The sequence below is a fragment of the Pseudomonas sp. UMAB-40 genome, assembly GCF_900095275.1.
Classification (GTDB): domain Bacteria; phylum Pseudomonadota; class Gammaproteobacteria; order Pseudomonadales; family Pseudomonadaceae; genus Aquipseudomonas; species Aquipseudomonas mandelii_B.
On the sequence record NZ_LT607576.1, the window covers coordinates 1 to 108,379 of the forward strand.

82 protein-coding genes and 2 pseudogenes are annotated in these 108,379 nt (G+C 60.1%); 32 read left to right on the plus strand and 52 right to left on the minus strand.

What is annotated here, in order from left to right; translation table 11 throughout:
* Positions 1-370 precede the first annotated feature (370 nt).
* On the plus strand, positions 371-1,438 hold the full coding sequence (locus K0F88_RS28250; RefSeq protein ID WP_219097415.1) for a YCF48-related protein: 1,068 nt from the start codon (positions 371-373) through the stop codon (positions 1,436-1,438).
* 28 nt (positions 1,439-1,466) lie between these two features.
* Positions 1,467-3,851 (plus strand): RND family transporter, encoded by a 2,385-nt coding sequence (locus K0F88_RS28255; protein ID WP_219097416.1) that lies wholly within the window; start codon positions 1,467-1,469, stop codon positions 3,849-3,851.
* Positions 3,852-4,019: 168 nt separating this feature from the next.
* Here the strand turns inward: K0F88_RS28255 and K0F88_RS28260 are convergent, their stop codons facing one another.
* Together K0F88_RS28260 and K0F88_RS28265 are read right to left on the minus strand one after the other, a co-directional pair.
* A complete protein-coding gene (locus K0F88_RS28260; protein ID WP_094467649.1) occupies positions 4,020-4,739 on the minus strand; it encodes a FadR/GntR family transcriptional regulator in 720 nt (239 codons plus the stop codon).
* A 183-nt stretch (positions 4,740-4,922) separates the two neighbouring features.
* Complete coding sequence (locus K0F88_RS28265) at positions 4,923-6,659, minus strand: IlvD/Edd family dehydratase (RefSeq protein ID WP_219097417.1); 1,737 nt, start codon at positions 6,657-6,659, stop codon at positions 4,923-4,925.
* A gap of 193 nt (positions 6,660-6,852) precedes the next feature.
* Between K0F88_RS28265 and K0F88_RS28270 the strand changes: the two genes are divergently transcribed.
* From K0F88_RS28270 to K0F88_RS28305, 9 genes are all read left to right on the plus strand, one after another.
* Entirely contained in the window at positions 6,853-8,175 is a 1,323-nt protein-coding gene (locus K0F88_RS28270; RefSeq protein ID WP_219097418.1) for an MFS transporter, read from the plus strand.
* A 58-nt stretch (positions 8,176-8,233) separates the two neighbouring features.
* Entirely contained in the window at positions 8,234-9,226 is a 993-nt protein-coding gene (araD1, locus tag K0F88_RS28275; protein WP_219097419.1) for an AraD1 family protein, read from the plus strand.
* Positions 9,227-9,237: 11 nt separating this feature from the next.
* The gene (locus K0F88_RS28280) at positions 9,238-10,818 is read left to right on the plus strand and encodes an aldehyde dehydrogenase (NADP(+)) (RefSeq protein ID WP_219097420.1); all 1,581 of its coding nucleotides are present in this window, start codon (positions 9,238-9,240) and stop codon (positions 10,816-10,818) included.
* A gap of 200 nt (positions 10,819-11,018) precedes the next feature.
* A complete protein-coding gene (locus K0F88_RS28285) occupies positions 11,019-11,315 on the plus strand; it encodes a DUF5629 family protein (RefSeq protein ID WP_094467643.1) in 297 nt (98 codons plus the stop codon).
* Positions 11,302-12,477 (plus strand): lactonase family protein, encoded by a 1,176-nt coding sequence (locus tag K0F88_RS28290; protein ID WP_306823157.1) that lies wholly within the window; start codon positions 11,302-11,304, stop codon positions 12,475-12,477. The genes K0F88_RS28285 and K0F88_RS28290 overlap by 14 nt, the downstream gene beginning before the upstream one ends.
* 155 nt (positions 12,478-12,632) lie before the next feature.
* Positions 12,633-12,812 carry a hypothetical protein gene (locus K0F88_RS28295; protein ID WP_094467641.1) on the plus strand — a complete coding sequence of 60 codons (180 nt, stop codon included), beginning with the start codon at positions 12,633-12,635 and terminating at the stop codon, positions 12,810-12,812.
* A gap of 210 nt (positions 12,813-13,022) precedes the next feature.
* A complete protein-coding gene (locus tag K0F88_RS32635; RefSeq protein WP_255141673.1) occupies positions 13,023-13,148 on the plus strand; it encodes a hypothetical protein in 126 nt (41 codons plus the stop codon).
* Positions 13,149-13,263: 115 nt separating this feature from the next.
* Positions 13,264-13,476 (plus strand): hypothetical protein, encoded by a 213-nt coding sequence (locus K0F88_RS28300; protein WP_094467640.1) that lies wholly within the window; start codon positions 13,264-13,266, stop codon positions 13,474-13,476.
* Positions 13,473-13,730, plus strand: coding sequence for a hypothetical protein (locus tag K0F88_RS28305; protein WP_094467639.1), 258 nt, complete (start codon positions 13,473-13,475; stop codon positions 13,728-13,730). The genes K0F88_RS28300 and K0F88_RS28305 overlap by 4 nt, the downstream gene beginning before the upstream one ends.
* A 160-nt stretch (positions 13,731-13,890) precedes the next feature.
* On the opposite strand, the gene K0F88_RS28310 is transcribed toward K0F88_RS28305, so the two are convergent.
* The 10 genes from K0F88_RS28310 to K0F88_RS28355 form a co-directional block, all read right to left on the minus strand.
* Positions 13,891-14,487: a glutathione S-transferase gene (locus K0F88_RS28310; RefSeq protein ID WP_219097422.1), complete on the minus strand. Its 597-nt coding sequence runs from the start codon at positions 14,485-14,487 to the stop codon at positions 13,891-13,893.
* Positions 14,484-18,125, minus strand: coding sequence for an AAA family ATPase (locus tag K0F88_RS28315; RefSeq protein WP_219097423.1), 3,642 nt, complete (start codon positions 18,123-18,125; stop codon positions 14,484-14,486). Before K0F88_RS28315 ends, K0F88_RS28310 begins: the two co-directional genes overlap by 4 nt.
* Entirely contained in the window at positions 18,122-19,366 is a 1,245-nt protein-coding gene (locus K0F88_RS28320; RefSeq protein WP_219097424.1) for an exonuclease SbcCD subunit D C-terminal domain-containing protein, read from the minus strand. Before K0F88_RS28320 ends, K0F88_RS28315 begins: the two co-directional genes overlap by 4 nt.
* Before the next feature lie 274 nt (positions 19,367-19,640).
* Positions 19,641-21,278 carry a BatD family protein gene (locus K0F88_RS28325; RefSeq protein WP_219097425.1) on the minus strand — a complete coding sequence of 546 codons (1,638 nt, stop codon included), beginning with the start codon at positions 21,276-21,278 and terminating at the stop codon, positions 19,641-19,643.
* A complete protein-coding gene (locus tag K0F88_RS28330) occupies positions 21,275-23,014 on the minus strand; it encodes a tetratricopeptide repeat protein (RefSeq protein ID WP_219097426.1) in 1,740 nt (579 codons plus the stop codon). Before K0F88_RS28330 ends, K0F88_RS28325 begins: the two co-directional genes overlap by 4 nt.
* On the minus strand, positions 23,011-24,090 hold the full coding sequence (locus tag K0F88_RS28335; RefSeq protein WP_219097427.1) for a VWA domain-containing protein: 1,080 nt from the start codon (positions 24,088-24,090) through the stop codon (positions 23,011-23,013). Before K0F88_RS28335 ends, K0F88_RS28330 begins: the two co-directional genes overlap by 4 nt.
* Positions 24,083-24,577, minus strand: coding sequence for a DUF4381 domain-containing protein (locus K0F88_RS28340; RefSeq protein WP_219097428.1), 495 nt, complete (start codon positions 24,575-24,577; stop codon positions 24,083-24,085). The genes K0F88_RS28335 and K0F88_RS28340 overlap by 8 nt, the downstream gene beginning before the upstream one ends.
* A complete protein-coding gene (locus K0F88_RS28345; RefSeq protein ID WP_219097429.1) occupies positions 24,574-25,518 on the minus strand; it encodes a DUF58 domain-containing protein in 945 nt (314 codons plus the stop codon). The genes K0F88_RS28340 and K0F88_RS28345 overlap by 4 nt, the downstream gene beginning before the upstream one ends.
* Positions 25,519-25,523: 5 nt before the next feature.
* The gene (locus K0F88_RS28350) at positions 25,524-26,483 is read right to left on the minus strand and encodes a MoxR family ATPase (RefSeq protein WP_003218556.1); all 960 of its coding nucleotides are present in this window, start codon (positions 26,481-26,483) and stop codon (positions 25,524-25,526) included.
* A gap of 281 nt (positions 26,484-26,764) precedes the next feature.
* Positions 26,765-27,118, minus strand: a complete 354-nt coding sequence (locus K0F88_RS28355) for a hypothetical protein (protein ID WP_219097430.1) — start codon at positions 27,116-27,118, stop codon at positions 26,765-26,767.
* 502 nt (positions 27,119-27,620) lie between these two features.
* Between K0F88_RS28355 and K0F88_RS28360 the strand changes: the two genes are divergently transcribed.
* Positions 27,621-32,522: an NAD-glutamate dehydrogenase gene (locus K0F88_RS28360; RefSeq protein WP_219097431.1), complete on the plus strand. Its 4,902-nt coding sequence runs from the start codon at positions 27,621-27,623 to the stop codon at positions 32,520-32,522.
* A 98-nt stretch (positions 32,523-32,620) separates the two neighbouring features.
* Here K0F88_RS28360 and K0F88_RS28365 read toward each other — a convergent pair whose 3' ends face one another.
* The 6 genes from K0F88_RS28365 to K0F88_RS28390 all read right to left on the minus strand — a co-directional run bounded on the left by K0F88_RS28365 (position 32,621) and on the right by K0F88_RS28390 (position 38,973).
* On the minus strand, positions 32,621-33,895 hold the full coding sequence (locus tag K0F88_RS28365) for a hypothetical protein (RefSeq protein ID WP_219097432.1): 1,275 nt from the start codon (positions 33,893-33,895) through the stop codon (positions 32,621-32,623).
* Positions 33,896-34,119: 224 nt separating this feature from the next.
* The gene (locus tag K0F88_RS28370) at positions 34,120-35,412 is read right to left on the minus strand and encodes a hypothetical protein (RefSeq protein WP_219097433.1); all 1,293 of its coding nucleotides are present in this window, start codon (positions 35,410-35,412) and stop codon (positions 34,120-34,122) included.
* A gap of 183 nt (positions 35,413-35,595) precedes the next feature.
* Positions 35,596-36,306: an ATPase gene (locus K0F88_RS28375; protein WP_094467625.1), complete on the minus strand. Its 711-nt coding sequence runs from the start codon at positions 36,304-36,306 to the stop codon at positions 35,596-35,598.
* Between the two features lie 227 nt (positions 36,307-36,533).
* On the minus strand, positions 36,534-36,947 hold the full coding sequence (locus tag K0F88_RS28380) for a cupin domain-containing protein (RefSeq protein ID WP_094467624.1): 414 nt from the start codon (positions 36,945-36,947) through the stop codon (positions 36,534-36,536).
* Positions 36,948-37,122: 175 nt separating this feature from the next.
* Positions 37,123-37,416: a putative quinol monooxygenase gene (locus tag K0F88_RS28385; protein WP_094467623.1), complete on the minus strand. Its 294-nt coding sequence runs from the start codon at positions 37,414-37,416 to the stop codon at positions 37,123-37,125.
* A 123-nt stretch (positions 37,417-37,539) separates the two neighbouring features.
* A complete protein-coding gene (locus tag K0F88_RS28390) occupies positions 37,540-38,973 on the minus strand; it encodes a PLP-dependent aminotransferase family protein (RefSeq protein ID WP_094467622.1) in 1,434 nt (477 codons plus the stop codon).
* 206 nt (positions 38,974-39,179) lie between these two features.
* Here K0F88_RS28390 and K0F88_RS28395 point away from each other — a divergent pair, with 206 nt between their 5' ends.
* From K0F88_RS28395 to K0F88_RS28405, 3 genes are all read left to right on the plus strand, one after another.
* The gene (locus K0F88_RS28395) at positions 39,180-39,620 is read left to right on the plus strand and encodes a carboxymuconolactone decarboxylase family protein (RefSeq protein ID WP_094467621.1); all 441 of its coding nucleotides are present in this window, start codon (positions 39,180-39,182) and stop codon (positions 39,618-39,620) included.
* Positions 39,621-39,707: 87 nt separating this feature from the next.
* Positions 39,708-40,628 (plus strand): LysR family transcriptional regulator, encoded by a 921-nt coding sequence (locus K0F88_RS28400; RefSeq protein ID WP_219097434.1) that lies wholly within the window; start codon positions 39,708-39,710, stop codon positions 40,626-40,628.
* A 187-nt stretch (positions 40,629-40,815) separates the two neighbouring features.
* A complete protein-coding gene (locus K0F88_RS28405; protein ID WP_094467620.1) occupies positions 40,816-41,337 on the plus strand; it encodes a GNAT family N-acetyltransferase in 522 nt (173 codons plus the stop codon).
* 1 nt (position 41,338) lies between these two features.
* Here K0F88_RS28405 and K0F88_RS28410 read toward each other — a convergent pair.
* A pseudogene (locus K0F88_RS28410) lies at positions 41,339-41,446 on the minus strand (aspartate/glutamate racemase); the annotation flags it as partial.
* A 348-nt stretch (positions 41,447-41,794) separates the two neighbouring features.
* Between K0F88_RS28410 and K0F88_RS28415 the strand changes: the two are divergent.
* Positions 41,795-42,214, plus strand: coding sequence for a hypothetical protein (locus K0F88_RS28415; protein WP_219097435.1), 420 nt, complete (start codon positions 41,795-41,797; stop codon positions 42,212-42,214).
* A 196-nt stretch (positions 42,215-42,410) separates the two neighbouring features.
* Here K0F88_RS28415 and K0F88_RS28420 read toward each other — a convergent pair whose 3' ends face one another.
* The 5 genes from K0F88_RS28420 to K0F88_RS28440 all read right to left on the minus strand — a co-directional run bounded on the left by K0F88_RS28420 (position 42,411) and on the right by K0F88_RS28440 (position 47,292).
* Positions 42,411-43,103 (minus strand): aspartate/glutamate racemase family protein, encoded by a 693-nt coding sequence (locus tag K0F88_RS28420; protein ID WP_219097436.1) that lies wholly within the window; start codon positions 43,101-43,103, stop codon positions 42,411-42,413.
* A gap of 121 nt (positions 43,104-43,224) precedes the next feature.
* A complete protein-coding gene (locus K0F88_RS28425) occupies positions 43,225-44,151 on the minus strand; it encodes a halovibrin HvnC (RefSeq protein ID WP_219097437.1) in 927 nt (308 codons plus the stop codon).
* A gap of 54 nt (positions 44,152-44,205) precedes the next feature.
* Positions 44,206-45,138 carry a halovibrin HvnC gene (locus K0F88_RS28430; protein ID WP_219097438.1) on the minus strand — a complete coding sequence of 311 codons (933 nt, stop codon included), beginning with the start codon at positions 45,136-45,138 and terminating at the stop codon, positions 44,206-44,208.
* 94 nt (positions 45,139-45,232) lie between these two features.
* Positions 45,233-45,673, minus strand: a complete 441-nt coding sequence (locus K0F88_RS28435; RefSeq protein ID WP_219097439.1) for a DUF2599 domain-containing protein — start codon at positions 45,671-45,673, stop codon at positions 45,233-45,235.
* A gap of 53 nt (positions 45,674-45,726) precedes the next feature.
* Positions 45,727-47,292, minus strand: coding sequence for a hypothetical protein (locus tag K0F88_RS28440; RefSeq protein WP_257605380.1), 1,566 nt, complete (start codon positions 47,290-47,292; stop codon positions 45,727-45,729).
* A gap of 42 nt (positions 47,293-47,334) precedes the next feature.
* Between K0F88_RS28440 and K0F88_RS28445 the strand changes: the two genes are divergently transcribed.
* The gene (locus tag K0F88_RS28445; RefSeq protein ID WP_094467618.1) at positions 47,335-47,829 is read left to right on the plus strand and encodes a hypothetical protein; all 495 of its coding nucleotides are present in this window, start codon (positions 47,335-47,337) and stop codon (positions 47,827-47,829) included.
* A 68-nt stretch (positions 47,830-47,897) separates the two neighbouring features.
* On the opposite strand, the gene K0F88_RS28450 is transcribed toward K0F88_RS28445, so the two are convergent.
* A complete protein-coding gene (locus K0F88_RS28450) occupies positions 47,898-48,119 on the minus strand; it encodes a CcoQ/FixQ family Cbb3-type cytochrome c oxidase assembly chaperone (RefSeq protein WP_094467617.1) in 222 nt (73 codons plus the stop codon).
* 8 nt (positions 48,120-48,127) lie between these two features.
* Complete coding sequence (gene ccoN / locus K0F88_RS28455) at positions 48,128-49,555, minus strand: cytochrome-c oxidase, cbb3-type subunit I (RefSeq protein WP_219097440.1); 1,428 nt, start codon at positions 49,553-49,555, stop codon at positions 48,128-48,130.
* Positions 49,556-49,829: 274 nt separating this feature from the next.
* On the opposite strand from ccoN, the gene K0F88_RS28460 reads away from it, so the two are divergent.
* The 4 genes from K0F88_RS28460 to K0F88_RS28475 all read left to right on the plus strand — a co-directional run bounded on the left by K0F88_RS28460 (position 49,830) and on the right by K0F88_RS28475 (position 53,896).
* On the plus strand, positions 49,830-51,503 hold the full coding sequence (locus K0F88_RS28460; RefSeq protein WP_094467616.1) for a nitrite/sulfite reductase: 1,674 nt from the start codon (positions 49,830-49,832) through the stop codon (positions 51,501-51,503).
* Positions 51,500-51,979, plus strand: coding sequence for a DUF934 domain-containing protein (locus K0F88_RS28465; protein ID WP_094467615.1), 480 nt, complete (start codon positions 51,500-51,502; stop codon positions 51,977-51,979). Before K0F88_RS28460 ends, K0F88_RS28465 begins: the two co-directional genes overlap by 4 nt.
* A 65-nt stretch (positions 51,980-52,044) precedes the next feature.
* Positions 52,045-52,854 carry a DUF6694 family lipoprotein gene (locus K0F88_RS28470; protein ID WP_219097441.1) on the plus strand — a complete coding sequence of 270 codons (810 nt, stop codon included), beginning with the start codon at positions 52,045-52,047 and terminating at the stop codon, positions 52,852-52,854.
* A 73-nt stretch (positions 52,855-52,927) separates the two neighbouring features.
* Positions 52,928-53,896 (plus strand): hypothetical protein, encoded by a 969-nt coding sequence (locus K0F88_RS28475; protein WP_094467614.1) that lies wholly within the window; start codon positions 52,928-52,930, stop codon positions 53,894-53,896.
* 114 nt (positions 53,897-54,010) lie between these two features.
* On the opposite strand, the gene K0F88_RS28480 is transcribed toward K0F88_RS28475, so the two are convergent.
* The 7 genes from K0F88_RS28480 to K0F88_RS28510 all read right to left on the minus strand — a co-directional run bounded on the left by K0F88_RS28480 (position 54,011) and on the right by K0F88_RS28510 (position 62,559).
* Entirely contained in the window at positions 54,011-56,365 is a 2,355-nt protein-coding gene (locus tag K0F88_RS28480) for a tetratricopeptide repeat protein (protein WP_094467613.1), read from the minus strand.
* 148 nt (positions 56,366-56,513) lie between these two features.
* A complete protein-coding gene (locus K0F88_RS28485; protein WP_219097442.1) occupies positions 56,514-57,506 on the minus strand; it encodes a DUF3829 domain-containing protein in 993 nt (330 codons plus the stop codon).
* Complete coding sequence (locus K0F88_RS28490; protein WP_219097443.1) at positions 57,503-58,876, minus strand: J domain-containing protein; 1,374 nt, start codon at positions 58,874-58,876, stop codon at positions 57,503-57,505. Before K0F88_RS28490 ends, K0F88_RS28485 begins: the two co-directional genes overlap by 4 nt.
* 146 nt (positions 58,877-59,022) lie before the next feature.
* On the minus strand, positions 59,023-60,051 hold the full coding sequence (locus K0F88_RS28495) for an HAD family phosphatase (protein WP_094467610.1): 1,029 nt from the start codon (positions 60,049-60,051) through the stop codon (positions 59,023-59,025).
* Between the two features lie 130 nt (positions 60,052-60,181).
* Entirely contained in the window at positions 60,182-61,582 is a 1,401-nt protein-coding gene (locus tag K0F88_RS28500; protein WP_219097444.1) for a DUF1254 domain-containing protein, read from the minus strand.
* A gap of 16 nt (positions 61,583-61,598) precedes the next feature.
* Positions 61,599-61,811 (minus strand): hypothetical protein, encoded by a 213-nt coding sequence (locus tag K0F88_RS28505; protein ID WP_094467608.1) that lies wholly within the window; start codon positions 61,809-61,811, stop codon positions 61,599-61,601.
* A 322-nt stretch (positions 61,812-62,133) separates the two neighbouring features.
* Entirely contained in the window at positions 62,134-62,559 is a 426-nt protein-coding gene (locus K0F88_RS28510; RefSeq protein ID WP_094467607.1) for a YciI family protein, read from the minus strand.
* Positions 62,560-63,054: 495 nt separating this feature from the next.
* On the opposite strand from K0F88_RS28510, the gene tpx reads away from it, so the two are divergent.
* The 7 genes from tpx (at position 63,055) to K0F88_RS28545 (ending at position 76,217) form a co-directional block, all read left to right on the plus strand.
* Positions 63,055-63,555, plus strand: a complete 501-nt coding sequence (gene tpx, locus K0F88_RS28515) for a thiol peroxidase (protein ID WP_219097445.1) — start codon at positions 63,055-63,057, stop codon at positions 63,553-63,555.
* A 444-nt stretch (positions 63,556-63,999) separates the two neighbouring features.
* Positions 64,000-65,316, plus strand: a complete 1,317-nt coding sequence (locus K0F88_RS28520; protein ID WP_219097446.1) for an MdtA/MuxA family multidrug efflux RND transporter periplasmic adaptor subunit — start codon at positions 64,000-64,002, stop codon at positions 65,314-65,316.
* Positions 65,313-68,417, plus strand: coding sequence for an MdtB/MuxB family multidrug efflux RND transporter permease subunit (locus tag K0F88_RS28525; RefSeq protein ID WP_219097447.1), 3,105 nt, complete (start codon positions 65,313-65,315; stop codon positions 68,415-68,417). The genes K0F88_RS28520 and K0F88_RS28525 overlap by 4 nt, the downstream gene beginning before the upstream one ends.
* Positions 68,414-71,521: an efflux RND transporter permease subunit gene (locus K0F88_RS28530; RefSeq protein ID WP_219097448.1), complete on the plus strand. Its 3,108-nt coding sequence runs from the start codon at positions 68,414-68,416 to the stop codon at positions 71,519-71,521. Before K0F88_RS28525 ends, K0F88_RS28530 begins: the two co-directional genes overlap by 4 nt.
* Entirely contained in the window at positions 71,518-72,999 is a 1,482-nt protein-coding gene (locus K0F88_RS28535; protein WP_219097449.1) for an efflux transporter outer membrane subunit, read from the plus strand. Before K0F88_RS28530 ends, K0F88_RS28535 begins: the two co-directional genes overlap by 4 nt.
* A 203-nt stretch (positions 73,000-73,202) precedes the next feature.
* Complete coding sequence (locus K0F88_RS28540) at positions 73,203-75,320, plus strand: bifunctional diguanylate cyclase/phosphodiesterase (protein WP_219097450.1); 2,118 nt, start codon at positions 73,203-73,205, stop codon at positions 75,318-75,320.
* A gap of 150 nt (positions 75,321-75,470) precedes the next feature.
* Complete coding sequence (locus K0F88_RS28545) at positions 75,471-76,217, plus strand: SDR family oxidoreductase (RefSeq protein WP_219097451.1); 747 nt, start codon at positions 75,471-75,473, stop codon at positions 76,215-76,217.
* A gap of 149 nt (positions 76,218-76,366) precedes the next feature.
* On the opposite strand, the gene mapR is transcribed toward K0F88_RS28545, so the two are convergent.
* The 3 genes from mapR to K0F88_RS28560 form a co-directional block, all read right to left on the minus strand.
* The gene (gene mapR, locus K0F88_RS28550) at positions 76,367-77,776 is read right to left on the minus strand and encodes a GntR family transcriptional regulator MpaR (RefSeq protein WP_219097452.1); all 1,410 of its coding nucleotides are present in this window, start codon (positions 77,774-77,776) and stop codon (positions 76,367-76,369) included.
* A 129-nt stretch (positions 77,777-77,905) separates the two neighbouring features.
* On the minus strand, positions 77,906-79,333 hold the full coding sequence (ccoG, locus tag K0F88_RS28555) for a cytochrome c oxidase accessory protein CcoG (RefSeq protein WP_219097453.1): 1,428 nt from the start codon (positions 79,331-79,333) through the stop codon (positions 77,906-77,908).
* A gap of 196 nt (positions 79,334-79,529) precedes the next feature.
* Positions 79,530-79,763, minus strand: a complete 234-nt coding sequence (locus tag K0F88_RS28560) for a DUF3203 family protein (protein WP_094467598.1) — start codon at positions 79,761-79,763, stop codon at positions 79,530-79,532.
* 125 nt (positions 79,764-79,888) lie between these two features.
* Between K0F88_RS28560 and K0F88_RS28565 the strand changes: the two genes are divergently transcribed.
* The gene (locus tag K0F88_RS28565) at positions 79,889-80,401 is read left to right on the plus strand and encodes an MgtC/SapB family protein (RefSeq protein ID WP_219097454.1); all 513 of its coding nucleotides are present in this window, start codon (positions 79,889-79,891) and stop codon (positions 80,399-80,401) included.
* Positions 80,402-80,458: 57 nt separating this feature from the next.
* On the opposite strand, the gene K0F88_RS28570 is transcribed toward K0F88_RS28565, so the two are convergent.
* Positions 80,459-80,623, minus strand: a complete 165-nt coding sequence (locus K0F88_RS28570; protein ID WP_219097455.1) for a hypothetical protein — start codon at positions 80,621-80,623, stop codon at positions 80,459-80,461.
* 208 nt (positions 80,624-80,831) lie between these two features.
* On the opposite strand from K0F88_RS28570, the gene K0F88_RS28575 reads away from it, so the two are divergent.
* The 3 genes from K0F88_RS28575 (at position 80,832) to glgB (ending at position 88,586) form a co-directional block, all read left to right on the plus strand.
* Complete coding sequence (locus tag K0F88_RS28575) at positions 80,832-82,829, plus strand: alpha-1,4-glucan--maltose-1-phosphate maltosyltransferase (protein WP_219097456.1); 1,998 nt, start codon at positions 80,832-80,834, stop codon at positions 82,827-82,829.
* A gap of 181 nt (positions 82,830-83,010) precedes the next feature.
* Complete coding sequence (gene treS / locus K0F88_RS28580) at positions 83,011-86,352, plus strand: maltose alpha-D-glucosyltransferase (RefSeq protein WP_219097457.1); 3,342 nt, start codon at positions 83,011-83,013, stop codon at positions 86,350-86,352.
* Between the two features lie 2 nt (positions 86,353-86,354).
* Entirely contained in the window at positions 86,355-88,586 is a 2,232-nt protein-coding gene (glgB, locus tag K0F88_RS28585) for a 1,4-alpha-glucan branching protein GlgB (RefSeq protein WP_219097458.1), read from the plus strand.
* Between the two features lie 133 nt (positions 88,587-88,719).
* On the opposite strand, the gene K0F88_RS28590 is transcribed toward glgB, so the two are convergent.
* The 15 genes and pseudogenes from K0F88_RS28590 to K0F88_RS28660 form a co-directional block, all read right to left on the minus strand.
* Positions 88,720-89,793: an autotransporter outer membrane beta-barrel domain-containing protein gene (locus tag K0F88_RS28590; RefSeq protein WP_219097459.1), complete on the minus strand. Its 1,074-nt coding sequence runs from the start codon at positions 89,791-89,793 to the stop codon at positions 88,720-88,722.
* Between the two features lie 316 nt (positions 89,794-90,109).
* The gene (locus tag K0F88_RS28595) at positions 90,110-90,874 is read right to left on the minus strand and encodes an endonuclease/exonuclease/phosphatase family protein (RefSeq protein WP_374039756.1); all 765 of its coding nucleotides are present in this window, start codon (positions 90,872-90,874) and stop codon (positions 90,110-90,112) included.
* Positions 90,875-91,171: 297 nt separating this feature from the next.
* A complete protein-coding gene (locus K0F88_RS28600; RefSeq protein WP_094467591.1) occupies positions 91,172-91,930 on the minus strand; it encodes a PIG-L deacetylase family protein in 759 nt (252 codons plus the stop codon).
* 124 nt (positions 91,931-92,054) lie between these two features.
* Positions 92,055-92,714: a glycosyltransferase family 2 protein gene (locus tag K0F88_RS28605; protein WP_094467590.1), complete on the minus strand. Its 660-nt coding sequence runs from the start codon at positions 92,712-92,714 to the stop codon at positions 92,055-92,057.
* Positions 92,711-93,310, minus strand: a complete 600-nt coding sequence (locus K0F88_RS28610) for an SAM-dependent methyltransferase (protein ID WP_094467589.1) — start codon at positions 93,308-93,310, stop codon at positions 92,711-92,713. Before K0F88_RS28610 ends, K0F88_RS28605 begins: the two co-directional genes overlap by 4 nt.
* Positions 93,307-94,065: a PIG-L deacetylase family protein gene (locus tag K0F88_RS28615; RefSeq protein WP_094467588.1), complete on the minus strand. Its 759-nt coding sequence runs from the start codon at positions 94,063-94,065 to the stop codon at positions 93,307-93,309. The genes K0F88_RS28610 and K0F88_RS28615 overlap by 4 nt, the downstream gene beginning before the upstream one ends.
* A complete protein-coding gene (locus K0F88_RS28620) occupies positions 94,062-95,051 on the minus strand; it encodes an acyl-CoA dehydrogenase (RefSeq protein ID WP_094467587.1) in 990 nt (329 codons plus the stop codon). The genes K0F88_RS28615 and K0F88_RS28620 overlap by 4 nt, the downstream gene beginning before the upstream one ends.
* 1 nt (position 95,052) lies before the next feature.
* Positions 95,053-97,212, minus strand: coding sequence for a glycogen debranching protein GlgX (glgX, locus tag K0F88_RS28625; protein ID WP_219097460.1), 2,160 nt, complete (start codon positions 97,210-97,212; stop codon positions 95,053-95,055).
* 193 nt (positions 97,213-97,405) lie between these two features.
* On the minus strand, positions 97,406-97,723 hold the full coding sequence (locus K0F88_RS28630; RefSeq protein ID WP_094467585.1) for a DUF2934 domain-containing protein: 318 nt from the start codon (positions 97,721-97,723) through the stop codon (positions 97,406-97,408).
* Between the two features lie 21 nt (positions 97,724-97,744).
* Positions 97,745-100,522 (minus strand): malto-oligosyltrehalose synthase, encoded by a 2,778-nt coding sequence (locus K0F88_RS28635; RefSeq protein WP_219097461.1) that lies wholly within the window; start codon positions 100,520-100,522, stop codon positions 97,745-97,747.
* Positions 100,519-102,597, minus strand: coding sequence for a 4-alpha-glucanotransferase (malQ, locus tag K0F88_RS28640; RefSeq protein ID WP_219097462.1), 2,079 nt, complete (start codon positions 102,595-102,597; stop codon positions 100,519-100,521). The genes K0F88_RS28635 and malQ overlap by 4 nt, the downstream gene beginning before the upstream one ends.
* Positions 102,594-104,390, minus strand: coding sequence for a malto-oligosyltrehalose trehalohydrolase (treZ, locus tag K0F88_RS28645; protein ID WP_219097463.1), 1,797 nt, complete (start codon positions 104,388-104,390; stop codon positions 102,594-102,596). Before treZ ends, malQ begins: the two co-directional genes overlap by 4 nt.
* Positions 104,391-104,406: 16 nt before the next feature.
* The gene (gene glgA, locus K0F88_RS28650; RefSeq protein ID WP_219097464.1) at positions 104,407-105,993 is read right to left on the minus strand and encodes a glycogen synthase GlgA; all 1,587 of its coding nucleotides are present in this window, start codon (positions 105,991-105,993) and stop codon (positions 104,407-104,409) included.
* Positions 105,994-106,542: 549 nt separating this feature from the next.
* Positions 106,543-107,555 (minus strand): annotated as a pseudogene (locus K0F88_RS28655) (aldo/keto reductase).
* Between the two features lie 69 nt (positions 107,556-107,624).
* Positions 107,625-108,379 (minus strand): LysR family transcriptional regulator (locus tag K0F88_RS28660; RefSeq protein ID WP_257605382.1); only part of this gene is annotated, 755 nt, incomplete at its 5' end.

Consider the following 108,379-nt stretch of genomic DNA (forward strand, 5'->3'; position numbering starts at 1 on the left):
GGTTACTTTTGAGGCGTTTGTCAAAAGTGACTCGCTGTAAGAGCGAAACCATAAGTCGCCGTTACCGAAAAAATGGATATGTACACCGAACACCGAACACCGAACACCGAACACAGAAAAAAACCGGAAACCCTAATCACCCCACCTGATACCCAATCATTCACCCCACGACCATCCCCCTCAGGTTAACAAAACATAACGTGGCGTCGATTGTCAGACCTTTCCAAACCCCGATAGGATAAGCCAGCTTCCGAAGGGGCTCTAGATTGCGCATTTCAGGACTATGCTCCAGAACAGGCAATCCCGATGAGCACCCCTTACGGCGCCCTGAAAGGTTGAATGACCTAACAATAATAATGGGGGAAGGTCTATGAGTGAGCCTGTCATGGGTGTGGGTATTTGCCGCCCGCCGGCATTACGCAAGTTCGCGTTGCTGGCCACAGCGCTCTCGCTGTTGGGTTGTGCCGTGCTGTCGGCTCCTGCGTTGGCCGCTGCGGCGCCAGCGTCCGACATTGTTTATGCCGTTGAATCCGCCAAAGCCAGCAAGAGCTTGATGCTCGACGTCGCGCACGCCGGCAAGCGCCTGGTGGCGGTTGGTGATCGCGGGCACATCCTGTATTCCGACGACCAGGGTGCAACCTGGGCCCAGGCCAAGGTGCCAACCCGCCAGTTGTTGACGTCGGTGTTTTTCGCCGACGACAAACACGGCTGGGCCGTCGGCCATGACGCACAGATCCTCGCCAGCGAGGATGGTGGCGCCACCTGGACCAAGCAATTCGAAGATTTGAAACGCGAATCGCCGCTGCTCGACGTCTGGTTCCAGGACGTCAACAGCGGCTTTGCCGTGGGCGCTTACGGTGCGTTGTTGGCCACCACCGACGGTGGCAAGCACTGGGAAGATGCCAGCGATCGCCTCGACAACGAAGACCAGTACCACCTCAACGGCATTGCGGCGGTCAAGGATGCCGGGCTGTTCATCGTCGGCGAGCAGGGCAGCATGTTCCGCTCCGCCGACTGGGGCCAGACCTGGGAAAAACTTGAAGGCCCATACCAAGGTTCGCTGTTCGGCGTAATCGGCACTGCTCAGGCCAACACGCTGCTGGCGTACGGATTGCGGGGCAATCTGTTCCGCTCCACCGATTTCGGCACCACTTGGGAACCGGTCGAACTCAAGGCTGCCCGCGGTGCGCTGGAGTTCGGGTTGTCCGGTGCAACGTTGCTCGACGACGGTTCCATTGTCATCGTCGGCAACGGCGGCTCGGTGATCCGCAGCAACGACAACGGCGAAACCTTCAGCGTGTTCAACCGCCCGGATCGCATTTCCGTTTCGGCAGTGACGGCAGCAGGCAACGGCAATCTGATTCTGGCGGGACAGGGCGGCGTTCGCGTCACCTCGCCAACCGGTGCAGAGAATGGCAAAAACGGGTCGTCCAAATGAGCCGGGCAAATAATAAGAAGGCGGGTCTATGACATCCTTGAGCAGTCATCACCAAGACAAGGCGACGTTTCTTGAACGCCTGATTTTCAACAACCGCCCGGCAGTGATCGTCATCTGCCTGCTGGTCAGCATCTTCCTGTTCTGGCAAGCGACGCTGATTCGGCCGTCCACCAGCTTCGAAAAAATGATCCCGCTCGAGCATCCATTCATTCAAAAGATGATGGAGCACCGCAACGATCTGGCGAACCTGGGCAACACGGTGCGCATTTCCGTTGAAGCCACCGATGGCGACATTTTCTCCAAGGAATACATGGAGACCCTGCGTCAGATCAACGACGAAGTGTTCTACATTTCCGGCGTCGACCGTTCCGGTCTCAAGTCGCTGTGGAGCCCGAGCGTGCGCTGGACCGAGGTGACGGAGGAGGGCTTTGCCGGCGGCGAAGTGATCCCTCAGAGCTATAACGGCTCCCAGCAAAGCCTCGACCTGTTGCGTAACAACGTGCTCAAGTCCGGCCAGGTCGGGCGCCTGGTGGCCAACGATTTCAAGTCGAGCATCGTCGACATCCCGCTGCTGGAGTCCTACCCGGACCCGCAGGACCAAGGCAAGTTGCTGGCGCTGGACTACCGCAAGTTCTCCCACGAGCTCGAAGAAAAGATCCGCGACAAGTTTGAAGCGCAGAACCCTAACGTGCAGATCCACATCGTCGGTTTCGCCAAGAAAGTCGGCGACCTGATCGATGGCCTGGTCATGGTGGTGATGTTCTTCGGCGTCGCCTTCATCATCACCCTGATCCTGCTGTATTGGTTCACCAACTGCATGCGCAGCACCGTGGCGGTGTTGAGTACGACGCTGGTGGCGGTGGTCTGGCAGTTGGGGTTGATGCACTTCTTCGGTTTCGGGCTTGATCCGTATTCGATGCTGGTGCCGTTCCTGATCTTCGCCATCGGTATTTCCCACGGCGTGCAGAAGATCAACGGGATCGCCTTGCAGTCCAGCGAGGCGGATAACGCCTTGACCGCCGCACGACGCACGTTCCGTCAGTTGTTCCTGCCGGGGATGATCGCGATCCTCGCGGACGCCGTAGGCTTCATCACGCTGCTGATCATCGACATCGGTGTGATTCGTGAACTGGCCATCGGCGCCTCCATTGGCGTGGCGGTGATCGTGTTTACCAACCTGATCCTGCTGCCGGTGGCCATCTCCTACGTCGGCATCAGCAAACGCGCCGTGGAACGCAGCAAGAAAGACGCACACCGCGAACACCCGTTCTGGCGCCTGCTGTCGAACTTTGCCAGCCCGAAAGTCGCACCGGTGTCGATCGTCCTGGCCTTGCTGGCCTTCGGTGGCGGCCTCTGGTACAGCCAGAACCTGAAAATCGGCGACCTTGACCAAGGTGCTCCGGAACTGCGTCCGGACTCGCGTTACAACAAGGACAACAACTTCATCATCAGCAACTACTCCACCAGTTCCGACGTGTTGGTTGTGATGGTCAAGACCAAGTCTGAAGGTTGCTCGCGCTACGAAGCCATGGCGCCGATCGACGAACTGATGTGGAAGATGCAGAACACCGAGGGCGTGCAATCGGCGATCTCCCTGGTGACCGTGTCCAAGCAGATGATCAAGGGCATGAACGAGGGCAACCTGAAATGGGAAACCCTGTCGCGTAACCCGGACGTACTGAACAACTCCATTGCCCGTGCCGATGGCTTGTACAACAACAGTTGCTCCCTGGCGCCGGTGCTGGTGTTCCTCAACGACCACAAGGCCGCCACTCTGGATCGCGCGGTGCATGCGGTGCAGGACTTCGCCAAGGAAAACAACAAGGACGGCCTGGAATTCATCCTCGCGGCGGGTAACGCCGGCATCGAGGCGGCCACCAACGAGGTGATCAAGGAATCCGAGCTGACCATCCTGATCCTCGTCTACATCTGCGTCGCGACCATGTGCATGATCACCTTCCGTTCCTGGGCGGCGACCTTGTGCATCGTGCTGCCGCTGGTGCTGACCTCGGTGCTCGGTAACGCCCTGATGGCCTTCATGGGCATCGGCGTGAAAGTCGCGACCCTGCCGGTCGTGGCGCTAGGGGTGGGGATTGGCGTGGACTACGGCATCTACATCTATAGCCGTCTGGAAAGCTTCCTGCGTGCCGGCCTGCCATTGCAAGAGGCCTACTACCAGACGCTTAAATCCACCGGTAAAGCCGTGCTGTTCACCGGCCTGTGCCTGGCGATCGGCGTGTGCACCTGGATCTTCTCGGCCATCAAGTTCCAGGCCGACATGGGCCTGATGCTGACCTTCATGCTGCTCTGGAACATGTTCGGCGCGCTTTGGCTGCTGCCGGCGCTGGCTCGCTTCCTGATCAAGCCGGAGAAACTGGCGGGGCAGAAGGGCAACTCGTTGTTCGCGCACTGATCCCTGGCTGAAATAGAAAAGCCGCAACCTGGGTTGCGGCTTTTTTACATCTGAGGATTCACACAACCCTTTGTAGGAGCCGGCTTGCTGGCGATGGTGTGTCAGGCACATTGATGTCGACTGACACACCATCGCCAGCAAGCCGGCTCCTACAGGGGATTGCGTTGGTTAAGAGGGATCCGTGCCGAGCACGACGTTCAGCGCACTGCGCGCATCGTCGAGCTGAACGAGGGTCGCATGCCGCGCACCCAGCGCATCGCGGTTCTCGATCGCTGTAAGGATCGCTTTGTGCCTAGGCAGCGCCAGTTCATGCAGGTTCGGCCGCTGGTTGGAATGCTTCAATGCTTCGGCGATTGCCACCGACAGCATGTTGCACAGGTTGGCCAGTAGATCGTTGTGGGTCGCATCGGCGATGCGGCTATGGAAATCCAGGTCCGGCTGCAACAGCGCTTCAGGCGTCGGCGCGGCTTCCATGCGTTGGTAGGCTTCACCGATGGAGGCGATGTCCGCATCGGTTGCGAACTGCGCGGCGAGGGCGGCAGCAGCGGGTTCGATGATGCTGCGCACGCTGGTCAGTAAATCGAAGAACTCATTCTGCGGACTGCTTTGCATCAGCCAGTGCAGCACATCCGGGTCGAGCATGTGCCATTCCTTGCGCTGCTTGACCACGGTGCCGACCCGCGGACGGGAATACACCAGGCCTTTGGCAACCAGCACCCGGGTGGCTTCGCGCAGCACCGGGCGGCTGACCGCGTACTCCTCGCACAACAGGGCTTCGGCGGGCAGTTTGTCACACGGTTTGAAGCGCCCGGAAACGATCTGCATGCCCAATTCCTGGACGATGCGCGAGTGCATGCTTTTGCGGTCGGAGGGTTTGCGGTAATCCATGGGGAACGGCGCGATCCTGTGCGATGGAGATGCCGCGCATGATAACAGGCGCGGCGCAATCTTGAGGCAAGTGCAAATCAAATGTGGGAGCGAGCTTGCTCGCGATGGCGGTATGTCAGACACCATAGATGTTGAATGTCAGGCCGCTTTCGCGAGCAAGCCCGCTCCCACAGGGGGATTTGATTAGTGAGAGTGGCGGGGCACTTCGGAGCCGCGGCAGCCGACCAGGAAGTCGAAATCGCAGCCCTGATCCGCTTGCAGCACATGGTCGATGTACAGCTGACGATATCCACCCACGATCAGATTTTGCGGCGGTTGCAGATCCGCCATGCGCGCCGCCAGTTCAGCGTCCGGGATGTCCAGGTGCAAACGCCCGTTGGCGCAATCGAGCTCGATCCAGTCGCCTTCCTTCACCGTCGCCAGAGGCCCGCCGGCTGCTGCTTCCGGGGCCACGTGCAAAACCACGGTGCCATATGCCGTGCCGCTCATGCGCGCGTCGGAAATGCGCACCATGTCCGTCACGCCCTGTGCCAGCAGCTTGGCCGGCAAGCCCATGTTGCCGACTTCGGCCATGCCCGGATAACCCTTCGGCCCACAGTTCTTCATCACCAGAATCGAGTTGGCATCGACGTCCAGTTCCGGATCGTTGATCCGCGCCTTGTACATGTCGAAGTTCTCGAACACCACCGCCCGCCCGCGATGCTGCATCAATTCGGCACTGGCTGCGGATGGCTTGAGCACTGCACCGAGGGGCGCGAGGTTGCCGCGCAACACGCAGATGCCGCCGTCGGCGCGGATCGGGTTGTCGAGGGTGCGGATCACTTCGTCCTGGCCGTAGATCGGCGCGTCCTTGGTGTTCTCGCCGAGAGTCTTGCCGTTGACGGTCAAGGCGTTCGGGTTGGGGATCAGATTGGCTTCACCGAGGCGGCGCAATACCGCTGGAAGGCCGCCGGCGTAGTAGAACTCTTCCATCAGGAAGCGCCCGGACGGTTGCAGGTCGACAATGGTTGGCATGCCGCGACCGATGCGGGTCCAGTCATCCAGGTCCAGCTCGACGCCGATGCGACCGGCGATGGCTTTCAAGTGGATCACGGCGTTGGTCGAGCCACCGATGGCGGCGTTCACGCGGATGGCGTTTTCGAAGGCTTCCTTGGTCAGGATCTTCGACAGCCGCAGATCTTCACGGACCATCTCTACCGCACGCATGCCGGACATGTGCGCCAACACATAACGCCGCGCATCCACCGCCGGAATTGCCGCGTTGTGGGGCAGGGATGTGCCCAGTGCTTCGGCCATGCAGGCCATGGTCGACGCCGTGCCCATGGTGTTGCAGGTGCCGGCCGAACGGGACATGCCGCCCTCGGCCGCGAGGAAATCGTCGATGGTGATGGTGCCGGCTTTCACCTGTTCGCTGAGCTGCCAGACCACGGTGCCGGAACCAATGTCCTGACCTTTGTGCTTGCCATTGAGCATCGGCCCGCCGGTCACGACGATGGCCGGTACGTCGCAACTGGCCGCGCCCATCAGCAGCGCCGGGGTGGTTTTGTCGCAGCCGGTGAGCAGAACCACGCCATCAATCGGGTTGCCACGAATCGCTTCTTCAACGTCCATGCTCGCCAGGTTGCGGGTGAGCATGGCGGTGGGGCGCAGGTTCGATTCGCCGTTGGAGAACACCGGGAATTCCACCGGAAAACCACCGGCCTCGATCACGCCGCGTTTGACGTGCTCCGCAATTTGGCGGAAATGCGCGTTGCACGGGGTCAGTTCCGACCAGGTGTTGCAGATGCCGATGATCGGCTTGCCGTGGAACTGGTGGTCGGCGATGCCCTGATTCTTCATCCAGCTGCGGTACATGAAGCCGTTCTTGTCGGCGGTGCCAAACCATTGGGCGGAGCGCAGGTTGGGTTTCTTATCAGACATGATCGATTCTCTTATTGTATGACTATATTGTTCGAGCTAAGGCGTAACATAAGCGCAATTTCGCCGCTTTGGAAGTGTTGTTGGTTAATTAGTATTACTATATAGTCGCTTTCAACGGAGGGATGGCCCTGGCTGTTTTCAGCGAGAGGCGTCCCCCGAGGTTCTATAACAACAACAATCGGAGACCGATCTCATGAGCCAGGAACTGCGGCTTATTCGTCGCATCACGCTGAAACTGATTCCCTTCCTGATCCTGCTGTACCTGATCGCCTATGTGGATCGCTCCGCCGTGGGGTTCGCCAAACTGCACATGGGCGCCGACATCGGCCTGGGTGACGCGGCCTATGGCCTCGGCGCAGGGTTGTTCTTCATTGGCTACTTCCTGCTGGAAATCCCCAGTAACCTGATGCTCGACCGCTTCGGTGCCCGGCGCTGGTTCGCGCGGATCATGGTCACCTGGGGCGCCATCACCATCGGCATGGCCTTCGTCCAGGGGCCGCACAGCTTCTATGTCATGCGCTTTCTGCTCGGCGCGGCCGAAGCCGGGTTCTTCCCAGGCGTTCTCTACTACATCACCCAATGGTTCCCGGTTCGCCATCGCGGCAAGATCCTTGGCTTGTTCATCCTTTCTCAGCCCATCGCGATGATGATCACCGGCCCGGTGTCCGGCGGCTTGCTCGGCATGGACGGCATTCTTGGTCTGCACGGCTGGCAGTGGCTGTTCATCGTCATCGGCACCCCGGCGATCCTGCTGACCTGGCCGGTCCTGCGTTACCTGCCGGACGGCCCCCAGCAAGTCAAATGGATGGACCAGGCCGAGAAAGACTGGCTGACCGGCGAGCTGAAAAAGGACCTTGAGGCCTACGGCCAGACCCGTCACGGCAATCCGCTGCACGCCCTGAAAGACAAACGCGTGTTGCTGCTGGCGCTGTTTTACCTGCCGGTGACCTTGAGCATTTATGGCCTGGGCCTGTGGCTGCCGACGTTGATCAAACAGTTTGGCGGCACGGACCTGGTGACCGGTTTCGTGTCATCGGTGCCCTACATCTTCGGGATCATCGGGCTGCTGATCATTCCGCGCAGTTCCGACCGCCTGAATGATCGTTACGGCCACCTCGCCGTGCTTTACGTGCTGGGCGCCATCGGCCTGTTCCTCAGCGCCTGGCTGACGGTGCCAGTACTGCAACTTGCGGCGTTGTGCCTGGTGGCGTTTGCGCTGTTTTCCTGCACCGCGGTGTTCTGGACCTTGCCGGGGCGTTTCTTCGCCGGCGCCAGTGCCGCTGCCGGGATCGCATTGATCAACTCGGTGGGCAACCTGGGCGGCTACATCGGTCCGTTCGTGATCGGTGCACTGAAGGAATACACCGGCAACCTGGCCTCGGGGCTGTACTTCCTGTCGGGGGTGATGGTGTTTGGGTTGGTGTTGACCGGCGTGGTGTATAGGTTGCTTGAACGTAAGCATGTTCTGTCGGCCGACCAGTTCGCCGCCAGTGCCCGAGGCGCGACCCGTACCTGACACACATTTTGTGATCCCCACAGGGGCCAGTGGTGTTTTGAATAACAGGAGAAAATCCATGCGTTTAGTGCAGTTCGAACTGAGTAACGGCGAGCGTCGCGTAGGCGTCGTCGAGGAGGGGCTGATCCGCGAAGTGCAGGATGCGCGCACCGTCCGGGACCTGGCCCTGGCGGCGATCGAGGCAGGCGTCAATCTGCAGCAGCAGGTGAAAGCCCTGGGCCTGGGCATTAGCCATGACTACGCAGAGCTGCTGGCCCAACTGCGGATCCTCCCTCCGCTGGATCACCCGGACCCGGCGCACATGCTGGTCAGCGGCACGGGCCTGACCCATCTCGGCAGCGCTTCGGCCCGGGACAAGATGCATCAGCAGGCCGGCGACGAAGCCGCGATGACCGACACCCTGCGCATTTTCAAATGGGGCGTGGACGGCGGTAAACCGGCGGCCGGGCAGGCCGGTGTGCAACCGGAGTGGTTCTACAAGGGCGACGGCAGCATCGTCGTGCGTCCGGGCCAGCCATTCCCGCTGCCACCCTTTGCCGAAGACGCGGGGGAAGAGCCTGAACTCAGTGGTCTCTACGTCATCGGTCACGACGCCAAACCGTATCGCCTCGGCTTCGCGGTGGGCAACGAGTTCTCCGACCATGTGATGGAGCGCAAGAATTACCTCTACCTGGCGCATTCCAAATTGCGCAGTTGCAGCTATGGCCCGGAACTTCGCGTCGGCGAACTGCCGCAGCATCTGGCCGGCACCAGTCGTATCCTGCGTGACGGTGAAGTGCTGTGGCAGAACGATTTCCTCAGCGGCGAGGCCAACATGTGCCACAGCCTGGAGAACCTCGAGTATCACCATTTCAAATACAGCCAGTTCCTGCGTCCGGGGGACGTGCACATCCATTTCTTCGGCACTGCGACCCTGTCCTTTGCCGACGGCATTCGCACCCGACCGGGTGATGTGTTCGAGATCAGTCAGGCCGAGTTCGGCGCACCGTTGATCAACGGGATCGCACCGGTTGAAGCAGCGTTCGAGCCCGGCACCGTCGGCACCCTTTAAAGGAGACACCCATGACCCGGATTCTTGGTCACAACTACATTGGCGGCCTGCGCAGCGCGACCGGCACCGTCAAACTGCAGAGCGTCGATGCCAGCACCGGCGAAGCCTTGCCTCATGATTTCTTCCAGGCCACGCCTGAGGAAGTCGATGCGGCGGCCAAGGCCGCTGCGGCGGCTTACCCGGCTTACCGCAGCCTGAGCGCTGAACGTCGCGCGCAATTTCTCGATGCGATTGCCGATGAACTCGACGCCTTGGGCGATGACTTCGTCGCGGTGGTCTGCCGCGAAACGGCATTGCCGGCCGGACGTATTCAAGGCGAACGCGGGCGCACCAGCGGGCAGATGCGTCTGTTCGCCAAAGTGCTGCGTCGCGGTGATTTCTACGGCGCGCGAATCGATCAGGCCTTGCCGGATCGCCAGCCGCTGCCCCGTCCGGACCTGCGTCAATACCGCATCGGCCTTGGGCCCGTCGCGGTGTTTGGTGCGAGCAACTTTCCGTTGGCGTTCTCCACCGCAGGGGGCGACACCGCGTCGGCGCTGGCCGCCGGTTGCCCGGTGGTATTCAAGGCTCACGGCGGCCACATGGCCACTGCCGAACTGGTCGCTGATGCGTTGATTCGCGCGGCGGAAAAAACCGGCATGCCGGCCGGTGTGTTCAACATGATCTACGGCGGCGGAGTCGGCGAAGCGCTGGTCAAACACCCTGCGATTCTGGCGGTCGGTTTTACCGGTTCACTGAAGGGTGGCCGCGCGTTGTGCGACATGGCTGCCGCACGTCCACAACCGATCCCGGTGTTCGCCGAGATGTCGAGCATCAACCCGGTGATCGTGTTGCCGCAGGCATTGGACGCTCGGGCCGACACCGTCGCCCGTGACCTGACCGCTTCGGTGGTGCAGGGTTGCGGTCAGTTCTGCACAAATCCCGGTCTGGTCATCGGGATTCGCTCGCCGCAATTCAGCGCGTTTGTGCAGCAGGTGGCAGGCCTCATCGGCGATCAGCCGGCGCAAACCATGCTCAATGCCGGGACGTTGGGAAGCTATGGCAACGGCCTGCAAAAACTCCTTGCTCACCCGGGCATCGAGCATCTGGCCGGCAGCCCACAGCAAGGCAATCAGGCGCATCCGCAGTTGTTCAAGGCTGACGTCAGCCTGTTGATCAATGGCGATGCAGTGCTGCAGGAAGAAGTGTTCGGCCCGACCACGGTGTTTGTCGAAGTGGCGGATCAGGCGCAACTCAGTGCCGCGTTGAACGGCCTGCACGGGCAGCTGACGGCGACGATCATTGGTGAGCCGGCGGACTTCGAACAGTTCGGCGAGCTGACGGCGTTGCTGGAGCAAAAGGTCGGACGGATCCTGCTCAATGGCTATCCGACGGGCGTTGAAGTCTGCGATTCGATGGTCCACGGCGGGCCGTACCCGGCAACTTCCGATGCGCGCGGCACATCGGTGGGCACGTTGGCGATTGATCGCTTCCTGCGGCCGGTGTGTTTCCAGAACTATCCCGACAGCCTGCTGCCAGAACCGTTGAAGAACGCCAACCCGCTGCGAATCCAGCGTCTGGTGGACGGCAAGTCTTCCCGCGACGCCCTCTAACAGCCAAGCACAATCCCTGTGGGAGCGGGCTTGCCCGCGATGACGGACTAACCATCAACAACAATGTTGACTGTTCAATCGCTATCGCGGGCAAGCCCGCTCCCACAGTATTTAGTGTCATCAGCAAGTTTTGTGACCGGCACAAACCCGCCCCCACATTGAGCTATCATTGCGTCTTTCCCATTCAAAGATTGACTGCCATGACTGCCGCAACCGACACCTTGCTCGCCACCCTCGAACACTGCGATATGGTGGAAATCGACGGGCTGCACGCCTTCGAATTCTCCCTCGATGAAGACGACAATCTGCACATCGAATGCCTCGACGGTCGCGTGTCAAAACACTGGGAGTTCACCCCGGCCGAGGTCGAGGCCGCAACCTTCGATCCAACCCTGCAAAGCTGGCTGATCACCGGTGCTTCCGGCGAGCACCGGTTGGTGTGCATGACCGCATTTCGCGGTGATGACGACGAGGAAGAAGAGCGTGAGGATGCATAAGCTCTGGCCATTTTTGATGGCCGGCAGCATCGGCGCGATGGGCATTGAGGCTGCATCGGCCGACGACTATCAGTTGCTGGTCGGTTCCTACACGGCGGGGCAGAGCGAGGGTATTTATCGCCTGAATTTCGACAGCGCCACCGGGCAGATCAACCCCAAGCCGCTGCAAGTGGTCACCAGTGAAAATCCGTCGTGGCTGACCGTTTCCAAGGATCAGCAGCGCCTGTTCGTGGTCAACGAAAACGGCCCCGGCCAGAAAGATCCGGTCGGGCGTGTCAGCAGTTATTCGATCGACCCCAAGACCCATGCGCTGAGCCTGATTAATCAGGTGCAGAGCCTGGGCAACGAGCCGACCCATTCGAGCCTCAGCGGTGACGCCAGTCATTTGTTCGTCAGCAACTATTCGGTGGTTGAAGATCCGGGTGGCACGCTGGCGGTGTTGCCGGTGGGCGCCGATGGCACGCTCAAGCCGGTGGTGCAGCTGAGCAGTCACCCGTCGAGCCGGGTCAATCCCGAGCGGCAGATGTCGGCGCATGTGCATTCGACGGTTTCCTCGCCGGACGGCAAGTACGTGTTCTCCAATGACCTGGGCGCCGACAGGATTTTTGTCTACCGCTTCGATCCGAAGGCCAACCCGCAGCTGCCGCTGGTTGCCGCCACCCCGGCGTCCGTCCAGTTGCCCGCCGGCAGCGGGCCGCGTCATTTGCTGTTCAGCGCCGATGGCAAACACGCCTGGCTGACCATGGAAATGAGCGCGCAGGTTGCGGTGTTCGATTACCAGAACGGCAAGCTTGAGCAAACCCAGATGGTTGATCTGGCCGCGGGCCAGCCTGTCTCCGACAAGGCCGCCGCTGCGCTGCACGCCTCGGCCGATGGCAAGTTCCTCTACGTCAGCAACCGTGGCACCGCCAATCAGCTGCTGGTGTTTGCCATCGATCCTGCGACCGGCCACCTCAAGGAGCTGCAGCGTCGTTCGGTGGAAGGTGATCACCCGCGCGAGTTCAGCCTCGACCCGAGTGGCCAGTTTTTGCTGATTGCCAATCAAAAGAGCAACCAGATTGTCGTGGTCGAACGCGATGCCAAGACCGGTCTGTTGGGTAAAACCGTACAGAAACTGCCGATGGATGCCCCGAGCGACCTCAAGTTCCTGGTGCGTCATTAGGCCGCAGGCCCCGGTTGATGGGGCCTGCATCCTTGTATTAATGAGGCTGATATCTGCTAATGCTACAAAAGATTTCAAGGCGCCAACCACGAGGGTTAAGTTTGCTCCACGGCCCCACCGGGCAAGCAAGCCAACTGAATCCGAGGAATACCGCCATGAACTTCAATCTCTTCTCCGTCATCGCCGCTTCTGCCATCTCCGCCACCGTTGCTCTGCCAGCCAGCGCCAGCGTTGAAATCAGCGACAAAAAATCCCACACCCAGAGCTACACCCAGAAATACCTGCAACAGAGCGCCAACTTCTACGCGGCACTGGATCACAAGACCCAAGCCTGAAATTCAAGCCCTGCACCTTTTATGCAGGAGCGAAGTCACTTGCGCCGATCGGGCTGAAAAGCGTCGAGAAACCTGAGTGATGTCGCTCCTGCATAACGCGTTTACGACAGCATCACATTGCCATCAATCAAGCGCTTGATCTCACATAGCCACGCGTTTAGATTTGACGCTGAGTTTTTGACTCCTTTTCTAATAACAAGGATCGACAGCATGGCGATGCGTCTGGCAGTGGTTCTTCTGTTTCTCTATTCCACCCCCATTCTTTCGGCTGCCCAGCCCGTTCCAGACGAGCCGGATGCGGCCCGCGAGCGCTTGATGAGTTTTATTGAAGACTGAAATAGACTGGCTTAATGATTAACGAAGCTGATGGTGACTATGGAAAACCCTGAGTGGTTGTCACCGCTTTTTTGATCGATTCTGTGGGCTCTGAAACATGCCCACGGAGAACACCATGGCCAGCTCAATCATCACTTCTGCCAAATACGGCGCCTACCTGGCCATAGGTCTTTACGTGGCCCTGGTCTTGGTCGTCAGCGTTTCGTCTCAATTGCAGCACACCGTTGAAGCACCCATTCAGGTCGCTTATCCCGCCATCCAGTTCGAACACCGCGCTCAAAACGTGCAGGTCGATCACGAGGACTTGGCGGGAGTGGCGGGGGCATGAAAGGGGGCAAACTCTGGGTCATCGCCTTCTTGGCGTTCATGACCAATGGCGCATCCCTGTTGGGGATAGGGCAGGGTTCAGCAGGTTCCGTTGCGCGGTCCATCGAAGCCAATCACAACCTGGCGCGAAACATTGAAACCGCAAAATCGCTTGGGCTGCTGGCAGGCAATCCGCCTATCAAGCGCCAAGACGATTTTTTCGGGCCGTTCCAGGTGGATTGCTCGGTGCTGGAAATGTGTGAAGTGTTCGCCTAAGAGCCAGCGGCCACTGAGATCCATTGTGGCGAGGGAGCTTGCTCCCGCTGGGCTGCGAAGCAGCCCTAAAACCTGCAACTTCAGCAAGATCGCGTCAGCCGATTTACGACTGCTGCGCAGCCGAGCGGGAGCAAGCTCCCTCGCCACAGGGGGTGTTCGATTACTTCTGCATCACGCCTACAAACAACGTCGACTCCAAAAACCGCTGCAACCACGCCTGCAACCGCACATAAGGCGTCTGCCCGAACCACTCGCGATCGACATGGGCGAATTGCCGTATGAACGGCATCAATGCCACATCCGCCAGACTCGGATGCCCGCCCAGCAAGTAGTCGCGTCCCTCCAGCAACTCATCCAGCTTGCGCAAGAACACCTCACCCGCAGCACGATAGGTTTCCATCGGCTGCTCGGGGTAACGCTCGGCGTACTTGTAGCGATTCAGATGCACCTTGAACGCCTGATCGTTCTCTTCGATCAACGCGACCATCAGCTGTTGCCCGGCAGAATCATCCTTGAGCAACCAGTCCTGCGGGTCGTTCTGCGCCAAGGCCCAGTGCATGATCGCCAGGCTTTCATCGATCACCTGACCGTCGACACTCAGCACCGGGACCGTGCCCTTGGCCGAGAGCTCGAGCATCTCGGCAGGCTTTGCTTTCAGGCTGACCTCGACAATCTGTACCGCAACGCCTGAATAGCGCAGGGCCATGCGCGCTCGCATGGCGTAAGGGCAGCGGCGGAACGAGTACAGCGTGTTCATTTCACCTCCAGGGTACTCAGGCCATTGCCTTGGCGATGAACCTGAATCTGCACCGGGATCCGCTCATGCATTTCCTGCACGTGGGAAATCACCGCGACCTTGCGGCCCTGGGCTTGCAAGCCATCCAGTGCGTCCATGGCCAGTTGCAGGGATTCCGGATCGAGACTGCCAAAGCCTTCGTCGATGAACAGCGATTCGATTTTCAGTGTGCTCGAAGCCATAGACGCCAAGCCGAGCGCCAGGGCCAGCGACACCAGGAACGTCTCGCCGCCCGACAACGAGTGCACCGAGCGCAGCTCATCGCCCATCTCGGTGTCCATCACCAGCAAACCGAGCATGCTGCCGCCGCGTTTCAGGCGATAGCGCCGCACCAGTTGGCGCAATTGCACGTTGGCGTGATGCACCAGCAAGTCGAGGTTGTAGGCCTGAGCGATCTTGCGGAAGGTGTCGCCGGTCGCCGAGCCGATCAACGCATTCAGGCGAGCCCAGCGTTGATACTCGCTGTAGGCGTCGGCGATCTGCTGCGCCAGGGCTTGGTTGGCATTCTGCCGACGCTGATCCTCGGCCTGTTCGGCACGCAGTTCGGCGCACCGGTGTTCGCTGGCGGCGAACAGGTTTTGCAGGTCTGTCAGAGCCGTGGCGAGTTGTTCGGCGTCGAGATTGCCATTGTGTTGCGCCTGATGATTGAGCAGGCGCTGATCCCGTTCCTGCAAGCGCACGTTGGCCTGTTCGATGGCTTTTTCGCTTTGCTGCAAGTGCTGTCGCAGTTCGCTGATTTGCTGGTCGTCGACGCTCAGCAGCGCTTCCAGTCCGCCATCGTCGAGCTCTGGATGCAAGGCGCGCCAGTCGGCAATCTTTGCGCTCAGGTCGCGGTCTTCGGTTTCCAGGGCCAGCAGGCGCTCTTGTCTGGCTTTGAGTTCAGCGGCCAGTTCGACTAACCGCGTGCGCACGGTTTGCAGTTCCTGATGGGCCGTTGCCTGGGCATTGCGCGCCTGTTCGACGGCTTGATCCAGTCGCTGTTGCCAGTGTTCGGCGCTGCTGTGTTCGCCCAGCAATTGCGTCAGCCGTTCCTGGCAAGCCTGCTGTTGCTCGGCAAGGACGGTGAATTGCTGTTGCGCCGCTTCCAGTGCCTGGGCGCGGGCCAGTTGGCGGTCCTGTTCTTTTTCCAGTGTCTGTTGGCGTTGTTGCTGTTCACTGAGCTCATCGCGTTGCTGATCGAGTTGCTCCAGGCGCTGGGCGATCTGCCGGTCGAGTTGCATGAAGGTCGCGGCGGGTTCGTTGCGCAAGGCCTCCAGTGTCTCGCCCGGGAGCAGGGTGCTGAAGGCGCTCAGCTCTTCGTCCAGGCGCTGGCGATCACTGCCCAGCTCACGCTGTTGGTTACTCAAGTGCTGCGTCGCTTGCTGGCTTGCCGCTTCGGCACTGCGCAGTTGTTGCTGAAGGCGAGCCGCGTCCTGTTGCAAGGTGAGCAGGGCGGTTTGCCGTTGTTCATCCTGGGTGATGCTCTGGTTCAACTGGCTGTTTTGCTGCGCCAGCCAACCGTCTCGTTTGCTCGCGTCCTGAGCCAGCAGTTGCGTCGACAACGAATGCGCTTCGAGGCTCGGCGTCAGGCCTTGTTGCTGGGTGGCGAGTTGCTCTTGTTGCTGCAACAGTTCTTTTTGCTGAGCGATCAAGCCGCCGACTTCGCCACGCAAATCGGTGAGTTTCTCTTTCAGCAGGTCAACGGCCTTCTGCGCGTTGGCCTGCTCGCTTTCATCGTGGCGACCGAGGCTTTGCAGTAACGCTTCGGGTTGATGATAAGGGTGGTCGGGGCTGCCGCAGACCGGGCAGGGCTGATCGTCCTGCAACTGTGCGCGCAGTTCTTCGACGCTGGCGCTGCGGGCCAGACGCTGACGTTCCAGTAGTTCGCGAGTGACGGTGAGGGTCTGTTCGGCGACGACCAGGTCGTTCTTGGTCTTCACACCGTCCTGGGTCAGGCGATCACGTTCCTGCTGAGCGCTGAGCTGGCGTTGCGAAAGCTCGGCGCTGCGCTTGTCGATCTCCTGCTGGCTGGCCCACAGCCGTGTCAGTTCTTCAAACGCCCGCAGTTGTTTGCGGTTGTCCTGCAACAGGTTGCCCAGCAGCTGGATCTGTTCGGCCACGGCTTCGGGCTCGGCACCGGCCTCTTTATAAAGCACTTCCAGATGCTGCTTTTGAGCCGCCAGTTCTTCGCCGGCACGTGCGGCGCTTTGCTCAAGGGCTGCCAGTTCAGCCTGGCCCTTGTTCAAGCGATTGCCGATCAGCATCAGCTGTTGCAGGCGATCACGGTAGGCATTCCACGCCTCGCTCAACGGCGCTAAATGCGTGCTTTGCTCAAGCTCCCCGGCAATCCGCTCCAGACGTGCAGCCACCTGTTTTTGTTGCTCGAGCAGGCCCTGAATCGTGTTCTGCCCTTGAGTGCTGGCCAGTTCCGCCTGTTGCTTGTGCTCTGCACTCACACTGACGTCTTTGACCAGCCGGGCGAGGGTGCTTTGCTCTTCAAAGGCCTGGCGCAGCAACGGAGCTTTTGCCGTGTGTTGGCGTTGGGCTTCGACCAGCGCGGTCTGCGCAGCGCTCAAGCTCTGTTCGAGTTGCGCCTGCCGCTCGCTCAACTCGGCTTGCTGTTGGGTGTGCTGCTGAATCTGCGCCGCCAACGGGGTGAGCTGGGTGGTGAGTTCAGTCTTGCGGGCGAACTGGTGCCGTTGCGGGGCCAGTTGCTCCAGGCGAGTCAGCTTCAACCGCTCGCCGGCCAGGCTTTCCCAATGCTGCCGGGCGCTGGTCAGCTGTTCGGTGGCGCTCTGTTGCTCGTCCTGCAATTGCCGCAGGTCCTTGAGCCAGGTGTGCTGCAATTCAAGCTGTTTGAGCTGCGCTTGCTGGGTCTTGAGTTGCTGCTGCGCCTCGTTGAAGCGCTCATCCAGCTCAGCCCGGGCTTCGGGGGACAGCGGCGTCACGCCCGTGGCCTGGTCCTGCAACAGCTTGTGCGCTTCACGCGCCTCTTTGGCCTTGTCGAAGGCCCGGCGACCGAGGCGGGTGTAGAGCGCGGTATCGGTGAGCTTTTCCAGCAGTTCGCTGCGTTCGTTGTCGTTAGCCTTGAGGAAGGCACTGAACTCACTCTGGGCCAGCAGCACGGCGCGGGTGAACTGTTCGAAGTTCAGGCCCAGCACGGCTTCTAGCTGGGTTTTGAACTCGACTTTCTGACTGGCCAGCAACTGATCCTGATCGATGTCGCGCAGACTCTGACGGCTGGCTTGCAGCTTGCCGCCGGCCTTTTCCCGGGCGCGATTGGCTTCCCAGCGCGCGCGGTAACGACGACCGTCGATGCCGACGAAATCCACTTCCGCATAGCCTTCGCCGGTGCCACGACGCAGCAAGGTACGCGGGTCGCCGGTGCTGATTTCGCCATCGGCGTCCGGTGCCTTGGCAGACACCTGGGCGTTGCTCAACCGAGGAACGGTACCAAACAGGGCGAGGCACAAGGCGTCGAGCAAGGTGCTTTTGCCCGCGCCGGTCGGCCCGGTGATCGCGAACAGGCCGGCACTCGCCAGCGGTTCAGCGGTGAAGTCGATTTCAAAGGGCCCGGCCAGCGAGGCGAGGTTTTTCAGGCGGATCGCGAGGATCTTCATGGTTGTTCGCTCTCCATCTGCACATCCTGCAACAGCTCGGCAAAGTCCTTCAGCGTTTGCTCATCGACCTCGCTGCCGTAGCTGTCCTGCCAGGCGCGACTGAACAGCTCCTGAGGCGTGAGCTGGTCCAGTTCAATCAACGTGGTGCCGTCATCGACACCTTCGCGACTGCCGTTGCCGCCATAGTCGGCGGCGATGCGCACCAGGCGCACGGCTTTGCCTTGCAGGGCGCTTTCCACCTGGTGGCGCAAGTCGGGTTGCGGTTCGTCGAGACGCACGCGAACTTCCAGCCAAGGCTGGCGCTGGATGTCGGCCAGCAAGTCGATATTCGGCAGGTCGGCCAGTTGCAAGAGGATTTCGGCCAGCGGCGCCGGGCCGATGCGTTGCAGGTTGACCGCGCGGGGGATCAGTTTTGGCTCGACGCTGACCAGGGTCTCGCCGTCGAGTGTGACGTCGAGAATCTGATGCTGATAACCGATTTCCGAGAACGACAATGGAATCGGCGAGCCGCTGTAGCGGATGCGCTCTTCACCGTTGACCTTCTGCGGCTTGTGCAAATGCCCCAGCGCGACGTAGCTGATGCTCGGCCCGAACAGGCTGGCGGGCAAGGCTTCAGCGTTGCCGATGATCAGGCTGCGCTCGGAGTCTTCCGAAACGGAACCACCGGCCATGTGCGCATGGCTGATGGCAATCAGCGCCTGGCCAGGCTTGCGCTTGGCATTGGCCGCTTCGATCAGCCACTCGTGCACCTGACCGATGCCGCGCAGGTAGTTGTCACCCAACTGTGCGCCAGTCACTTCGGCAGGGCGCAAAAACGGCAGCGCCAGGCACCAGCCGGCAATTTCGCCGCTGGCATCTGGCAACGGCAGTAACAGTCGTTCGGCGTCCAGTTGACCGTCGTCGAGCCACAGCACGCGGCCGAGCGCATGGGTGCGCAAACGGCGCATCAACGGCGCGGGCAGTTCGATCCGTGAGCCGGAGTCGTGGTTGCCGGCGATGATCACGATGGTCAGCAGCGGTTGCTGCTCGTGGGCGCTGACGATGAATTCGTAGAGGCGTTCCTGGGCTTTGACCGGCGGGTTGACCGTGTCGAAGATATCGCCGGCGATCAACAGCACATCGGGCTGATCCAGCTTCAGCTGGCGCAACAGCCATTCGAGAAAACAGCCGTGCTCGAAATCGCGGTCCTGACCGTGCAGGTTCTGCCCAAGGTGCCAGTCGGAGGTGTGAAACAGACGCAAGGCGAACTCCGTAGGAAATAAGGTAATGGCCGCGTGGAAAATGAGGGCGGCGAAAGGGGAGAGAGTTTACTGGCAAACACACCGGATGTGGGCAGCGTCACAACCCAGTAGCAGCTGCCGAGCAGCGCGAGGCTGCGTTCGGCGACGAAGTCGTCGTAAAACCTGCGTATGCGGTCATCCTGATACACCGCATGCGCTGATTTTACGACTGCTGCGCAGCCGAACGCAGCCTCGCGCTGCTCGGCAGCTGCTAAAGGGTGTGTGGTGGCAGTGATTATTTCGGGTAAAGCGGCGGCAGCCCGCTGTCACCCACCGGATCCTGAACCCGTTCGGCAATCGGGATCGCCTTGATCGCCCGCCACAGATCTTCGCCTTGCCAGTGCTGGCCGGTTTCGCTGTAGAGCGCGCCGTTCAAGCCGTCCAGCGCATCGGACAAAGGCACGAAGCGGGCGGCCATGTCGGCCAGGGTTTCCGGCTGTTGCCGGGCCCAGGCGTCGAGGGCCTGGCGGGTGGCGTGGGAGTCGTTGGCCTGGCAGGCGCGTTTGAGTTCGTCGAGGACGGTGCGTGGGCTCGGGCCGGTCTGCGCGGCACGCAGGATTGCCGGTTGCCAGCGGGCGCGCCACCAGAGTCCGAAACCCAGCAACGTGGTGCAGGCCAGAATCAATGTGCTGAGTTTCCACTTCCACAAGGTTTCACTGTCGACGCCGGTATTCACTTGCGCGGTGTTAGCCGGTGTATCAATCACCAGGCTTGGATTGTTCGCCACTTGCAGGGTTCGGGCCGGCAGGCTGCTGTGTTCCAGGTGATCTTCGAAGGTGTTCCACCAGACCACTTCCACCGCAGGCAACTCGATGGCACCACTGCGGCCCGGCACCAGCGCTTCACGATCTTCACGGCTGCCGATCAGGCCGCGCTCGGTGCTTTGGTTGCTCAGCACCGGTTGATCCGGGTAGCGGCGCAGTCCATTGACGTCGGTGGCGGGCAGCGGCGGCAATTGGGAGCTGGCCAGGCCTTCGGCCTTCAAGGTCAGACTACGAGTCAGCGAATCACCTACCTGCGCATGGTCCGGCTCCGGGTTCCAGCTTTCGCTCAGGCTCAGGCTGCGGGCCGGCAACCAGGGGAGGTCGGCAGGGTAGGTAATGGGTTTGGCCTTGACCGTTAGCAGAATAGGGGTGGAGCTGACACGCATCAGTTTCCCGGACTTCGGAGCCTGGGTGGCGTCCTGGGTGGGCTGGGCGTCGACGAGCGTGGCGCTGAAGATCTGCGCCGGAATAGTCAATTCGCCGCTGTGTTGCGGATAGATCGCATAACGCATTTCGATCACGCCGTGGCGCAGGCCGTTGATGGCTTTCTCGTAAGTGCGCGACTCACCCAGTTGTTCGATTCGCGCATCGGGAATCTGCAACGGGGTCAGGCTGCTGTCGTCGTACAGCGACACCGAATGATAGATGCGCAAGGTCAGGATGGCCTGGGCCTGCACGTAAACACTGGACTGGTCGAGGCTGGCGTCGATGAACACCGGGGCCAGTTTGTTCGCGGTGTCCTGGGTTTCGCTTTCGACCACTTGCACGGTAATCGGCTGGCTCTGGACGTCGCCCAGCTGCAGCGGTGGAATCGTCACGCTGCCGTTTTCCTTGGGCAGCAAGGTGATGATCCAACGTGTGGTGGCGCGGTTGTCGCCGTTCAGGGTGGTCAGTTGGTTAACCTGGCGGGTGCCACGCACTTCGAACAGCGGTTCCAGCGGCGCCAGGTCAGGCTTGCCGAATTGGGTGACGTCGTTGGATTCCAGGGTCAGTTCGACCGTCTCGCCGGAGTTCAGACGACTGCGATCGACACTGGCGACCAGCGCCGCCGCGTTGGCCTGAACGGTGCAAAACAGCAGGGCGAGCATGAAAAGGGTGAAGCGGGTCATCGCGTTTTTTCCTGATCCTGATGTTGTTGCTGTTCGTACCAGAATTTGCGCCTGAGCAATTCACCCGGGTCATCCGGGATCTTGCGCAGCCATTGCTCCAGCGCCTGACGCTGTTCGCCATCGATATTGTCGCTGGCTGGCCGCATCGGTGGTGTGGTGCTTTGCTCGTCCCCCAGTTCGCTGCCCGGGACTTCATTGGAGCCCGGTTTCGGCGGCGTTGTGGCCTGTTGTCCGGCGTCCGGCGTGGTCTGTCCGGCGTCGGATTTCGGATGGTTGTTGTCCGCAGGTTGTGTGGCGGCACCCGGTGGCGTTTCCTGCTCGGTGTCCTTGGTCTCGTCATCGGCGGATTTCTGCGGCTCAACCGGTGGCGGTGCGTTTTTCTGTTTGAGCAGACTTTCTACCAGCGCCTTGTTGGTCTGCGCCGGGCGCAGATCCGGTTGACGTTCCAGTGCCTGATCGTAAGCGTCCAGCGCCGCTTCCAGCTCACCGCTTTTGGCCAAGGCGTTGCCACGATTGTAGTGGGCGTGCGCATCGTTGCCCTCGGCGAACCGCTGGGCGGCGCCGCTGTAGTCACCAGCCTCATACAGCGCGACGCCTTGCCACTGCGGATCCTCAAAATGCTGCGAAGCCTTCGCCGGATGCCCTTGCCGGAGCAGATGCAGGCCCCGTTGATCGGGGCGCAACCACAAGTCTTCAAAGTCGAAGGCATAGCTAGGTTGCGGCAACAGGAACAGTAAAGGCAGGCAGAACAACCAGCCACGGCGACCGGCGCACGCCGCCAGCAGCAACAGAGGCAGCAGCAACCAGTAACCCTCATCGGCCCAGGTGTCCAGGCGCAAGGTCTGGCCGTCGTTGCGCAGGGTGCGTGGACCGTCAAGCAGGCCGAGCCCGCGCAGGTCGGTATCGCCCAGTCGCGCTGGGCGATAGCGTCCGCCGAGGTCGTTGGCAAAGGCTTTCAGGCTGGGACTGTCCAGGCGCGGCACCAGAATCGCGCCCTGGTCGTCCTTGAGGAAACTGCCGTCCTCTTGCGCAACCGGCGCACCTTCGGCGGTGCCGATGCCGAGCATCAGGAACTGCGTCGATTTTCGGTCCAGTGCCTGGCGAATGCCTTCACGTTCCAGGTCCGTCAGGGTGGAACCGATCAACAGGATCCGGCCTTCACCCAAATCCCCCTGATTCAGCAGTGCCAGGGCCTTGGTCACCGCGAGGTCCGCGCGATGGCCTGCTTCGGGCATCAGCGAAGGCTTGAGCGCATCGAGCAGATTACGGCTGGTCGACAGGTCATCGGACAGGGGCACCAGGGTGTGGGCGCTGCCGGCATAGACGACGATTGCAGTCTGGGCGTCGCTGCGCACTTGCAGCAGGTCTAACAGTTTGCGTCGTGCCTGTTCGAGTCGGTTCGGCGCCACGTCGGTGGCGAGCATTTCCGGGGTCAGTTCAAGCACGACCACCAGCGGGTCGGCGGGTTTCTGACTGATTTGTTCGACGCGCTCCCAACTCGGCCCCAGCAAGGCAAGGACGGTCAGTACCCATGCCACGCCGAGGACGACCCACGGCAACTTGCTGTCGCGACCGTTTCCACCGCTCAGCAAAGCCGCGTGGAAGGCCGGTGGCAGGATCATCTGCCAGCGCCCGGCGCGTTTTTGCCGGTGCCAGAGTTGCCAGAGCAGCCAGCCCAGCAGCGGCAACAACAGCAGCCACCAGGGGCGAAACCAGTACGGCCACAGCGCACTCATCGGCGCCTCCGCAGACGCAGGCGTTTGAGCCGCTGGCGCCAGTCAGGCAGTTGGGTTTGCAAAAACAGGTCCTTGGTAAACAGCCGTTGCAGTGGGTTGTCCGGCCAACGCTCGCGCACCACCAACAACATGCTCAACAACAACGCCAGTGCCAAAGGCCAGTGATACAACGCCTGCGCCGGGCGAGCCTGGGTCGGTTGTTGAGTCACTGGCTCAAGTGTGTCGAGGGTGTCCTTGATCGACTGCAGCTCTTTGCCATCGTGGGCGCGGAAGTACTGACCGCCGGTGGCTTGGGCGATGGCCTTCAACGCCGGTTCATCGAGGTCCAGGCTCGGATTGACCCCGAGGAAACCCAAGGTGCCGCTTTGCTCCGGGTCGGCGCCGATGCCGATCGGGTAGATCTTCACGCCTTCTTTGGCCGCCAGCCGCGCCGCCGTGAGCGGGTCGATTTCACCGCCATTGTTGGCGCCGTCCGTGACCAGGATCAGCACGCGGCTCTGGGCTGGACGCATGCGCAGGCGTTTCAGGGCGAGGCCGATGGCGTCGCCGATGGCGGTGTTTTTGCCGGCGATGCCGATTCGCGCTTCGTCGAGCCACACGCGCACGGTGTGCCGGTCGAACGTCAAGGGCGCTTGCAGGTACGCCTGGCTGCCGAACAGGATCAGGCCGACGCGATCGCCGTCGCGACGTTCAAGGAAGTCACCGAGCAAGTGCTGAACCAGCGACAGTCGGCTGACGTCTTCGTCCTGCCACTGCATGTCGGGGAAATCCATGGAGCCGGACACGTCCACGGCCACCAGCAGATCGCGACCACTGGCGGCAATCGGCAGGGGGTCACCCAGCCATTGCGGGCGCGCCGCCGCTATCAGCAACAACAGCCACAACAGGATGAACGGTGCTTGCTGGCGCCACGCCGGCAGGTTGGCCCGGGCACGGCGGCGGGCCAGGCCTTCGAGGTCATTGAGGAAACTGACTTTGAGCGCCGGTTCGCCGCTGTCGGCCACCGGCAGCAGAACGCGCATCAACCAGGGCAGCGGCAGCAGGGCAAAGATCCACGGCCAGGCGAACTCAAACATGTTTGCGAATCCAGGTATCGACGGCTTGAGTGAGGCCGGCGATGGCCTTGTCGTCGAGTTTGCATTCGGGTTTGTAGGCGCCTTCGACCAGCACCATCCAGCGGGTCAGGCCGGCTGCCGGGCAACGGTTGTCGAGGAACGCCAGCCACTTGCGCCCGTTGAGGGTATGGCTCTGACTGTAGGGGTAATGGTTGCGGCACAGGCGTTTGAGCAAGCCGTTAAGCTGCTGCAACCAGGCGCCGGCCGGTGCGCCGTCGTAGGGTTTTGGCATCTGCGCCAGTTCGGCCAATGCGGCGATACGCACCGGGTCCAGCGGTTGTTCGGCGCGCACGATCGGGCGTTTGTCCGGAATGAGTCGCCGCGCCTTCCACAGGCCAAAACCGATCAGCGGCAGCAACAACAGCAACAGCCACCAGCCGGGCGCGGGTGGCCAGAATTCGATGGGCGGCGGGGAAATCAGCGGTTGCAGTTGATCGAGGCTGCTCATCGACCTTTCCCCGGTTTCTGTGGGTTCAGGTACTCGCGCAGCTGTTCAACCATCTCGCTCTGGGTGCTCAGCGGCATCAGCAATACCCGCAGCTTTTGCGCGAGCAGTTCCCAGCGGGCGATGCGGGCTTCGGCCTGGGCGCGGTAGGTCTGGCGCAGGTCGAAATTCAGGGTGTCGAGTTCCAGTTGCGCGCCACGTTCGGCGAAGCGCAGCAAACCGGCGGCGGGCAGGGCGTGATCCAGCGGGTCGGACAACGGCAGCAGCAACAGGTCGCAATGGCGCGACAACAGACTCAATTGCTGTTCAGCACCTTCGGTCAAGGCGCGTTCATCGCAGATCACGATGACCAGGCTGCCGGGGCGCAGCACCTCCCGCGCCCGACGCAGGGCCATGTTGAGGGAATCACGGTTCTGCTCGCTTTCGGTGTGCAGCGACTGATTGACCCGCACCAGACGGTTAAGCAGTTGCAGCAGGCTTTGTTTGCTGCGCCGGGGCTTGATCTCGTAGTGCTCGTTGTCGCCGAACACCAGCCCGCCGACCCGGTCGTTATGGCCCAGGGCTGCCCAGCCGATCAGGCTCGCTGCCTGGGCGGCCAGCACTGATTTGAACATCATCCCGGAGCCGAAAAACAGCCGACGGCTTTGCTCGACCATGATGAAAATGGGCCGTTCGCGTTCTTCGTGAAACAGCTTGGTGTGGGGCTCCTGGGTGCGGGCGGTGACGCGCCAGTCGATGGTGCGCACGTCGTCGCCGGCCTGATAAACCCGCACCTGATCGAAGTCCACGCCACGGCCGCGCAGCTTGGAGTGGTGCAGGCCGATCAGCGGGCTGCGCTGGCTCGGCGTGGAAAACAGCTGCACTTCGCGCACGCGATGGCGCATCTCGATCAGCTCGGCGAGACTGACGCGGATGCCCGGCTCGGGCGGCAGGAGGGCGTTCATCGGGGTCAAGCGACGGCTACGACGTCGAGAATCCGCTGGACCACCCGGTCCTGATCGATGCCAGCGGCTTCGGCTTCAAAGGACAGAATGATGCGGTGGCGCAGTACGTCGAACAGCACGGCCTGGATGTCTTCCGGGCTGACAAAGTCGCGACCGGCGAGCCAGGCGTGGGCCCGGGCGCAGCGGTCGAGGGCAATCGAACCGCGAGGACTGGCGCCATAGGCGATCCACTCGGCCATCTCCGGGTCGAACTTGGCCGGGGTGCGCGTGGCCATGACCAGTTGCACCAGGTATTCCTCCACAGCGTCGGCCATGTACAAACCGAGGATTTCCTTGCGTGCGGCGAAAATCGCCTGCTGGCTGACCCGGCGCTCGGGCTTGGTTTCGCCGTTAAGGGCTTCGCCACGGGCCTGTTGCAGGATGCGGCGTTCGACAGCAGCATCGGGGAAGCCGATTTTCACGTGCATCAGGAAGCGGTCGAGCTGGGCTTCGGGCAGGGGATAGGTGCCTTCCTGCTCGATCGGGTTTTGCGTGGCCATCACCAGAAAAAGCGGCGACAGCTCGTAAGTGCTGCGCCCGACACTGACCTGGCGCTCGGCCATGGCTTCCAGCAATGCCGATTGAACCTTGGCCGGGGCGCGGTTGATTTCGTCCGCCAGCACCAGGTTGTGGAAGATCGGGCCTTGCTGGAACACGAAGCTGCCGGTTTCCGGGCGATAGATTTCCGTGCCGGTGATGTCGGCCGGCAGCAGGTCGGGGGTGAACTGGATGCGATGGAACTGGGCTTCGATGCCTTCGGCGAGTTCTTTGATGGCCTTGGTCTTGGCCAGCCCCGGGGCGCCCTCGACCAGCATGTGGCCGTCGGCGAGCAAGGCGATGAGCAAGCGCTCGATGAGTTTTTCCTGGCCGAGAATCTGCGTTGAAAGAAAGGTTCGCAGCGCTAGCAGCGCTTCACGATGTTCCATCGATGACTGTTCCTGGAAAGGGTGACCGAAGACGTTCGAATAACGCCAGGGCTGGGGGCGTTACTTTAATCCATCGCGGGGGGCGGCGACTAACGGCATTTTGTGCAAAGTGTGGGAAATGGCTGGGGAAATTGTTGGAGTTTTGTGAGGCTCCAAGGCTGGAGGTGTTCTTTCGGGCCTCATCGCGAGCAGGCTCGCTCCCACATTGATCGCATTTCAATCAAACGACTCGGTCACCTGTGGGAGCGAGCCTGCTCGCGATGAGGCCGGTCAAGGCACCCTCAAATCTCGCTTATATAGGTGCCAGTCCCCTTGAGGATGTTTTGCAAGGTTTCCTCGACCTCAGCCAGATCGCCAGCATCCGTACTGTGAATGATCTCCAGCGAATCATCGCCATTCAGCGCATCCGCATCCGCCGCCGCGATTTCAATCAGCAAGCGGGTAGGGCTCAAGGTCACTTTGACGCCATCCAGCGTCGAAGGCTCGCCGTCGAGGGTGATGTCCAGCGCGTCCTCGTCCGGGTAACGGGTCATCAGGAACATGTCGCCCTGATCGCTGTGGCAGCAGAGCATGGCCATGTTGTCTTCTTCGTCATCGCATGGGTTGACGATCAAGAGTGCGGTGGTCATTTGCATGGGAAAATCCTGGCTCGGCGAGCATTGTGAACGCAATAAAAGGCGATTCTGCCAGCCCTCGGGAATTTCTGCTCGCCTGAGTGTCAGAGGATGTGTCGTGAACACTTGGAGTGTTACTGGTCATTTCTGGTACGGATGTGCCGTAAAACCGGGGATAAAACGCCCGTTTTCCTGCGCGACTGCTAGTGTTGTTCGAGGCGCATGCCGTGAGCTGCGTACCGATGACCGAATATGTCGCAGCGCCGCAAGCACAGGCCTTGCCGCACTCGTTAAGCTGCGCATCGAATGGATATCCGTAAAGACATTGTGCAATTCATCGCACAGGCGTTTTTGCCGATAACCCTCATGGAAGGTGAATGTGACCTGAGTGTCTCGTCCAGCTTCACCCACCTGTCATCCTGTTTCCTCTGCCCGAGAATCAGGAACAGGGTGACGGATCGCCCCGAAAGGGGTTTTGCACGCGACGCTTCCATCAATAACAAGCCCAAGCGGAGTACCACAGATGGCGTTCTTCACCGCAGCCAGCAAAGCCGACTTCCAGCACCAACTGCAAGCGGCACTGGCCCAGCACATCAGTGAACAGGCACTGCCACAAGTGGCGCTGTTCGCTGAACAATTCTTCGGCATCATTTCCCTGGACGAGCTGACCCAGCGTCGGTTGTCCGACCTCGCCGGCTGCACCCTTTCTGCGTGGCGCCTGCTTGAGCGCTTCGATCACGCGCAACCGCAAGTGCGCGTCTACAACCCGGATTACGAACGCCACGGCTGGCAGTCGACCCACACCGCGGTCGAAGTGCTGCACCACGACCTGCCATTTTTGGTGGACTCGGTGCGCACCGAGCTGAACCGTCGCGGCTACAGCATTCATACCCTGCAAACCACTGTGCTGAGCGTGCGTCGCGGCAGCAAGGGCGAGCTGCTGGAAATCCTGCCGAAAGGCACCCAGGGCGACGACGTACTGCAAGAATCGCTGATGTACCTGGAAATCGACCGTTGCGCCAACGCGGCCGAGCTCAATGTCCTGAGCAAAGAGCTGGAGCAGGTTCTCGGTGAAGTCCGCGTCGCGGTCGCCGATTTTGAACCGATGAAAGTCAAGGTCCAGGAAATCCTCACCGGCCTGGACAACAGCCAGTTCGCCGTCGATCCCGAAGAAAAAGCCGAGATCAAAAGCTTCCTGGAATGGCTGGTGGGTAACCACTTCACCTTCCTGGGCTATGAAGAGTTCGTGGTTCGCGATGAAGCCGACGGCGGCCACATCGTCTACGACCAGGATTCGTTCCTCGGCCTGACCAAATTGCTGCGCACCGGCCTGACCTACGATGACCTGCGCATCGAAGACTACGCCGTGAACTACCTGCGCGAACCGACCTTGTTGTCGTTCGCCAAGGCCGCACACCCAAGCCGTGTCCACCGTCCGGCCTACCCGGACTACGTGTCGATCCGTGAAATCGACGCCGACGGCAACGTCATCAAGGAATGCCGTTTCATGGGCCTGTACACCTCTTCGGTGTATGGCGAGAGCGTGCGGGTCATTCCGTACATCCGCCGCAAGGTCGAAGAAATCGAACGCCGTTCCGGCTTCCAGCCCAAGGCTCACCTGGGTAAGGAACTGGCGCAGGTGGTTGAAGTGCTGCCGCGTGACGATCTGTTCCAGACCCCGGTGGACGAGCTGTTCAGCACCGTGATGTCGATCGTGCAGATCCAGGAACGCAACAAGATTCGCGTGTTCTTGCGCAAAGACCCGTATGGCCGTTTCTGCTACTGCCTGGCCTACGTGCCGCGTGACATCTACTCCACCGAAGTGCGCCAGAAGATCCAGCAAGTGCTGATGGATCGCCTGAAAGCCTCGGACTGCGAGTTCTGGACCTTCTTCTCCGAGTCCGTGCTGGCGCGTGTGCAACTGATTCTGCGCGTCGATCCGAAGAACCGTCTCGACATCGACCCGGTCCTGCTGGAAAAAGAAGTGGTCCAGGCCTGCCGCAGCTGGCAGGACGACTACGCCAACCTGGTGGTTGAAAGCTTCGGCGAAGCCCACGGTACCAACGTGCTGGCTGATTTCCCGAAAGGCTTTCCGGCCGGTTACCGCGAGCGTTTCGCTGCCCACTCGGCCGTGGTCGACATGCAGCACCTGTTGAGCCTGACCGAAAAAAATCCGCTGGTGATGAGTTTCTATCAGCCACTGGGTCAGGTGTCTGGTCAACGCGAGCTGCACTGCAAGCTGTATCACGCCGATACACCGCTGGCGCTGTCCGACGTGTTGCCGATCCTGGAAAACCTCGGTCTGCGCGTGTTGGGTGAGTTCCCGTATCGCCTGCGCCACAACAGTGGCCGCGAGTTCTGGATTCACGACTTCGCGTTCACCGCCGCTGAAGGTCTGGAACTCGACATCCAGCAACTCAACGACACCTTGCAGGACGCCTTCGTCCACATCGTGCGTGGCGATGCCGAGAACGATGCATTCAACCGTCTGGTGCTGACCGCCGGCCTGCCTTGGCGCGATGTGGCGCTGCTGCGGGCCTACGCCCGTTACATGAAGCAGATTCGCCTGGGCTTCGACCTGGGTTACATCGCCAGCACCCTGAACAACCACACCGACATCGCTCGCGAGTTGACCCGGTTGTTCAAGACCCGCTTCTACCTCGCGCGCAAGCTGACCAGCGACGATCTGGAAGACAAGCAGCAACGCCTGGAACACGCGATCATTGCCGCGCTGGACGAAGTCCAGGTGCTCAACGAAGACCGTATCCTGCGTCGCTACCTGGACCTGATCAAGGCCACGCTGCGGACCAACTTCTACCAGACCGATGCGAACGGCAAGAACAAGTCCTACTTCAGCTTCAAGTTCAACCCGCACCAGATTCCAGAGCTGCCGAAGCCAGTACCGAAGTTCGAAATCTTCGTCTACTCGCCACGCGTTGAAGGCGTGCACCTGCGCTTCGGCAACGTGGCTCGCGGTGGTCTGCGCTGGTCTGACCGTGAAGAAGACTTCCGTACCGAAGTCCTGGGCCTGGTAAAAGCCCAGCAAGTGAAGAACTCGGTCATCGTGCCAGTGGGTGCCAAGGGCGGCTTCCTGCCGCGTCGCTTGCCACTGGGCGGCAGCCGAGACGAGATCGCGGCCGAGGGCATCGCCTGCTACCGCATCTTCATCTCGGGCCTGTTGGACATCACCGACAACCTGAAGGACGGCGCGCTGGTTCCGCCGGCCAATGTCGTGCGTCATGACGACGATGACCCGTACCTGGTGGTCGCTGCGGACAAGGGCACTGCTACCTTCTCCGACATCGCCAACGGTATTGCCATCGACTACGGCTTCTGGCTCGGCGATGCATTCGCATCGGGCGGCTCGGCCGGTTACGACCACAAGAAGATGGGCATCACCGCCAAAGGCGCGTGGGTAGGCGTTCAACGTCACTTCCGTGAGCGCGGCATCAATGTCCAGGAAGACAGCATCACCGTGGTGGGCGTCGGCGACATGGCCGGTGACGTGTTCGGTAACGGCTTGTTGATGTCCGACAAGCTGCAACTGGTCGCAGCCTTCAACCACCTGCACATCTTCATCGACCCGAACCCGGAGCCTGCCAACAGCTTCGCCGAGCGTCAGCGCCTGTTCGACCTGCCGCGTTCGGCCTGGTCGGACTACGACACCAGCATCATGTCCGAAGGCGGCGGGATCTTCTCCCGTAGCGCGAAAAGCATCGCGATTTCCCCGCAGATGAAAGAGCGTTTCGACATCCAGGCGGACAAGCTGACCCCGACCGAACTGCTGAACGCCTTGCTCAAGGCGCCCGTGGACCTGTTGTGGAACGGCGGTATCGGCACCTACGTCAAAGCCAGCACCGAAAGCCACGCCGATGTCGGCGACAAGGCCAACGATGCGCTGCGCGTGAACGGCAATGAACTGCGCTGCAAAGTCGTGGGCGAGGGCGGTAACCTCGGCATGACCCAACTGGGTCGTGTTGAATTCGGCCTCAACGGCGGCGGTTCCAACACCGACTTCATCGACAACGCCGGTGGTGTGGACTGCTCCGACCACGAAGTGAACATCAAGATCCTGCTGAACGAAGTGGTTCAGGCTGGTGACATGACCGACAAGCAACGCAACCAGTTGCTGGCGAGCATGACCGACGAAGTCGGCAACCTGGTCCTGGGCAACAACTACAAGCAGACTCAGGCCCTGTCCCTGGCGGCCCGTCGTGCCTTGCCGCGGATTGCTGAATACAAGCGCCTGATGAACGATCTGGAAGGTCGCGGCAAGCTGGACCGCGCCATCGAGTTCCTGCCGGCCGAAGAAGCCATCAACGAGCGCATCGCTGCAGGTCACGGCCTGACCCGTGCCGAGCTGTCGGTGCTGATCTCCTATAGCAAGATCGACCTCAAGGAAGCGCTGCTCAATTCCCAGGTGCCGGACGACGACTACCTGACGCGCGACATGGAAACCGCTTTCCCGCCGAGTCTGGTGAGCAAGTTTTCCGAAGCCATGCGCCGTCACCGTCTGAAGCGCGAAATCGTCAGCACCCAGATCGCCAACGATCTGGTGAACCACATGGGCATCACCTTCGTTCAGCGACTCAAAGAGTCGACCGGCATGAGCCCGGCGAACGTGGCCGGTGCTTATGTGATCGTGCGTGACATCTTCCACCTCCCGCACTGGTTCCGTCAGATCGAAGCCCTGGATTATCAGGTCTCCGCCGACGTGCAACTGGAGCTGATGGACGAGCTGATGCGCCTGGGCCGTCGCGCCACGCGCTGGTTCCTGCGTGCCCGTCGCAACGAGCAGAATGCTGCCCGTGATGTCGCGCACTTCGGTCCGCATCTGAAGGAATTGGGTCTCAAGCTCGACGAACTGCTGAGTGGCGAGATTCACGAGAACTGGCAGGCCCGCTATGAGGCTTACGTCGAAGCCGGTGTGCCGGAGTTGCTCGCGCGCATGGTGGCTGGGACTTCGCACTTGTACACCCTGCTGCCGATCATCGAGGCCTCCGACGTGACCGGCCAGAACCCTGCAGACGTGGCCAAGGCTTACTTCGCCGTCGGTAGCGCCCTGGACATCACCTGGTACCTGCAACAGATCAGCGCTCTACCGGTTGAAAACAACTGGCAGGCCCTGGCCCGTGAAGCGTTCCGCGATGACGTCGACTGGCAGCAACGTGCGATCACCATCTCCGTCCTGCAACAGGGCGACGGCACTCAGGACGTGGAAACCCGCCTGGCGCTGTGGATGGAAGAGCACGAAGGCATGATCGAACGCTGGCGCGCCATGCTGGTGGAAATCCGTGCCGCCAGCGGCACCGATTACGCCATGTACGCGGTGGCCAACCGTGAGTTGCTGGACCTGGCGTTGAGCGGGCAAGCGGTAGTGCCTGCGCCTGTTTCAACAGCTGCCGAGCTGGAACCGGCGGCCTGATCAGGCGTTGAATGAAAAAGCCCCGTCTCGCGAGCGACGGGGCTTTTTTTTGCTTGATTTGATCGTTCTCATGCGCAGCAAAGGAATGCAGTCCTTGCTCAGTTCAAGTAGCGAAGGACTACCGGTCTGGAACCGTTAGGGCTGAAGAAATATCCAGCGACAACAATGCGACCATTCTCCTGCACGTCAACAGCGCTTGAGACGTCGACACTGGTACCCACCTTGGTGCGCACAATCCCTTTGTCGCCGAAGTTGATGTCAAGTTTGCCGTTGGAAAGGTAGCGCCCCAGTATGATATCTGCCTCTTCACCACCGAGCGTATTGCCCAACGCAATAATATTTCCGTTGGTTTGGGTTGCGGCACTCTTCCACTCGAAGCCGTAAGGATTTTCGTCCACTGTTGTCAGCACCGGACAGCCTTCGTTGAACGAAGGTTCATTGCTTCCGTCGGTGTTGAGGCATTGCAACAATCCCTGCAATGGAAAAGCGAGGGTTGAGCCTACGCCGATGATCTTTCCGTTACTTTGAAGGGTAATCCACAGGATTTGCGTTGGCTTTTGTACTGCTGTATTGATCGCGAAACCGGAACTGCCGAAACTGCCGTCGATGGCGCCATCAGCAAGATAACGAGCATACAATCCAACAGAGCGATCATCGATATAGGCTGAGCCGGCTACTACGATTCTGCCATCTGGCTGGATAAGTTTAGTTCCGATCTGCGTCGGATATTCCGGGTGGCGCACGATGATGAAGCCCTTGCCATCATTGAAACTGGTATCGAGCGACCCATTTTCCTCTAACCGAATCAACAACCCAGCTTTTTCGGTGAAGCTGTATTGATGGTTGCCAGTCAGAATGATTTTTCCATCGGCGAGGACAGTCGATGTGGCGCTATCGCTCGTACCGCTGTCAGTAGCTGCCAAGGTATGGGGGGCGAGAGTCGCCTGATTCAGCGGCAGCCGGATGACTAAATTGCCATTGATGCCGAAACTTGTGTCTGGGCGCCCGTCCTGATGAAAGCGCGCCAGTGCGGGTAAAGGCTGGCTGGTTTCGGTTTCGAGAAATGTGCCGGTTATTAACACTCGGCCATCTTCATACACTGAAATGTTTGTCGCCCTGGAGTAGTAACCCCGCTCAAAGACGCCGGTGACCACACCAGCGTTTCCAAAATGTTCATCAGGAGAACCATCTGTATTGAGTCGGATAATGGCGTAGTTCCAACCAAATCTCGCCGCGATGAGTAACTTCCCAGAGGCAATGGTGAGGCCATGCACAAACCCGTTAGGGTCACTCGGGTTAGTAGGGAATGCTTTTCCTTCTGAGCCAAAATCCGGATCCAGGCTTCCAGCGTTATGATTCGATTCAGCAGACATTTCATAGCTCCTTGAATATTTGAGGACTCTTGCAACATCCAATGGTTTGGATATATCAATTTCCTACCAATAAAACATGGTGCCTTTCTTATGCGCCATCCATACACTGCCGTCTACTGTCATATCTGACAGTAGACGGGTAACGGTGTTTTATGGTCGAGCACTTAATGAAAAAGCCCGTTCGAAAGAGGTGGGGTATATTTGTCTGGACAGACGGGAAGTGTTCAGTTCAAACAGCGCAAAACAAAACTCTCGATGCGCTCTTCAATTGGCATGGAGTGGCCGGTTACAACGATTTTATTGTCGGCCTGTACTGCGATAGCCCGGCCCATATCTAGTGCGCCGGTCAAATTGATGGCTAGAATACCGTTTTCGTTTCCGAAGTCAGTGTCCAGCTGACCATCAGGCAAGTATTGGCCGATTATGATTTTGGTGTCTTCTTCAAATACCGCACTGCCGATAACAACCAACTTCCCATCATTTCGCAAAGTACCCGATTGCCAGTAAAGCCCGCCTGGGGCGCTTTCGACGGGCGTCTGGACGGGTTCGCCATTGTTGAACTCTTTGACAAAGCTGCCGTTCTTGTCCAGGCAAACAAGCAAGGCTTTATTAGGCAATTCGACTGTGCTGCTGAACGCGAGAATATGGGGGCCCATCAGTGCCAGTCCGTTAATTTCACCGGCGCCGATAGAGTTGAGCAGCACGAACCCTTTGTCTCCGAATGAAGTGGACGGTGTCCCGTCGGGGTTGTATACAGCCACCAGCCCGAAGTGTTCGCCATAAACCCTGGCGGACCCCGCGACGGCGAACGTGTCAGATTCAAGCGCGATCATCGAGCCGATCCAGGTCGAATATTCAGGGTGCCTGATAAAGACATAGCCCTTGTTCTCTGCGCCGAACGTTTCATCTAACGTCCCGTCCCTGTTCAGACGAATCATCATCCCCGATGCATCTGCGATACTGAAACGATGATTACTGATGACTAACAGTTTTCCAGAAGGCAGCTCGACCGAATAGCTGGTTGCACCTGCTGCAGTCTCAGTGAGGGATTGGTTTACACTCGGTGTTGACCCGGTCTCGGGCAGCGGGCGTAAAAGCAGAACGCCACCGTTGCCGAACTCTTTGACTGGCTGGCCATTTGTATCAAACAGCGCGAGACCACGTTCGGTTGGACTACCAAAATCCTCGAGCAAAAACACACCGCTGAGCAATATTTCACCGCTCTCAAGTACAGTAATGCCTTTGCCTTTTGATCTGTATCCCTCTGCGAACGTGCCCGTGACGACACCGTTATCACCAAAACTCGAGTCCTGAGTGCCGTCGGCGTTAAGTCGCACAATCGAAAACTTTAAGCCGTATCCGCTGGCGATAAGGAGTTTTCTGTCGGGGGCTAATGTGATCCCGTCAGCGTCATTGCTGATGCGGTCTGGGTATTCAACCCATACAACACCATTGCGGTTGAGCCCGAATTTTGGGTCTAGATAGTCTTGGTCAATAGGTGGTTTGCTGGTTTGCATGTTGACGCTCCTTTAGCAAAAAAAGTTTGTAATGGTGCGTCGCAATCGGTTGTTTTCGGTCGCATCAAAATACGTCGCACTGACGGAATAGATACGCAGGAACAAACAGGCCGTCTACTGTCAGACTTGACAGTAGACGTGCTCATTTGATTGTGATTCAAGGCGCAAGGATTGTGCTGAGAATTAATACAGTGTTTGATATTTTTCCGAATCAATGGTCGACAGTTTTTCTGTCGGCTTTGTCAATAAGCTACTGAGCGACTGGTCAAATTTTTGCAGTGCCCGAACTTGCACATTCTGTTGTTCATTAATATCCGCCACGATATCTTCGCTGCGTTTGTAGTCTGCCCATAACGGACTCAGTGCTTTGGCGTCATGCCCCTGCGCAGTGCCGATGTAGTTGAAGTTCGAATCATAGAAGTTCGCACTCACATCCGCTTCGATATCCGAACTGCGCGACGTGATCAATTGGCTGCGGGAGTCGACAATGGCGACCACGTCGGGTTTCGCCGCCCTGAGGCTTTGCATGTCCGGGTATACCGTCACCGAGCCGAACTGACGTTGCAGCGATGCCTTGACCCAGTCCACTGCATGGTCGGGTCTGGAGGTGGCCACGTAGGCGTCGTGGATCGACTGTACCAGCAGGCTCTGGCCGAAACCGGTGCCGGCGTTGGCCTGATAGTGCTGAAGATAATCGCGGTTGGCCTGGGTGTTGCGGCTGTAGACGATTCCCAGCGAAACCTGGGGGCCGTTAGGAACGTGCGTGGCGTTGCTGCGTCCAACCGGTTCAGAGAAGAGCCCGTCCAGGGAAGACTTGGCCTTGGGCGCAGTAGGGACAGAGCAGCCCGCCAAGACAATGGTCATGGTTAATGTACTGACAAGTGCAAGTTTCATGGCATTACTCCAGTGAAACAACTTGAGTCGGAAAGTTGTACTGTCGGATGATCCGGCGTGAGTGTCAGACTAAACCTGTCACAGTGTCTTTAAATAGCCAAAAACTGCACTTCTTGGGTGGCCAATAGGTTAATTGGGTTTAAGCGATGTCCGGTAATTGCGCCGGGAAATAAAAAGGCCCGAAATGTTGATTCGGGCCTTTTTACTTATGGCTATCCCTTCAGCGATCAGTTTTCCAAGGGGATCAACACTTTCTCGTCGGGGGACAACACCATGAATACCAACAGTTTGGCAGGCTTGGTTGCGCTGGCATTTTTCGAGACCAAATGTTCCGAGCCGGCCGGTTCGTACCAATACTGCCCGGCCTTATATGTGATTGCTTTCTCACCCTTCACTTGAGAAATGATCGAGCCTGAAAGCACGTAGGCCATGGCGGTGCCTTCATGCTTATGGGCTATCGAGGATTGGCCGGGTTTGTAGTCGACCTCAATCATCATGGCTTTTTTGCCAGGCACGTTTTTCAGTGCTTCATCCTGCAAAACCGTGACCTTCTCCGAAGGGCCTTCGTGAGCAATGGCAGTCGCTGAAACGGTCAGGGCGAGGGCGGTCAGGGGAGCAGCAAGGAAACGCAAAGCTTTCATGGTTCTTCACCTGCGGTTGGTTAGTTGTCAGAAACAACATTAGTCCGCAGACGGGGCCAATCAAACAGCCAATATTCGCGAAGGTGAGGGGACCAATCCTACGCATGATTAATGTAACCGCTGCCTTGTGGCGAGGGGGCAAGCCCCCTCGCCACAAGGCAGCGGTTGTAGGGATTCAGCGAATCGGGAAGCTGTTGAAATCCACGGTTCTCGCCAGGTTTTCATCGATCAGGCCAATAAAGCCTTGTACTTCAGGGCAGTTGAAATGCGATTGCATGGCCGCTTCCGATTGCCAGCGGGCGCTGACGGTCCAGCGGTTGCTGTCCTCTGGGCAGCGGTCGACCATATAGGAATCACAGCCCGGTTGCTGACGCAGGGTGTCGACAATCTTTTGCAGTTGCTTACCCAGTTCTTCCGAGCGGCCGGCGGCGGCCTGCACCTGTACGGTATTGATCACTTCGTTGGACATTGCTCACACTCCTGAATCAGGCCGGACGAATCCTGCTCATTGAGGGATAACGCTTATGCAGGATAGGCCTGCACCTGTGGACCGCCAATAGCCAATCGCCGGATAAAGCCGCAGACCAATCGATCAGGCCACCTGCTGCAAAATGTCGCGCAAACGGTCCAGGGCGACGTCGATATCCAGGGTTTCGATGGCGCCAAAGCCCAGGAAAAGCCCGGCCCGTGGTGCTTGCTGGTAGAAAAAGCTGTCGATCGCGTAGAGCCCGACTTCGACCTTTTTCGCCAATTCGATCACCAATGGAATATCGATAGGCACTTTGCACATAACCACCATGTGGAACCCGGCCGTGGTGGGCACAGGTTCAAGCCAGGGTGACAGGTCGCCCGCTATGCGCGACAGGATCCGCTCGCGACGCCCGGCATAGATCGTGTGGCAGCGCCGGATGTGCTTGAGCAGGCAACCTTCGGCGATGAACTTGGCCAGCGCCCATTGGGGCAGGGTGGAGGTGTGCAGGTCGGTGAGTTGCTTGGCGCGGATGACGGCTTCAAGAATTGCCGGCGGCAACACCGCATAACCGAGGCGCAGTTCCGGCAGCATGGTTTTTGAAAAGGTCCCGACGTAGGCGACAATGCCGCGTTCATCCATGCTTTGCAGTGAATCGGTCGGGCGGCCTTCGTAGCGAAATTCGCTGTCGTAATCGTCCTCGATGATGATCGCGCCCAGCTCGTAAGCCCGTTCCAGCAGCGCAACCCGGCGTGCCTGGCTCATCGGCATGCCCAGCGGAAACTGGTGGGACGGCGTGACGTAAATCAGCCGGGTGCCCAAGGGGATCTTGTCCACCTCAATCCCTTCGGCATCCACCGGCACCCCGATCACCGTGGCCCCGTGGGTGCCAAACAACAGGCGAGCCGGCGGATAGCCGGGGTCTTCCATGGCGACAATGCTGCCCGGGCGCGTCAGCACCCGGGAGATCAGGTCCAGCGCCTGTTGCGCACCGTTGCACACCACCACGTCTTCGTCCTGGCAATTGACCCCGCGGGAAAACGCGATGTGCCGGGCGATCGCATTGCGCAGTGCCGGCAGGCCTTCGGGCAGGCTGTAGAAACCTTTGGAACCGGCAATCTGGCGCAATGCGTGGGAGATGCAGCGCCGCCAATCGTCCTGTGGGAACTGGCCTTTGCTGGTCGCGCCACCGATGAAGTCGTAGCGTAACGAACCCTCAAGGGTAGGGTGGCGCAAAAACACCGGCAGATTGCGCCAGGACTCGATCACCTCAAAGCTCGCCAGCTGCGAATGGCTTTGCTTGGGGACGGCTTTGGCTGTCCGGGCGTTGACGAAAGTGCCTTTGCCGATCACCCCGGTGAGGAAGTTCTCATAGGTCAGTTGCGCGTAGGTGTCGGAAATGGTCTTGCGCGAAATGCCCAGCTGTTCGGCCAGCAAGCGACTGGGTGGCAGTTGCGTCCCGGCTGCCAGGCGGCCGGATTCAATGGCGCTGCGCAGTTGGTTATACAACTGGCCTGCCAGGTCCTTGCGGCCGTTGATGACAACATGAAGTTCCATACCGGCGAGGCTCCTGGAGCGATTGAGGCGCGTGTGCGTCGCGCCAGATTACCCGCACGAGCCGCCGTGCAGAAGTTGCGTGGGCGAAAAACCCAGGATTGGTCTGCCGCCGAATGGTCCACGGCTTTTTCGCCGAATTGGACCTGTAACGCCGATGCGTCAGCGCCTACCTTGGGGGTCTCTATTTGATCCAAGAGGGTCACCCCATGAGCTCCCGCCTGGATTACTACAGTGCGTCGCCCAAAGCGATGAAGGCGATGATCGCTATGGAAGCCTTGACCAGCAACCTGAGCATCGAGCCCGCCTTGCTGCATTTGATCAAGATCCGCGCCTCGCAACTCAATGGCTGCGCCTTCTGCACCGACATGCATTCAGTGGACGCGCGGCGTCTGGGCGAGACGGATCGGCGCTTGTATTCGATTGTGGTGTGGCGCGACAGCGGCTTCTTCAACCCTCGCGAACGCGCGGCGTTGGCCTGGACCGAGGCGGTGACCCTGCTCTCTGAAAACCATGTGCCGGACGACGTCTACGCGCAGGCGCGTGAGCAGTTCAACGAAAGCGAAATGGTCGACTTGACCATCGCGGTCACCACCATCAACAGCTGGAATCGCCTGGCGGTGAGTTTTCGGCAAAGCCCCAGCAGCTGAATCGATTTTCCGCTCGGGGTGTCACGTCAGGTTCATAAACGCTGCGCAGGATGAGGTTTTCAAGGATAGATCGACAAGGAGTCATTGATGTCATACATGGAATCCACCCGCGCTGCCGGGATTGACCCGGTGCTGGCGCAGTCTTTCCGGGTCAGTGCCCGTTGCGGTTGTTTCATGCAGGCGGCCCGCAGCCTCAATATCAAATCAACGCAATTGCGCAAACACCTGGCGCAGCTTGAAACGCAATTGCAGTGTTCGCTGTTCAGTCACCAGGACAACGGCCTGGCCTTGAGCCGTGAAGGGTTGCAGCTTCAGGCCCAGTTGATCGCCCTGGCTCATGAGCACGATGTGCCGGTGATCGAACAACCATTGATTCGACTGGCCGTGGCCGAGTCGATTCTGCATGACATCCTGGGACGTGATCTGGTCGCGCTGTTGCGACGCAACGCCAGCGTGCGCCTCGACATCATCACGCTGGACAGCGAACTGTCCCTGCAAGCGATCAGTGCTGACGTGGTGCTGTGGCTGGCCGGTATCGACTCACCGCTGCCAGGCCCGAGTTTCCCGGTCAGCGAGCCGCAGCGTCTGACGCGACTGGACTATCTGCCGCACATCGCCAAACGGTATTCACGGGTGGCGGCCCGCCCCGACAGCCTTGATGACCTGGCTGACTTCATGTTGGTGCAATGGCAGCCGGATCGTCAGGTCGAGAGTTTTCGGCCATGGAACGGCGTGGTCGACCAGCGCCTGGCCGGCGTGGTGCATTTGCACTCTTATGAGCTGATGCTGGAGATGATCCGTTGCAGCGCCTGCATTGGTTTGCTGCCCACTTACATGAGTCGGTTTGACCGCGGCCTGATCGGGTTATCGGGGGTGTTCGACCAGCCGATGCAGCGCCAGGTGTGGATGGCGGTCAATACCGAGTCCACAGGGCGGGCAGAAGTGCAAATGATCGTCGACCTGATCCACAACACCTTCAACGAGCGGCGTGAGTGGTTCGAAGCCTGAGCGCATAAACCTGTGGGAGCGAGCTTGCTCGCGATGGCGGCCTAACATTCAACATCCTGAGTGACTGACCCACCGATATCGCGAGCAAGCTCGCTCCCACAGGGTTTGTCGCGCAGAGGGTTATGGTCACATCGCGAGAAGGCATTGTAGAGTGGGCGGCCATGTCTGCATCAAGGATGAGTCACCCATGCCCGCTACCGATTCTGTCATCACCCTCGAACGCTTCAGCGAATCCCACATCGAGGGCGTCACCGCACTCTACAACGACCCGGCGATCACCCGTCAGGTCCTGCAAATGCCGTTTCAATCCACCGAGATCTGGCGCCAACGCCTGGCGTCGGATAACGAGCGGCTGGTGAAACTGGTGGCGCTGCATCAGGGCGCGGTCATCGGCAACATTGGCCTGGAGCAGTTTTCGCGGATCCGCCGCAGCCATGCCGGCAATCTCGGCATGGCGGTCGCGGTGGATTGGCAGGGCAAAGGCGTGGGCTCAAAACTGCTGGCGGCGGCGCTGGACGTCGCCGACAACTGGATGAACCTGCAACGGGTCGAGCTCTCGGTGTACGCCGACAACGAAGCAGCCATCGGGCTCTACCGCAAGTTCGGTTTCGAGACCGAAGGCCTGTTCCGCGACTACGCCGTGCGTGACGGCCGGCTGGTCGACACGTTGAGCATGGCGCGTCTGCGTCGCACGCCCAGGTCCGACTGACTCAGTCACCCAACGCGAACGCCACCGCCGCCTGCGCATGCAGTTCGGTGGTGTCGAGCAAGGGCAGGGCGCTGTGCTCGGGTTTGATCAGCAGGCCGATATCCGTGCAGTCGTCAGTCACTCGCCGATCACCCCTACGAACAACTCGTCATCGATAATCCGGCGCACGGTATTGGCGCTCTTTGGCGCTCTTGAAACCAGATAAAAAAATGTAAACGTTACTTATGACGAATCACCGTAGATAAAAAATATCCCTCTTTTTACATCGCCTTTTTCGGAAAATGAGTTGTTGTCAACTGTCAGGTCTGACAGTTGTCGGGAGAAGTGCGCAGGTGTATTAAAGGAGGCGATAGCGTCACTATTAAAAGTGCTGGTGGTGGCTTGGAGAGGTGATGTTGTTAGTGCCTTGTATATAGAGTGTGCAAGGGATATTCATTTATTTTTGGATGGGTTGAACATGAGTGGCGAACTTAATAGCAAAAATAGCACGACGGGTTCTTTTGTTGTGCGTGTGGATGGGAAAGAGCCGCTAAAGCAAGACTATAAATCGTTTGATGTGAAAGAAGGAAGTGTTGAAATTTGGGTCCTGGAGGGTGTCGGCGGTCCTATGGCGCCTAGAACTCATCTGTTGCTTGGTTTTCAGGGAGACTATCCCAGCGGGCGCCATGACGCTACAAAACTGTTGAAAGTTGAATACAAAGAGTGGTCGGACATGCATGGATTTGAGTATAAGGCCAAATCGGGCTGGGTCGAAGTCAGCTCAACACCATCGCCGCGACGTATCACTGGGAAATTTGAAATGGTAGTCGAGTCTAGTTCTTCTGGGGCACCTCCGGAAAAAAGGGTGTCGGGAGATTTTGATTTGACTAACGAGTAGTGTTTTTTTTGAAGTAAATACTAGTGCAAGACTTGCCCGTAGAGAGATTTTGCGCTGGCTGATTATAGTTGTAAGTTTGCTGGTTCGTGATGGTATCAGGCACTTTCTTCTGTGCCTGATACAACACTTTTGTGACGAATTTATCGCTATACCTAAAGCATGACATGCCTGTGTCGCACGCCCAGGTTCGACTGACTCAGTCACCCAACGCGAACGCCACCGCCGCCTGCGCATGCAGTTCGGTGGTGTCGAGCAAGGGCAGGGCGCTGTGCTCGGGTTTGATCAGCATGCCGATTTCGGTGCAACCGAGGATGATCGCCTGGGCGCCACGCCGGGTCATCGACTCGATGACCTGCTGATACACCTTGCGCGACGCCTCGCTGATCTCCCCAACGCACAACTCGTCATAGATGATCCTGTGCACGGCGTTGCGTTCCTCGGCGTCCGGCACCAGCACCGTCAACCCCATCGCGCTCAGGCGATCCTTGAGAAAGTCCTGTTCCATGGTGAACGCAGTTCCGAGCAAACCGACCTTCAGCGCTCCGGTCTCCACGGCTGCCTGGGCGGTCGGGTCGGCGATGTGCAAAAACGGAATATTGATCGCGCCCTGAATCTGCCCGGCCACCTTGTGCATGGTGTTGGTACACAGCACCACGCACTCGGCACCGCCGGCCTGCAGCCGCTGCGCCGCGTCCACCAGAATCGCCGCCGCGTCGTCCCAACGCCCGGCATGCTGGGCCTGTTCGACAGGGCCGAAGTCGACGCTGTACATCAGCAATTTCGCCGAACGCAACGGCCCGAGCCGGTCGCGAACCTGTTGGTTGATGAGGCGGTAATACTCGGCGCTGGACTCCCAGCTCATGCCGCCGATAAGGCCGATGGTGCGCATGCGACTCTCCGATTTCTTCAAGTGGGGAGAGTGTCCATCGATTTGGGCAGATGATGCCAGTGTATTGAGTGGTTTATGCCTCGTTTTCCCTGAAGCTTCTGCGTCAGAGACAGGCGAGTGATCAAGGTGCGACCATTTGATCCGAGGCTACGTATTGGAAACTTGCGTTGCCGGAAATCGTCGAAGGCGGAATGAGCCTGATGACCGGCACCCAGATTCTGATGGTGGTGGAGTCATAAAAATCCTTCTGGTTGCCACGGGCTTCCACAAGACCGGCATTGTCGCCCCCTGCGATAAAAAAGAAGGCCATAAGAGGCAGCGTGTTCTGCATATTCTGCAGCCAGGTCTTGATGACGATTTCGTTTTGTTCGTTAAATCCGGTTGCGCCCAACATCCCCCTTGCCCGCACGGATTGATAAAACGCGTCTGCAGCAGGTTTACCTGTCGCCTCCGAAACATCAAAACCGCATTGGCGAATGTGTTGATTGTTGGGTGAGCTGTCCCAAACGGTTTTCCATTGCTCTGCCGTGGTGACGCCTGCACTACGGCAACGTTGGCTTTGAGACGGAAAGGACGCGTGATGACCACAGGGTGTCACTCGGTTCCAGGTCCAGCCGTCGATGGGGAAGGAGCAAAGGAAATCGAGATCGACCTTGTCATGCGGCGCACCGAAAATGGGGTACAACATGAAACCGTTGTTTTTCCCCCACGCGAGTCGCCCGTATTTTGCATCCGCTCTGATGTAGGAAAACGAAACACCACCGTTTCCAACTGAAGTCGGGCTCGGATTCCATACATGGTGCGTTTCGCCAGGTCTTTTATCGGTGACCCTGAGTACCACGCCCGAACATAAAAATGCCGGTGCGGTGGGCGAGTTGTTACAGTTGGCGTAGGTTCGGTTATAAAGTGTCGTTAGCAAGTTGACAACCTCCGGTCCTGTCATGGCTGCATGAGTTGCACCGGAAACGGTTACATCCTGAACCGGGTTCTCGACATGGGTGCATCCCAGAGCGGACGCGATAAATAGCACTATTATGATTCGTTTCATAATGTTGTCCGTTTCATGTTCATTCTTACTTGATGTATGGGCGGCTGATCGTAGTTATTGAACGACCACCTGATCTGAGGCGACGTAAGTAAAAGTGGCTGTGCCGGTTGAACTGGCGGGTGGTGTCAGTCGAATAATGGGGACAACAATTTTCGGATTGGTTGAGTTGTAGAAGTCCCGTTGATTATATTGCGCATCCGCCAATCCCTGGTTATCGCCACCGGAGATGAAAAAGAACGCCTTGATAGGTAACGTGTTGGCACGGCCCGCAGGCCAGGTGCGAATGATGATTTCGTTGTGTTCGTTAAAACCGGTGATACCTAACATGGATTTCGCCAGTAACGACTGGTAAAACGCAGGTCCAGCCAACATGTTGCGATCATCTTCGACGTCGAATCCACATTGGCGCAAGTTTGGATTACCTCCTGCCAGGTTCCATACCGCCACCGCTTGCGCAGCAGTCGTTACACCGGCTTCCTGGCAGCGTTTGCTTTGTGCAGGGTACGTGGCGGATGGGCCGCAAACTTCCGTCGGGCTTCGATGCCAACCCCAGGCATCCATAGGGTATGAGCACAAGTATTGCAACTGGTCCTTACCGGCGGGTTGTTCAAGAAAGGGGTAAAGGATATAGCCATTACCATAACCCCATGCCAGGCGCCCGAAGTTTGCGTCGGCCCTCAGGTAAGAAAATGAAACACCGCCGCTTTTTACTGAGGTAGGACTGGGGTCCCATACCTTGTACTGCCCCGCGGGATCTTTCACGGTAACCCTGAGTGTTACGCCAGAACACAGGAACGCCGGCTGGGAGTCGACCTTGTTGCAATTGGGGAACTTCCTGCCGTAAAGCGTCGTTAGCTGAGCCGCTACCGTCGCTCCATTCCGGGCGTCAGGGCCGTCAAGGACGGCGACGTCATTCGGTGAAGTTGTGCGGGTAGATGAACAACCCATGATTAAAGCAATGAATACAATAAAGATTGCATTTTTCATGACAAGGCTCCTTCATCAAAAGGCGTTGGCGTGTTGAATCTTTAATCAATGTCGATGTTTTTGGCTTTCAATAGTCTTGATGCACCGAGAAGTATTACGGTGCCTTTTCCGGTAGCGGGGTGACATGATTACAACCGGCGGCCAGTGTTAACTGATAACCGACATCAGGTCGCCAAGGTTCCAGAATCCACTGTGGTTTATCCCTTGCAATCTCTAAATGGCAGATCAACTGGTGGCGCAGCCCATGGGTGTTTTTCCAATATCGGCTATTGGAGTAATCCCGTGTGAGTTCATCCCAAAGATAAGGTGTTTGCTCTACCTGTGTTTCTCTTGCGCAGGGAGTCGGTGTAATCGCGATAGACCATTTATACTCCCGTAGAAACCATTCGGCCTTTTCGATGTATTTCGCACACCGTTGTATTGAGATTGTCTTTCGGTCATCTGCTGCTTTGGCTGTTAGCGGATCCGCATACGATAATGAGTAGTGACTCATTAATAATCCTGCGCACAGCAATGACCAAGGGTGGCGATTCATAGTGTCGTCCTTGAGTGTGGTGACGCTCTCGATATTTGTTGTTGGGTTTGTTACTAAACTTGCAAGCGCAAGATCCACGAAAACATCAAGCGATCACCACTACCGGTCCGAAGGATCGTGTAATTGATACGTACCGGCAGTCCTTCACTTTCAGCAATCCAGGCGGGATCAATCGCCAGTCTCATCTGCGAGGTATTGGTAATAGGGACATCAGGTCCATAACGAGTGACTTTCCCGTGCCAGGCTATGCGTATTGAATATCCGCTGGTCATACCAACATAGCTGACGGTTGCCGTGCGTTTATCTGACGACAATGTGGGTTCAGGCAGATGAAATCTCTGGGCTATAACGGTGAGGTGAAGGGGGCGGGACTCGAGTGGCTCGGAAATGCCGGGATATTTAACCGTGTAATACACCTCGGCGCCGCTGCCGATACAGTCGATGACGTCCAGTCGGTCGATCAGGAATGTCAAGGTTTGCCCTGGTTGCCCAATCGTTTGAATTTCACTGCCATAGGTGTTGTTTCGGCCAACCCAATACACTTTGACGGTGTGTCCGGTGAGCGAGCCGGTATAGGAAACCTGCACCCTGGCATGCTCGGCCGAGTACATGTCATCAAACGTCAGCTCCGTCCCGTTGTTTCCCAAGGCCTCCAGGACCTTAGGCGGCTTCAGATCCAGAACCGGTCGTTTAACGTGTACATCGATGTGAGTCGTACTCGACCAGATCGCCTGCGGCCCGGATGAATTTCCGATTTGATCCACGACCCGGAAGCGCATTGCAAATCGAGGGTTATCATTTTGGAATGCGTCGGCAAAAAGCTTCAGAACGACTCTGCCTGCACCGGCTTGCGCTGTCGTCACCGTGTGCCGGACGGTGTGGCCGTCACAATCGAGGATAATCTCGTCGTGCGCTCTCAGGTAAGGGTAGGCGAGTGTGACATCTACCCCTTGGGCGGCACGTTCGGCGTCCACCCCTTTGGCTATCACATCCGCTGGAAGCGTCATTACAAGGTTGGGATTATCCCCTGTCCCTGTTACCTCGCCGCCGGGGCGGGGAGTGTTGAACAGGAAGACCAGGTCCGCCGACGTTTCCGGCTCCTGACTGACGCGTTTGACCCTAAGACTAATCCGGTTGATCCCGTTCTGCAGGAACCCTCCTGGCAGATTCAGCGTGAATCTCTTGTTTTCCTCACCCGACTGGATCGTCTTTGAGACACCGGTGGGCAGGGCGTTGAGCACCAGCTCAGCAGTATCGAATTCACTCATGTTGAACCAGGGGTCGATCAACACCTGGAGGCCGGCAGGGGTCACCAGGATTAACCCGACACCCCCCTCGGGATTGTCGGGATGAATGACCGGGGTCGTCCACAGCGGTATCACGACTTTGTCTATCGACGTTATCTGGTGGCTCATGAACGGCGGTCCTTGGCTGTATGTTTTAAATTGAATCTCGACTGCCAAGTCATCAAACACCAACAGGCGGGTATCAGCTACTGTCAGATCTGACAGGTAAACGGCAATAAAACGATGAAAATGCAGCCGCTCGTCGTTTTCACTCATCGTTAAAGGGTGCCCATACAGCAGCTTTGTCGTACACCGGTGGCCGGCATCTGCCATGATCGGCTTCCGCAGCACCGCTTCAACCAAAGGAACACCGCAATGGACGACGTACAGCAACTGGGCGAGATGCTTCGCCACTACGCAGAAAGCGAAGCGCACAAGAAGCAAGTGTTTGAGTCGCAATCGGCCGTGTGGGCGACGCGTATCGGTGAATTGTTCGACCAGATCCAGCAATGGCTGGAGCCGGTCCAGGTGCCGAATCTGCTGGAGGTGAGTCGCGAGGTGTATGTCGCTTCAGGGCCGAGCGTTCCGGTCGAGACGTCGACGTTCAAGACCGAGAAATTGAGCATTGTCATTGCCGGCAAACCGGTGGAGTTCGTGCCGGATGTGATGGGCGCCGGTGGTCAGATTTCGTTGGCGGTGATGGGGTTGACGGCTGCGCGGTATGGCAGCATTTCGCTGGTGTGCCTGCCGCCGTCGACCAACTGGCAATGGCGCAAGACCAATGGGTTGAAGGACCCGGATACGTTTGCCTTCGATGCGAACTTCCTGGCGCAGCAGTTGCAGAGCCTTATTCCCCGCGAACGCGGTTGATTCTCTGACCTTACACATATCCCTGTGGGAGCGAGCAGGCTCGCTCCCACATTTGGATTAGTGGTGTGTCAGATTTCCAGGTTGCCCCATCCGGGTTTAGCGTCTTCCGGCGCCACCGCCTTCACAGTCTTCCCCGTCGCCAATTCCACCCGCCGCGCCACCTCAGGGTCATCGGCAAACGGAATCAGGCTCGCGTCCTCCAGGCTCTCGGCCGTCTGGTGTTTCAGGCAATACTCGATCGCCAGCCAAAACCCCACGACCCCAAACAGATTCAACACTATCTCGGTCATCTCACACCTCACGCAATCTGCGCTTCACGTTCGGCCATCGCCACGTCCGAAACCCGCACTGTGCGCCACGTGTTGTAGGCCATCAGCAGCATCCCGCTAAGGAAGAAAACCCCGCCGGCGAAGCGCACCACGAATCCCGGATGGCTGGCCTGCAAGGCCTCGACGAACGAGTAGGTCAGGGTGCCGTCGTCGTTGATCGCACGCCACATCAACCCTTGGGTGATGCCGTTGACCCACATCGAGGCGATGTACAACACCGTGCCGATGGTCGCGAGCCAGAAGTGCAGGTTGATCAGCGGCGTGCTGAACATCTGCTCACGACCGAAGACTTTCGGGACCATGTGGTAGATGGCGCCAAACGTGATCATCGCCACCCAACCGAGGGCACCGGCGTGGACGTGGCCGATGGTCCAGTCGGTGTAGTGGGAGAGGGCGTTGACCGTTTTGATGGCCATCATCGGCCCTTCGAACGTCGACATCCCGTAGAACGCCAGCGACAGCACTAAAAAGCGCAGGATCGGGTCGGTGCGCAACTTATGCCAGGCGCCCGAGAGCGTCATCATGCCGTTGATCATCCCGCCCCAACTCGGCGCCAGCAAAATCAGCGACATCGCCATACCGAGTGATTGCGCCCAGTCCGGCAACGCGGTGTAGTGCAAATGGTGCGGGCCGGCCCAGATGTACAGGGTGATCAGCGCCCAGAAATGCACAATCGACAACCGGTACGAGTACACCGGCCGCCCGACCTGTTTCGGTACGAAGTAATACATCATCCCGAGGAACCCGGTGGTCAAGAAAAAGCCCACGGCGTTGTGCCCGTACCACCACTGCACCATGGCGTCGGTGGCCCCGGAATAGACCGGATAGGACTTGAACCAATCCACCGGAATCGACAGGTGATTGACCACGTGCAGCATCGCGATCACGACGATGAACGCGCCGAAGAACCAGTTGCCGACGTAGATGTGTTTGGTCTTGCGTTGCACCACGGTGGTGAAGAACACGATGGCGTAAGCGACCCAGACCACCGTCATCCACACCGCGCCGGAGAATTCGATTTCGGCGTATTCCTTAGTGGTGGTGTAGCCCAGCGGCAAGGTGATCAGCATCACCACGATCACCGATTGCCAGCCCCAGAAGGTGAACGCCGCCAGTTTGTCGGAGTACAGCCGCACCTGACACGTGCGCTGTACCGCGTAGTAACTGGCGGCGAATTGCGCGCTGCCGGCAAAGCCGAAAATCACCAGGCTGGTGTGCAGCGGGCGCAAGCGGCCGAAGGTGGTCCACGGCAGGTCGAGGTTCATCTCGGGCCACACCAGTTGCGAGGCGATCCACACCCCCATCGCCATCCCTACGACGCCCCATACGATGGTTGCCACGACGAATTGGCGGACGACCTTGTAGTTGTAGGCCTGTCCGATTGCTGCTGTGCTCATGGTCAATGCTTCCACGGTTGCAAAGTCTTGCCAGGCCACCCGGACTGGCATGTCGTCCACTGTAGAAACCCTGCCGGAAACAAAACAGACTCAGAAAAACCGAGTTTATGCGGATCAGATACGAGGCCAGCCTGCGGTGATCTGACGCACGCTGATACGGTTTTTTAGCATTCAGGTGAATCTGTAACCCGCTGCGCCGCAGGTTCATAGTCACTGCCACAAGCACCGCCACCCCTGTAGCAGAGCGTGCGATCCACCCTGATGAGGTAGCCACATGTATCAGTACGACGACTATGACCGGGCCCTGGTCTTCGAGCGGGTTGCGCAGTTTCGCGATCAGGTCGAGCGTTTCATGACGGGCGAGTTGAGCGAGGAAGAGTTCCTGCCGTTGCGTCTGCAGAACGGCCTGTACATGCAAAAGCACGCCTACATGCTGCGCGTGGCGATTCCTTACGGCACCCTGAGCGCCACGCAAATGCGCACGCTGGCGAGCATCGCCCGGGACTACGATCGCGGGTATGGCCACTTCACCACCCGGCAGAACATGCAGTTCAACTGGATCGAACTGGCGCAGGTGCCGGACATTCTCGAACGGCTTGCCCAGGTCGAAATGCACGCGATCCAGACCTCCGGCAACTGCGTGCGCAACATCACCACTGAAGCCTTTGCCGGGGTCGCGGCAGACGAGCTGATGGACCCAAGACCGCTGGCCGAGATCCTGCGCCAGTGGTCGACCATCAACCCGGAGTTCCTGTACCTGCCGCGCAAGTTCAAGATCGCCATCTGCTCGGCGGAGCAGGACCGCGCCGCGATCATGATGCATGACATCGGCCTTTATCTTTATCGCGATGACAGTGGGCAGATGCTGCTGCGGGTCATTGTCGGTGGCGGGTTGGGGCGCACGCCGATCCTTGGGTTGCAGATCCGCGAAGGATTGCCCTGGCAGCATTTGCTGTCCTACGTCGAGGCGGTGCTACGGGTCTACAACCGCCACGGCCGACGCGACAACAAGTACAAGGCGCGGATCAAGATTCTGGTCAAGGCCTTGGGCATCGAAGCCTTCGCCAGGGAAGTGGAGGAAGAATGGCAGTACCTCAAGGACGGTCCGGCGCAATTGACCGACGTCGAATATGAGCGGGTCGCCAGTGCCTTCGTGGCTCCCGATTACCGTTCACTGTCCGACACGGACCTGAATTTCGGCACGCGCCTGGCCGAGAGCCCGGCTTTCGCACGCTGGGTCATGCGTAACGTTCAGCCCCACAAGGTCGCGGGTTACACCAGCGTGGTGCTGTCGACCAAACCGGGCTTCGACTCACCACCGGGGGACGTGACGACCGAGCAAATGTTGGCCGTGGCCGAGTGGTCCGAACAGTTCGGTTTCGGTGAGATTCGCATCGCCCACGAACAGAACATCGTGCTGCCGGACGTGCCCAAGGCTGATCTCTACACCCTGTGGTGCCTGGCCTGCGAGCAGGGCCTGGGCTGCGCCAACATCGGTTTGTTGACGGACATCATCGCGTGCCCCGGCGGCGATTTCTGCGCGTTGGCCAACGCCAAATCCATCCCGATTGCCCAGGCGATCCAGGCACGTTTCGAGGACCTGGATTACCTCCACGACCTGGGCGACATCAGCCTGAACATCTCCGGCTGCATGAACGCCTGCGGTCACCACCACATCGGCAACATCGGCATTCTGGGCGTCGATAAAAACGGCAGCGAGTGGTACCAGATCACCCTCGGCGGCAGCCAGGGCAAGAACAGCGCCTTGGGCAAGGTCATCGGCCCTTCCTTCAGCGCTGCCGAAGTGCCTGGGGTGATCGAGCGGATCATCGCCACGTTCGTCGACTACCGCGAGAGCGAAGAACTGTTTGTCGACACCTTGCAGCGCATCGGTCTTGAGCCGTTCAAGGAACAGGTTTACCCGAAGGTGCTGGAGGTCTCGGCATGAACAATTTGCTGCGACTGGAGGAGGGTGGGGCGCGGATTGTGACTGACGATCCGTGGGTGCTGGTCAGGGACGTAGAGGGTGAATTGCCGGACGGTTCGGTGATTCTGCCGTTGAGTCGCTGGCTTCAAGCGCCCGCACAGCATGCGGTCTGGCTGGGGCCGGATGATGAAGTGGAAAGTCTCAAGCCGTGGTTTGACGCATTGCCGCTGATTGCCCTGGACTTCCCGAGCTTTCGCGACGGTCGCGGTTACAGCCAGGCGTACCTGCTGCGTACTCGGTTGGGCTGGACGGGGGAATTGCGCGCGGTTGGTGATGTGCTGCGCGATCAGCTCAGCCATATGCGCCAATGTGGGTTCGATAGTTTCGCGGTGCGCGAAGACAAATCCGCCGAGGATGCGCTGAAGGGACTGGCCGGGATGAGCGTTCTCTATGGGCGTTCAGTGATTGAACCGCGGCCGTTATTCAGGAGGCGTTGAGAGTTTCGCTTGGGTCGATGATGGCATTTTGATAAAGTCCGCGCATTCTCAAAAAGGAGTCGGGTATGCGCAGGATTTTCGCGGTCGGGTTGGTGACGTTGATGTTAGCGGGTTGCGGTGGTCCGAAACTGGACGGCACCAGTGACGAGAGCCTCACGGCATCGCTGGACAAGGTCACGGCAGACTTGCCGCAAGACAAGAAAGCCCAACTCCTTGAAGACTTGAAACTCATCACCTTCAGCAATATCGGCGAGGCTCTGACTGGCCAGATCACGGCTGAGCAAGCCAAAAACAACGTGCGCACGACGCTCAACGGTAAAACCGCCGAAGACGTCGCCGTCATCGCCGCCAACCTGCGCACCGAGCGTGCCCTCAAAGAAAAACAACAAGCCCTGGCCGAGATCAAGCAGCTGCAGGATATCCAGCAGATGGCGGAAAAAGCCAAGGTCGAGATGGCCAAGTTCCAGATTCTCAAGTCGGAATTTTATTTCACCGAGAAGAACAAGAATGTTGCGGCGCCGCACGGTCAACCGGTGGTGGTAGCAAAGGTCAAGAATGGCACGACGTACTCTGTGGCTCGTGTTGGTTTTAAAGGCACCGTGGCCAGCCCGGGCCGTGCCACGCCATGGTTTGTCGGCACAGTCGAATTGCCGATTCCCGGCGGTATAGAGCCGGGCGAGTCGCCGACCTGGGAAATCACGCCGAACCAGTTCAGCGACTGGGGCAAGCTTGATGCGCCCGCAGAAGCGCTGTTCAGCCTGGAAATCATCAAACTGGTGGGTGCCGACGGCACGCTGTTGTTTGATGCCAGCGGCCTGACTCCGCAGCAGATCGAGCGCCTGCAGGCGCTGCAAGACAAATACGCCGCTAACTAATCAACGACATAACCGAGGACCCGCGCCAGCGGGCTTTCGGCTGCATGGAAGAAGTCGGGAAAGGAGTCGAGTTGTGGGTGTGGGCAAGAAGGTTTTGGGGCTGATTGCGCTGTTACTGATGTTGGCGCTGTGGGCCAGTTATTTTTATGTGTTCAAGGAAAACCGTGACGGCCAGTTGGGTGGAGCCTTCGACAGTACGGCCTGGTGCGGCACGCCACCGGCCAGCGACGCCGCGCTGCTGGGCAAGGATCAACTGACGCTGCGCATCACCAACTCGGTGCGCGGCGAGTTCATGCTCAGTGGTGCCGTGGTGGTGTCCGAGCGCACCTTCAACCGCTACGACCTGGGCCGCAACGAACTGCGCCTTCGTCTGGAACCCTTGCAGTGGTCGTTCGGCGTCACGCCGATTTTCCTTGAGCAGGTCAAGGTCCAGCCGCTGAGCCGCAACCTCGCGTCGGCCAACAAAAGCGCCTACGCAGAACTCGAGCCAAGGCCCATCGGGGTGCAGGGCCGGGCCACGGATTTTCCCTTCGATACCTACCGTTATGGCTACAAACCGGTGCTGTATTACCTCAAGGGCAACGAGCGCATCGACCTGAGGTTCAAAAACATCACCACGCTGATGGAGATGTCGAACACCTTCACCCCGATCCAGAAGTACAACCGCGTCGACTACATCAACGAACGCAACTCGATGGTCCGCGATGAAGACTACAAGGCTTATGGCGCCCACGAGTGCGCGTTCAGCGTCGAGCGCAAAGGCTCGTTCAAGGTAATCGTGCTGCTCTTGTTGCTGGTGATGTGCCTGCCGCTGCTGCATGTGTTCTATCGCGATGAACCGGGGATCGATTTTCTCGCCACGCTGGTGAGTATCGGCGCTATACGGGTGTTGCTGGTGGGGCCGATGAAAGACTTCCAGCTGTACACCATCGACTTCCTGTTCGCCGGGGTGATTATCCTGGTGGGCACGGTGTCGCTGATCAAGGCGATGCGGGCGAACAGCCGGCGGGAGTTGGCGTTGAAGAGTGGTTCTTCGTGGTAAGTCTGATCTGAAACCGAGTTGACGCCATCGCGGGCAAGCCAAGCTCCCACAGGTTTTGCGCAATCCTGTGGGAGCGTGGCTTGCCCGAGAAGGGGCCGTTGGATCAGACCCCAATCATTTCAACGCCGGATCAGCCATGTTCATGGCCTTCCAGCCTTGCAACAGCACCTGCGCCTTCGGTTCCTGCCCGTTATCCAGGTAATACTGGATCAGCGATAACCGCGCATTGCGGTTGGCCGGCTGCACTTTCAACAACCGCTCCAGCTCTGCACAGGCCTCATCGACCTTACCGCTGTCGTGCAACGCCACGGCCAGCACGTAGCCGTATTGGGCGTTCTGCGGTTCCAGTTGCGCGGCTTTGCGCAAGGCGGGCATGGCTTGGGCTGATTGGCCCGCACGCACCAGCGCCAAGCCCTGGGTGTGTTGCAGCAGGGCGGCGTCCGGGTGTTCTTTGAGGCTTTGTGCCAACAGCGTCTGCGCTTCCTGGCCGCGTCCATTGGCTTCCAGCCATTGCACCAGCGTCACCAGCGCCGGGTAGAAATCCGGATCACGCTTGAGGGCGGTGCGCAGCAGCGATTCGACTTCGTCGTTGCGCCCGCTGGCCTGGTAGAGCATCGCCAGGTTCAGGTTGGCCTCGGCGCGTTCGGCCAGGCTTTTTTGCACCGCTTCGTATTCGGCAATGGCCGCGTTCCAGTTGGCCTGGGCGCTGCCCAATCCGTTGCGCGCGACGCTCAGCAGGTCCCGGGCCGCGACGATCCGCACCGCCTTGACCGGATCGCCCAGCAAAGGCGTCAGCAGCGGCGCACGCTCCGGTGGCGGCAGGAACGCGCTGATGGCCCGTACTGCGCTTTCACGCACCTGCGGTGCCGGGTTGCTCAAGTCCTTGGTCGCGAGTTTCAACGCCTGTTCGCTCGGGTACAGCGGTAATTCTGCGATCAAGGTCGCACGCTGAATCGCCGGCAGGTTGCTGCGCTGCAACTGCTCGTACAAGGCTTGCGCGGCGCCGGGTTGACCGTTGCGAATCAGCCACAGGCTTTCGTCGTAACGTGGCGCCTGCGCCGTGGTGGTGGTGTTCCAGAGCTTGAATTGCTCGGTGACCTTGTCGCCGGCCTTGCCCTGGTGACAGGTCAGGCAGGCGTCCGGCGTGCCGAGTTTTTTCGCCCGCTCCGGGTTGGGAATGCTGAAGCTGTGGTCATGCCGGAAGTCGTTGCCCATGTAGAACTTGCCGGGCATGTGGCAATCCACGCATTGGGAGCCAGGCTGGCCCGGGGTGTGGCGGGTGTGCTCGATGGAATCGTAGTTTTTGGCTTGCAAACCCTTGCCGTCGACGCCCGTCACTGAAGTCTTGCCGGCGGTGGTGTGGCATTGCAGGCACACGCCGTTGCCCGGTGCCTTGAGTTCGGTGCTGTGAGGGTTGTGGCAGTTGCTGCAACGCACGCCCTTGTCGAACATTTTGCTTTGGGCAAAGGAGCCGTGCTCGAACACTTCATCCTTGATCTTGCCGTCCAGCGCATACAACTCGCGGGTCAGGGTGCTCGGCAGGTAGTCGTCCATCAAGCGCTTGCCAACGGTGTAGCCGTCGTCCAGTGGTGCGCGGCGCGAATGGCAGCGGGCACAGGTTTCGATTTCGACCGTGGCGTCCTTGTCCTTGAGGTCGACCGCAAAGCCGGCGTGGATCAGATCGCCTTTTTTTGCTGTCCATTCCAGGTGGTTAGACGCAGGCCCGTGGCACGCCTGACAGCCGACTCCGAGGCTGTTCCACTGACTGTCGAAGGTGTTTTTGGCCGCGTCGAAATTGCGCTTGTAGCCGGTGGTGTGACACTCGACGCACATGAAATTGGCGTTCTGGCTCGGCTTGCTCCAGTGCAGCGGGTTCTTGAAATTCACGCCCTGGCCCGGATAGAGGTGGAACCAGCGGTTTTTCTCGGTATCCCAGGCCACGCCCAGCGCTTGCAAGCGACCTTCACCCACCTCGATCAGGTATTGCTGCAACGGCGCGATGCCGAAGGTGTAGGCCACTTTGAAGTCGGCGTTCTTGCCATCAATGCCGGGCGTGTTGACCCAGAAACCGTCGTCCTTGCGCGAAAACCAGGTGGTTTCGTTTTGCGCCTTGAACGTGACGTTATTGAAGTCGCCCAGCATCGTCTCGGCATTGGCTTCCTGCATCGCCAATTGGTGATGGGAGCCTTGCCAATCCTTCATCTGCTCGCTGTGACAGCCCTGGCACTGTTGCTCATCAACCATCTTCGTCGGTGTCACGACGACGGTTTGCGGTTTGGCCGGCTGAACGGCTGGCGTACTGACGGGCACGGTTTTGATCGGCGCTGGCGTGCTGCTCAGCAGAAACCAGCCGATCGCCGCCACGGCCACCAGCAATACGCCGATGGTGACGGGAAACAGGTAGCGGTTAATCAGGGTCGGTGGCGAATCAGGGCTTGCCTGTGCTGCTTTATTTTTAGAGTTCGGCATGGCGACTTCCGTAGTCCAGTTGCGTTTGCCGTCAGGCGCGCATTCAAGCTAGGTGCAGCTTTGCCGGATGCTCTGCGTCTGTCAAATGGTGCGGTGGGAAACCTTATGAAGTGATCCCGATTGCACGGCCGGGCAGGCGCCGCATCACTCAATACTCAGCACGAGCCAACCGGTTGTAGCGGCTGATCAGCGAGTCATACCCTCGCGTAACGGCGTAAAAGTCATCACTCAAGCGCTGCGGCTCAGCCTTGTTCTGCCAATCCCTGTGCAACGTGTTCAACGCATTGAGGTATTTCTGCGTCGGCCCGGCAATGTCGAACCACAGATAGCGCGGCACTTTGTTGCGTTCCGGTTCGGGTAATTGCGTGCGAACGAATGGCTGTCCGCTGTCCCACGCCCGTTGCAGTTCCCCAGTGGTTTTCGCCAGCGCCTGCGGCGTCAGAGTCCGGTTTTTTACCCCTTCACTGACCAGGTTCAACGTATCCCTGGCCTGAATCATGTAAGCCAGCAGATGCCAATGAATGTCCTTGCCCAAACGCGCTTCGATCAGTTTCAGCTGAGCCTGCCGCTGTTCATAGTCCAGCGCTTCGACGCGTTGTCTCAAGGCCGTCGAGGTCGCGAGGTATGTGTCCGCCCTGGGCTGGAATTGCCCGGCAAAATCAGGCGGCAACACGTAGGAGGGCGCTGAATAGGTGGATTGCTGGTAAAAGCCAATTCTCAGCGTCAGGGGCGTCACCCCTTCCAGAGCCTGCACGTAACGGTCGGCCATCATCGCTAACGGCTTGTCATACTCAAGAATAGTGAGTCTCTCGCTGATTTTCTGCGAACAGACATCCCGTTGGGCGACGGGCGCATCACTGAAGCCGCCATCGTCGAAATCATGTTTGTTGGCCATCCAGTCCCGCACCGGTTCCACGGGTTGTTCCGGTGAGGTGTAGCGCTCATAAGCAACGCGCCAAGGCACATCGACCCGATTCAGACAATTGATTACCGGGCTCAATGCATTGGCCTGCGCGGTGACGGGTGCATCGTGTGTGTCCAGCCACAGGTCGAACGTTGTCAGGGGCTTTCCGGCCCCGAACATTCCCAGGGCAATCAACCCCCAGAAGATCCCCACGGGAAACATCCATTCCCGATTCATCGCCCGGCCTCCTTGCCGTACCACTGCTCATGGGTGGCCGGTGCAGAGCATTCGGCCGCGCTGGCCGGCATGCGGCTGCACAAGCGCTCGGTCAATTGTTGCAGCCCCTGATTGCGGTTGACCGTGCCTTGGCTGGAAATGACTTTGAACACGCCGAGCAGGGCGACCAGCACCAGAATGCCGACGCCCATCAGGCCATACTTGAATAGCGGGCTGGATTGTTCCCAGGAGACGCGGGTCTTGATCTGGCGCCTGCGTACCAGGCCGACACCCAGCAACGTGCTGACATACACGGCGCTGGCAAGCGGACCGTAGACATAGCCGAGCCCGGCCGCCATGGCCGCGCAAGGCATCAAGTCGCGCAGTATGCCAAGTGGCGGCGGATTGAACCCGGGCAACAGGCGGGCGCTGATTCGATCGTCCAACAGCCAGAACCGATGGGCGAGTTGATGCATTAGCCAGTTGAGTACCCAACCGCCCACGGCGTAAATCACCGACCAGAACACCGCGACACTGATCAAGGCTCCCAGCCGGGCGCCGTCGGGCGCGTATTGAACAAAAGTACCGACCAGACAGGCCAGGACAATACCCAGGTACATCGGCCAACTGTCATACGCATGTTCCCAGTCACGCCAGAAGAACGGCGTGCCGCCGGGCAGGTCTGCGCAGATGTCCGGGTGGTTGGCGTACAACGCAGAGCTGAGCTTGCGACAGTGCACCCAATCGTCTTCGCGCAAGCGTCGGGCCAGGGCGCGGCGCTGACTGAATGGGCCCGGCGCCAGCAGCAAGTGGGCGGCGCGATGCTCCGGGGTGGCAGCGGGTTCTGCGGCGAGACGCCGTTGCCCGGCCAGGAATATCGGTGCCTCACGACGCTCGGCCAAGCGCTTGCGCTGCTGCGCCAGCTCTACGATCAGCTCTTCGTCCAGTTCCAGGCGCTGCCAGAGACCGAACCAGTGAAAGGTTTGCATCGCCCATTCGAGCAGTGTTTCGGACGTCTCGAAGTGGTCGACGCAATGCCTCAGTACCGCATCTTCCATGACATCGGCCGCGCCATGCTCGAGGGCGGCGGCATACCGTTGTTCGAGCTCGACACGGCTGACACCGTCCAGCGAACGGGTGACCCGTTGCAGCGTGTCGACTTCCACCACCGACAGCCCGCTCAGGTCCCACGGGGCATCGTCCCCCGCGTCATCCTCGCGCAATTGCTCCCATTCCTTGATGCTCAGCGCGTGCTCATACGCCTCACGCAGGCGCTGAAAGCCCTCGGGGTCTTCATCCGGGCGCGTCTGTTTGAGCAGGATGGCGTATTGGCGTTTGATACTGCGTGTATCGGCATCGGCCGGGAGGCCAAGGATGGTCCAGCAACTCATTGCGTGTGCAACTCCATGAAAACCCGCGACGCGTCCACTAGTGGCAATTTGATTTTGCGCACCCTACCTGTTTCGCGTCGAAAAGTCCTCGGGGATTACCTTCAGGCACCGACAAACGTTTACTGCAGTCCGGCGTAACGCTTTTTTTATTGCACTTGCTCGGGAGCGGGCGCATCGAACGGATAGATTTGGCGCCATTCGGATGCCATATCCACAATCGTCCAGCCACGGGTTTTGGCTTCGTCCAGGGCCTTGTCCAGACGCCCGATCTGCGATTGACGGTCATAGGCCCATTCGCGCTTGGCGTCGGTGTGGTGCACCAACCCCATGAAGCGTTTGCCCGGCCCGGCGGCGGTCCACTGCAGCATTTGCAGGTCGCCATCGGAGTTGCCGAACGCGAGGATCGGCCGGCGCCCGATCACCGCGTCGATGCTTTCCGGTTTGCCCGGGCCGTCGTCGTTGTGGGCCAGTTTCGGGGTGCGCACGATCGAGGCTTTGCCGTCCTTGAACTGGAACGCGGTGACAAAGGTGGTGCCGATCACTTGCTCGGGTGGAATGCCGTAGACCTTCTCGGCAAAGGCGCGCATGAACGCGGTGTCGCCCCCGGAGACGATGTAGGTCTTGAAGTCCTGGCTGCGCAGGTAATCGAGCATTTCCAGCATCGGCTGGAAGATCATCTCGGTGTACGGCTTGCCGGTTTTCGGATGTTTGGCTTGGCTCAGCCAGGTCTTGGCGTAGTCATCGAAGGCGTCGGTAGTCATGCCAGTGTGGGTGGCGCCGAAGATCTTCAGGATGCCGTCCATACCGGTGGCAGCCAGGGCCTGGTGATCGTTTTCCAGCACCGCTTTGAAGGGCTGGGTGGTTTTCCATTCCGGGTGTTGCGGTGCGGTGCGCTTGACCTCTTCGAGGGCAAACAGCAACTCGAAATACATTGGTTGTTCGCTCCACAACGTGCCGTCATTGTCGAAGACGGCGATGCGGTCCTCGGGTTTGACGAAGTCCTTGCTGGATTGGTCGGTGACTGCCTGGACGAACTCGATGATGTTTTTCTTCGATGGACCGTCGTTCCACGAGGGCAAGGGTTCGGCCGCGAAGGCCAGCAGCGGTATGCTCAAGGCCAACGCAAACAATAGCTTCAGCCCGTGGCGTTGACGGATCGATATTGGGTTCGTCATGGGAAGTCCTTCTCGTAAACAGGGCTAAGTGGGCCTAAGGCGTGAGCAAAAGGAGACGGGTTGCGGTTGGCCTGACTATCCGCCAGGCGTGTCGATCGGGGGGGGCTCCTGCGGTCTATGGGGTGGGAATTCATGGTTTAGCCGGCACGGGGTTTAGCAGCGGCATTTTCCACTGGCCGCTGGCAACTTCGGGTTGTGGCAGGTAAAGGCGCAAGACCCCATAGAACGGACCTTCCGGCGCGGGCAGCCAGTTGCTTTGCAGGTCCTTGGCCGGTGCACTGTTTTGCAGATAAAGGGTCAAGCCACCGTCGATGTCGAGCTTGAGATCGGGCAGCATCCGCGAATTGATCAGGTAGCGATTCAACGGGTTGGCCACCAGTAACTTGTTCTTGCTGTCGTACATCGTCAGCGACCAGAACGCATCGGCCGGGGGCAGGGCGCCTTTGTCGAAATGCAGGGTGTAATCGTGTTTCGAGGCGTCGAGCGGCTTGCCGTCCTTGTCGATGAAATAGCCGATGTAATTGGCCTCTTCGGCCGAGTTGCCGAAAATCCCCAGGTTGGCGCCAGCGTAGCGGTACAGGTAATTGCCCTTGAGGTGATCGCGAGTGCCGTAGAAATCGCCGCTGGTGACCTCGTGAGTATCGACTTTGTCTTTCTTGAACCGGGCGAATTCCGCCTTGGCATCACTGATACCGTCTTCCAGGGCCTGGCGTTGTTCTGCGGTGAAGTCGTGCAGGTTGAAAGGCTCGCCGGCCTCGATGCCGATGGTCTTGAAGCGCGCGAGCAAGTCCTTTTCCGCGTCCTGCGCCGGGGCGAAGGCCAGCATGAAGTTAAGGTAGCGGAACAGATCAGGGGTATCGCTCATGGTCGGGGTGGGTTTGGGCCAGGCAATCTTCGGCGCGGCGGATGGGGCCTTCTGCTTGACGTAGTGGCTCAGCGTTTCGACCTTGTAGCCTTTCTGAATCTTCTTGACCTGGGCCAGGTCCTTTTCATCGAACAGCTGCGTGCGATACAGGGCATAGGCGATGTGGGTTTCACTGCGCAACAGGCGATCCATTTTTACCGGTTGCTGACCCTGCCAGTTGGGGCCTGCGACCATGAAATGCCCGCCGTTGTTGCCCGTACTGCGGGTGCCCAGGTACGCGAAGTTTTGCGTGTAGGCGTCGATCAATTGCACGGAGTAATAACGATGCTCGTCGATGGGTGGCAAGGTCAGCACAACGGGTTCGGCGCGCAGGTCCATCCACACAAAGGAGTAGGGCGTGTCTGCGTTGGGTGTGACGAACGCGGTGTCCTTGGCGGTGAACGCCTTCGCGGTGTTGCCGATCCGGTTGAACGGCGCCTTGAAGTTCGCGCTCTTTTTGTCCACGGCCTGGGTGTAGAGGGTTTTGTACATCTCCACCACCGGGAAGCCATACAGGTAGGCCTCCTTGGCGATGCCCCGGGCTTCTTCGGGAGTAGCAGTGAAGTCGGCCCAGGTGCTGGTGCTCAGGGCGAGCGAGAGCGCGGTGAGCAACAGGCGGTTAGTCATAGTGAACCCTTGGGCGTCATTTCACCGCTGTGACGGCGTCGAGTACCGGACGGGATGGGGGGGCGATCGCCATAGAACCCGTGTAGAAACAAAGGATCGCTTCTTGGGCCGGCAGACTGTTTTCCAGCGCAGCCTTGCGGATTTGGGTATCGAGGTCCTGGGCACCGACGCCACAACTGACGAACATGGTCATCAGGCTGTAGCCGGCCAAGCGAATTGCACAGTACATACGAGACTCCTATTTGCCGAAAGGCAGTTGTGTCGCGGTTGCCACTGCTGCGTAATCTCTTTCCTATCAAGCCTGTATGACATGTTTGTTGAAGTTAGCAGCTAACGTCGGATTCGCCAGCCGGACGGGGGCTTTGGATGTTTGTTCAGGTTTTCGGTATTTTTTGTGCATTGAAATTGAATGCAAACCTGAGGCTTGGGTGATGTGGCAGAAAAGCCATCGCGGGCAAGCCTGGCACCTGCAAGAGAACGCGGTGTGGTGATCGACTTGCCCGAGAAAGGTGTTGATGAGGTGGCGCTGGACGCTTGACCCCCTGCAATGTTCAGCGTTTTTTCATCTGTTCGCGTATCCGTTCTTCCTGCTCACGCAGTTGCGGAGTGAATTCCTCGCCGAAATCTTCCGCCCCGTATATAGGGCGGATCTCGATCTCCGCTTCGGTGCCCGGCATCGGGTTGGGGCAGCGTTTGACCCATTCGATCGCTTCCTCTTTTGACTTGACCTCCCAAATCCAGTAACCGGCAATCAGCTCCTTGGTTTCGGCGAACGGGCCGTCGATGATCGTGCGCTTTTCGCCGGAGAAACGCACCCGGGCGCCTTTGCTGCTCGGTTGCAGGCCGTCGCAGTCGATAAGGATGCCGGCCTTGGTCAGTTCCTCGTTGTAGTTGCCCATCGCGGTCATCAGTTCCTCGGTGGGCAGCACACCGGCCTCGGAGTCCGGGCTGGCTTTTACAATGATCATGAATCGCATGGTTTTATCTCCGCTGGAGGGTGGGTGATTCACTGTCTAGTCGAATGGGCGTGAGCCGAATCGACAGGCAATGTGTGAAATGTAGAGGCGGTGTCTGCCTTTCATCTTGAACACCGGGTGGAGGCGGGAGAGGGCGGTACGCTATACATCGGCTGCGCGAACTGTTCGGCTGTCGGTGGTGCGTTGATATGCGCCGGATTTTCGAGACGCGGCACCAAAATGTGCTGCGGTTGCTGAGACAGTGGGCACGCATCCGACCCTGTAGAAGGTCGCCTGCTCACGATAGCGGACCGACATTCAAAATGAATATCGACTAATACACCGCTATCGCGAGCAGGCTCGCTCCTACAGGTTTCTGTGTCGTTTGGAAGAGTTGTATCCAGTTTAGGGGGCGACACTTCACAATTTGTATCCGGGCATAGGTCGTCGGCCCATTTCGTGGTTAACTTCGGCCTCTTCAAAATTCTCCACAACAACGTCAGAAGGACTCCGTTCATGGCTCAAGTCACTCTTAAAGGCTCCCCGGTTCAAGTCAACGGCCAACTGCCACAAGCCGGTTCCAAGGCGCCAGCCTTTTCCCTGGTTGCCGGCAATCTGTCGGACGTGACCCTGGCGAGCTTCGCCGGCAAGCGCAAAGTGCTGAACATCTTCCCAAGCGTCGACACCCCGACCTGCGCCACTTCGGTACGTAAGTTCAACGCCCAGGCCAACGACATCGCCAACACCGTGGTGCTGTGCATCTCCGCTGACCTCCCGTTCGCCCAAGCACGCTTCTGCGGCGCCGAAGGCCTGGAAAACGTGCAAAACCTGTCGACCCTGCGCGGTGCCGAGTTCATCGAGAACTACGGTGTTGCCATCGCTGACGGCCCGCTCAAAGGCCTGACTGCCCGTGCCGTCGTGGTACTGGACGAAAACGACAACGTGCTGCACAGCGAACTGGTCAAGGAAATCGCTGAAGAACCGGACTACGAAGCGGCACTGGCCGTTCTGAAATAAGTAAAGCATTACAATTGTTAACGGCCTGAGGGGGCATTCTCAGTTAATTTCCCCGCCGCGTTGTCGCCTTAAAGCGGGCCAGGCAAGGCGCAGGCCGCTGGGAATGGTTGTTCCCTTTCCAAGGCCTGCAACGCATGCTGGCCCGCTTTAAGGCACAACCCGAAGGGCCGGGCCTGCTGTTGTGCAGGGCTGCGTTGCTCGAAGCTTATTTGGAATGACCAAACCACGCTTCTCGCGCCTTGCCCTGCACAACAGCAGACCCGGCGCGGCGGGGTAATTAGCTGAGAACGCCCCCTCTGTCCAGGCCGTTTTCATTTGTGCTTCAGTGTCTTAGATAAACCTCCTGTTACGTAAGCCGAAGGTAAATTGCCGGTAAAGGCGCTTTGCTTAATACCCACCAGTGCTTATCGTTCAGCCTCCTGTAGAAAGAAGCTCACGCGCCCAATGGTTGATCATTCCATGCAATCCTCCGCTTCCCGTAATCCTCGTCGCTGGCTGCTCGGCCTGCTTGTCCTGTTGGTCATTGCGGGCCTGTGCTGGAAATTCTGGCCCGCCGGCACTGCCCAAAAAGACGGAGCTGCGCCGAAAGCCGTGGCCGGTCACACCGGCAAGTCGGGGGGGATGCGTCCGGGCTTCGGTGGGGCGACCGGACCGATCCCGGTGCGCGTGGCGCCGGCGGTCAAGGGTGATTTCCCGCTGTATTACAAGGCGCTGGGCACCGTTACCGCGCTGAACACTATCAATGTGCGCAGCCGCGTTGGCGGCGAATTGATGAAGGTCTCCTTCGAAGAAGGGCAGATGGTCAAGGCCGGCGACTTGCTGGCTGAAATCGATCCGCGCCCATACCAGAACGCCTTGCTCCAGGCCGAAGGCACGCTGCTGCAGAACCAGGCACAACTGAAAAACGCGCAGGTCGACGTCGAGCGTTATCGCGGCTTGTTCAAGGAAGACAGTATCGCCAAGCAAACCCTGGACACCGCCGAAGCACTGGTCGGCCAGTACCAAGGCACGGTCAAGACCAATCAGGCGGCGGTCAACGATGCCAAGCTCAATCTCGAATTCACCAGGATCCGCGCCCCGATTGCCGGGCGCGTAGGCCTGCGGCAGCTGGACGTCGGCAACCTGGTGGCGGCCAACGACACCACGGCGCTGGCGATCATCACCCAGACCCAGCCGATCAGCGTCGCCTTCACCTTGCCGGAAAACAGCCTCGACGTCGTCCTGGCGCGCTATCGCACCGGCGCCAAACTGCCGGCCGAAGCCTGGGACCGTGGCGACACCAAGTTGCAGGCCACCGGCGTGTTGCAGAGCCTGGACAACCAGATCGACGTGACCACCGGCACCCTGAAATTCAAGGCGCGCTATGAGAACCGTGACCAGGCGCTGTTCCCTAATCAGTTCGTCAACGTCCACTTGCTGGCCGACACCCTTAAGGATGTGGTGCTCGCACCGTCGGCGGCGATTCAATTCGGCACCAACGGCACCTTCGTCTACGCCCTGGACGGCGACAAGAAAGTCGCGATCCGCCAATTGAAAGTCGGCGCCAGTGACGGTGAAAACACCGTGATTACCGAAGGCCTGGCCCCCGGAGACCGCGTCGTCCTCGAAGGCACCGACCGCCTCAAAGAAGGCAGTGAAGTGGAAGTGGTCAACGACACCCAGGACGTACCGACCAGTCCGACCGGCCATCTGCAAGGCAAATCGGCAGCCAGCTCGACTGAGCCGGCGACCACCGACAAGGCGAAAAAGGGCGGCGCATGAACATCTCGCGGCTGTTCATCCTTCGCCCGGTCGCCACCACGCTGAGCATGCTGGCCATTATCCTGGCCGGCGTGATTGCTTATCGGCTGCTGCCGGTGTCGGCGTTGCCTCAAGTCGATTACCCGACCATCCGCGTCATGACGCTGTATCCCGGCGCCAGCCCGGATGTCATGACCAGCGCCGTGACCGCGCCGCTGGAGCGTCAGTTCGGGCAGATGCCCGGCCTGACCCAGATGGCGTCGACCAGTTCCGGTGGCGCCTCGGTGCTGACCCTGCGTTTCAGCCTCGACATCAACATGGACGTCGCCGAGCAGCAGGTGCAGGCCGCGATCAACGCCGCGACCAATCTGCTGCCCAAGGACCTGCCGGCGCCGCCGGTGTACAACAAAGTCAACCCGGCGGACACCCCGGTGCTGACCCTGGCCATCACCTCCAAAACCATGTTGTTGCCCAAGCTCAATGACCTGGTCGATACGCGCATGGCGCAGAAAATCGCCCAGATCAGCGGCGTCGGTATGGTCAGCATTGCCGGCGGCCAGCGTCAGGCGGTGCGGATCAAGGTTAATCCGGAGGCATTGGCAGCCAATGGCTTGAACCTGTCGGATGTGCGCACCCTGATCGGCGCGTCCAACGTCAACCAGCCCAAGGGCAACTTCGATGGCCCGACCCGGGTGTCGATGCTCGATGCCAACGACCAACTGACCTCGCCCAAGGACTACGCCAACCTGATCCTGGCCTACGCCAACGGTGCGCCGTTGCGGTTGAAGGATGTGGCGGAAATCGTCGATGGCGCGGAAAACGAGCGGCTGGCGGCATGGGCCAATGAAAACCAGGCGGTGCTGCTGAACATTCAGCGCCAGCCAGGTGCCAACGTTATCGAGGTGGTCGACCGGATCAAGGCCTTGCTGCCGAGCATCACCGACAACCTGCCGGCCGGCCTCGACGTCACGGTCCTCACCGACCGCACCCAGACCATCCGCGCCTCCGTCACCGACGTGCAGCACGAATTGCTGATCGCCATCGCGCTGGTGGTCATGGTCACGTTCCTGTTCCTGCGTCGGTTCAGCGCCACGATCATTCCGTCGGTGGCCGTGCCGCTGTCGTTGATCGGCACTTTCGGCGTGATGTACCTCGCCGGTTTCTCGGTCAACAACCTGACCTTGATGGCCCTGACCATCGCCACCGGTTTCGTGGTGGACGATGCGATCGTGATGCTGGAGAACATTTCCCGGTATATCGAAGAAGGGGACAGTCCCCTTAATGCTGCGTTGAAGGGCGCCAAGCAGATCGGCTTCACCCTGATTTCCCTGACCCTGTCGTTGATCGCGGTACTGATCCCGCTGCTATTCATGGCGGACGTGGTGGGGCGCTTGTTCCGTGAGTTCGCCATCACCCTGGCGGTGGCGATCCTGATTTCCCTGGTCGTGTCCCTGACCCTGACGCCGATGATGTGCGCGCGGTTGCTCAAGCGTGAACCCAAGGAAGAAGATCAGGGCCGTTTTTACCGGGCCAGCGGTGCAACAATTGATTGGATGATCGCGGCTTACGGCCGCAAGTTAAAGTGGGTTCTCAAGCATCAACCACTTACGCTGATGGTGGCCATCGGCACCCTGGCGTTGACGGTGTTCTTGTACTTGGTCGTGCCCAAGGGTTTTTTCCCGGTGCAGGACACGGGCGTTATTCAGGGCATTTCCGAAGCGCCGCAGTCGATTTCCTTTGCGGCGATGAGTGAGCGGCAGCAGGAACTGGCCAAGGTGATCCTGGCCGATCCTGCGGTGGAGAGCCTGTCGTCCTACATCGGTGTCGACGGTGACAACTCGACGCTCAACAGCGGTCGCCTGCTGATCAACCTCAAGTCGCACAGTAACCGCGACCTGAGCGCCACCGAGGTGATCGCCCGCCTGCAACCGGAACTGGACAAGCTTGTCGGCATTCGCCTATTCATGCAGCCGGTGCAGGACTTGACCATCGAAGACCGCGTCAGCCGCACGCAATACCAGTTCAGCATGTCGTCGCCCGATTCCGAGTTGCTCAGCCTGTGGAGCGGTCGTCTGGTGGACGCACTGGCGCAACGGCCGGAGTTGACCGACGTCGCCAGCGACCTGCAAGACAAAGGTTTGCAGGTTTATCTGGTGATCGACCGCGATGCCGCGTCGCGGGTCGGCGTATCGGTGTCGAACATCACCGATGCGCTGTACGACGCCTTCGGCCAGCGGCAGATTTCCACCATCTATACCCAGGCCAGCCAGTACCGCGTGGTCCTGCAATCGCAGTCCGGCGAGAAGATCGGCCCGGACGCGTTGAATCAGATTCACGTGAAGACCACCGACGGCGGGCAAGTGCGCCTGTCCAGCCTGGCGCACATCGAGGAGCGGCAGGCGCAACTGGCGATCACCCACATCGGCCAGTTCCCGGCGGTGATGATGTCCTTCAACCTCGCACCCGGCGTGGCGCTGGGGCATGCGGTGGAAATCATCGAACAAGTGCAGAAAGACATCGGCATGCCGATTGGCGTGCAAACCCAGTTCCAGGGCGCGGCCGAGGCATTCCAGGCCTCGTTGTCGAGCACCTTGCTGCTGATTCTGGCGGCGGTGGTGACCATGTACATCGTGCTTGGCGTGCTCTACGAGAGCTACATCCACCCGATCACCATTCTCTCGACCTTGCCCTCGGCGGCGGTCGGCGCCTTGCTGGCCTTGTTGTTGAGCGGCAATGACCTGGGGATGATCGCGATCATCGGCATCATTCTGCTGATCGGCATCGTGAAAAAGAACGCGATCATGATGATCGACTTCGCCCTCGACGCTGAACGCAATCAGGGCATGGATCCGGAAACGGCGATCTATCAGGCGGCTCTGTTGCGTTTCCGGCCGATCCTGATGACCACACTGGCGGCATTGTTTGGTGCGGTGCCGTTGATGCTGGCGACCGGTTCCGGCGCGGAATTGCGCCAGCCGTTGGGCCTGGTGATGGTCGGCGGTTTGCTGGTGAGTCAGGTGCTGACGCTGTTCACCACGCCGGTGATCTATCTGTATTTCGACCGCCTTGGTCGGCGCTGGGGTCGCAAGTCTGAAGCCGCGGAAGCGGTCGAGCAGCCATGAACCTCTCCGGACCTTTCATCAAGCGGCCGGTCGCGACCATGCTGCTGAGCCTGGCGATCATGCTGCTGGGCGGCGTGAGCTTCGGCCTGTTGCCGGTGTCGCCGTTGCCGCAGATGGATTTCCCGGTGATCGTGGTCCAGGCCAGCCTGCCCGGTGCCAGCCCTGAAGTGATGGCCTCGACCGTGGCCACGCCGCTGGAGCGCTCCTTCGGCGCCATCGCCGGGGTCAACACCATGAGCAGCCGATCCAGTCAGGGCTCGACCCGGGTGATTTTGCAGTTCGACCTCGACCGCGACATCAACGGCGCGGCCCGGGAAGTGCAGGCGGCGATCAATGCCTCGCGCAACCTGCTGCCGAGCGGGATGCGCAGCATGCCGACCTACAAGAAGGTCAACCCGTCCCAGGCGCCGATCATGGTGCTGTCGCTGACCTCCGACGTGCTCGAAAAAGGCCAGCTCTACGATTTGGCCTCGACGATCCTGTCCCAGAGCCTCTCCCAGGTGCAGGGCGTCGGTGAGGTGCAGATCGGCGGCAGCTCCTTGCCGGCGGTGCGCATCGAACTCGAGCCCCAGGCGCTCAACCAGTACGGCGTGGCCCTGGACGATGTGCGCAACACCATTGCCAACGCCAACGTGCGCCGGCCCAAGGGCTCGGTCGAAGACGGCCAGCGGCTGTGGCAGGTTCAGGCTAACGATCAACTGGAGAAAGCCAAGGATTACGAGTCGCTGATCATCCACTACGCGGACGGCGCGGCGCTGCGCCTGAAGGATGTGGCCAAGGTCAGCGATGGCGTCGAGGACCGCTACAACAGCGGCTTCTTCAACAATGACGCGGCGGTGCTGCTGGTGATCAACCGCCAGGCCGGCGCCAACATCATCGAGACGGTCAACGAAATCAAGGCGCAGCTGCCGGCGTTGCAGGCGGTGCTGCCGGCCAGCGTCAAGCTGAACGTGGCGATGGACCGCTCGCCGGTGATCAAGGCGACATTGCACGAAGCGGAAATGACCCTGCTGATCGCCGTGGCGTTGGTGATTCTGGTGGTGTTCCTGTTTCTCGGTAACTTCCGCGCCTCGCTGATTCCGACCCTGGCGGTGCCGGTGTCACTGGTCGGCACCTTTGCGGTGATGTACCTCTACGGGTTTTCCCTGAACAACCTGTCGCTGATGGCGCTGATTCTGGCCACCGGGCTGGTGGTGGACGATGCCATCGTGGTGCTGGAGAACATTTCGCGGCACATCGACAAAGGCGTACCGCCGATGAAGGCCGCGTACCTCGGGGCGCAGGAAGTCGGCTTCACGTTACTGTCGATGAACGTCTCGCTGGTGGCGGTGTTCCTGTCGATCCTGTTCATGGGCGGGATTGTCGAAAGCCTGTTCCGCGAATTTTCCATTACGTTGGCGGCGTCCATCGTGGTCTCGCTGGTGGTTTCGCTGACGCTGACGCCGATGCTCTGTGCCCGTTGGCTCAAGCCACACACGCCGGGGCAGGAAAACCGTTTGCAGCGCTGGAGCCAGCGGGCCAACGAGTGGATGGTCGGCAAATACGCCACCAGCCTCGACTGGGTGCTGCGTCACCGTCGGTTGACCTTGCTCAGCCTGTTCGTGACAGTCGGCGTTAACATCGCGTTGTATGTTGTTGTTCCTAAAACATTTATGCCGCAGCAGGATACCGGTCAACTGATCGGTTTCGTGCGTGGTGACGACGGGCTGTCGTTCAGCGTGATGCAGCCGAAAATGGAAACGTTCCGCCGTGCCGTGCTCAAGGACGACGCGGTTGAAAGCGTCGCCGGGTTCATTGGCGGCACCAACGGCACCAACAACGCCTTCATGCTGGTGCGCTTGAAGCCGATCAAGGAACGCAACATTTCCGCGCAGAAAGTCATCGAACGCCTGCGCAAGGAAATGCCCAAGGTCGCTGGCGCGCAATTGATGCTGATGGCGGATCAGGACCTGCAGTTCGGTGGCGGTCGTGAACAGACCACTGCGCAGTACTCCTACATCTTGCAAAGCGGTGATCTGGGCGCATTGCGCGAGTGGTATCCGAAAGTCGTCGCCGCTTTGAAAGCATTGCCGGAGCTGACGGCGATCGATGCCCGTGAAGGTCGGGGCGCCCAGCAAGTGACGCTGATCGTCGACCGCGATCAGGCGAAACGCTTGGGGGTCGACATGGACATGGTCACCTCGGTGCTTAACAACGCTTACAGCCAGCGGCAGATCTCGACGATTTACGACAGCCTCAACCAATACCAGGTGGTGATGGAGGTCAATCCGAAATACGCCCAGGACCCGATCACGCTCAACCAGGTACAAGTGATCACCGCCGACGGTGCGCGAATTCCGCTGTCGACCATCGCGCACTATGAAAACAGTCTGGAAGACGACCGGGTCAGCCATGAAGGCCAGTTCGCCTCCGAAAGCATTGCCTTCGACATGGCCGAAGGCGTCACGGTGGAGCAGGGCAGTGCCGCCATCGAACGTGCGATTGCCAAGGTGGGCCTGCCGGAAGATGTCATCGCGAAAATGGCCGGCACCGCCGATGCCTTCGCCGCCACCCAGAAGAGCCAGCCGTGGATGATTCTCGGCGCGCTGGTGGCGGTGTATCTGGTGCTGGGTGTGCTGTATGAAAGCTACATTCATCCGCTGACCATCTTGTCGACGTTGCCATCGGCCGGAGTTGGCGCGTTGCTGTCGATCTATGCGCTGGGCGGTGAGTTCAGCCTGATTTCGTTGCTCGGGTTATTCCTGCTCATCGGCGTGGTCAAGAAAAACGCCATCCTGATGATCGACCTGGCGTTGCAACTCGAGCGCCATCAGGGCATGGCGCCGCTGGAATCGATTCGCAGTGCTTGCCTGCAACGTCTGCGGCCGATTCTGATGACCACCCTGGCGGCGATTCTCGGCGCGTTGCCGTTGCTGTTGGGTCGTGCCGAAGGGGCGGAAATGCGCCAGCCGCTGGGCCTGACCATCATCGGCGGGCTGATTTTCAGCCAAGTGCTGACCCTTTACACCACCCCGGTGGTTTACCTCTATCTCGACAAACTGCGCCATCGCTTCAACAAATGGCGTGGCGTGCGTACCGATGCTGCTCTGGAAACTCCGCTATGACTGACCGTTCGCTTATCAATCTGACCACGCCGCTGGCAGCCGCCCGGGGCACGCGTTTGCTGAGCCTGGCGCTGTGCGTGGCGATGCTCAGCGCTTGCGCTGTCGGGCCGGACTACCAGCGCCCGCCAGCGGCCGCGCCGGTGCAATACAAGGAAGCGGCCGGCTGGCGTCAGGCCAGCCCGAGTGATTCCCTGGCCCGAGGTGCCTGGTGGGAGTTGTATGGCGATCAGCAGCTCAACGGCCTGATCGAAAAACTCAACAGCTCCAACCAGACCGTCGCCCAGTCCGAAGCCCAGTACCGCCAGGCCCAGGCCTTGGTGCGCAGCGCCCGGGGTGCATTTTTTCCGACGGTGGACCTGACCGTCGGGAAAAACCGCTCCAGCCAGGGCACCGGCAGCAGCAGTTCGAGCCTGACCAGTTCCTCCAGCGGGATTCGCGACACCTACACCGCGCAGGCCGGGGTCAGTTGGGAAGCGGACATTTGGGGCAAGTTGCGTCGGGGCCTGGAAGCCGACACCGCCAACGCCGAAGCCAGTTTTGCCGATCTGGCAGCGATGCGCCTGAGCCAGCAATCGGAACTGGTGCAGAACTACCTGCAATTGCGGGTGATCGACGAACAGAAACGCCTGTTGGAGGCGACCGTCGAGGCCTATCAGCGCTCGCTGAAAATGACCGAAAACCAGTACCGCGCCGGCGTCTCCGGCAAGGACGCGGTGGCTCAGGCGCAGACCCAGCTCAAAAGCACCCAGGCGGACATGGTCGACCTGATCTGGCAGCGTGCCCAGTTCGAGAACGCCATCGCCGTGCTGATCGGGCTACCACCCGCCGAGTTCAGCCTGGCCGAAACCAAGACCATCCCGGCGTTGCCCGAAGTACCGCTGGGCCTGCCGTCGCAGCTGCTAGAGCGTCGCCCGGACATCGCTTCCGCCGAACGTTCGGTGATGGCGGCCAACGCCAACATCGGCGTGGCGAAGGCCGCCTACTACCCGGACCTGACCCTGAGCCTGAACGGCGGTTACAGCAGCAGCACCTATGCCGACTGGATCAGCGTGCCCAACCGCTTCTGGTCGGTGGGACCGCAACTGGCCATGACCCTGTTTGATGGCGGCCAGCGTTCGGCCGAGGTCGATCGCAGTGAAGCGGCCTACGACGAAACCGTCGCCAAGTACCGCCAGACCGTGCTCGATGGTTTCCGCGAGGTGGAAAACTACCTGGTGCAACTCAAGGTGCTGGAAGACGAAGCCGGCGTGCGCCAGGAAGCACTGGATGCTGCGCGTGAATCCCTGCGCCTGACGCAAAACCAGTACAAGGCCGGGGTGATTGCTTACCTGGATGTAGTGGTGGTGCAGGCCACTGCGTTGAGTAATGAACGCAGTGTGTTGAGCCTGTTGCAGAGTCGGTTGATTGCCAGTGTGCAGCTGATTGCGGCGCTGGGCGGTGGGTGGGACGGGGCGCTTCAAGTCAGCGAAAACAAATAGCACGGCCCCTGTAGCAGCTGCCTCGCAGGCTCGACAGCTGCTACTGCCAAACATGTCGTCATCGGGAGTCAAACAAGCGTTTCATCGGGTTGATGGCCATATGCTTACGTTTGTCAGTGCGTTCTTTTACGCAATCAGTACAATCACCCGATTTGCCCTCCCGAGAACGGAAGCAGTACGGTAGGGCGATCGCGAGAAGTCACATGCTCATCGGTAGCTATTCCCCCACGCTGGTTATCATTTCGCTCTGTGTAGCGATTCTCGCCTCCTATACCGCGCTCGACCTGACCGAACGCATTGCCACCGCCAAAGGCCGGGCCGTGCTCCTATGGACTGCGGGCGGCGCCTTTGCCATGGGCGTGGGCGTGTGGTCGATGCACTTTATCGGCATGCTCGCGTTCACCTTGCCCATCGACCTGGGTTACGACCTCACCCTTACGTCCCTGTCGCTGCTGACCGCGATCCTGTCCTGCGGTTTTGCCCTTTGGCTGGTCAGTCAGCCACGTCTGCCGACCTGGCAACTGGCGTTCGGCGCGTTGATCATGGGCGCCGGGATCAGTGCCATGCATTACACCGGCATGGCGGCCATGCGCATGCAGCCGGGCATCGATTACGACCCGACGTTGTTCGGCGCATCGCTGCTCATCGCCGTCGGCGCTTCCGGCGCCGCGTTATGGATCGCCTTCCGCCTGCGTCAGCACACGCCGTATGTGGGCCTGCTTCGCGCCGGTGCGGCGGTGATCATGGGGCTCGCCATCGTCGGTATGCACTACACCGCCATGGCCGCAGCACGCTTCCCGGACGGCAGTTTCTGTGGCGCCGCCATCAGCGGCTTGAACGGCAAAGGCCTCGACAACCTGGTGCTGATCACCACGCTCGCGGTGTTGAGCATTGCCTTGCTGACCTCGGTTCTCGATGCGCGTCTTGAAGCCCGCACCGCCGACCTGGCGCGCTCGCTCATGGAAGCCAACCGCGAACTGACCCAACTGGCCCTGCACGACACCCTGACCGGTTTGCCCAATCGCATGTTGCTGGCCGATCGCATCGAGCAGGCCATGTCCAAGGTTCAGGAGCAGGGCGGTTGTTTCGCGCTGATGTTCATCGACCTCGACGGCTTCAAACCGGTCAATGATGCTTTCGGTCACCACATGGGCGATCAGTTGTTGCGTGAGGTCGGTTTGCGCCTGCGCGAGGACATGCGCAGTCAGGACACCTTGGCGCGGATCGGCGGTGATGAATTCGTCCTGCTGGTGCGCCTCAGCGAGCCAAACGACGCGTTGAACGTGGCGGCGCGGCAGGTCGGGTTGATCGGCAGTTCGTTCCGGGTCGCCGAACACGACTTGCAGATTTCCGCGAGCCTCGGCATCGCGCTGTACCCGGGCAACGGCCAGACCGCCCAGGAACTGCTGATGAACGCCGACGCGGCGATGTACCACGCCAAGGGGGCCGGGAAAAACGGCTACAGCTTCTTTGACGCGTCGATGAACAGCAACGCGCGCAAACAGCTGCAATTGCTGCAGGATTTGCGCAATGCCCTCGATCAGCAGCAGTTCAGCCTCTATTACCAACCGAAGTTCGACGCCGGCAATGGTCGCCCGGTAGGCGCCGAAGCGCTGCTGCGCTGGGAACATCCGACCCAGGGCATGCTGTTGCCAGACAAGTTTATCGACCTGGCGGAAAGGACCGGGCTGATCATTCCCATTGGTGAATGGGTGCTGAACGAAGCCTGTCGCCAGATGCGCGAGTGGTACGTGCTCGGCTACACCGAGTGGCGCATTGCGGTGAACCTCTCGGCGTTGCAGTTCTGCCATGCGGGCCTGGTCAAGAGCGTCTCCAAAGCCTTGGCCACGCATCAGCTGCCGGCCAACAGTCTGACCCTGGAAATCACTGAAACCACCGCCATGAGCGATGCCGATGCGAGCATGACGGTGCTTCAGGAACTCTCGGAAATGGGCGTCGACCTGTCCATCGATGACTTCGGCACCGGCTATTCGAGCTTGATGTACCTCAAGCGCCTGCCAGCCAACGAACTGAAGATCGACCGTGGTTTCGTCCGCGATCTGGAACACGACAGTGACGACGCCGCCATCGTGTCAGCCATCGTCGCCCTCGGGCAGGCGCTGGGCTTGCGCATCGTCGCCGAAGGCGTGGAAACCGGCGTCCAGCAAGACTTCCTGACCAAACTCGGTTGCGATTCATTGCAGGGCTACCTGCTCGGGCACCCGCTGCCGGCGGATCGCTTCATGGCCGACATTGTTCGTGGGGAACGATTGGCGACGGGCATTGTGCCTGTAGCAGCTGACGAGCCTGCTGTGTGGTGAGGGGCTCCTGTGGCGAGGGGGCTCGACAGCTGCTACAGAGACTCCAATACATACGACGTTGGTAGGGTCACTTGACGTGAGTCCATGCAAAACCGCGCAATGGCGGTTATTCTTGGCCCCGATTGCTTACGCGTGAAGGGGAAAGTCAGCATGGACAAAGTCATTGTCATCACCGGCGGCGGCCGTGGCATCGGCGCTGCAACCGCGCTGTTGGCCGCAGGGCTTGGCTACCGGGTCTGTATCAACTATCAGTCCGACGAATCGGCTGCGCAAAGCGTGCTGGCGCAAGTCCGTGCATTGGGTGCTCAAGCCATTGCAGTGCGCGCCGACGTCAGCATCGAAGACGAAGTGATCAGTCTGTTCCACCGGGTGGACACCGAGCTGGGTCGAGTCACCGCGCTGGTGAATAACGCCGGCACCGTGGGCCACAAGTCCCGCGTCGACGAAATGTCCGAGTTCCGCATTCTCAAAACCCTCAAGACCAACGTCCTGGCACCGATTCTCTGCGCCAAGCACGCGATCATGCGCATGTCGCCCAAGCATGGCGGGCAGGGCGGCAGCATCGTCAATGTGTCCTCAGTGGCTTCGCGTTTGGGCTCGCCCAATGAGTACGTGGATTACGCCGCGTCAAAAGGTGCGCTGGACAGCTTCACCATCGGCCTGTCCAAGGAAGTGGCGGGCGAGGGCATTCGCGTCAACGCGGTGCGTCCGGGGTTTATCTACACCGACTTCCATGCGCTGAGCGGTGATCCGGATCGGGTCAGCAAACTGGAATCGGCGATCCCGATGGCTCGCGGTGGACGGCCGGATGAAGTGGCGGAGGCGATTATCTGGTTGCTGTCGGATAAGGCTTCTTATGCGACCGGGACGTTTGTTGACCTCGGGGGCGGGCGTTAATCCTTGGATTTGTGTCGTCTGGTCTGACGTCATCGCGAGCAAGCTCGCTCCCACAGTGGTTGGATGTGAACACATTTTTTGTGGACACCACCGCTCCCTGTGGGAGCGAGCTTGCTCGCGATAGCAATCGAACAAACGACGCTGAATGATCAGAACGACCGGACTATCCGCCCCAACGTCTCCATCGCCTTCTCCGAATCCTCGGTCCACGGGCTGCCGTAATTCAACCGGATACAATTCCTGAACCGCTGCGTCGGCGAAAAGATAGGCCCCGGCGCGATGCTGATGCCTTGCGCCAATGCCATCTGAAACAACTTCAGAGAATCCATTTGCGGCGGCAATTCCAGCCACAGGAAGTAGCCGCCGGCGGGTTGGCTGACGCGTGTCTGCGCCGGGAAGTAGCGGGCGATGGCGGCGAGCATGGCGCTTTGCTGTTCTTCCAGGGCGTAGCGCAGTTTGCGCAGGTGCCGATCATATCCGCCGTGTTGCAGGTAGTCGGCGATGGCGGCTTGGGCCGGCATCGAGGCGCACAGCGAGGTCATGAGTTTCAGCCGTTCGATCTTCTGCGCATATCGCCCGGCGGCGACCCAGCCGATGCGGTAGCCGGGGGCAAGGCTCTTGGCGAAGGAACCGCAATGCATCACCAACCCTTCTGTATCAAACGCCTTGGCCGGTTTCGGCGCCTGTTGACCGTAATAGAGCTCGGCGTAGACATCGTCCTCGATCAGCGGCACCTGGTGGCTGCGCATCAGCTCGACCAGCTCCTGCTTCTTCGCCTCGGGCATGGTCGCGCCCATCGGGTTCTGAAAACTGGTCATGCACCAGCAGGCTTTGATCGGGTGGCGCTCCAGGGTTTGCGCGAGCACCCCCAGGTCGATACCGTCGCGCGGGTGCACCGGAATCTCGACGGCTTTGAGTTTCAGCCGTTCCAGTATTTGCAGGCAGGCATAGAACGCCGGCGCTTCTATCGCCACCAGGTCGCCGGGTTCGGTGACCGCTTGCAGGCACAGGTTCAGGGCTTCCAGCGCGCCGTTGGTGATCAGCAGTTCTTCCATTGGCAGCATCAGCCCGCCGACCATGTAGCGCAGGGCAATCTGGCGACGTAGCTGAGGGTTGCCCGGCGACATGTCGGTGACGACCATGCGCGGGTCCATGTCCCGTGCGGCGCTGGCCAGGGAGCGGGACAACCGCTGCAACGGGAACAGGGTCGGGCTGGGGAAGGCCGAACCGAAGGGCACGGTGGTCGGGTCCTTGATCGAGTCGAGGACCGAGAACACCAGTTCGCTGACGTCGACTTCGGTGGATTCATTGACCTGGCTGCTGATCACCGGCTCCGAGAACGGGCTCGGTGCGTGCGCGTTGACGAAGTAGCCGGAACGCGGCCGGGCGCGGATCAGGCCACGGCGTTCCAGCAGGTAATAGGCCTGGAACACAGTGGACGGGCTGACCCCGTAAGTCTGGCTGGCGTAGCGCACCGACGGCACGCGCTGGCCAGGGCCGAGGACCCCGGAGCGGATCAGTTCAGCGATGTCGTCGGCGAATTTTTCGTAGCGTTTCATCGAGTGCCTGGATTGGTGTCATTCAGAGAAATCGAGGTGACTTCTTCGCGGGCAAGCCTCGCTCCCACAGTCAACACCGTACCGTAGGAGCGAGGCTTGCCCGCGAATAGCGCACCGCAGTCTAAGGGATCAACGGTTCATCGGCGCAACAAACCGGCTTTTGGCCACGCTGTAGATGTCAGGCTCGTCGCTGTCGGCAATCTTGAAACTGATCGTCTGCGAGCTGCTGCTCGGCCGTTCGGTGGTCATGGCCACCGACACCGGTACATCGACAATTTCACCCGGGGCCAGGCTCAGCTCGGTCTTGCCTTGCAGCACGAAGCCTTCGCCGTCCACCAGGCTCAGCCGGTAATCCTGACGCAGCTGGGTCTTGTTGATGACCTTCAGGCTGTAGATGTTTTCGATCTGCCCCTGACTGTTCTCGCGGAACAGGCCACGGTCCTTGCTCACGTCCAGCGACACCATCGGCCGTTCGATCAGGGCGAGGGCGAGGGCGCCGATCATCACCAGCAGCACCGCCGTGTAACCGATCAGCCGTGGCCGCAGCAGGTGAGTCTTGCCACCTTGCAACTCATGCTCCGAGGTATAGCTGATCAAGCCACGGGCGTAGCCCATTTTGTCCATGATCGAATCGCAAGCGTCGATACATGCCGCGCAGCCGATGCACTCCATCTGCAAACCGTCGCGAATGTCGATCCCGGTCGGGCAGACCTGCACGCACAGCTGACAGTCGATGCAGTCACCCAGGCCTACCTCGGCCGGTTTCACCTCACGTTTGCGCGGGCCACGGTTTTCACCCCGGGCGACGTCGTAGGAAATGGTCAGGGTGTCCTTGTCGAACATCACGCTCTGGAACCGCGCATACGGGCACATGTGCATGCACACCGCTTCACGCAGCCACCCGGCGTTGATGTACGTCGCGCCGGTGAAGAACAGCACCCAGAACAGACTGACACCGCCCATTTGCAGGGTCAGCATCTCTTCGGCCAGCGGCCGGATCGGTGTGAAGTAGCCGACAAAGGTCAGGCCGGTGAGCAGGCTGATGGCCAGCCATAGCGTGTGCTTGGCTGAGCGCCGGATCAGCTTGTTCAAGCCCCATGGCGCGGCTTGCAGCTTGATCCGCTGGTTGCGTTCGCCTTCGGTGATCTTCTCGCACCACATGAAGATCCAGGTCCAGGAGCTCTGCGGGCAGGTGTAGCCGCACCACACCCGGCCGGCGAACACGGTGATGGCGAACAGGCCGAAGGCGGCGATTATCAACAGCGCCGACAGCAGGATGAAATCCTGTGGCCAGAAGGTCGCGCCGAAGATGTGGAATTTGCTTTCGGAAAGGTCCCAGAGCACCGCCTGACGGTCGCCCCAGTTCAGCCACACGGTGCCGAAGAACAGCAAAAACAATAGGCCCGCGCCGCTCATGCGCAAGGTGCGAAACAGGCCGGTGAAGCTGCGGGTGTGGATCAGGTTGTCGCTGGACTTGGCCTTTATCTTTGGGCGCAAAGGCTCGGTTTTTATAAATGAGGCAGGTTCTATGGTTCGGACGGGGATTCTTTCGCTCATGGTCTTTCGCTCATCAGCCTCCATCAGGCATGAGCACTATGACCAGCGATCTGTTTGCATAACAGACTCAGGTATTGCAATAAAAAGCGGATCAGATGGGCTTTGATCCGCTACCTGCGACAACTTGATGCACCCCGTCACAGCGAGGCGCAAGCGCCTATATCAGGCGCTTGCGAGGCTTGTTGATCCGGGTCAGTCAAATCACCGAATCACTGTCGGTGGCCTTCAAATGCTTACGACCGTCCACTGCGCCTGCTACGGTCAATGCGTCGGCTTCTGCTTCGGTGATGTAGACGCGCTGGCCGTTGAGCTCAACCGCCGACATGGCTTTTTCCGAGTCGGTGATGATCGTGACATCGGGGCACAGGCGAATTTCTTCGCCGTTCTCGGTGAGGAAAAAGCAGGTCTGGTTTTCGATGCGCACAGTCATGGAGGTGTCCTTTTTTTAGCGGGTTCTAAACTGTTAGGGCGCATCCGACGGACATCGTTCTGTGCAACTGATTAATGGTCGGCGCGGTCCATCCTCCCATAACAATCAATCACAAGGATTGCACCATGAACGCCTGGTGGCATGAGGTTTGGGTAACGCTGCAAGCAGAGTTCGCCGACATCGGCGATGCGTCGCAACTGACGCGTATAACCGTGAGATTGCTGATCGCAGCCATATTGGGCGGCATTCTCGGATTCGAGCGTGAGCAAAAGGGCAAGGCCGCCGGGGTGCGCACACACATGCTCGTGGCCCTCGGTGCCGCGCTGTTTGTGCTGGTGCCGCAGATGTCCGGTTCCCAGGCCGACGCCATGAGCCGGGTGGTACAAGGGGTGATCGCCGGGATCGGCTTCCTGGGTGCTGGCACCATCCTGAAAAACCAGGAAGGCGATGAAGGCCACGTCAAAGGCCTGACCACCGCTGCCGGGTTATGGATGACTGCCGCCATCGGCGTCTCGGCCGGGTTGGGCCGCGAGGCGACGGCGGTGTTCAGTACGCTGCTGGCGTTGGCGATTTTCAGCGTGATGCCGAAGATCGTGAAAATGCTCGACCGGGATAAGGACGAGCAGGAACGGCCCTGACGGAGGAGGTGCTCGCGATACGCGATAACACAGCTCCTACATTGGAATGTGTTGGATTCAGGGTGTGACGATCACCGGCGGCATGGTGTTCGGTGGGTCTTCCCGAGGCGGTGGTGTGGTGCCGGGCGGCTCTTGCTCGGGCACCGGCTCCGGTTCGGTTGGCGGAATGGTCGGGTGGTCGATGTTCGGATCGGGCGTCTCGGCCGGGATTGGAATACTCATCGTTGAAGCCTCCAGTGGCACATGGCGTAAGTCGTGCTTAAGTGAGTTGACCGTCGCGCAAGGGATTTGATTCCCCAGCAAATGGGCGTGAACTTTTCCCCGCGCTTGTCGCTCGGAACCTAAGTGAGTTCATTTCGGGACCGAAGGGTTTCGTGTGAACGACGACCAGACACAAGAGCGTCCATGGGGCGTTAAGGAGAGATGCTCGATGACTGCTGAAAAACCGACAGAGCTGAACTACAACCCTCATATGCCGCTGTCGCAGGCGTTATTGCTGCCGCGCATCGCCATTGAAAACGTCATGCCCACCCTGGATGGCGGGCAGTTCGCGGCCAAGGCTGTGGTGGGTCAGGACGTGGTGGTGATTAGTAAAGTGTTCGCCGACGGCCACGACAAACTGGCGGTGCGTATACGCTGGCGAGCCGAAGGCGACGAGGCCTGGCAGAGCGAGGTCATGAACGAGCTCGGCAATAACGGCTGGCAAGGCCAGTTCCGCGTTAAGGATCAGGGCCGCTACGTCTTCTGTATCGAAGCCTGGATCGATCAATACGGCAGCTTTCTCTATGAAATCGAGAAAAAACACATGGCTGGCGTACCCATCAGCCTGGAGTTGCAGGAAGGGCGAAACCAGGTGAAACAGGCCTCCGAACGCTCGGAAGGGCCGCTGAGCGAAGATCTGGCGGCGTTGCACCATGAACTGTCCGGTCTGCTCGAAGCCGAGCAGGTCGCGCTGTTTCTGCACCAACGTAGTGCTGACCTGATAGCCCAGGCCGATCACCGCGCTTATTTGAGCCTCAGCCCCGAGTTTGCGCTGGACGTTGAGCGCGAGCTCGCCCAGTTCGCCAGTTGGTATGAGTTGTTTCCGCGCTCGATCACCGACGATCCAGCCCGCCATGGCACGTTCAACGACGTGCACTCGCGGTTGGCGATGATTCAGGACATGGGTTTTGACGTGCTGTACTTTCCGCCGATCCACCCGATCGGTCGCAGCTTCCGCAAAGGCCCGAACAATTCATTGAGCGCCGGCCCCGATGATCCGGGCAGCCCGTATGCCATCGGCAGCGAAGAGGGCGGGCACGAGGCAATTCACTCCGAACTCGGCACCCGCGAAGATTTCCGTCGACTGGTGGCCGCCGCCGCAGATCACGGACTGGAAATTGCCCTCGATTTCGCGATCCAGTGCTCCCAGGACCACCCGTGGCTCAAGCAGCACCCGGGCTGGTTCAACTGGCGCCCGGATGGCACGATCAAATACGCCGAGAACCCGCCAAAAAAGTACCAGGACATCGTCAACGTCGATTTCTATGCCAGTGATGCGATTCCGAGCCTTTGGGTCGAACTGCGGGACATTGTGGTCGGTTGGGTGCAAGAGGGCGTGAAGATCTTTCGCGTCGACAACCCTCACACCAAGCCGCTGCCGTTCTGGCAATGGCTGATTGCCGACGTGCGGGCGTTGTACCCCGAGGTGATCTTCCTGGCGGAGGCCTTTACCACGCCGGCGATGATGGCTCGGCTGGGCAAGGTCGGTTACTCCCAGAGCTACACCTACTTCACCTGGCGCAATACCAAAACGGAACTGGCGACCTATTTCACCGAGCTCAACGAGTCGCCGTGGCGCGAATGCTACCGGCCGAATTTCTTCGTTAATACGCCGGACATCAACCCTGCGTTTCTTCATGAGTCTGGACGCGCCGGTTTCCTGATCCGCGCCGCGCTGGCAACCATGGGCTCCGGTCTGTGGGGCATGTATTCGGGCTTCGAACTCTGTGAAGCCGCGCCGGTGCCGGGCAAAGAGGAATACCTCAATTCCGAGAAGTACGAGATCCGCCCGCGGGACTTTACCGCGCCGGGCAACATCATCGCCGAGATCGCCCAGCTCAACCGCATCCGCCGGCAAAACCCGGCGCTGCACACGCACCTGGGCCTGAAGGTCTACAACGCGTGGAACGACAACATTCTGTATTTTGGCAAACGCAGCGCGGATGGCAGCAACTTCATTCTGGTGGCCGTCAGCGTCGATCCGCATAACGTCCAGGAAGCGAATTTCGAATTGCCGTTGTGGGAAATGGGTTTGCCGGATGATGCGAGCACCCAAGGCGAAGACTTGATGAGCGGGCACCGATGGACGTGGCATGGCAAGTACCAATTCATGCGGATCGACCCGGCGCATCAACCGTTCGGCATCTGGCGGATCTCTACTTCCTGAAGACACCCAGTTTTCCTGCGGGATGAACTCTTGCTCCCGCTGGGGCGCGTAGCGGCCCTATTTCCTTCAGGTTCATCTGATTTACAGGTTCGCGACTGCTTCGCAGCCGAGCGGGATCAAGCTCCCTCGCCACAGGTAGGCGTCCGGCTCAGGGCTGCACTGAATTCAACAGGAGTTTCAAATGGCGAAGAAACCCAAGGCAGCCACCTTTATCAAGGACCCGCTCTGGTATAAGGATGCGGTGATCTACCAGGTTCACGTTAAGTCTTTTTTCGACTCCAACAATGACGGGATCGGCGACTTTCCCGGCCTTATCGCCAAACTCGATTACATTGCCGACCTCGGCGTTAACACCATCTGGCTCTTGCCGTTCTATCCCTCGCCACGGCGCGATGATGGCTACGACATTGCCGAGTACCGTGGCGTCCACCCCGACTACGGCACCATGGCCGACGCCAAGCGTTTCATCTCCGAGGCCCACAAACGCGGCCTGCGGGTGATTACCGAGCTGGTCATCAACCACACCTCCGACCAGCACGCCTGGTTCCAGCGCGCACGAAAAGCCAAACCCGGATCGGCGGCGCGGGACTTCTACGTCTGGTCCGACGACGATCACAAATACGACGGCACCCGCATTATTTTTCTCGACACCGAGAAATCCAACTGGACCTGGGACCCGGTCGCCGGCCAGTACTTCTGGCACCGCTTCTATTCGCACCAGCCGGACCTCAACTTCGACAACCCGCAAGTCATGAAAGCGGTGCTGTCGGTGATGCGCTACTGGCTCGACATGGGCATCGACGGCCTGCGCCTGGACGCGATTCCGTACCTGATCGAGCGCGACGGCACCAACAACGAAAACCTGCCCGAGACCCACGACGTCCTTAAGCAGATCCGTGCCGAGATCGACGCCAATTACCCAGACCGCATGCTCTTGGCCGAGGCCAATCAATGGCCGGAAGACACGCAGCTGTACTTCGGCGATACCGATAAAAAAGGCCTCAACGGCGACGAATGCCACATGGCCTTTCACTTTCCGTTGATGCCGCGCATGTACATGGCGCTGGCCCAGGAAGATCGCTTCCCGATCACCGACATCCTGCGCCAGACCCCGGAGATCCCGGCCAACTGTCAGTGGGCGATTTTCCTGCGCAACCACGATGAGTTGACCCTGGAAATGGTCACCGACAAGGAACGCGATTACCTGTGGAATTACTACGCGGCCGACCGTCGGGCGCGGATCAACCTCGGTATTCGCCGCCGCCTCGCGCCGTTGATGGAGCGGGATCGCCGTCGCGTGGAACTGCTCAACAGCCTGCTGCTGTCGATGCCGGGCACACCGACGATGTATTACGGCGATGAAATCGGCATGGGCGACAACATCTACCTCGGCGACCGTGACGGCGTGCGCACGCCCATGCAGTGGTCGATCGATCGCAACGGGGGGTTCTCCCGCGCCGACCCGGCGAGCCTGGTACTGCCACCGATCATGGACCCGCAATACGGCTACCTGTCGGTCAACGTCGAAACCCAGGCGGGCGACCCGCATTCCTTGCTGAACTGGACCCGGCGCATGCTCGCCGTGCGCAAGCAGTCCAAAGCCTTCGGGCGAGGCACGCTGAAAATGCTGTCGCCGAGCAATCGGCGGATTCTGGCCTACACCCGTGAGTTCACCGGCGACGACGGCAAGCACGAAATCATCCTGTGCGTGGCCAACGTGTCCCGTAGCGCGCAAGCGGCAGAGCTCGACCTGTCGGCCTACGTCGGCATGGTCCCGGTGGAGATGCTCGGCGGTAACGCCTTTCCGCCGATCGGCCAATTGAATTTCCTCCTGACGCTCGCGCCTTACGGCTTTTATTGGTTCGGACTCGCTGCGGAGAATCAAATGCCTAGCTGGCACGTAGAACCGGCGCAAAGCCTGCCGGACTTCACCACCCTGGTGCTGAAAAAACGCATGGAAGAACTGCTCGAAGCGCCGTCCCGCGGCACGCTGGAGCAGGGCATCCTGCCGAACTGGCTGCAAAACCGCCGCTGGTTCGCCGGCAAGGACGCGGCCATCGAGAAGGTCAACCTGGCCTATGGCGTGCGCTTCGGTGATGCGCTGCACCCGGTGCTGCTGAGTGAAATCGAAGTCACCAGCGGTGGCCAGACCAGCCGTTACCAGTTGCCGTTCGGGTTCATTGCCGATGATCAAGTCGGGCCGGCGTTGCCGCAGCAACTGGCACTGTCTCGTGTACGACGTGGCCCTCAAGTGGGGTTGATCACCGATGCGTTCAGCCTGGAAAACTTTATCCGCGCGGTGTTGCATGGCATGCAGGAAAACACCGTGTTGCCTTCGGACGGCGGCGAGATTCGTTTCGAGCCGACCGCCGAGCTGGCCAGGTTGGGCCTGACGGCCGAATCCGAAGTGCGCTACCTGTCCGCCGAGCAGTCCAACAGTTCGGTGGTGATCGGCAGCAGCCTGGTGCTGAAGCTGATCCGCAAGGTCGCCTCGGGTGTGCACCCGGAGCTGGAAATGAGCGCTTACCTGACCAATGCCGGGTTCAGCAACATCTCGCCGCTGCTGGGGTCGGTGGTTCGCCGCGACGCCAAGGGCGAGGACAATCTGCTGATGATCGCCCAAGGCTATTTGAGCAATCAGGGCGATGCCTGGGAATGGACCCAGAACAACCTCGAACGGGCACTGCGCGATGAACTGGCGGACGCCATGTCCGAGCAGGAGCAGCACTACAACGCCCTCGGTGAACTGAAAGACTTCGCCGGCATGCTCGGTCAACGGCTGGGTGAAATGCACCGAGTGCTGGCGGCCCCGACCGATGACCCGGACTTCGCCCCACAGGTCACCACGCAAAAAGAGGCCCTGGCTTCGGCCAAGGACGTCGCGGCGCAATTGGAGCACTCGCTGAAGTTGCTCAAACAGCATCAAGGCGAACTGAACCCGGCGGACAAAGCGCTGGTCACTCGTTTACTGGACAACAAAAAAGCCATCCTCAGTCATGTCCAGGACCTGGGCAAAAAAGCCGTCGGTGGTTTGCGCATTCGCGTCCATGGCGACTTGCACCTGGGTCAGGTGCTGGTGATCAAGGGCGACGCTTACTTGATCGACTTCGAAGGCGAGCCGGCACGGCCGCTCAGCGAGCGACGCGGCAAGCACAGCCCGTACAAAGATGTCAGCGGCGTGTTGCGCTCCTTCGATTACGCCGCGGCGATGGCGATCAACGTGCAAAACGTCGACAACACCGCCGAAGCCCGAGCGGCACGGCAACGGGTCGCTGATCGCTATTTGAATGAAGCAAAACAAGCATTTGTCGACGCTTATCGGCTGGCGGCAGCTAGTCTTGCTCATGCGTGGCAAGATCCGGAAGGCGAGGACGCCGCGTTGGCGTTGTTCGGGCTGGAGAAGGCGGCGTATGAGGTGGCCTATGAGGCTGAAAATCGCCCCACGTGGCTGCCGGTGCCATTGCACGGTTTGTATGGATTATTGAGTGGGCTTAAACCCTTTTCCGATCTTGGTGGAGAGTAGTTATGAGTTTCTCGAACAAGGAACAGGGTCACGCTAAAGAAGCGCTGCTGCCCAGATCGCGGGATATCGACGCGCTGGTACGCGCCGAACATCACGACCCTTTTGCAATTCTCGGCCCCCACGGCGATGACGCCGGCGGGCAATTCATTCGGGCTTATCTGCCAGACGCGCTGAGCGTGCAGGTACTGGCCAGGGACTCCGGGGAAGAACTCGGCAACCTTGAGGCCACCCAGACGCCTGGCCTGTTTGTCGGGCACTTCGATCGGGCGCAGCCGTATCTGCTGCGCACCCGCTGGGCCGGTGGCGAGCAAGTGTCCGAAGACCCCTACAGCTTTGGCCCGTTACTCGGCGAGATGGACTTGTACCTGTTTGCCGAAGGCAATCACCGCGACCTCAGTGCCTGCCTCGGCGCGCAACTGAAGACGGTGGACGGGGTCGACGGCGTGCGTTTCGCCGTGTGGGCGCCGAATGCCAAACGGGTGTCGGTGGTCGGCGACTTCAACAACTGGGACGGTCGTCGGCACCCGATGCGTCTGCGCCATCCCACCGGGGTCTGGGAAGTGTTTATCCCGCGTTTGCAGGCGGGGGAAACCTACAAATACGAAATCCTCGGCGCCCACGGCATTCTGCCGCTCAAGGCTGACCCGATGGCCCTGGCCACCTCGCTGCCGCCCGATACCGCGTCAAAAGTCGCGGCACCCTTGAGCATCGATTGGCAGGATCAGGCGTGGATGCAATCCCGTGCCGACCGTCACCTGCCGAGTGCGCCGCTGTCGATCTACGAACTGCACGCTGGCTCGTGGCAATGCGAACTGGACGATCTGGGTGAAGTGGCGCGCCAGTACACCTGGCACGAACTGGGTGAGCGGCTGATTCCTTACGTGAAGGAGCTGGGCTTTACCCACATCGAACTGATGCCGATCATGGAACACCCGTTCGGCGGTTCCTGGGGTTATCAGTTGTTGTCGCAATTCGCCCCGAGCGCCCGCTACGGTTCGCCGGAAGACTTCGCGGCCTTCGTCAACGCCTGCCACCAGGCGGACATCGGCGTGATCCTCGACTGGGTGCCGGCGCATTTTCCGACCGATACCCACGGTCTGGCGCAATTCGATGGCACCGCGCTGTACGAATACGGCAATCCGCAAGAAGGCTTCCATCAGGACTGGGACACGCTGATCTACAACCTGGGCCGCACCGAAGTGCACGGCTACATGCTCGCTTCGGCATTGCACTGGCTCAAGCATTTCCACGTCGATGGCCTGCGGGTCGATGCCGTGGCGTCGATGCTCTATCGCGATTATTCGCGCAAGGCCGGCGAGTGGGTGCCGAACCGCCACGGCGGACGCGAAAACCTCGAAGCCATCGATTTCCTGCGCCACCTCAACGACGTGGTCAACCTGGAAGCGCCGGGTGCGCTGGTGATTGCCGAGGAATCCACCGCATGGCCGGGTGTCAGCCAAAGCACGCAACAGGGCGGGCTGGGCTTCGACTACAAATGGAACATGGGCTGGATGCACGATTCGCTGCATTACATCCAGCAGGACCCGGTGTACCGCGGTCATCACCACAACGAGCTGAGTTTCGGCCTGGTGTATGCCTGGTCAGAGCGCTTCATCCTGCCGATCTCCCACGATGAAGTGGTGCACGGCAAGCACTCGCTGATCGACAAGATGCCGGGTGACCGCTGGCAGAAATTTGCCAACCTGCGCGCCTATCTGAGTTTCATGTGGGCGCATCCTGGCAAGAAGCTGTTGTTCATGGGCTGCGAATTCGGCCAGTGGCGCGAGTGGAACCACGACCAGCAACTGGACTGGTACCTGCTGCAATACTCGGAACACAAGGGCGTGCAGAAACTCGTCGGCGACCTCAATCGGCTGTACCGCGAAGAGCCGGCGATGCATGACCAGGACGACGCGCCGCAGGGCTTCCAGTGGTTGATCGGCGACGATGCGATCAACAGCGTTTATGCGTTCCTGCGCTGGAGCAAGGAAGGGCGGCCGGTGCTGGTGGTGGCGAACTTCACGCCGGTGCCGCGCCAGGCCTATCGCATTGGCGTGCCGTTTGCCGGGCGCTGGGGCGAGGTGATCAACAGCGATGCGGCGATGTATGCCGGGTCCAACTATGGCAACAGCGGCGGAGCTTTTACCGAGGAAGAGCCGAGCCATGGGCAGGCGCTTTCGCTGGTGTTGAATCTGCCACCGCTGGCGGTGTTGATCCTCAGTCCTGAGGGTTGATCTAGAACCGCGCTGCTCCCATCGCGAGCAAGCTCGCTCCCACATTGGATCTGTGTCGTACACAAAACCAATGTGGGAGCGAGCTTGCTCGCGATGGCGTCAGCTCAAACAATACATTTCTTGAAATTAACCCTCACCACCGCATCCGCACCCCAAGACTCCCGATCAACCCGTTCAAATCATTGTCATCCACATCACTGCTGTAATCGGCGCTGACGTAAAGACTCACCGCAGGCGTCACTCTCGCCACCAGCCCCAACCCCACTTCGACCGTCGATGAATTGCGACTGCTGCTGATCTTCTCGACCTGATCGAGGTTCACGGTATTGCCGGTGTACACGGTGTGCCACAAGTTGGTCCGCACATAGGGTTCGACACCCAGCCCGTTGATGTCGTAACTCCCTTTCAACCGTGCACCGACCCGGCCGCTCCAGGACGTCAGGTCACTGGACGACGCATTGCCTGAGCCGGCATAAGGCGTATCCAGCGTAATGCGCTGATTGATCAACTGCGCTTGCGGTTCGACCACCCAGTTCTCGCTCACGCCAATCGGAAAACCACCTTCTACCGACAACGTTACCGCGCTGCCTTCGGTCGCCATCCGCGCGCCCTGGTCGTTACGGCTGTAGCCGTTGACCCGGCCGCCACTGGCCGACAAATCCACGTGCCAGCCTTGTGGCCCGGTCAGGCTCCAGTAGGCGCCGAGGCTCTGGCCTTGCAGGTTGAGGGTGTCGTTTGCCGGGTCGGCGAGTGCGCGACTGGTCAACAGGCCGTTGCTGTTGCCTTGTAACTGCGTCATCCCGCCGATCAGGCCGACCCGCTGGGTATGGCCGCTACCGCTCTGCAGGGTCAGGATCGCCGGGCCTTTGAATTCGGTGCTGCCAGGGCTGGAAAAACCATGGGTCATGACATCGGTCTGTGCTTGTCGCGATGCCTGCCCGTACAGCTGGTCCCAGGCCGAAGGCGCGGCATCTTCGATGGTCAGGCGAGAACTTCGTGTATCGGAGGCGGCGCTGAAATGGCCGGGGTAGGGGGCGGTGATGTTTATCGTGGGCAAGGTCATTGCCGGAACATCCTGGCGATACCAGGGGGCGGTTTCATCCTCTGCGGGCCCGGCTTGCACCTCCATGGACGAACACAGCAGCAGAGAACTCGAGACAGTGCAAAAGGTGATTTTGATCTCTTGTTGGGTGAATGAAGTTTTCATGGGGGTCTACCTTGCAATCGCATGCCGTATCTCGCTCTGGCGTCTCTCCTACCCCGAATGAGGGGCGACCGAATGGATTGAGGCAAGCCGCTGGCCGCCCGATTTCGCGGGTGTCTGGAGGTTTGCCCCTGGTGGAATTTCCGGGGGTAGTAACGTGAAGCTAAGAAGACCCTTGACAGGGCGTCAAGAAAATGGCCGATAAGTGGTATGAGAATTTTAGGTCTCACAAGTGACTGATTTTCGGCGTACATCTAAGTTCTTGTTTGTTCGAAACATCGTCAAAAAGCTCGCGATTTAGAGCCTTCTCACTCATTCGCTACAGATGCACTTCAACCGCCAACGGCAAGTGATCCGACAGGTGCGTCCAGGGTTTATTGCCGAGAATTCGCGGGTTGTGGCTGCTGGCGTTGCGCAGGTAGATCCGGTCCAGGCGCAGCAGAGGAAAACGCGCCGGGTAGGTCTTCGCCGGCCGGCCATTGTGGCGTTCGAAGGCTTCGTGCAGGTAATCGCGCCGGGCCAAGGCGGCGTTGCCTTGCAACTGCCAGTCGTTGAAGTCGCCGGCAATGATCACCGGCGCATCGTCGGGCAGGGATTCAAGCAGTAGGCAGAGCAGTTGGAGCTGCAACTGGCGATGGCTTTCCAGCAAACTCAAGTGCACGCAGATCGCATGGACTTCAGCGTGCCCTGGCACGTCCAGTACGCAGTGCAGCAACCCACGTCGCTCGGGGCCGGTGATCGAGACGTCGAGGTTGCGGTGTTCGCGAATCGGGTATTTCGACAGCAGCGCGTTGCCGTGATGGCCATTGGGATAGACGGCGTTGCGACCGTAGGCGAAATCGCTCCACATGCTATCGGCCAGGAACTCGTATTGCGAGGTTCGCGGCCAGTCGTTGTATCGGGAAGAATGCCGATCGTGCTCGCCGACCACTTCCTGGAGGAATACAAGATCGGCCGATGTACTGCGCACCGCTTCACGCAGCTCCGGGAGGATGAAACGCCGGTTGAGGGCGGTAAACCCTTTGTGGGTGTTGACCGTCAGCACCCTCAATCGATGAATCGCCGGGGGCGAGTCCAAGGGCATTGATTCAACGGCTCGCTGCTCGGAATCGCTGGTCACGTTTACTCCTCTGAATCTGGGCTGCTTATGCATGCGACTGATGCAGCGGCGGGCAGTTCAGAGTGATTGGTCGCCAGCAGTCTTCACACGAAAATGTAGCCGCTGCCCTGTGGCGAGGGGATCTATCCCCGTTCGGCTGCGCAGCAGTCGTGAAACCATTCAACCACGGTGTTTCAGGAAAACCGTGCAGACCGGGTTTATGACTGCTGCGCAGCCGAACGCAGCCTCGCAGGCTCGACAGCTGCTACAGAGCATTTAGGGTCAGACAAAGACAACTTCATAGGACAAACGCATGCGCTCCAGAATCACCCGGGGCAGCAGTGGCGCGATGCCGATGGCCGGTTCGCCGTCGAGCTGGCTGGCGTAGGCGTGGGTGGCGTGGCTTTTGCGTGCGACGGTCCAGGTGTCGAGGCGTATTTTGCGCGCACGATGCCAGGGGAACAGTCCTTGATCACGGGTCGGCCAGTGCCAGGCCCAGACCGGCAGCTCGTTGAGCGTCGCACCGATCATGCTCGCCGCATTGGCGCTGGCGCGGCCGACGGCGTCATGATCCGAGGTGCCGTCCTCGCGCCAGGTGCTGAACACCACGTCGCCGGGGCGCAAATAACGGGCGATGAATTGAGTCAGTTGCGTTTCACGCTTGGCCAGGGCGTTGTCGGTAAAGCCGCCGCGAATCCACTTCAGGCTGTGCATCGGCAAACCGAGCCGGCGCAAGGCTTCGACGCTTTCCTGGCCGCGAAACACACTCAGGCGCTTCTCTGACCATTGTTGCGAGCCCGGATGGCTGGCGCTGCCATCGGTGATCGAGATCAATTGCAGGGGATGACCCAAGGAGGAAAGGAGCTGGAGCAAGCCTCCACACATGACCACTTCATCGCCAGGATGCGGTGCGATCACCACGGCACGTGCGCCAGTGGGGACCAGGGTCTCGGTGTTGATGACGGGGATGTTGTCCAATTGCAGGGCGCTGTTCCAGACCTGTCCCGGCAAGCTGCTTTCGATGAGGGAAACGGGTTTCATCGGGCTACGTCCTTGTTCTGTTTGAGAGCAATGTGCAGCGCTCCATACCCTGGATTGCCGCGAGCAGAGTATTGCTCAAGTCACGCTATTCGTCGCGTGGTGCTGTCATCTGATCCGGTTTTTTTTAACCAGCCTGTGCCAGGCCTCGTAAATAATCGCCGAAACCACCGCGTGCGCGGCTGTCCAGTCGAGCACTGGTCAGCACTTGCGGGCGATGGCTCCAGGCAATGTTTGCGCCACAGCGTTCGAGTTGCCGCACCAATTGCACATCTTCGTTACAGGCCAGTGGTTCGAAACCGCCGGCGCGCTGATAGGCGTCAGCGCTGATGCCCAGATTGGCCCCATGGATGTGCCGATGACCTTCGCGGGCCTGATAGTGCTGGTGATAGCGAATCTGAGCCGACTCATCGAACGACTCGTGCCACGCCTCCACCGTGACCGTGCCGCACACCGCATCGACGTCGAGGGCCAGTTGCGCCACCAGCCAATCCTGCGCCACACGGCTGTCGGCATCGGAACAGGAAATCCAGCGCGCCCCGCGCTCCAGCAGAAACCGTGCGCCTGCGGCGCGAGCCTGACCGACATTACGCGCCTCGATCGCCAGACTATGCACCGGATAAGCACCGACGATCTCCGAGGACCGGTCGGTACAACTGTCGAGCACCACCAGCACCTCGACGGCTTCACCGCCCAGCCGTTCGTGTTGCGCGGCGAGCAGGGCCGCTTCAAGGCAGTCTTCGAGCAAGTCTTCTTCGTTATGCGCGGGGATCAGAATGCCAATCATCGCAAACCCTCCAGAGCCGCCACGGAGCGTGGTTCACGACTCCAGAGTTCCAGTAGAAAATCCGCTTCCTGATGCAGGACCAGGCGCGGTAAATGCAAATGTTCGTGGAGCAAGTCATGGACCTGGCGGGCATTCAACGGACAGCCGTCGATGGGTGGCCGCCAGTGGCAAGCCAGCAGTTGGCCGTCGGCGGTCAGCGATTGTGCAGCCTGTGCGATCAAGCGTTTCAGGTCATCGGCGTCGAGGTAGTAGCCGATCTCGCTGAGCACGATCAGGTCGAATTTTTCCTCCGGCCAATCGCCAGGCAAGCGACTGTGGTGGACTTCGGCGTGGTCGAACGGGCCGAGTCGGGTGCGGGCGAGCGTTACGGCGGCGGCAGCGGTGTCGCAACACAGCAGACGATTGCAGCGGCTGGCCAAGTCAAAGCTCAGCTCGCCATTGGCGCAGCCGGGTTCGAAGATCGCGCGGTAGTGTGGGCGGGGCAGTGCGGCGAGGGTGATTGCGCGTTTGCGTTGTTCATACCAGCGCTGACGGAACGACCAGGGATCATCGTTCCCGGCAAACAACCCATCGAAATAGCGATCGTCGACGCTCATACAAACACCACTTCGAACGGTTGCAACAGTCTCTCCAGCACATAGGGCGCCAGCACGGGCGGCAAGCCGGCTTGCGGGTCACCCTCCAACTGGCTGGCAAAGGCGTGGATCGCGTGGCGTTTGCGCGCGACCAGGTGCGGGGCGAGGAGGATTTTCCGCGCCCGGTGCCACGGCACGAAACTGTCTTCAGGTGCTGCCCAGTGCCAGGTCCATACGGGCAATTCATAGACGGTTGCACCGGCGCGCTTTGCCGCTGTGGCGCTGGCCCGGCCCACGGCTTCGTGGTCGCAGTGGCCGTCCTCGCGCCATGTGGTGAATACCACATCGTTGGGGTGCAAGTGACGTTCGATGAATTCGCTCAATTCGCTTTCTCGATCAGCCACCAGGCTGTCCTTGAATCCGCCGCGCAGCCATTTCAGACTGTGCAGCGGCACGCCAAGACGCCGCAAAGCTTCGACCGATTCCTGAGGCCGGACCGCGCTCAGGCGTTCCACCGGCCAGCGCTCGGAGCCAGGATGGCTGGCGCTGCCATCGGTGACCGAGATCAGTTGCAAGGGCCGACCGGCGGCGGCGAGCAATTGCAGGAAACCGCCGCAGCCCAGCACTTCGTCATCCGGGTGCGGCGCGATGATCACTGCGCGGGCACCTTCCGGCACCAGGCTCAGGATGTCGATCACCGGTAACTGCGCCAGGTGGCTGGAGGTCTGCCACCGATGAAGCGGCGTGCCCTGGCCGACGATAGGGTTGGTTTTCATAACGTCCATGTTCCGGTAATGACGGTTTGGCCGAGGGCGGCGAGGTCCCGTTCGGCGTGGCTTTGGCGCAGGAACACCGGCAGGTCGGCGATCAATCGGGCGAACTGCCGATCCCTACAATAGGGAACGGCCCCCAAGGCGTGGCCGACATGCAGCATGACCTGTTCAGCGGTGTGTTCCACCACCGCCCGGGTGCGCCGGGCCAGCAGTTCGGCGTCGTCCAGCGGCGCGGCGTCGATCATCAGCGCGCTGACCCGCAACACCTCGGCAGCGGCATGCAGCGCGCTGTCGACGGCGCCGAGGTGGGCGAGGGCATGGGGTTCTTCACGGAGGGCGCAGTGAGTGCGCAGGCGTTCGGCGATGCTCTGTGCCGCGCCGTACCAGCAAGCGGCAATGCCGATGCCGCCCTGCCAGAAACCGGGCCGATCCAGGTAATCGCCGCGGTAGCCGATGGCTTGTCCTTCGGCGCCTTCGAACAGCACTTCGACACTGCCAGTGGCGCCCATGCCGACGGCTTGCCAGCCCTCATCGGTAAGGGTCACGCCGGGTTGATCCAGCGCCACCGCAACCAGTTGCTGGCAGTCCTGATGATCCCAGGCCGTGAGCAACGCATGACTCAACACCGCCGCACCCGAGCACCAGGCCTTGCGTCCGTTCAGCACCACCATCTGACCCTGCGGACGGACGCGCACCCGCGCCTGTGGCGGTTCAGCGGCCCACATGCCCCACGTGCTGCCCGGCGTTGGCGAGCCACCGAGTTGCTGGATGATCGCCAGCGCATCGGTATGGCCTTCGTACAATTTGCACAACCCCAGGTCATGCCCACCGACTGCGGCCAACCGCTGGAAGCGCTCCAGCGTCTGGCCGCCGCCCGGCAGCGGAAGTTGATCGAGTCCAGCCTCCACCAGCGCCCGCAGGCACCGGCCTAACGCCTGAGTATCGGCGTAGTCCGGTGGCTGGCGATCGAGAAAGGCTTGAAGGTCCATTTCACTCTTCTTCCTCATGCTGCAATTCGAACAGCAGCAGCGAACGGCCGGTGACGGAATACTCGTGACCGAACTCGAAGCGTTCCTGCCCGCGAATTGACGGTTGATTGGTGTCGACCATGCACGTCCAGTGATAGCCGTCCGGCACTTCCGGCAAGGTGAAGTTGACGATGTCGTGGTGCGCGTTGACCACCAGCAACAAGGTCGCGTCACCGCCCTTGCGACGGATACCGGTTTCCTGGGCGCGGCCGTCCATCAACATGCCGAGGCAGCGGCCGTGGGCTTCTTCCCACTGCTCGGTGGACATTTCGCTGCCATCCGGGGCGAGCCAGGTCACGTCCTTGACGCCGATGTCCTCGTTGTAATTGCCCACCAGGAAGCGTCCGCGACGCAGGATCGGATAGGCCAGACGCAACTTGATCAGGCGTTTGACAAACTTGAGCAGGGCCTTGCCGTCTTCGCTCAGGTCCCAATTGACCCAACCGATCTCGCTGTCCTGGCAATAGGCGTTGTTGTTGCCTTCCTGGGTCCGGGCGAATTCGTCGCCGGCCACCAGCATCGGTGTGCCTTGGGACAGCAGCAGCGTGGCGAAGAAATTGCGCATTTGCCGCTGACGCAATTCATTGATCTCGGGGTCGTCGGTCGGGCCTTCGACGCCGTGGTTCCAGGACAGGTTGTTGTTGCTGCCGTCCTGATTGTTCTCGTCGTTGGCTTCGTTGTGCTTGTCGTTGTACGACACCAGGTCATTCAGGGTGAAACCGTCATGCGCGGTGATGAAGTTCAACGAGGCGTAGGGCCGCCGACCGCGCTGGTTGAACATCTCGCCGGACGCGGTCATGCGGCTGGCGAAGTCCGCGAGTTGGCCGTCGTCGCCTTTCCAGAAGGCGCGCACGGTGTCGCGGAACTTGTCGTTCCATTCGACCCAGCCCGGCGGAAAACCACCGACCTGATAACCGCCGGGGCCGCAATCCCATGGCTCGGCGATCATCTTCACCTGGCGCAGCACCGGGTCCTGGCGGCAGGCTACAAGGAAACTGTGACGTTCATCAAACCCGTCGTGGTAGCGCCCGAGGATGGTCGCCAGGTCGAAGCGGAAACCGTCCACGTGCATTTCCGAGGCCCAATAGCGCAGGGAGTCGGTGACCATTTGCAGCACGCAAGGGTGACTCAAATCGAGGGTGTTGCCGGTGCCGGAATCGTTGATGTAGTAGCGCTTGTCATCGGGCATCAAGCGGTAATACGAGGCGTTGTCGATGCCGCGCATGGACAGGGTCGGACCTTGTTCGTTGCCCTCGGCGGTGTGGTTGTAGACCACGTCGAGGATCACTTCCAGGTTGGCCTCGTGCAGGTGCGCGACCATCTCCTTGAACTCGGCGATCTTGCCGCTGGCCAGGTAACGCGGGTCCGGGGCGAAGAACGCGATGCTGTTGTAGCCCCAGTAATTGGTCATGCCTTTGTGCAGCAGGTGCTGGTCGTTGACGAAGGCGTGGATCGGCAGCAACTCCACCGACGACACCCCGAGCTTGCGAATGTGTTCCAGCACGTCATCGACCATCAACCCGGCGAAGGTGCCACGCACGTTCTCGGGGACGGAAGGGTGACGCATGCTGATGCCACGCACGTGGGTCTCATAAATGATCGTCTTGTCCCACGGCACGCTGACGCGATGGTCGTGGCCCCAGGTGTGCGCCGGGTCAATCACCTTGCACTTGGGGACAAACGGTGCGCTGTCGCGTTCGTCGAAACTCAAATCGGCATCGGGATGCCCGATGGTGTAGCCGAACAGCGCTTCGGACCATTTCAGCTGGCCGACCAGTTGTTTGGCATAGGGGTCGATCAGCAGTTTGTTGTGGTTGAAACGATGACCGTTGGCCGGGTCGTATGGGCCATAGACACGGTAGCCGTAAATCAGCCCTGGATGGGCGTCGGGCAAATAGCCGTGGTAGATCTCGTCGGTGTATTCCGGCAGCTCGATGCGTTCGAGTTCGACCTCGCCGGCATCGTCGAAGATGCACAGTTCGACCTTGGTGGCGTTGGCGGAAAACAAGGCAAAGTTGACCCCCAGACCATCCCAGGTCGCACCCAGCGGGAAGGGCAAGCCTTCACGGATTCGCGAGGCCTCGACGTGAGGTTCTGGCGCGGCTTTCTTTGGACTGGACATAGATGCTCCTGCAAAAAGGGGATTCTTTGTAGGAGCGAGGCTGACCGCGAAGGCGGTGTTTCAGTCACAGTTGAATCGACTGACATGCCGCCTTCGCGGGCAAGCCTCGCTCCTACAGGTTTTTCGTGGGCGAGTGAGCACACGGTGGCCAGGGGGCTGGCCACGAGGTCAATCAGGACGCGATAGTGAAGCGTCAGACAGCAGGCGGTTTGCGCGCTGCTTTAGGCTTCTTCTCGGCAGCTTTTTCGCCTGGCGGAATCACCTTCGAGGCCGCAGCAGGCTTGGCCTTGGCTTTCGGCTCGGGGACCTTGCCATTAGCGGCTTTAGCCGCCGCAGGTTTGGCAGCCGTTTTACTGCCAGCAGCCTTGGGCGATTTTTTGGGGGCGAGGGCTTCGGCTTCAGCGAGCTTGCGCGCCATCTCCCAGTGCCGGGCTTCCTGGCCTTCGGGTTTGCCTTCCGATTCCCAGATTTGATAGGCAAATTCGCGAACGCGTTTATCGTCGGTACTCATCGCAATACTCCTGAACTGAACTCAAGCTTGGGTAAACGTTTGAATAATGAGATTGACCGGGAAATCCCCCAGCGCGGCGCTGATGTTCAGCTCCCTGTGGTGTGTGACTGCGGTGCTTGAAAAAAGTCCCTTCAGATTTTCCTCAGAGGCGGTGAACGGTAATTTGACCCGTGTATCGCCCCAGCGCAGCGCGTCAACCCGGGGTTCGGCACTGTTTTCCAGCAGCGGGGCGCAACGTATCGGTACGATCACGATGGCCCGTTTTCCCTGATGTTCGCGAGCAAAGGCCAGCACTCGGTGAGCCTGGCTGCCCACGACTTCAAGGGCTTGATACGTCCCTCGCCGAAACAGCTCCGCATGCTCCGCCCGCAGGTTCAACACCTGCTTGATAAGGGTTTGCTTGATGTGCCCGTTACGCCAGTTGGCCAACAGGTCGGGCAGATTCATCGACACCTGCATCGCCTGTTGGCGGCTCGCGTAATCCACTGGCCGGCGGTTGTCCGGGTCCACCAGCGAGAAGTCCCAGTACTCGTTGCCCTGGTAGAGGTCCGGGATCCCCGGCACAGTCATTCGCAGCAAGGTTTGCGCCAAACCATTGATCGCGCCGGGAGCGGCCATCGTTTGAACTGCCTTGCCGAGGGCGGTACGCAACAACTCACCCTCCGGGCTAAGCAGCAGGCGCTCGATAAAGACCTGCATGGCTTTTTCATATGGCTCGTTCGCCGCGCTCCAACTGCTTTGCAGCTTGGCTTCACGCAAGGCTTTCTGTTGCCATTGCCACAGACGCGTGGCGTAGTCCTCAAGCGCGGGCTGATCGTCAACGCGCAGGTCCAGCGGCCAGCTGCCGAGAATGGCTTGATAGAGGATCAGCTCATCGCCGGCCGAGGGCATCTGATCGTCGTCATGCAGGGGCCGGGCGAGTGTTCGCCAGAGCGGAACCTGCTCGGCGTACCAGGCACTGCGTTCACTCAAGACCGCCAACCGCGCGCGAGTGTCTTCGCCGCGCTTGTGGTCGTGGGTGGCGGTGGCCAGCAGGTTGTCCGGAAACTGCTCCAGGCGATTGATGCAGACGGCATGGAAATCGGCGACCGGCGCACTGAATTGCTCGGTGCTGAAGCCCACGTCGTTGCGCGACAGCAGCACCGCCGAGCGATAGAACGCGGTGTCTTCCACCGCCTTGGCCGCGGCGGGTGAAGTCAGTTGCTGGAACCGCACGCAGGCATGCTTGAGGATCTTGCGCTGACGGCCCACCGGGCGTTTGCGCCACGGTTCACCGCCGAGCCAGCCGGCCAGGCAATCGAGCACTGGCCAATCGGCCTCGCCCAAGGTTTGCCGTGCACCGTCCATGGCCTGCTGGAAAAACACATCGTCTTCGGCAGAACGGCCACGCGGGCTGATGTAGGTGCGGTACACCGGGAAGTGCACAATCAGTTCCTGCAACGCCCGACGAATCGCGCCAAGGGTCAGGTCGCGGGTCATCAGGTCGTCCCGGGCCACTTGCAGCAACGCCTGGGCCACACTCTCGAAATCACCGGCCAATGAGCCGTTGAGAATCTGTTGACGCGCCAGTTGCGCTTCCTGACGGAAGTCGGCGGGCCGTTCGCTATAGCGATTCCACAGATGGCCCAGGTTTTCCGCGCCTTGTGGATCGTGCTGCAGCAACGACAACTGGTTCATGAATTCGTAACCGGTGGTGCCATCCACCGACCAGTCGCGGTGCAGGGTTTCGCCTTCACCGAGAATCTTTTCGACGTAGATCGGCAGGTGCCGGTCGGGCGACAGCGTATCGACCCGACGCCGCAGTTTGCGGCAGTAGCCGCGCGGGTCGGCGAGGCCATCGATGTGGTCGATGCGCAAACCGTCGACCAGGCCTTCAGCCACCAGCTCGAAGATTTTCGCGTGGGTCGCTTCGAACACGGCGGGACGTTCGACCCGCAGGCCGCCGAGCTCGTTGACATCGAAAAAGCGCCGCCAATTGATGTCATCCGCCGCCGTGCGCCAACTGGCCAGCCGATAACTCTGGCGTTCGAGCAGGTTGTGCAGCCGTTGGAAACCTTCGGGCGTTTGCGAATCGTAGGCGCCAAGGTTCTGCTGGATGCACCGCAGGAGCGCGGGGTCACTGGCCAGTTCACGCAGTTCTGCCTTCAGCGGTTGCGCGAGGCTGTGAGCATCGGTCTGGTAGCTCAAGGCACTGAAACGGTCGGCGAGAAACTTGAGTGGTTCGTCGTCGGTTCTCAGCAGTTCACCGTAGCTCGACGGGCAGATCGGGAAATGATGCTCGTAGTGCTCGACATAAAACGCGCCGCGCTCTGCATCGAAACGCAAGGGCAGGGTGCCGTCCTGCAGGGCGACGCCGTAGTCGCTGCCGAGGAACGGCAACAGCAACTGGCCCTCCATCAGCGGGTCGGAGGAGTGCCATTGAATGTCGAAAAACTCGCCGTAAGGGCTCAGGCGTCCCCATTCCAGCAAGTCCAGCCACCAGGGGTTATCGCCGCCACCGACGGCCATGTGGTTGGAGACGATGTCGAGGATCAGCCCCATCTTGTGTTCGCGCAGGGCCGCAACCAATCGGCGCAAGGCGGCTTCGCCACCCAACTCAGGGTTGACCGTGGTCGGGTCCACGACATCGTAGCCATGCATGGACCCGGCACGGGCGGCGAGCAGTGGCGAGGCATAGACATGGCTGATGCCCAGACTGGCAAAGTACGGCACCAGCGGCACCGCTTGATCCAGGGTAAAGCCTTTATGAAATTGCAGGCGCAGGGTTGCCCGCAGCGGTTGGATTAACGGATGAGTCATTGGTCACGCTCGCCAGCCTGAAGTCGCGCACAGGCGAGCAATTCCAGACGCCGGGCAGCGTCCGGGTCGTCGAGCAGCGCTTCGCTGCCGCCGGGCAGGCGTCGCGACCAGTTGGGGTGCGTGTCGATGGTGCCGGGCAGGTTGGCCTGCTGTTCGATGCCCAAGGCATCTTCCAGTGGCAGCAACACCAACGGAGCGCGGGTATGACCGAGAAAGCGTACCGCCGCATCCAGTATCTGGTCCGTCTCATGGGACTCTTCGCGAAAGTTCTGCGGGTCCTCGCTCAGCACGCGACGCAGGCCCTCACGTTCGCGTTCACGGTGGTGGCGCCATTCGATTTCACCCGTGGCATCGACCAGGCCCAGTCGGGCGTTCCAGTCGATGTCACGGCCATGCCACCAGCCATTGAGCGTCGGCAGGTCATGGGTGCTGGTGGTCGCGAGGGCGTTGTCCGGCCAGTCGAGAATCGATTTGAAATGCGTGTTGTCCTGTTCAAACAGCAGCACGCGCATGCCGAGGATCGAGCGGGCGATGAGTTTTTCCCGCAGACCATCGGCCACCGTCCCGAGGTCTTCGCCCAGGACGATCGCCTGATGGCGATGGGATTCAAGGCTGAGCAAGCGCAGCAGGTCGTCCACCGGGTAATACAGGTAGGCGCCGTCGGCGGGCGGCGAGCCATTGGGGATCACCCACAGCCGTTGCAGGCCCATGACGTGGTCAATGCGCAAGCCGCCGGCGTGGGCGAAGTTGGCCCGAAGCATTTCGATGAACGCACGAAAGCCGTTGCGCACCAGGCCTTCTGGAGAAAACGCGGAAATACCCCAGCCCTGACCGGTGCGGTTAAGAATGTCCGGCGGTGCGCCGACCGTCAGTGAAGCGAGCAATTCGTCCTGGCGACTCCAGGCCTGACTGCCACCGCCGTCGGCACCCACCGCCAGATCAGCGATCAGCCCAATGCTCATCCCCGCGCTGCGGGCGGCGGCTTGCGCGCGCTCCAGGCAGCGGGTGATCAACCATTGGCTGAAGGCGAAGAAGCCAATGCGACCGGCGTTCTCTTCGGCAAATTCGGCGAGGGCGGCGCTGCGCGGGTCGCGCCATTGTTCCGGCCACTCGCGCCAGTCGAGGGTTTCACCCTTGGCGGCGCGGGCTTCTTGAATGGCTTCGAAGCGGCAGTGGTTTTCCAGGGCTTCGCCGGCGGCATGGCGGAAGCTGCTGAAGTCGGCATGCAACGGGTGTTCGCCCTGGACGAAACCTTCGTACAAGGCTTGCAGCAAACGATGCTTGGCTTCGGCGGCGACGGGCCAGTCAATCAGCGGCTGCTCTTCCAGATGTTGCAGTTCGGCGGCCAGCCCGGTGGCATCAATCGCGGCCCGCCACGCGCGTTCACCGAGAATGGCACCTGGCGCGGCATAGAGGCTGTTGAGGAACAAACGGCTGGACGGTGAATACGGGCTGTAGCGCTGGGTGTCGCTGCCGAACATCGCATGCAACGGACTGATTGCCAACGCCTCGGCGCCGCGTTCGCCGGCCACTCGGGCGAGGTCTTCCAGCGCCTGGGTATCGCCGAATCCGCAATCGCCAGGTCGACGCAGCGAATACAACTGCACGCTCAGGCCCCAGGTACGCGGAATCGGACTGTCAACGGCATCGCCGACGCTGTAGCAACGTGTCGGTGCCACGGCCAGGGTAAAGGATTGTCCGTCGATGCTGACGTGCTGATACCCGACCGGAACCAGGCCCGGCAGCTTCGCCTCGGCATCCAGTTTCAGGTTGAGTCGTGAGCCATCTTCAAGGTGGATCTCGCACGGTGTTTGCGGCTCGAAGAAGTGCGCCAGGTCGAGGCTGACGCCGACATCGGCAGTGATCAGCGGCGGCAGGTGCCGGGTCTGTTGCACCTGCTGCAATTGCAGGAGGCTGGCGTCGATTTCCTGTGCGGAGCCGGCGGGGTGGCCGAGTCCGGTCAGGACGTTGCGCAATACCGAGGGGGCGACTTTCTGTGGGCGGCCGTTGGCGTCGATCCAGTCGACGGCCAAACCGGCACGGCTGGCCAGTATTTCCAGTTGCGCATCACTCATTGGCGCTCTCCATCCGGGGGTAGCAAGGGGGCTGCGGCCGTGAGGCTGACTAGCGCGCAATACGGGGCAAGGGTGCCCTGTTCCAACAGGCCGGCTGACTGAGGCGGCGTTTCGAACAACAACCTGGCGTCGGCCTGTGGGGAGTGGACCACTGGCTTGTCGCTGAGGTTCAGGTCAATGCGCAGCTGTCGGCCATTCCCCAATAGCCAGCGCGCCGTCACGGCACCTTCGGCCAGCACCTCGGCCCCCAGGGGCTGAGCCCCCGGCAGGTGCGGAATAATGTGGTCATGACGAATCCCCAGCAGCTGGTGATACAACGCCTGCATGGCCGATTGCCGGGTGGCGGTCAGTGTCGGCCGCGACGCCTCAAAGGTCTGCTGCGCATTGGGATCGGGGATCTGCTCGCGTTTATGCGGATCAGCAAAGGCGCTAAACGCTGCAAATTCATTCCGTCGACCTTCGCGGACCAGCTCCGCCAGTTCACCGTGGTGGCTGGTAAAGAACAGGAACGGCTCCTCGGCCGCGAACTCATCGCCCATGAACATCAGCGGAATCATCGGTGACAACAGCAGCAGGGCTGTCGCCGCTTTCAAGGCGTCGAGGTGCGCCAGCTGATGCAGGCGCTCGCCGAAGGCACGGTTGCCGATCTGGTCATGATTCTGCAAAAACAGCACAAACGCGCTGGGCGGCAAGTGACCGCTGGGCTCGCCCCGGGTTGTGCCGTGGCGGGTCACGTGGCCCTGAAACACGAAGCCCTGGCTCAGGCAGCGCGCCAGTTGTTCCGTGGGGTTGTCGGCGTAGTCGGCGTAATAGGCGTCGGTTTCACCGGTCAGCAAAACGTGCAAGGCGTTGTGGCCGTCATCGTTCCACTGCGCGTCGAAACCCTCTTCCAACAGGCTCGCCTGGTTGTGTTCGTTCTCGACCGTCAGCCAGACATGCCGCGCCGGATCGGTCTGTTGCCGAACCCGTTGCGCCAGTTCCTGAAGAAAGTCCGGGCTCTCGATGGCGTGCACGGCGTCCAGGCGCAAACCGTCGAAGCGGTACTCCAGCAACCACATCAGCGCATTGTCGATGAAAAAGTCCCGCACCTCGCGCCGCCGGAAATCGATGGCCGCGCCCCAGGGCGTGTGCTTGTCTTCGCGAAAGAAGCCTTTGGCGTAGTGATGCAGGTAATTGCCGTCGGGGCCGAAGTGGTTGTAGACCACGTCGAGAATCACCGCCAGGCCATGGCCGTGGGCGGTGTCGATCAGGTGTTTGAGTTGTTCGGGAGTGCCATAGGACGCTTGGGGCGCGTAGGGCAGAACCCCGTCGTAACCCCAGTTGCGATTACCGGGAAACTGCGCCAGCGGCATCAGTTCGATCGCGGTGATGCCCAAGTCAACGAGGCGCGCCAGGTGCTGCTCGACCTCACTGAAACCGCCGAGCGCACCGACGTGTAATTCGTAGATCACGGCCTCGTTCCAGGGGCGGCCGGTCCAGGCACTGTTTTGCCATTGATAGGCGAGTGGATCGACCACCACGCTGTGCTCGCCGATATCGCCGGCCTGCGCGCGGGAGGCCGGGTCCGGCACCTCCAGCTCGCCATCGATGTTGTAGCGGTAGCGCGTACCCGCCATGCAACGGGTCTTGATCACGAACCAGCCATCAGCCTGAGGCAGTAGCGGCAAGGATTGTCCATCTTCCAGTTCGACACTGACGTAAAACGCATCTGGCGCCCACAAGGCAAAACGCGTGTGTTCTGCGTCCAGCATGATTGCGCCGTGGGGCCAGGTCTCAAGGGTCCGTAACGGCATCGTTGAAAACCTCTTTTTACTGTTTGCCCGATTTACCCAGGGCTTTGGCGACCAGTTGTTCGTAGAGTTCGGCGTAGGGTTCAACCGCCTTGCACCAGTTGAAGGGCGCGGCCATGGCACGGCACCGCATGGCGTTGAGCAGGCCGGGGAAGGCGAACACCTTGAACGCGCGGCTCAGGGCCTCTTGATAGCTTTCGACCGTGGATTCGTCGAACAGGAACCCGGTCACGCCGTTTTCAATGGTGTCGGCCAGACCGCCGGTATTGCGTGCCACCGGCAGCGAGCCGAAGCGCTGGGCGTACATCTGGCTCAAGCCGCAAGGCTCATAACGCGATGGCATCAACAGGAAATCACTGCCGGCGAACATGCGACGGGCGTCGGTTTCATTGAAGCCGATGCGCACGCCGATTTGCCCGGGGAAGCGCAGGGCGAGTTCGCGCATGGCTTGTTCTTCTTCGGGCTCGCCACGACCGATGATCGCGATCTGGCCACCGTTGTTGACGATGTATTCGGAGACCGCTTCGGTCAGGTCCAGGCCTTTCTGATAGACCAGGCGCGAGACCACGGCGAACAGCGGGCCTTCGGAGTCTTCCAGGCCGAACAGATCACGGACATGAGCAGCGTTGACCGCTTTGCCGTCCCAGTCGCCAATGCCGAACGGGCAGAACAGGTGCGGGTCGGTGGCGGCGTCCCAGCTTTCATCGATGCCATTGGGAATACCGCTCAGCAGGCCTTGCTGGGTCTTGGCGGCGAGAAAGCCGTCGAGACCACAGCCGAAGGCCGGCGTGGTGATTTCCTGGGCGTAGGTGGCGCTGACGGTGGTGATGTGACTCGAATAGGCCATGCCGGCCTTGAGGAATGACATCTTGCCGTAGAACTCCATGCCTTCCTGTTGCAAGGCATGGTTTGGAATACCAAGTTCAGGGCACGAACCCAGGCTGGTGACGCCCTGATAGGCCAGGTTATGAATGGTGAAGAGCGTCGGGGTGCGCTGTCCACGCCAGTGCATGTAGGCAGGTGCCAGCCCGGCTGGCCAGTCATGGGCATGCACCAGATCCGGGCACCAGTGAATTTGTGCAAGATTGGCGGCGATATCGGCGGCGGCGAGGCCCAGGCGGGCGAATCGAATGTGGTTGTCCGGCCAGTCGCGGCCGTTGTTGGCGCCGTAGGGAGAACCTTCGCGCTCGTAGAGTTCGGGGCAGATCAACACGTAAATGACCAGACCGTCCGGCATGTCCATGCGTCCGATCTTGCAGGGTGGCAGTGCGGCGTGCCCCCCCAGTTCACCGATGATATGGATCGGGTTTTCACTGTGCAGCACTTGCGGGTAACCGGGGATCAGCACCCGCACATCGTGAAGGTGAGACATAGCCCGGGGCAGCGCTGCGGAAACGTCGCCCAAACCGCCGGTCTTGACCAGATCGGCAATCTCGGAGGTAACGAACAACACTTTCTTTCTGTTCGGATTCTGACTGGCAGCCGGTGACAGCGTTTTGGTGCCTGGTACGCTGATCGATTGGGTGCTCGGAGCATTCACGGCGTTCGATTCGCCGACCTGCTGATGAGCACGCTCTCCCTGAATATCTAAAGCCGCACTAATCATATGAATCTCCCGTGTTGTTGATCTAATTCTAGGTCTGGCACCAACGGTGATCGTGGCCAAATCCTGTGGCCGGGCGCAAACGCGCTTCGCATCGGTGAGCAAGTGCTGCCCCATGCGCTAATGCAGAAAGGGTGGAGGGGCCGTTGCAAGGAATGCACCAGTCGCTGAGGCCCTACCTTTAACCTGACCCCTGGCCAGGACCAAAAGTTTCGAGTTTCTTACCACCAGATGACTGACCGGTTTTACCTCGCGAAAATGAGTCTAGGCCAGATCCTAGAGCGGGGCAGGTCAAGTGGCGAAATTGTTCGACAATCGGTTGGAAGAGGGTAAAGGCACAGCGCGTGTAGGGGGAAACGCACCGACGAAGGGCACGTTTATTTTTCAGGATGGGTCAAAACGGGACTGTTGAGTCACGCAAATGGGCGGGTTTTGCCGGGGATTGCACCATTGCAGTGCGATCTGTTGGCGGTTGAGGGCCCCATCGCGGGCAAGCCCGCTCCCACAGGATTTATGCGATCCCTGTGGGAGCGGGCTTGCCCGCGAAAAATATCAAGCCAGACGCGGTTTACGTCCTGAAACAAAATGACTGACATCATTGAACCCCGGCGTCGACGAATGCCCCGGTGTCACCAGCGAATCAATAAATGCCTCGTCTTCAGCCGTAATCTTCACCGTCTGCGCCTTGGTATACGCATCCCACTGTTCCTCGGTGCGCGGCCCGACTATCGCCGATGTCACCGCGCTGTTGTTCAAGACCCAGGCAATCGCGAACTCGACAATGCCCACGCCACGTTCCTGCGTGTACCGCTGAATCTGCTGGGCAATACGCAACGACTCAACCCGCCATTCGGTTTCCAGAATGCGCTTGTCAGCACGACCGGCGCGGCTGTTGGCGTCCGGTTTCACGTCCGGTGCGTACTTGCCGCTGAGCACGCCGCGCGCCAGCGGACTGTAAGGCACCACGCCCAAACCATAGTTTTGCGCGGCCGTAATCTGCTCGGTCTCGGCCTGACGGTTGACGATGTTGTACAGCGGCTGACTGATCACCGGCCGGTCGACCCCCAACTGGTCCGCCACCCGAATCACCTCGGCAATCCGCCAGCCACGGTAGTTGGACAGCCCCCAATACCGGATTTTGCCCTGGCGAATCAGATCGCCAATCGCCGACACGGTCACTTCCAGCGGCGTGTTGTGGTCTTCGCGGTGCAGGTAATAGAGGTCGAGATAGTCAGTGCTCAGACGCGTCAGGCTGGCATCAAGGCCATTGAAGATATGCTTGCGGCTCAACCCGCTGCGGTTCGGCACACCGTCCACCGGGCCGAAACCGACTTTGGTCGCCAGCACCCATTCGTGGCGGTTGCCGGCAATCGCTTCGCCGACGATCTCTTCGGAACGGCCGCCGGTGTAGACGTCCGCGGTGTCGATGAAATTGATGCCCTGGTCCCAGGCCTTGTCGATGATTCGCAGGGAATCTTCGGTGCTGGTCTGTTCGCCGAACATCATGGTGCCAGTGTCAGGGTCGACACCTGTAAACCCGAATGACCCAGCGTGCGATAGCTCATGACGAAATCCTTTTACCGGTGGGAAAGCTTCAATCAAATACCAGAACGCCTGCGCGCAGAAAACTGAATTTATCGGCAAAGTGCATGACAACGTTCTTGCAGAAACGCCTGCAACACCTTGACCCGCTCCGAGACCTGCACCCGATGCGGACACAGCAAATTGAACGGCACACTTTCGCCTTGCCAGTCATCAAACAGCGTCACCAACCGCCCGGCCTTCACATCGGCGGCGATGTCCAGCCAGGCTTTGTAAGCAATGCCATGCCCGGCCAACGCCCAGCGGCGGGCCACTTCGCCGTCATCGGTGAGATAGTCGCCGCGCACCTCAACCTCCAACACTTCATCCTGACGACTGAAACGCCAACTGTTATAAGGCCGGCCGTTGCGCAAGTAGAGCAGGGCGCTGTGTTCGCTGAGGTCAGTCGGCGTTTTCGGCGTACCGTGGCGGGCGAGGTAGTCGGGACCGGCGCAGGCCACACGACGATGCCCCGACAGAATCGGCAACGCCACCAACGTCGAATCGCTGGGCACCCCGAAACGCAACGCCACGTCGACGGTTTCGCGAAAGAGGTCTGAGTGGCGGTCATTGAGCAGCAGTTGCAGCTGGACATTCGGGTGCTGGCGCTTGAAATCGTCCAGCCACGGCAGCAACACATTGCGCCCGAAGTCTGACGGTGCGGCCAGTTGCAATACGCCGCTCAAGCCTTGGGTTTGATGCTTGAGCGCTTGTTCACCTTCCGCCAGCGCAGCCAGGGCCAGACGCACACTTTGCAGATAACGCCGGCCTTCCTCGGTCAGGCGCATGCTGCGCGTCGAGCGTGCGA

Bases quoted from the DNA above. Each gene is read 5' to 3' on its own strand.
- K0F88_RS28250 (WP_219097415.1), top strand. From the start codon at position 371: ATGAGTGAGCCTGTCATGGGTGTGGGTATTTGCCGCCCGCCGGCATTA.
- K0F88_RS28255 (WP_219097416.1), top strand. From the start codon at position 1,467: ATGACATCCTTGAGCAGTCATCACCAAGACAAGGCGACGTTTCTTGAA.
- K0F88_RS28260 (WP_094467649.1), bottom strand. From the start codon at position 4,739: ATGGATTACCGCAAACCCTCCGACCGCAAAAGCATGCACTCGCGCATC.
- K0F88_RS28265 (WP_219097417.1), bottom strand. From the start codon at position 6,659: ATGTCTGATAAGAAACCCAACCTGCGCTCCGCCCAATGGTTTGGCACC.
- K0F88_RS28270 (WP_219097418.1), top strand. From the start codon at position 6,853: ATGAGCCAGGAACTGCGGCTTATTCGTCGCATCACGCTGAAACTGATT.
- araD1 (WP_219097419.1), top strand. From the start codon at position 8,234: ATGCGTTTAGTGCAGTTCGAACTGAGTAACGGCGAGCGTCGCGTAGGC.
- K0F88_RS28280 (WP_219097420.1), top strand. From the start codon at position 9,238: ATGACCCGGATTCTTGGTCACAACTACATTGGCGGCCTGCGCAGCGCG.
- K0F88_RS28285 (WP_094467643.1), top strand. From the start codon at position 11,019: ATGACTGCCGCAACCGACACCTTGCTCGCCACCCTCGAACACTGCGAT.
- K0F88_RS28295 (WP_094467641.1), top strand. From the start codon at position 12,633: ATGAACTTCAATCTCTTCTCCGTCATCGCCGCTTCTGCCATCTCCGCC.
- K0F88_RS32635 (WP_255141673.1), top strand. From the start codon at position 13,023: ATGGCGATGCGTCTGGCAGTGGTTCTTCTGTTTCTCTATTCCACCCCC.
- K0F88_RS28300 (WP_094467640.1), top strand. From the start codon at position 13,264: ATGGCCAGCTCAATCATCACTTCTGCCAAATACGGCGCCTACCTGGCC.
- K0F88_RS28305 (WP_094467639.1), top strand. From the start codon at position 13,473: ATGAAAGGGGGCAAACTCTGGGTCATCGCCTTCTTGGCGTTCATGACC.
- K0F88_RS28310 (WP_219097422.1), bottom strand. From the start codon at position 14,487: ATGAACACGCTGTACTCGTTCCGCCGCTGCCCTTACGCCATGCGAGCG.
- K0F88_RS28315 (WP_219097423.1), bottom strand. From the start codon at position 18,125: ATGAAGATCCTCGCGATCCGCCTGAAAAACCTCGCCTCGCTGGCCGGG.
- K0F88_RS28325 (WP_219097425.1), bottom strand. From the start codon at position 21,278: ATGACCCGCTTCACCCTTTTCATGCTCGCCCTGCTGTTTTGCACCGTT.
- K0F88_RS28330 (WP_219097426.1), bottom strand. From the start codon at position 23,014: ATGAGTGCGCTGTGGCCGTACTGGTTTCGCCCCTGGTGGCTGCTGTTG.
- K0F88_RS28335 (WP_219097427.1), bottom strand. From the start codon at position 24,090: ATGTTTGAGTTCGCCTGGCCGTGGATCTTTGCCCTGCTGCCGCTGCCC.
- K0F88_RS28340 (WP_219097428.1), bottom strand. From the start codon at position 24,577: ATGAGCAGCCTCGATCAACTGCAACCGCTGATTTCCCCGCCGCCCATC.
- K0F88_RS28345 (WP_219097429.1), bottom strand. From the start codon at position 25,518: ATGAACGCCCTCCTGCCGCCCGAGCCGGGCATCCGCGTCAGTCTCGCC.
- K0F88_RS28350 (WP_003218556.1), bottom strand. From the start codon at position 26,483: ATGGAACATCGTGAAGCGCTGCTAGCGCTGCGAACCTTTCTTTCAACG.
- K0F88_RS28355 (WP_219097430.1), bottom strand. From the start codon at position 27,118: ATGCAAATGACCACCGCACTCTTGATCGTCAACCCATGCGATGACGAA.
- K0F88_RS28360 (WP_219097431.1), top strand. From the start codon at position 27,621: ATGGCGTTCTTCACCGCAGCCAGCAAAGCCGACTTCCAGCACCAACTG.
- K0F88_RS28365 (WP_219097432.1), bottom strand. From the start codon at position 33,895: ATGTCTGCTGAATCGAATCATAACGCTGGAAGCCTGGATCCGGATTTT.
- K0F88_RS28370 (WP_219097433.1), bottom strand. From the start codon at position 35,412: ATGCAAACCAGCAAACCACCTATTGACCAAGACTATCTAGACCCAAAA.
- K0F88_RS28375 (WP_094467625.1), bottom strand. From the start codon at position 36,306: ATGAAACTTGCACTTGTCAGTACATTAACCATGACCATTGTCTTGGCG.
- K0F88_RS28380 (WP_094467624.1), bottom strand. From the start codon at position 36,947: ATGAAAGCTTTGCGTTTCCTTGCTGCTCCCCTGACCGCCCTCGCCCTG.
- K0F88_RS28385 (WP_094467623.1), bottom strand. From the start codon at position 37,416: ATGTCCAACGAAGTGATCAATACCGTACAGGTGCAGGCCGCCGCCGGC.
- K0F88_RS28390 (WP_094467622.1), bottom strand. From the start codon at position 38,973: ATGGAACTTCATGTTGTCATCAACGGCCGCAAGGACCTGGCAGGCCAG.
- K0F88_RS28395 (WP_094467621.1), top strand. From the start codon at position 39,180: ATGAGCTCCCGCCTGGATTACTACAGTGCGTCGCCCAAAGCGATGAAG.
- K0F88_RS28400 (WP_219097434.1), top strand. From the start codon at position 39,708: ATGTCATACATGGAATCCACCCGCGCTGCCGGGATTGACCCGGTGCTG.
- K0F88_RS28405 (WP_094467620.1), top strand. From the start codon at position 40,816: ATGCCCGCTACCGATTCTGTCATCACCCTCGAACGCTTCAGCGAATCC.
- K0F88_RS28415 (WP_219097435.1), top strand. From the start codon at position 41,795: ATGAGTGGCGAACTTAATAGCAAAAATAGCACGACGGGTTCTTTTGTT.
- K0F88_RS28420 (WP_219097436.1), bottom strand. From the start codon at position 43,103: ATGCGCACCATCGGCCTTATCGGCGGCATGAGCTGGGAGTCCAGCGCC.
- K0F88_RS28425 (WP_219097437.1), bottom strand. From the start codon at position 44,151: ATGAAACGAATCATAATAGTGCTATTTATCGCGTCCGCTCTGGGATGC.
- K0F88_RS28430 (WP_219097438.1), bottom strand. From the start codon at position 45,138: ATGAAAAATGCAATCTTTATTGTATTCATTGCTTTAATCATGGGTTGT.
- K0F88_RS28435 (WP_219097439.1), bottom strand. From the start codon at position 45,673: ATGAATCGCCACCCTTGGTCATTGCTGTGCGCAGGATTATTAATGAGT.
- K0F88_RS28440 (WP_257605380.1), bottom strand. From the start codon at position 47,292: ATGGCAGATGCCGGCCACCGGTGTACGACAAAGCTGCTGTATGGGCAC.
- K0F88_RS28445 (WP_094467618.1), top strand. From the start codon at position 47,335: ATGGACGACGTACAGCAACTGGGCGAGATGCTTCGCCACTACGCAGAA.
- K0F88_RS28450 (WP_094467617.1), bottom strand. From the start codon at position 48,119: ATGACCGAGATAGTGTTGAATCTGTTTGGGGTCGTGGGGTTTTGGCTG.
- ccoN (WP_219097440.1), bottom strand. From the start codon at position 49,555: ATGAGCACAGCAGCAATCGGACAGGCCTACAACTACAAGGTCGTCCGC.
- K0F88_RS28460 (WP_094467616.1), top strand. From the start codon at position 49,830: ATGTATCAGTACGACGACTATGACCGGGCCCTGGTCTTCGAGCGGGTT.
- K0F88_RS28465 (WP_094467615.1), top strand. From the start codon at position 51,500: ATGAACAATTTGCTGCGACTGGAGGAGGGTGGGGCGCGGATTGTGACT.
- K0F88_RS28470 (WP_219097441.1), top strand. From the start codon at position 52,045: ATGCGCAGGATTTTCGCGGTCGGGTTGGTGACGTTGATGTTAGCGGGT.
- K0F88_RS28480 (WP_094467613.1), bottom strand. From the start codon at position 56,365: ATGCCGAACTCTAAAAATAAAGCAGCACAGGCAAGCCCTGATTCGCCA.
- K0F88_RS28485 (WP_219097442.1), bottom strand. From the start codon at position 57,506: ATGAATCGGGAATGGATGTTTCCCGTGGGGATCTTCTGGGGGTTGATT.
- K0F88_RS28490 (WP_219097443.1), bottom strand. From the start codon at position 58,876: ATGAGTTGCTGGACCATCCTTGGCCTCCCGGCCGATGCCGATACACGC.
- K0F88_RS28495 (WP_094467610.1), bottom strand. From the start codon at position 60,051: ATGACGAACCCAATATCGATCCGTCAACGCCACGGGCTGAAGCTATTG.
- K0F88_RS28500 (WP_219097444.1), bottom strand. From the start codon at position 61,582: ATGACTAACCGCCTGTTGCTCACCGCGCTCTCGCTCGCCCTGAGCACC.
- K0F88_RS28505 (WP_094467608.1), bottom strand. From the start codon at position 61,811: ATGTACTGTGCAATTCGCTTGGCCGGCTACAGCCTGATGACCATGTTC.
- K0F88_RS28510 (WP_094467607.1), bottom strand. From the start codon at position 62,559: ATGCGATTCATGATCATTGTAAAAGCCAGCCCGGACTCCGAGGCCGGT.
- tpx (WP_219097445.1), top strand. From the start codon at position 63,055: ATGGCTCAAGTCACTCTTAAAGGCTCCCCGGTTCAAGTCAACGGCCAA.
- K0F88_RS28520 (WP_219097446.1), top strand. From the start codon at position 64,000: ATGGTTGATCATTCCATGCAATCCTCCGCTTCCCGTAATCCTCGTCGC.
- K0F88_RS28525 (WP_219097447.1), top strand. From the start codon at position 65,313: ATGAACATCTCGCGGCTGTTCATCCTTCGCCCGGTCGCCACCACGCTG.
- K0F88_RS28530 (WP_219097448.1), top strand. From the start codon at position 68,414: ATGAACCTCTCCGGACCTTTCATCAAGCGGCCGGTCGCGACCATGCTG.
- K0F88_RS28535 (WP_219097449.1), top strand. From the start codon at position 71,518: ATGACTGACCGTTCGCTTATCAATCTGACCACGCCGCTGGCAGCCGCC.
- K0F88_RS28540 (WP_219097450.1), top strand. From the start codon at position 73,203: ATGCTCATCGGTAGCTATTCCCCCACGCTGGTTATCATTTCGCTCTGT.
- K0F88_RS28545 (WP_219097451.1), top strand. From the start codon at position 75,471: ATGGACAAAGTCATTGTCATCACCGGCGGCGGCCGTGGCATCGGCGCT.
- mapR (WP_219097452.1), bottom strand. From the start codon at position 77,776: ATGAAACGCTACGAAAAATTCGCCGACGACATCGCTGAACTGATCCGC.
- ccoG (WP_219097453.1), bottom strand. From the start codon at position 79,333: ATGAGCGAAAGAATCCCCGTCCGAACCATAGAACCTGCCTCATTTATA.
- K0F88_RS28560 (WP_094467598.1), bottom strand. From the start codon at position 79,763: ATGACTGTGCGCATCGAAAACCAGACCTGCTTTTTCCTCACCGAGAAC.
- K0F88_RS28565 (WP_219097454.1), top strand. From the start codon at position 79,889: ATGAACGCCTGGTGGCATGAGGTTTGGGTAACGCTGCAAGCAGAGTTC.
- K0F88_RS28570 (WP_219097455.1), bottom strand. From the start codon at position 80,623: ATGAGTATTCCAATCCCGGCCGAGACGCCCGATCCGAACATCGACCAC.
- K0F88_RS28575 (WP_219097456.1), top strand. From the start codon at position 80,832: ATGACTGCTGAAAAACCGACAGAGCTGAACTACAACCCTCATATGCCG.
- treS (WP_219097457.1), top strand. From the start codon at position 83,011: ATGGCGAAGAAACCCAAGGCAGCCACCTTTATCAAGGACCCGCTCTGG.
- glgB (WP_219097458.1), top strand. From the start codon at position 86,355: ATGAGTTTCTCGAACAAGGAACAGGGTCACGCTAAAGAAGCGCTGCTG.
- K0F88_RS28590 (WP_219097459.1), bottom strand. From the start codon at position 89,793: ATGAAAACTTCATTCACCCAACAAGAGATCAAAATCACCTTTTGCACT.
- K0F88_RS28595 (WP_374039756.1), bottom strand. From the start codon at position 90,874: ATGCCCTTGGACTCGCCCCCGGCGATTCATCGATTGAGGGTGCTGACG.
- K0F88_RS28600 (WP_094467591.1), bottom strand. From the start codon at position 91,930: ATGAAACCCGTTTCCCTCATCGAAAGCAGCTTGCCGGGACAGGTCTGG.
- K0F88_RS28605 (WP_094467590.1), bottom strand. From the start codon at position 92,714: ATGATTGGCATTCTGATCCCCGCGCATAACGAAGAAGACTTGCTCGAA.
- K0F88_RS28610 (WP_094467589.1), bottom strand. From the start codon at position 93,310: ATGAGCGTCGACGATCGCTATTTCGATGGGTTGTTTGCCGGGAACGAT.
- K0F88_RS28615 (WP_094467588.1), bottom strand. From the start codon at position 94,065: ATGAAAACCAACCCTATCGTCGGCCAGGGCACGCCGCTTCATCGGTGG.
- K0F88_RS28620 (WP_094467587.1), bottom strand. From the start codon at position 95,051: ATGGACCTTCAAGCCTTTCTCGATCGCCAGCCACCGGACTACGCCGAT.
- glgX (WP_219097460.1), bottom strand. From the start codon at position 97,212: ATGTCCAGTCCAAAGAAAGCCGCGCCAGAACCTCACGTCGAGGCCTCG.
- K0F88_RS28630 (WP_094467585.1), bottom strand. From the start codon at position 97,723: ATGAGTACCGACGATAAACGCGTTCGCGAATTTGCCTATCAAATCTGG.
- K0F88_RS28635 (WP_219097461.1), bottom strand. From the start codon at position 100,522: ATGACTCATCCGTTAATCCAACCGCTGCGGGCAACCCTGCGCCTGCAA.
- malQ (WP_219097462.1), bottom strand. From the start codon at position 102,597: ATGAGTGATGCGCAACTGGAAATACTGGCCAGCCGTGCCGGTTTGGCC.
- treZ (WP_219097463.1), bottom strand. From the start codon at position 104,390: ATGCCGTTACGGACCCTTGAGACCTGGCCCCACGGCGCAATCATGCTG.
- glgA (WP_219097464.1), bottom strand. From the start codon at position 105,993: ATGATTAGTGCGGCTTTAGATATTCAGGGAGAGCGTGCTCATCAGCAG.